The organism is Brenneria izbisi, from assembly GCF_025840185.1.
Classification (GTDB): domain Bacteria; phylum Pseudomonadota; class Gammaproteobacteria; order Enterobacterales; family Enterobacteriaceae; genus Brenneria; species Brenneria izbisi.
Map to the genome: position 1 here is coordinate 57,672 of NZ_JAMPJU010000011.1, position 82,554 is coordinate 140,225.

General features: G+C 50.3%; 73 protein-coding genes and 1 tRNA gene. 38 read left to right on the plus strand and 36 right to left on the minus strand.

The window, feature by feature from the left end:
* The first annotated feature begins 336 nt into the window (after nucleotides 1–336).
* Complete coding sequence (gene cspD / locus NC856_RS13800; RefSeq protein WP_264091001.1) at nucleotides 337–558, plus strand: cold shock-like protein CspD; 222 nt, start codon at nucleotides 337–339, stop codon at nucleotides 556–558.
* Between the two features lie 109 nt (nucleotides 559–667).
* On the opposite strand, the gene NC856_RS13805 is transcribed toward cspD, so the two are convergent.
* Complete coding sequence (locus NC856_RS13805; RefSeq protein WP_264091002.1) at nucleotides 668–2,329, minus strand: ATP-dependent endonuclease; 1,662 nt, start codon at nucleotides 2,327–2,329, stop codon at nucleotides 668–670.
* Between the two features lie 173 nt (nucleotides 2,330–2,502).
* On the opposite strand from NC856_RS13805, the gene NC856_RS13810 reads away from it, so the two are divergent.
* Nucleotides 2,503–3,402, plus strand: a complete 900-nt coding sequence (locus NC856_RS13810) for a lysine exporter LysO family protein (RefSeq protein ID WP_264091079.1) — start codon at nucleotides 2,503–2,505, stop codon at nucleotides 3,400–3,402.
* Between the two features lie 121 nt (nucleotides 3,403–3,523).
* Nucleotides 3,524–4,957, plus strand: coding sequence for an SDR family oxidoreductase (locus NC856_RS13815; RefSeq protein ID WP_264091003.1), 1,434 nt, complete (start codon nucleotides 3,524–3,526; stop codon nucleotides 4,955–4,957).
* Between the two features lie 2 nt (nucleotides 4,958–4,959).
* Here the strand turns inward: NC856_RS13815 and NC856_RS13820 are convergent, their stop codons facing one another.
* Both NC856_RS13820 and NC856_RS13825 read right to left on the minus strand, forming a co-directional pair.
* Nucleotides 4,960–5,793 (minus strand): N-acetylmuramoyl-L-alanine amidase, encoded by an 834-nt coding sequence (locus NC856_RS13820; protein ID WP_264091004.1) that lies wholly within the window; start codon nucleotides 5,791–5,793, stop codon nucleotides 4,960–4,962.
* Between the two features lie 48 nt (nucleotides 5,794–5,841).
* Complete coding sequence (locus NC856_RS13825; RefSeq protein WP_264091005.1) at nucleotides 5,842–6,165, minus strand: heavy metal-binding domain-containing protein; 324 nt, start codon at nucleotides 6,163–6,165, stop codon at nucleotides 5,842–5,844.
* A 233-nt stretch (nucleotides 6,166–6,398) separates the two neighbouring features.
* Here NC856_RS13825 and artP point away from each other — a divergent pair, with 233 nt between their 5' ends.
* The 5 genes from artP (at nucleotide 6,399) to artJ (NC856_RS13850) (ending at nucleotide 10,213) form a co-directional block, all read left to right on the plus strand.
* Entirely contained in the window at nucleotides 6,399–7,127 is a 729-nt protein-coding gene (gene artP / locus NC856_RS13830; protein WP_318841736.1) for an arginine ABC transporter ATP-binding protein ArtP, read from the plus strand.
* Between the two features lie 20 nt (nucleotides 7,128–7,147).
* The gene (artJ, locus tag NC856_RS13835; RefSeq protein ID WP_264091007.1) at nucleotides 7,148–7,879 is read left to right on the plus strand and encodes an arginine ABC transporter substrate-binding protein; all 732 of its coding nucleotides are present in this window, start codon (nucleotides 7,148–7,150) and stop codon (nucleotides 7,877–7,879) included.
* A gap of 11 nt (nucleotides 7,880–7,890) precedes the next feature.
* Complete coding sequence (gene artQ / locus NC856_RS13840; RefSeq protein ID WP_264091008.1) at nucleotides 7,891–8,607, plus strand: arginine ABC transporter permease ArtQ; 717 nt, start codon at nucleotides 7,891–7,893, stop codon at nucleotides 8,605–8,607.
* Nucleotides 8,607–9,275 (plus strand): arginine ABC transporter permease ArtM, encoded by a 669-nt coding sequence (gene artM / locus NC856_RS13845; RefSeq protein WP_264091009.1) that lies wholly within the window; start codon nucleotides 8,607–8,609, stop codon nucleotides 9,273–9,275. Before artQ ends, artM begins: the two co-directional genes overlap by 1 nt.
* 206 nt (nucleotides 9,276–9,481) lie before the next feature.
* Nucleotides 9,482–10,213, plus strand: coding sequence for an arginine ABC transporter substrate-binding protein (gene artJ, locus NC856_RS13850; RefSeq protein WP_264091010.1), 732 nt, complete (start codon nucleotides 9,482–9,484; stop codon nucleotides 10,211–10,213).
* 54 nt (nucleotides 10,214–10,267) lie between these two features.
* On the opposite strand, the gene rlmC is transcribed toward artJ (NC856_RS13850), so the two are convergent.
* The 9 genes from rlmC to nfsA form a co-directional block, all read right to left on the minus strand.
* Nucleotides 10,268–11,398: a 23S rRNA (uracil(747)-C(5))-methyltransferase RlmC gene (rlmC, locus tag NC856_RS13855; RefSeq protein WP_264091011.1), complete on the minus strand. Its 1,131-nt coding sequence runs from the start codon at nucleotides 11,396–11,398 to the stop codon at nucleotides 10,268–10,270.
* A 115-nt stretch (nucleotides 11,399–11,513) separates the two neighbouring features.
* On the minus strand, nucleotides 11,514–11,966 hold the full coding sequence (locus tag NC856_RS13860; RefSeq protein ID WP_264091012.1) for a YbjO family protein: 453 nt from the start codon (nucleotides 11,964–11,966) through the stop codon (nucleotides 11,514–11,516).
* A 118-nt stretch (nucleotides 11,967–12,084) separates the two neighbouring features.
* Nucleotides 12,085–12,930, minus strand: coding sequence for a putrescine ABC transporter permease PotI (potI, locus tag NC856_RS13865; protein WP_264091014.1), 846 nt, complete (start codon nucleotides 12,928–12,930; stop codon nucleotides 12,085–12,087).
* A complete protein-coding gene (potH, locus tag NC856_RS13870) occupies nucleotides 12,927–13,886 on the minus strand; it encodes a putrescine ABC transporter permease PotH (RefSeq protein ID WP_264091081.1) in 960 nt (319 codons plus the stop codon). Before potH ends, potI begins: the two co-directional genes overlap by 4 nt.
* Before the next feature lie 20 nt (nucleotides 13,887–13,906).
* Nucleotides 13,907–15,040 carry a putrescine ABC transporter ATP-binding subunit PotG gene (gene potG, locus NC856_RS13875; protein ID WP_264091082.1) on the minus strand — a complete coding sequence of 378 codons (1,134 nt, stop codon included), beginning with the start codon at nucleotides 15,038–15,040 and terminating at the stop codon, nucleotides 13,907–13,909.
* A 144-nt stretch (nucleotides 15,041–15,184) separates the two neighbouring features.
* On the minus strand, nucleotides 15,185–16,294 hold the full coding sequence (potF, locus tag NC856_RS13880; RefSeq protein ID WP_264091015.1) for a spermidine/putrescine ABC transporter substrate-binding protein PotF: 1,110 nt from the start codon (nucleotides 16,292–16,294) through the stop codon (nucleotides 15,185–15,187).
* A gap of 357 nt (nucleotides 16,295–16,651) precedes the next feature.
* A complete protein-coding gene (locus NC856_RS13885) occupies nucleotides 16,652–17,131 on the minus strand; it encodes a type III secretion system chaperone family protein (protein ID WP_113868293.1) in 480 nt (159 codons plus the stop codon).
* A gap of 136 nt (nucleotides 17,132–17,267) precedes the next feature.
* Complete coding sequence (rimK, locus tag NC856_RS13890) at nucleotides 17,268–18,167, minus strand: 30S ribosomal protein S6--L-glutamate ligase (protein ID WP_264091016.1); 900 nt, start codon at nucleotides 18,165–18,167, stop codon at nucleotides 17,268–17,270.
* A 28-nt stretch (nucleotides 18,168–18,195) separates the two neighbouring features.
* On the minus strand, nucleotides 18,196–18,915 hold the full coding sequence (nfsA, locus tag NC856_RS13895) for an oxygen-insensitive NADPH nitroreductase (RefSeq protein WP_264091017.1): 720 nt from the start codon (nucleotides 18,913–18,915) through the stop codon (nucleotides 18,196–18,198).
* 285 nt (nucleotides 18,916–19,200) lie between these two features.
* On the opposite strand from nfsA, the gene NC856_RS13900 reads away from it, so the two are divergent.
* On the plus strand, nucleotides 19,201–19,467 hold the full coding sequence (locus NC856_RS13900; protein ID WP_264091018.1) for a GrxA family glutaredoxin: 267 nt from the start codon (nucleotides 19,201–19,203) through the stop codon (nucleotides 19,465–19,467).
* Between the two features lie 69 nt (nucleotides 19,468–19,536).
* On the opposite strand, the gene NC856_RS13905 is transcribed toward NC856_RS13900, so the two are convergent.
* Nucleotides 19,537–19,926 (minus strand): inner membrane protein YbjM, encoded by a 390-nt coding sequence (locus NC856_RS13905; RefSeq protein ID WP_264091019.1) that lies wholly within the window; start codon nucleotides 19,924–19,926, stop codon nucleotides 19,537–19,539.
* Between the two features lie 404 nt (nucleotides 19,927–20,330).
* On the opposite strand from NC856_RS13905, the gene NC856_RS13910 reads away from it, so the two are divergent.
* Nucleotides 20,331–22,019, plus strand: a complete 1,689-nt coding sequence (locus tag NC856_RS13910; protein ID WP_264091020.1) for an aspartate:alanine antiporter — start codon at nucleotides 20,331–20,333, stop codon at nucleotides 22,017–22,019.
* Between the two features lie 214 nt (nucleotides 22,020–22,233).
* On the opposite strand, the gene NC856_RS13915 is transcribed toward NC856_RS13910, so the two are convergent.
* From NC856_RS13915 to NC856_RS13930, 4 genes are all read right to left on the minus strand, one after another.
* Nucleotides 22,234–23,439 carry a serine hydrolase gene (locus NC856_RS13915; protein WP_264091021.1) on the minus strand — a complete coding sequence of 402 codons (1,206 nt, stop codon included), beginning with the start codon at nucleotides 23,437–23,439 and terminating at the stop codon, nucleotides 22,234–22,236.
* A gap of 325 nt (nucleotides 23,440–23,764) precedes the next feature.
* Nucleotides 23,765–24,424 (minus strand): methionine ABC transporter permease, encoded by a 660-nt coding sequence (locus NC856_RS13920; protein WP_264091022.1) that lies wholly within the window; start codon nucleotides 24,422–24,424, stop codon nucleotides 23,765–23,767.
* Nucleotides 24,417–25,433 carry a methionine ABC transporter ATP-binding protein gene (locus NC856_RS13925; RefSeq protein ID WP_264091023.1) on the minus strand — a complete coding sequence of 339 codons (1,017 nt, stop codon included), beginning with the start codon at nucleotides 25,431–25,433 and terminating at the stop codon, nucleotides 24,417–24,419. The genes NC856_RS13920 and NC856_RS13925 overlap by 8 nt, the downstream gene beginning before the upstream one ends.
* A gap of 101 nt (nucleotides 25,434–25,534) precedes the next feature.
* Complete coding sequence (locus NC856_RS13930) at nucleotides 25,535–26,380, minus strand: MetQ/NlpA family ABC transporter substrate-binding protein (protein WP_264091024.1); 846 nt, start codon at nucleotides 26,378–26,380, stop codon at nucleotides 25,535–25,537.
* A gap of 168 nt (nucleotides 26,381–26,548) precedes the next feature.
* Between NC856_RS13930 and NC856_RS13935 the strand changes: the two genes are divergently transcribed.
* Nucleotides 26,549–27,166 (plus strand): glutathione S-transferase family protein, encoded by a 618-nt coding sequence (locus NC856_RS13935; RefSeq protein WP_264091025.1) that lies wholly within the window; start codon nucleotides 26,549–26,551, stop codon nucleotides 27,164–27,166.
* Nucleotides 27,167–27,239: 73 nt separating this feature from the next.
* On the opposite strand, the gene NC856_RS13940 is transcribed toward NC856_RS13935, so the two are convergent.
* Nucleotides 27,240–28,325, minus strand: a complete 1,086-nt coding sequence (locus NC856_RS13940) for a PQQ-dependent sugar dehydrogenase (protein WP_264091083.1) — start codon at nucleotides 28,323–28,325, stop codon at nucleotides 27,240–27,242.
* Nucleotides 28,326–29,371: 1,046 nt separating this feature from the next.
* Between NC856_RS13940 and rimO the strand changes: the two genes are divergently transcribed.
* The gene (rimO, locus tag NC856_RS13950) at nucleotides 29,372–30,679 is read left to right on the plus strand and encodes a 30S ribosomal protein S12 methylthiotransferase RimO (protein WP_264091026.1); all 1,308 of its coding nucleotides are present in this window, start codon (nucleotides 29,372–29,374) and stop codon (nucleotides 30,677–30,679) included.
* Between the two features lie 189 nt (nucleotides 30,680–30,868).
* On the plus strand, nucleotides 30,869–31,642 hold the full coding sequence (gene sanA, locus NC856_RS13955; RefSeq protein WP_264091027.1) for an outer membrane permeability protein SanA: 774 nt from the start codon (nucleotides 30,869–30,871) through the stop codon (nucleotides 31,640–31,642).
* Nucleotides 31,643–31,667: 25 nt separating this feature from the next.
* Here the strand turns inward: sanA and yeiB are convergent, their stop codons facing one another.
* The 3 genes from yeiB to NC856_RS13970 form a co-directional block, all read right to left on the minus strand.
* Complete coding sequence (yeiB, locus tag NC856_RS13960; protein ID WP_264091028.1) at nucleotides 31,668–32,828, minus strand: DUF418 domain-containing protein YeiB; 1,161 nt, start codon at nucleotides 32,826–32,828, stop codon at nucleotides 31,668–31,670.
* Between the two features lie 147 nt (nucleotides 32,829–32,975).
* Nucleotides 32,976–33,638 (minus strand): GTP cyclohydrolase I FolE, encoded by a 663-nt coding sequence (folE, locus tag NC856_RS13965; RefSeq protein WP_264091029.1) that lies wholly within the window; start codon nucleotides 33,636–33,638, stop codon nucleotides 32,976–32,978.
* A 287-nt stretch (nucleotides 33,639–33,925) separates the two neighbouring features.
* On the minus strand, nucleotides 33,926–35,611 hold the full coding sequence (locus NC856_RS13970; RefSeq protein WP_264091030.1) for a methyl-accepting chemotaxis protein: 1,686 nt from the start codon (nucleotides 35,609–35,611) through the stop codon (nucleotides 33,926–33,928).
* Between the two features lie 792 nt (nucleotides 35,612–36,403).
* Between NC856_RS13970 and ptrR the strand changes: the two genes are divergently transcribed.
* The 4 genes from ptrR to NC856_RS13990 all read left to right on the plus strand — a co-directional run bounded on the left by ptrR (nucleotide 36,404) and on the right by NC856_RS13990 (nucleotide 39,973).
* Nucleotides 36,404–37,270: a putrescine utilization regulator PtrR gene (ptrR, locus tag NC856_RS13975; protein ID WP_264091031.1), complete on the plus strand. Its 867-nt coding sequence runs from the start codon at nucleotides 36,404–36,406 to the stop codon at nucleotides 37,268–37,270.
* A 76-nt stretch (nucleotides 37,271–37,346) separates the two neighbouring features.
* Nucleotides 37,347–38,468, plus strand: a complete 1,122-nt coding sequence (locus NC856_RS13980; RefSeq protein ID WP_264091032.1) for an S-(hydroxymethyl)glutathione dehydrogenase/class III alcohol dehydrogenase — start codon at nucleotides 37,347–37,349, stop codon at nucleotides 38,466–38,468.
* Between the two features lie 133 nt (nucleotides 38,469–38,601).
* On the plus strand, nucleotides 38,602–39,444 hold the full coding sequence (gene fghA / locus NC856_RS13985) for an S-formylglutathione hydrolase (protein WP_264091033.1): 843 nt from the start codon (nucleotides 38,602–38,604) through the stop codon (nucleotides 39,442–39,444).
* A 316-nt stretch (nucleotides 39,445–39,760) separates the two neighbouring features.
* Complete coding sequence (locus NC856_RS13990) at nucleotides 39,761–39,973, plus strand: KTSC domain-containing protein (RefSeq protein WP_318841735.1); 213 nt, start codon at nucleotides 39,761–39,763, stop codon at nucleotides 39,971–39,973.
* Nucleotides 39,974–40,012: 39 nt separating this feature from the next.
* Here the strand turns inward: NC856_RS13990 and NC856_RS13995 are convergent, their stop codons facing one another.
* Nucleotides 40,013–41,101, minus strand: coding sequence for an oxidoreductase (locus NC856_RS13995; protein WP_264091034.1), 1,089 nt, complete (start codon nucleotides 41,099–41,101; stop codon nucleotides 40,013–40,015).
* Nucleotides 41,102–41,365: 264 nt separating this feature from the next.
* On the opposite strand from NC856_RS13995, the gene NC856_RS14000 reads away from it, so the two are divergent.
* The gene (locus NC856_RS14000) at nucleotides 41,366–42,880 is read left to right on the plus strand and encodes a sugar ABC transporter ATP-binding protein (RefSeq protein ID WP_264091035.1); all 1,515 of its coding nucleotides are present in this window, start codon (nucleotides 41,366–41,368) and stop codon (nucleotides 42,878–42,880) included.
* Nucleotides 42,881–42,951: 71 nt separating this feature from the next.
* On the plus strand, nucleotides 42,952–43,872 hold the full coding sequence (locus NC856_RS14005; RefSeq protein ID WP_404802334.1) for an ABC transporter permease: 921 nt from the start codon (nucleotides 42,952–42,954) through the stop codon (nucleotides 43,870–43,872).
* 340 nt (nucleotides 43,873–44,212) lie between these two features.
* Here NC856_RS14005 and NC856_RS14010 read toward each other — a convergent pair whose 3' ends face one another.
* The 4 genes from NC856_RS14010 to yieE form a co-directional block, all read right to left on the minus strand.
* Nucleotides 44,213–45,175 carry a 2-hydroxyacid dehydrogenase gene (locus NC856_RS14010; RefSeq protein WP_264091037.1) on the minus strand — a complete coding sequence of 321 codons (963 nt, stop codon included), beginning with the start codon at nucleotides 45,173–45,175 and terminating at the stop codon, nucleotides 44,213–44,215.
* A gap of 409 nt (nucleotides 45,176–45,584) precedes the next feature.
* Nucleotides 45,585–47,696 (minus strand): TonB-dependent receptor, encoded by a 2,112-nt coding sequence (locus NC856_RS14015; RefSeq protein WP_264091038.1) that lies wholly within the window; start codon nucleotides 47,694–47,696, stop codon nucleotides 45,585–45,587.
* Between the two features lie 334 nt (nucleotides 47,697–48,030).
* Complete coding sequence (locus tag NC856_RS14020) at nucleotides 48,031–49,497, minus strand: amino acid permease (RefSeq protein WP_264091039.1); 1,467 nt, start codon at nucleotides 49,495–49,497, stop codon at nucleotides 48,031–48,033.
* A gap of 135 nt (nucleotides 49,498–49,632) precedes the next feature.
* The gene (yieE, locus tag NC856_RS14025; protein ID WP_264091040.1) at nucleotides 49,633–50,505 is read right to left on the minus strand and encodes a DNA-binding transcriptional regulator YeiE; all 873 of its coding nucleotides are present in this window, start codon (nucleotides 50,503–50,505) and stop codon (nucleotides 49,633–49,635) included.
* Nucleotides 50,506–50,681: 176 nt separating this feature from the next.
* On the opposite strand from yieE, the gene NC856_RS14030 reads away from it, so the two are divergent.
* Nucleotides 50,682–51,710, plus strand: coding sequence for a YeiH family protein (locus tag NC856_RS14030; RefSeq protein ID WP_264091085.1), 1,029 nt, complete (start codon nucleotides 50,682–50,684; stop codon nucleotides 51,708–51,710).
* A gap of 80 nt (nucleotides 51,711–51,790) precedes the next feature.
* Nucleotides 51,791–52,630, plus strand: a complete 840-nt coding sequence (gene nfo, locus NC856_RS14035; RefSeq protein ID WP_264091041.1) for a deoxyribonuclease IV — start codon at nucleotides 51,791–51,793, stop codon at nucleotides 52,628–52,630.
* 106 nt (nucleotides 52,631–52,736) lie between these two features.
* On the opposite strand, the gene fruA is transcribed toward nfo, so the two are convergent.
* The 5 genes from fruA to NC856_RS14060 all read right to left on the minus strand — a co-directional run bounded on the left by fruA (nucleotide 52,737) and on the right by NC856_RS14060 (nucleotide 58,125).
* On the minus strand, nucleotides 52,737–54,428 hold the full coding sequence (gene fruA / locus NC856_RS14040) for a PTS fructose transporter subunit IIBC (protein ID WP_264091042.1): 1,692 nt from the start codon (nucleotides 54,426–54,428) through the stop codon (nucleotides 52,737–52,739).
* 16 nt (nucleotides 54,429–54,444) lie between these two features.
* Entirely contained in the window at nucleotides 54,445–55,383 is a 939-nt protein-coding gene (gene fruK, locus NC856_RS14045) for a 1-phosphofructokinase (RefSeq protein ID WP_264091043.1), read from the minus strand.
* Nucleotides 55,380–56,513, minus strand: coding sequence for a fused PTS fructose transporter subunit IIA/HPr protein (gene fruB / locus NC856_RS14050; protein ID WP_264091044.1), 1,134 nt, complete (start codon nucleotides 56,511–56,513; stop codon nucleotides 55,380–55,382). Before fruB ends, fruK begins: the two co-directional genes overlap by 4 nt.
* A gap of 359 nt (nucleotides 56,514–56,872) precedes the next feature.
* Nucleotides 56,873–57,727: a hypothetical protein gene (locus NC856_RS14055; RefSeq protein WP_264091045.1), complete on the minus strand. Its 855-nt coding sequence runs from the start codon at nucleotides 57,725–57,727 to the stop codon at nucleotides 56,873–56,875.
* 116 nt (nucleotides 57,728–57,843) lie between these two features.
* Entirely contained in the window at nucleotides 57,844–58,125 is a 282-nt protein-coding gene (locus NC856_RS14060) for a YkgJ family cysteine cluster protein (RefSeq protein WP_264091046.1), read from the minus strand.
* A 177-nt stretch (nucleotides 58,126–58,302) separates the two neighbouring features.
* Here NC856_RS14060 and yeiP point away from each other — a divergent pair, with 177 nt between their 5' ends.
* From yeiP to yejF, 7 genes are all read left to right on the plus strand, one after another.
* Nucleotides 58,303–58,875: an elongation factor P-like protein YeiP gene (gene yeiP / locus NC856_RS14065; RefSeq protein WP_264091047.1), complete on the plus strand. Its 573-nt coding sequence runs from the start codon at nucleotides 58,303–58,305 to the stop codon at nucleotides 58,873–58,875.
* A 111-nt stretch (nucleotides 58,876–58,986) separates the two neighbouring features.
* Nucleotides 58,987–59,973, plus strand: a complete 987-nt coding sequence (locus tag NC856_RS14070) for a CobW family GTP-binding protein (protein ID WP_318841737.1) — start codon at nucleotides 58,987–58,989, stop codon at nucleotides 59,971–59,973.
* A 377-nt stretch (nucleotides 59,974–60,350) separates the two neighbouring features.
* Nucleotides 60,351–60,938: a bifunctional murein DD-endopeptidase/murein LD-carboxypeptidase gene (mepS, locus tag NC856_RS14075; RefSeq protein ID WP_264091050.1), complete on the plus strand. Its 588-nt coding sequence runs from the start codon at nucleotides 60,351–60,353 to the stop codon at nucleotides 60,936–60,938.
* Nucleotides 60,939–61,206: 268 nt separating this feature from the next.
* On the plus strand, nucleotides 61,207–63,015 hold the full coding sequence (locus NC856_RS14080) for an extracellular solute-binding protein (protein ID WP_264091051.1): 1,809 nt from the start codon (nucleotides 61,207–61,209) through the stop codon (nucleotides 63,013–63,015).
* A 9-nt stretch (nucleotides 63,016–63,024) separates the two neighbouring features.
* The gene (locus NC856_RS14085) at nucleotides 63,025–64,125 is read left to right on the plus strand and encodes a microcin C ABC transporter permease YejB (RefSeq protein ID WP_264091052.1); all 1,101 of its coding nucleotides are present in this window, start codon (nucleotides 63,025–63,027) and stop codon (nucleotides 64,123–64,125) included.
* Nucleotides 64,122–65,147, plus strand: coding sequence for an ABC transporter permease (locus NC856_RS14090; RefSeq protein WP_264091053.1), 1,026 nt, complete (start codon nucleotides 64,122–64,124; stop codon nucleotides 65,145–65,147). Before NC856_RS14085 ends, NC856_RS14090 begins: the two co-directional genes overlap by 4 nt.
* Nucleotide 65,148: 1 nt before the next feature.
* Nucleotides 65,149–66,744: a microcin C ABC transporter ATP-binding protein YejF gene (gene yejF, locus NC856_RS14095; RefSeq protein WP_264091054.1), complete on the plus strand. Its 1,596-nt coding sequence runs from the start codon at nucleotides 65,149–65,151 to the stop codon at nucleotides 66,742–66,744.
* An 83-nt stretch (nucleotides 66,745–66,827) separates the two neighbouring features.
* On the opposite strand, the gene NC856_RS14100 is transcribed toward yejF, so the two are convergent.
* From NC856_RS14100 to rsuA, 3 genes are all read right to left on the minus strand, one after another.
* Nucleotides 66,828–67,172 carry a YejG family protein gene (locus NC856_RS14100; RefSeq protein ID WP_264091086.1) on the minus strand — a complete coding sequence of 115 codons (345 nt, stop codon included), beginning with the start codon at nucleotides 67,170–67,172 and terminating at the stop codon, nucleotides 66,828–66,830.
* 420 nt (nucleotides 67,173–67,592) lie between these two features.
* The gene (locus NC856_RS14105) at nucleotides 67,593–68,777 is read right to left on the minus strand and encodes a Bcr/CflA family multidrug efflux MFS transporter (RefSeq protein WP_264091056.1); all 1,185 of its coding nucleotides are present in this window, start codon (nucleotides 68,775–68,777) and stop codon (nucleotides 67,593–67,595) included.
* A gap of 28 nt (nucleotides 68,778–68,805) precedes the next feature.
* Nucleotides 68,806–69,504: a 16S rRNA pseudouridine(516) synthase RsuA gene (gene rsuA / locus NC856_RS14110; protein ID WP_264091057.1), complete on the minus strand. Its 699-nt coding sequence runs from the start codon at nucleotides 69,502–69,504 to the stop codon at nucleotides 68,806–68,808.
* Nucleotides 69,505–69,780: 276 nt separating this feature from the next.
* Here rsuA and NC856_RS14115 point away from each other — a divergent pair, with 276 nt between their 5' ends.
* Entirely contained in the window at nucleotides 69,781–71,541 is a 1,761-nt protein-coding gene (locus NC856_RS14115; RefSeq protein WP_264091058.1) for a DEAD/DEAH box helicase, read from the plus strand.
* A gap of 135 nt (nucleotides 71,542–71,676) precedes the next feature.
* The gene (rplY, locus tag NC856_RS14120; RefSeq protein ID WP_264091060.1) at nucleotides 71,677–71,961 is read left to right on the plus strand and encodes a 50S ribosomal protein L25; all 285 of its coding nucleotides are present in this window, start codon (nucleotides 71,677–71,679) and stop codon (nucleotides 71,959–71,961) included.
* Between the two features lie 79 nt (nucleotides 71,962–72,040).
* Here the strand turns inward: rplY and yejK are convergent, their stop codons facing one another.
* Nucleotides 72,041–73,051 carry a nucleoid-associated protein YejK gene (yejK, locus tag NC856_RS14125; protein WP_264091062.1) on the minus strand — a complete coding sequence of 337 codons (1,011 nt, stop codon included), beginning with the start codon at nucleotides 73,049–73,051 and terminating at the stop codon, nucleotides 72,041–72,043.
* Between the two features lie 185 nt (nucleotides 73,052–73,236).
* Here yejK and NC856_RS14130 point away from each other — a divergent pair, with 185 nt between their 5' ends.
* The 4 genes from NC856_RS14130 to NC856_RS14145 all read left to right on the plus strand — a co-directional run bounded on the left by NC856_RS14130 (nucleotide 73,237) and on the right by NC856_RS14145 (nucleotide 76,820).
* A complete protein-coding gene (locus NC856_RS14130) occupies nucleotides 73,237–73,467 on the plus strand; it encodes a YejL family protein (RefSeq protein WP_137713975.1) in 231 nt (76 codons plus the stop codon).
* 14 nt (nucleotides 73,468–73,481) lie between these two features.
* The gene (gene yejM, locus NC856_RS14135; protein ID WP_264091064.1) at nucleotides 73,482–75,221 is read left to right on the plus strand and encodes an LPS biosynthesis-modulating metalloenzyme YejM; all 1,740 of its coding nucleotides are present in this window, start codon (nucleotides 73,482–73,484) and stop codon (nucleotides 75,219–75,221) included.
* A gap of 78 nt (nucleotides 75,222–75,299) precedes the next feature.
* Nucleotides 75,300–75,376 (plus strand) — tRNA-Pro (locus NC856_RS14140).
* Between the two features lie 214 nt (nucleotides 75,377–75,590).
* Nucleotides 75,591–76,820 carry an integrase domain-containing protein gene (locus tag NC856_RS14145; RefSeq protein WP_264091065.1) on the plus strand — a complete coding sequence of 410 codons (1,230 nt, stop codon included), beginning with the start codon at nucleotides 75,591–75,593 and terminating at the stop codon, nucleotides 76,818–76,820.
* A gap of 115 nt (nucleotides 76,821–76,935) precedes the next feature.
* On the opposite strand, the gene NC856_RS14150 is transcribed toward NC856_RS14145, so the two are convergent.
* Nucleotides 76,936–78,047, minus strand: a protein-coding gene (locus NC856_RS14150; protein ID WP_264091066.1) for an IS3 family transposase whose coding sequence is annotated in 2 segments (ribosomal slippage) — nucleotides 76,936–77,786 and nucleotides 77,786–78,047 — 1,113 coding nt in all. Because the reading frame shifts where the segments join, the coding sequence is not laid out codon by codon here.
* A 52-nt stretch (nucleotides 78,048–78,099) separates the two neighbouring features.
* On the opposite strand from NC856_RS14150, the gene NC856_RS14155 reads away from it, so the two are divergent.
* From NC856_RS14155 to NC856_RS14170, 4 genes are all read left to right on the plus strand, one after another.
* Nucleotides 78,100–78,396 carry a hypothetical protein gene (locus tag NC856_RS14155; protein ID WP_264091067.1) on the plus strand — a complete coding sequence of 99 codons (297 nt, stop codon included), beginning with the start codon at nucleotides 78,100–78,102 and terminating at the stop codon, nucleotides 78,394–78,396.
* Between the two features lie 558 nt (nucleotides 78,397–78,954).
* Nucleotides 78,955–79,149 carry a hypothetical protein gene (locus NC856_RS14160; RefSeq protein WP_264091068.1) on the plus strand — a complete coding sequence of 65 codons (195 nt, stop codon included), beginning with the start codon at nucleotides 78,955–78,957 and terminating at the stop codon, nucleotides 79,147–79,149.
* A gap of 69 nt (nucleotides 79,150–79,218) precedes the next feature.
* Nucleotides 79,219–80,460, plus strand: coding sequence for an NIF family HAD-type phosphatase (locus tag NC856_RS14165; RefSeq protein ID WP_264091070.1), 1,242 nt, complete (start codon nucleotides 79,219–79,221; stop codon nucleotides 80,458–80,460).
* A complete protein-coding gene (locus NC856_RS14170; protein ID WP_264091071.1) occupies nucleotides 80,457–82,112 on the plus strand; it encodes a DNA-processing protein DprA in 1,656 nt (551 codons plus the stop codon). The genes NC856_RS14165 and NC856_RS14170 overlap by 4 nt, the downstream gene beginning before the upstream one ends.
* The last annotated feature ends 442 nt before the right edge of the window (nucleotides 82,113–82,554 follow it).

An 82,554-nucleotide genomic window follows, 5' to 3' on the forward strand; every position in this document is an offset into this window, starting at 1 on the left:
CTCAATGGCATCATTTGTCACGGTATTGAGTATTTACAGTAGCACGTCTGGTTTTTATTTTACCATCCAGGTAATAAAATGGTGGTCGGAAAACATAAAATCAATCTCTGTTATCTCGCTTATTTACTGCGTCCTCCACAACCCGCATCGTCAATAGCGTTATCTGCATCAAATTTTCAAAAACTCCCCCGCGCCCTCAAAGGCGGATCGCTTGACGCCGGGATCGATTTCACTAAAGTGTACTGTTGAATTGATGAGGTTTTAATCAATTTGTATTCAAATTAACCAAACGTTCTCCTCTTACTTAAAAAACGCGCTTGCGAAGGATGTCGATGCATGGAGACAGGTACTGTTAAATGGTTCAATAATGCCAAAGGCTTTGGCTTTATCTGTCCTGAAGGCGGCGGCGAAGATATTTTTGCCCACTACTCAACAATTCAAATGGACGGATATCGGACACTAAAGGCCGGGCAGATTGTCAAGTTTGATGTTCACCAAGGACCAAAAGGTAATCACGCCAGTCTGATTGTGCCACTGGTAAGCGAAGCGGTTTCCTAACCCTTACCGCCATGCCCTGCAACAATTTCTGCCATCTGTTAGGGTAAGACAAAAATGCTGGTCACCTGCTGACCGGCATTTTTTATGACGCTACCGCCTTCGCGATCAGCTAATCCGCCCGGCCACGAGCCAGCCATAATACGCGGGAAAACATGCTGCGAATCAATGGCGGGATCGCGTCGCTTCCCCTGGCGGCGACTTCCATTGCCACTTCGATCGCCAAATCCGGTTTTGACGAGCGATGAATCGCCTTGACGATAATCTTGTGCATCGAGAGTGGCACTTTTTCCGGCAACTGCGCCGTGCGATGATAAACATGGCTGAAGCCCTCACGATACATGTAATGCTCCATGTCCAGCGCCGGCAGTATCGTCAGATGATCCCGCTCGCGGTCGCCATCGGCGGACAGCATGCTTCGCGCGGTGGCGGCATACTTTTTCCCGGCGTCATCGCCGTCCACCAGCACATGCCACTCGATGCCCATTCGTCGGGCGAATTTTACCAACGGCCTGAGTCCTGATTGGGCAAACTCGATCACCTTCACACCTTCCGCTGCAAAATGATGACCGCACACCCGCGCCAGTTCATTAAGCATCCAGACTTCCGTTTCCCCTTCCACCAACAACCAGCATCGGGCGAACAACGATGCCGGGCGGTTAAAGCGGATATGGAAAGCGATGCGGCGGCTGTCTTCCGCGCTCATCCCTTGCGGGCCGATGCGGAAGGTCGCCACGCGGGAAGATTCTCGCACCAGACGACATACCTGCTCCATCGGCACCAGGGACAACAATTCGCCGGAATTCGTGGTCGTGACTTTCTGTAGCGGCAATTGCATCAGTAGCCCCCACGCTACCGACAACATAATGGGATGTAATCGCGTTTCGGGATCTTCTATCAGCAAAAGAGGACGGGAATGCGCATCCAGCGCCACCGAACCTTTGGCCTGTAGCAGCGTGGAAAACAGTTCCAGCAAAATAATCCGCCGACTACGGCTATTCGGATCGGCAATCAGCCGGTTGATATTATCCAGCGAGCGCCAGGATTTCCCGTTATACGCTCGTTCCTGTCGATGATGACGCTCACTGGCGGCGGAACCCTGTTCCGAAAAATAGTGTTCCAGCAATTGCCGCATGGCAACCAGCCCCTGACGCAACTCTTTATCCGTCAGTTTCTGCGGATTCTGCGCCAGTTCGCGCATCAATTGCTCGAACTGCTGCGCCAGCTTTTCATTGCTGTTATCGATGGTCGCGGCGATAGAACCCGAACGTAATCGTCGGATAAAGCGGGCATCACGCAGACGCAGTACCGGATTGAGACGAATAACTTCTCGCGCCAACGCGTCGATGTCATGCAGTTGAATCGGGTTTCCTTGCGCATCAAGAAAACTGCGCCAGGTAAAGACGGCCTGACTTTCGTCCACCTCGCCTTCCAGCCGATAGAACATCCGGTACAGCGACGCGCTGCCTTCAACCCACACGCGTTTGAACGGACGATAACGCGGCGCAAGGTGGTGGCCGGGCGCATTTTCGCAGAAGGTAAAAATAACCTGCAAATGGCGTTCACGGCTGTTCTCATCACCTGGCTTAAAATAGAAATCCTGCAAATCGAAATGATAAAGGGGCAATGACGGGGCCAACAACAGCGACAGCGCATCAAGCAGGCTGGACTTTCCCCAGGCGTTCTCGCCAATCAACACCGTATTCTCATCCAGCGTTAACGACAGGCGATTAATCCCCCGGAATCCCAGTATCTCTATATTCTCCAGATACATCCGCCTCTCCTGTTTTCTTTTCGATGATACGGGCAAGATAACAAAACCATCTGTTGATGGAACAGATTTCCAGACAAGCCTTTACTCAACGTGATTAATTGTTTAATTTTAATAGATTATGTCTTATTCCCCGCCTGTTGCCCGCTTTTCTTTTTAAGGACCTCAATTCTGTGATGTATTCGGGATTATTAATTATTTTATTGCCACTGCTGTTTGGCTATCTGGTGCCTTTGCGCGCGAAAAAAGTACTACAGACAATCAATCAGCTACTTAGTTGGATGGTGTACGTCATTCTATTTTTAATGGGAATTAGCCTGGCTTTTCTGGACAATCTCAGCAGCAATCTGTTTCTGATTTTTCGTTACGCCGCCGTTTTCTTTGTGTGCATCATTGCCGCAAATGCCTTGTCGTTATGGTTGTGGGGAAAGCGTGATGTCTGGCCGGGGAAATTTCCCCAGGAAGCGCCGCCTTCCCGCCTGCATATGATTCTGGATTCGTTAAAGCTGTGTCTGGTGGTATTCGGCGGTTTTCTGCTGGGGTTGACGCAATGGCCTGGTTTGATCTATGCCAGTGAAGGCAGTGAATACGCGCTGATTCTGTTGTTGTTTTTAGTCGGAATACAGTTACGCAACAGCGGAATGACGCTACGCCAAATCGTGTTGAATCGGCGGGGAATGTCGATTGCGTTAGTTGTCGGCGTCAGCGCGCTGGCAGGCGGCTTACTCGCTGCCTGGGTGCTCGGCCTGCCGCTCAAAACCGGGCTGGCGATAGCATCCGGCTATGGCTGGTATTCGTTATCCGGCATTCTGCTGACCGACGCTTTAGGCCCGGTGATCGGCAGCGCGGCCTTTTTCAACGATCTGGCGCGCGAACTGTTAGCCATCATGTTGATTCCCGCCCTGACACGACGCAACCGCGCCTGTGCGCTTGGGCTATGCGGCGCGACGTCGATGGATTTCACATTGCCGGTCTTGCAACGCAGCGCCGGGGTCGATATGGTGCCGGCGGCCATTGTGCACGGTTTTCTATTGAGTTTGGTCGCGCCGATATTAATGGCGCTATTTTCCTCATAACTGGTTTTTCTCTTTTTATATCCGTCTTCCTATCGCGCTGCTGTTTTCCTGGTTCCCCGCTATAGTAAGAAATCGTAAATAATAAACCGTAGCGTTAAGTTTTTCAGGGAGTATAGCCGTCATGACATCACCCTCCGCCCCGATACTGATTCTGGGCGCCAGCGGCTACATTGGCCGCAGTTTATGCGAACGTTTCAGTCGGCAGGGACAACCGGTGATCGCCGCGGCACGTCATATTGCCGCCATTGACGCGCAGCACTGGCCGGGAGTCGAGTGTCGGCAGGTGGATTTGTGCCAGCCCAATACGCTGCCGGAAGGACTATGGGGCGCAGAAACGCTCTATTATCTGGTGCATAGTATGGGCGATGGCGAAAACTTCACCGCCAGAGAGCGTCTGGCCGCCTTGAATCTGTTGCTGGCGTTGCCCGCCAGCCGGGTAAAACAGATCATTTATCTCGGTGCGATCCAGGTGAAAGACGCTGGCACGCCACATTTGCAGGCGCGAAAAATCACCGGCGATATTCTGCGGCGCAGCGGTATTCCGGTAACAGAACTGCGCGCCGGGATTATCATCGGCGCTGGCTCCGCCGCTTTTGAGATCATGCGGGATATGGTGTACAACCTGCCAATTCTGACACCGCCACGCTGGGTGCGTTCCCGCTCCTCGCCGATTGCGCTGGAAAATCTGTTGGCGTATCTGACCGAAATCCGTCATCACCCGGCACGGGAACATCGCATCATGGATGCGGTAGGCCCGGAATATATCAGCTACCAGACCATGTTTGAGCGTTTTATCGCCATCAGCGGAAAACGTCGCTTATTGATCCCCGTACCGATACCAACGCACCGGGTTTCGGTGTGGTTTTTGCACCTGATTACGGCGGTCCCGCCGACGATTGCCCACGCGCTTATTCAGGGATTGAAACATGATCTTCAGGCGGACGGCGCGATGTTGCAGTCGTTGATCCCGCAAACGCTGCTCACCTTCGATCAAGCGGTGCGTTCTACGCTGCAAAGCGAAATGGAAAGCATCCAACGCGCCGATTGGGGTAACGATACGGAAGTACGCGCCCGCTGGAAACCGGATTATGGATTTTACCCCAGACAGGCGGGCCATACGCTCAGTACCCCGGCCTCCAGTCAGGCGCTGTGGCAGGTTATCCAACGCATCGGCGGCAAGGAGGGTTATTTCTATGCCAATATGCTGTGGCATTTACGCGCCAGACTGGACGATCTGTGTGGTAATGGGGTGACCTACGGACGACCGGATCGGCCTACGCTGGAAATCGGCGATAAAATTGATGGCTGGAAAGTGATCTCCATTAAACCGCAGCGACAGCTGGTGATGTTATTCGGCATGAAAGCGCCGGGGCTGGGGAAATTGACCTTCACCATTACCGACCAAGGCTCTCACCGCACGCTGGATGTCCGGGCGCGCTGGCATCCCGCCGGTTTAAACGGACTGATTTACTGGTTTTTGATGATGCCAGCCCATGTGTTTATTTTTCGGGGCATGGCCGCACGCATGACCAAACTGGCGGAAGTATCCGCCTGATGTCACCTCATCGCGCTATACTTTTCCAGTAAGGCATCCACAATCGCCTCGCTGTGCGCATCCGCTTGTCCCTGATGGTTTTCCGGGCGGAAATGCATCTGAAACGCCGCGATCACTTGTTGTCTCTGTCGTGCCGTCATATCAGGGGATACCAGATAACCGTAGCGCGCCAGTTTATCCAGTAGACGCCCGGTATCCACCGGCTGGTTGACCGGTCTGCCATCAAGATAAAACGCCACCCGCGCTTCATCCGGCCAGGCGCCGATACCGGCCTGCGCCAGCGTTTTCCATGGGAAAAGCGGGCCAGGATCCTGTTTGCGTAATGGGGCGATGTCGCTGTGCGCCACCACGTTTTGCGGCGCAATCTGATAACGTGCGATAATTTCCCGCGCCAATGATGTCAGCAAAGCGATCTGCCCAGGAGGAAACGGCGTCCAACGATTGCCGGTCAGCGTGTGCCGATAACCCGCATTTTCCAGTTCTATGCCAATCGAGGAGGGGTTCAGACGGGTAAAACCGCGCCAATAACTGGCGCCGGCATGCCACGCCGCCTGTGATTCCGCCACTAATTGCCAGACAACCGGTTTTCCCTGCTCCAGCGGCGGATTAGCCGGGATCAGATAATGGGAACTAACCTGTTCACCCATCAATAAGTTAAGGGATGTCGGAAAATCCTCCGCCGTATAGTGAATCACCAGAAAGCGAATACGGGATTCCTGCGCGCGGGCCACCTGCGTTGTCACGACGTGATACTCATGCTGATCCTGCGGCGCGCTGACCGATTGGCATCCCGCCAGCGCTAAACTTAGCATCAGCAAAGTAATGTATTTAATCATGACGTTTCTGCGGCAACTTATTTTCCTGCATCAGCGATGAACTCATGGTTAACGCTGCAATTTTACCGCCGTGCCGCTCACGGTCACCATCAGCATGCTGCCGTCCTTACCCACCGTTTCGTAATCAATATCAATGCCCACCACCGCATTGGCTCCCAGATCCTCGGCCTGCATCTGCAATTCCTTAAATGCAATCAGCCGCGCTTTGCGTAATTCTTTTTCATAAGCGCCGGAACGCCCGCCGACTACGTCGCGGATACCGGCGAAGAAATCACGGAAAATATTCGCCCCGAGTATGGCTTCCCCGGTCACCACGCCGCAATATTCGGTGATGGTGAACCCTTCCAGACTCGGTGTTGTCGATAACTGCATCATAAACTCCCAGATAATCAATGGCGCGATAACGCCGGTTTACCCCGCAAACACCCTACCTTAGCGCCGTTCAGACGACAACGCTGCGTATCTGTCATCAGGCGGTAAATTACTATTTTGTGCTACTATTTAAGCAATAATTCGCTTGTTTACAAATTTTACCCGGTGGCGATTGCATAACTATACTGCCGACGTTAACATTCGCGGCATCAATGTCTATTCAATTCTTACGCATGAGTATTCAACTAAACGGCATTAACTGTTTCTATGGCACACATCAGGCGCTGTTCGACATCACACTTGATTGTCCGGCAGGGGAAACGCTGGTTCTGCTTGGGCCGAGCGGCGCAGGCAAAAGCTCGTTGCTGCGCGTTCTTAACCTGCTGGAGATGCCGCGTTCAGGCCGGTTGTCTATTGCCGGTAATCAATTTGATTTCAACCATGCCCCTGGCGATAACGCTATCCGCGAATTACGGCAAAATGTTGGCATGGTGTTCCAGCAGTATAACCTGTGGCCGCACCTCACCGTGGCGCATAATCTGATTGAAGCGCCTTGCCGCGTGTTGGGATTAAGCAAAGATGCGGCCAGAGCGCGCGCCGACAAGTTGCTTACCCGCCTGCGTCTGAATGATTTTGCCGAACGTTATCCGCTGCATCTCTCCGGTGGTCAGCAGCAGCGCGTCGCCATTGCCCGTGCGTTAATGATGGAACCGCAGGTGTTGTTATTTGACGAGCCAACCGCCGCGCTCGATCCTGAAATTACCGCTCAGGTAGTGAACATCATCCGTGAGTTGACGCAAACCGGGATCACGCAGGTTATCGTGACCCACGAAGTTGAGTTTGCGCGCAAAACCGCCAGCCGGGTGGTCTATATGGAAAATGGGCGTATTGTGGAACAAGGGGACGCAGGCCATTTTTCCCAGCCCCAGACACCCGAATTCGCCAGCTATTTATCTCATTGATTAATATCAGGAAAATTACGATGAAAAAATTAATCGTTGCAGCACTCTTGGCAGGACTGAGTGTGTCGGCCAGCGCCGCCGACACTATCCGCTTTGCGACCGAAGCCTCTTATCCGCCGTTTGAGTTCGTCGATGCCAGCAACAATATTCAGGGCTTTGATATTGATCTTGCCAACGCCCTGTGCAAAGAGATGCAGGCAACCTGCACCTTCAGCAATCAGGCGTTCGACAGCCTGATCCCCGGCCTGAAATTTCGACGTTTTGAAGCGGTTATCGCCGGTATGGATATTACGCCGGAACGTCAACGACAAGTGGCGTTTACCCAGCCTTATTATGACAACTCCGCGCTGTTTATCGCACAAAAAGGCAAAGTGGCTGACTTGGCCGCGCTGAAAGGCAAACGTGTCGGCGTACAGAACGGCACCACCCATCAGAAATACCTGATGGACAAGCACACGGAGATCACCACCGTGCCTTACGACAGCTATCAGAATGCGGTGCTGGACCTGAAAAATGGCCGTCTTGACGCCGTGTTCGGCGATACCGCCGTCGTCAATGAGTGGCTGAAACAAAATGACAACCTGTCTTCCGTCGGCCAGAACGTCACGGATAAAGACTACTTCGGTATTGGCCTCGGTATCGCGGTGCGCCAGAACAACGAGGCGCTGTTGAAGCAATTCAACGAGGCGCTCGACAAAATCAAGCAGGATGGCACTTATGAGACCATCTACAAAAAATGGTTTCAGCAGTAATCTGACGCTCAATGATTGAATTTCAACCTCTTGCAAGCGCTGCCGGGATGACCGTCGGCCTTGCCGTCTGCGCGCTGGCGCTCGGGCTTATGCTCGCCATGCTGTTTGCCGTTTGGGAAACTGCTCGTTGGAAACTGCTAAGCTGGAGCGGCACCGTACTGGTGACGCTGTTACGCGGCCTGCCGGAAATTCTGGTTGTGCTGTTTATCTATTTTGGTTCTTCCCAATTGCTGCTGATGTTGGCAGACGGTTTTACCCTGAATCTCTATCTGGTGCAGATCCCAGTAAAACTGAATATTGAGATGGTCGAAATCAGCCCGTTTTTGTGCGGCGTTATCGCGCTGGCGCTGTTATATGCGGCTTACGCCTCTCAGACGTTGCGCGGCGCGTTGAAAGCGGTGCCACAGGGACAATGGGAATCCGGTCAGGCGCTGGGATTGCGTAAATCAGCGATTTTCATTCGTCTGATTATGCCGCAGATGTGGCGTCATGCGCTGCCGGGGCTGGGAAACCAATGGCTGGTACTGCTGAAAGACACCGCGCTAGTCTCGCTAATCAGCGTTAATGACCTGATGCTGCAAACGAAAAGCATCGCCACACGCACACAGGAACCGTTTACCTGGTACGTGATTGCCGCGGCGATTTATTTAGCGATCACCCTGCTGAGCCAGTTCGTTCTGAAACGCATTGAGCTACACACAACGCGTTTTGAACGGAGGCCTTCCTGATGCTCGCTTATTTACCTGAACTGCTAAAAGGACTGCATACCAGTCTGACGTTGACGGCGGTGGCGATTGTTGTCGCTCTGCTGCTATCGCTGCTGCTTACGGTGGTTCTGACCTTAAAAACGCCGGTAATAGCGCCGCTGGCGAAAGGTTATATCACGCTGTTCACCGGCACGCCGTTGCTGGTTCAGATCTTCCTGATTTATTACGGCCCTGGTCAGTTTACGTCTATCCAGCAAATTCCCTGGTTATGGCACTTGCTGTCGCAACCGTGGCTCTGCGCGATGGTGGCGCTGGCGCTGAACAGCGCGGCCTACACCACACAGTTGTTTTACGGCGCGGTTAAGGCGATCCCTGCCGGGCAATGGCAATCCTGTGCGGCGCTGGGCATGTCGCAACCGCAGACACTGCGCATTTTGCTGCCTTTCGCGTTCAAGCGCGCCTTGTCATCATATTCAAATGAAGTGGTGCTGGTGTTTAAAAGTACCTCGCTGGCTTACACCATTACATTGATGGAAGTGATGGGTTACAGCCAGTTGATGTACGGACGGACTTATGACGTGATGGTCTTCGGCGCCGCCGGGATTATCTATCTGTGCGTCAATGGGTTGCTTACCTTGCTCATGCGTTTAATCGAACGTCGCGCTCTGGTATTTGAACGTCGTAACTGATCACCGATTATTGACGCACAATCAAGCAGGCTAGCGACGGTCTGCTTTTTCATCGCAGTAACCTGGCGTTTTACCCAATAATAAAATGATTTTTTAATCATTTTATTTGCATATAAATTCATTAAGTGGCAAGGTTAGCGCCTCGATGCCGGCGTCAGTCCGTGCAATGATTTCCATCCATAAAAGAAAAAACCTGGAGCAGATTGATGAAAAAATTCTTGATCGCCACATTGCTGGCCGGAGTGACATGCAGCGCCGCCGCCGCGGATAATATTCGCTTTGCGTCATCGGCAACCTATCCGCCTTTTGAATATCTGGATGCGAATAACGAGATCATCGGTTTCGATATGGATCTGGCAAAAGCGCTGTGCAAACAGATGCAAGCAAACTGTACTTTCACCAATCAGGCCTTTGACAGCTTGATCCCGGCCTTGAAATTCCGTCGTTATGACGCCGTTATTTCAGGCATGGATATTACGCCGGAACGCAGCAAGCAGGTGGCGTTCACTCAACCTTACTATGCCAACTCTGCGGTGGTTATCGCGCAGAAAGGAAAATTCAATAACTTTGCCGAGTTGAAAGGCAAACGTATCGGTATGGAAAACGGCACCACGCATCAAAAATATATGCATGACAGGCACCCGGAAGTAAAAACCGTCTCTTATGATAGTTATCAGAACGCGGTACTGGATCTGAAAAACGGTCGTATTGACGGCGTATTCGGCGATACAGCCGCCGTGAATGAATGGCTGAAAACCAATCCAAATCTGGCCACTGTTGGCGAGCATGTCACCGATGCGCAATATTTCGGCACTGGCCTGGGTATTGCTGTTCGCCCGGATAACACCGACTTGCTGGAAAAACTAAACAAGGCGCTGGACGCGATCAAAGCAGATGGCACTTATAAAGCCATTAATGATAAGTGGTTTGTGCAGTAATCGGTTTATTAAATAAACGGCGCGGTTTGAAAAAAAACCGCGTCGTTACCCTACTCAATCCGCTTTTTGCAGCAGCACCAGCACTTCGTAATGCGCCGTATGCGGGAACATATCGAACAGTTGCACACGTAAAGCACGGTAGTTTTTCAATTCATCCATATCTTTCGCCAGACTCTCGGCATTGCAGCTGGAGTAAAGTATGTAGTCCGGCGCCATACGATTCAGATAGGCGCATAAATCCTCGCCGATACCGCGACGCGGTGGGTTGACCAGCACCAGATCGGGGATTTCCGCTTCGGCGGTGGCAAAACGTGTGGAATCCAGCGCCTTAAAATCCACCCGCGTTAGCCCCAACTGTTGTGCGGACCGGCGCGCGCAGGCGATAGCTTCAGCGCTGATTTCAATTCCCGTCAGACATATTTGCGGCGATACGCAGTGCAAGCCAAAACCGCCCACACCGCAAAACAAATCCCACATGCTGGTAATATCAAGTTCGGCAACCCAGTCGCGGGCGGTGGCGTACAAAGCTGCCGCCACCTGTGGGTTGGTCTGGAAAAAGCTTTGCGGGCGAATGTATAACGGCACCTGATTAAACTGTTCGGCCAATGACGACGAATCGCTAAGCAGGATCTCGGTCTTTCCTTCCATTATGGCCTGGTGAACCGGCTGGATGTTGACGGAGATAACCTCCAGCTGCGGCAATTGCTGTTGCAGCCAGGGCAATGCGGCGCGCAATTGTTCGAGTTTGGTTGGCGAACGTAATACGAAACGCAGCATAAAAGCGCCATGCAACGTGCTCTGCGTCAACAACAGGTATTTCAACTCTCCCCGGCGACGCGCAACGTGATAAGGCGTCAGTCCGGCTTTGGCGATAAATATTTTCAATACTTCAAAAACAGCAAGAAAACCGGCGGGATAAAGCGGACAGTCACAGAGATCGACCGCAGTGCCGTCGCGATGCAACATTCCCAATAGCGGGCGTTCAACGCTGCCGCTGACCACCATTTTCGCTTTATTGCGAAACCCCGACGGTGCGGAAGAATAAACCGGCAACCATTGCTGAACGGTATGCGATTGCAATAAACCGGCAAGATGCTGGTGTTTATCGGATAATTGCTGCGGGTAGGCTTTTTCCAGCCATTGACAGGAACGGCAGGTTCCCATGCTGTATCGTGCACAATGCATAAAATCTAACTATCACAATAAAGACTAATGAGATGGATTGTATCACCGCAGATGAGTATCCCCTGCATCTTTCAGGCGTAAACCCGCGGCAGAAGGAATCCGTGGCTTGACAGGTTTATTTCTGTCGTTGAAAAAAACGTTTGCTTCGGTGAGGTAAAAACAGCAACACGATAACCAAAAAATCCGGTATTTTCTGAAGCATCAGTTGATGCAGAACCGCGGTATTGTCATCTCCCGAAATGTGAAATATCGAGGGCAGAAATTCACTCAACGAGGAAAACAGCAAATACAACGTCACCAGGCACTGACAAATGATATATCCCCAACGTCCCCAATTAGTCCCGGATAACACCGCAAATCCGCAGCGGATTTCCGTACAGATAATAATAAACGACAATAATACCACCAGCGTTGAATCCCAGGCTTCGGCGCTGCTGCCCAGCCAATCGCCCACACCACTTGGCCCCAATTCCCATATCAAGAGTAAAATCCCCAGAAAACGGGTCGCGATAATAGCGATGCCCGCCACCATGACCGGAACCGGGGCGTACACTTTGCGCTGAGTCATTGCCTTCTTGGTGTAAAGAATTTCAACGCTCCTCCGTTAAACAGAACCAGTCAGCAACGCCGCGGAAAGTGGCGGCGTTGCTGACTTAGGCATGACTGACTTTCGCTGATTTATCGAATCAACCGCGTCTCGCCTTCTGCATATCGCGTTGACGCTGCTTATCGGCTCTTGCCATAAACCACCAGGCGATAAAACCGATGATGCCCACCACTAACAATATCAACGACGCCAGGGCGTTAATCTGTGGATTAACGCCCATTCTGACGCTAGAGAACACCAGCATCGGCAATGTGGTTGAACCAGGCCCCGCGACAAAACTGGCGATGACCAAATCATCAAGCGACAGAGTAAACGCCAGCAGCCAGCTTGAAATCAGGGCGGGCGCAATCATCGGCACGGTGATGATAAAGAAGACTTTCAGCGGCGCCGCGCCGAGATCCATCGCCGCCTCTTCAATAGAGTGATCGAGCTCACGTAAACGAGCGCTGACCACCACCGTTACGTAGGCGGTACAGAAGGTCACATGCGCCAGCCATATGGTGAGCATGCCTCGTTCGGCAGGCCACCCGATGGCATGCCCCAGCGCGACAAACAGCAACAGCAGCGATAAACCGGTGATCACGTCCGGCATCACCAGCGGCGCGGTCAGCATAAAGGCAAAACCGTTCGAACCGCGGAAACTGCCAAAGCGCACCATCACCACCGCCGCCAGCGTCCCCAGGATAACCGCCATTGTCGCGGAGGCGGCGGCGATCGTCAGACTGAGAACGACGGCGCTGATCATCGCCGAGTTATGGAACAATTCGGTGTACCAGCGCGTTGACCACCCTGCCCAGACGGTCACCAGTTTCGAACTGTTGAAGGAATAAATCACCAACATCAGCATCGGCGCATAGAGAAATGTAAAACATAGCACCAAAATCACAATACGCCACGGTGAACGAACGACCGGTAGATTATTCATGCCTCATCCCCCGCGGCTTTGCTCTGATGTTTGTGGAACCAGATGATCGGCATGATCAACAGCAGCAACATGATAATCGCTACCGCTGACGCTACCGGCCAATCCCGGTTATTAAAGAATTCCTGCCACAGAATACGACCAATCATGATGCTGTCCGGCCCGCCAAGCAGTTCCGGGATCACGTACTCCCCCACCGCCGGAATAAAGACCAGCATGGAACCGGCGATAACGCCGCCTTTGGTGAGCGGCACAATCACGCTGAAAAATGTTTTGAGCGGACGCGCGCCCAAATCCAGCGACGCCTCCACCAGCGAGTAATCAAGCCGGGTAAGCGCGGTGTAAATCGGCAGCACCATAAACGGCAGATAGGAGTAAACCACGCCGATATAAACCGCCAGATTGGTGTGCAGGATCACTAACGGCTGATCAATAACGCCCAGCCACAGCAGGAAATTATTCAGAATACCGTTATTTTTCAGAATCCCCATCCAGGCATAAACGCGGATCAGGAACGATGTCCAGGAGGGCAGGATCACCAGCAACAGCAGAATATTGCGGGTAGACGGCTTGCTATGCGCCACCGCCCAGGCCAACGGATAGCCGATAAGCAGACAAAACAGCGTGGAAACTGCCGCCACCTGCAACGATTGCAGATAAGCATCGATATACAGCGGATCGTCCAGCAGATGCAGATAGTTCCCCAGATTCAGAGAGATATCCAGTCGGCCCTCTACCCAGGAAACCAGATCCGTATACGGCGGGATCGCCCGCGCCATCTCCGCCAGACTGATTTTGAAAACAATCAGGAACGGCAGCATAAACAGCATCAGCAGCCACAGATACGGCAGCGCAATCACCAACTTGCGTCCGTGCGCCTGACGCCAGCGCGCCATCAGCAATTGCAAACGCCCTCTGGTTTCTCCAGGCGGTTGCTCCGTGTGCTGTTCGGGAAACATTGTCATGACGTTATTCCTCGCTACACAGTCAACACCACACAGCTATCAGCATCCCAGCACAACCGCACTTCGTCGCCCCAGGTGGGCGCCCCTTTGCGATAGCGGTAGGCATTCTGTAACTGCGCGCTGATGATTTGTCCGCTGGCGAGCCGCACATGATAGATCGACAAGTCGCCCAGATAGGCAATATGCACCACCTCACCGACAGCGAAATTACAGCCTTCAGCGGGAATCTCTTCGCACAGCATAATTTTTTCAGGGCGCAACGCGATGTAAACCGGCACGCCGTCCACCACGGAAACATCCGAATCCACTTTCAGCGGATGCACCAGCCCTGGGCTTTGGATAATCAACGCGTCATCACGACGCTCAGTCAACATGCCTTCAAACATATTCACCGAACCAATAAATTCGGCGCTAAAGCGGGTGTTCGGATGCTCGTAGATTTCCTCCGGTTCGCCAATCTGCACGAACTTGCCGCGGTTCATAATGGCGATACGTCCCGCCATGGTCATCGCTTCTTCCTGATCGTGGGTAACCATGACACACGTCACCCCGACACGATCCAGAATATCGACCACTTCAAGCTGCATACGGTCACGCAGCTTTTTATCCAGCGCGCCCATCGGTTCGTCAAGCAGCAACAATTTCGGACGTTTGGCCAGGCTGCGCGCTAACGCCACGCGCTGACGCTGACCGCCGGAAAGCTGATGCGGTTTACGGCGGGCGAACTCCTGCATGTGCACCAGCGACAACATCTCTTCTACGCGATCCTTGATCTCTGAGCGGGATAACCTGTCCTGCTTCAGACCAAACGCAATATTTTTTTCCACCGTCATATGAGGGAATAACGCGTATGACTGGAACATCATGTTGATGGGGCGCTGGTAAGGCGGCACCAAGGACAAATCTTGACCATCAAGCACGATTTGCCCCTGAGTCGGATGTTCAAAACCTGCCAGCATGCGCAGCAACGTGGATTTCCCACAGCCTGAAGCGCCCAGCAAGGCAAATATTTCACCTTTATAAATTGTCAAACTTACGTCATCGACAGCGGCCTGACCATCAAACGATTTGGTCAGATTACGCACTTCCAGCAACGGGGTAGCCGCTTTTTGGGGCTTCGGCTGGGGACGGGGAATAACATCATTCACTAGCATTGCTCTCCGACAAAAGCAGAACAAATCACAACTCTTGATGCAAAAAAACCATACAAACAAAAGTTGTGACACGTATAAAGCGCAAACAGGCGGATTAACCGCCTGTTGTTTATCGCATCGCGTCAGGATGGAAAATGGTTATTTTCCGCTTTTCACCCTTGTCCAAGCGCGAGTACGGGTACGATCAATCTGCGGCGACTGAACTTTAAGCGTAAACAGTTTGGCGCGCACATCATCCGGTGGATAAATACCCGGATTATTACGGATATCCTCATTCACCAACGCCACCGATTCCTTATTTGCACTAGCGTAATACACGTGATTACTGATATTAGCCATGACATCCGGTTTCAGCAGATAGTTCATGAATTGATAGGCTTCATCGACATTTTTAGCATCTTTCGGCATGGTGAGGACATCAAAGAAAGCCAGCGCGCCTTCTTTCGGGATACTGTATTGCACATTAATCCCGTTTTTAGCTTCCTGCGCCCGGTTAGCCGCCTGCATGATGTCGCCCGCCCAGCCTACCGCTACACAGATATCGCCGTTCGCCAAGTCATTGATATATTGTGATGAGTGAAAGTAGCGAATGCTCGGACGGAGTTTCAACAGCAAATCGGTGGCTGACTTGGTGTAGTCATCCGCTTTGGTGCTGTTGGGATCTTTGCCCTGATAGTTCAGCACGGTGGCGAAAATCTCTTCCGGCGCATCAAGGAAGGAAACGCCGCAGCTTTTCAGTTTCTCCAGGTTTTCCGGCTTCAACACCAGATCCCAACTGTCGACCGGGGCATCCGCGCCCAACGCGGCTTTGACTTTCTCCACGTTGTAGCCAATCCCAGTGGTGGCCCACAGGTAAGGCAGCGAATACTTGTTACCGGGATCGTGCTTAGCAATCAGTTTCAGCAGTTCAGGATCCAGATTTTTATAATTCGGTAGTTTACTTTTGTCTAATGGCTGAAATACCCCGGCGGAGAGTTGACGCTCCAGAAAGCTAGCGGAAGGGACGACCAGATCAAACCCCGTGCTGCCTGCCATGAGTTTGCCTTCCAGGACTTCATTGGAATCAAACACGTCATAAACCACTTTTATGCCCGTTTCTTTTTGGAAATTCTGTAACGTATCTGGCGCGATATAGTCAGACCAGTTATAGACATGTAGTGTTTTTTCTTCGGCTGACGCGGTGACGGACGCGGCCATCAGCAAGCCGGCAACAACACCCGATAGCCATGATTTACGTTGGGCTAACATCCGTTCCTTCCTCCATACAAAGGGGTGATTCATGGGAGTAAACTGGTATCATCACGATACAGAACTTTTCCTGTGTGTGAACAGCCACCATAAATATCAGTGCATGGCTATGCACTCCATTTATCTATAAATTGCGCGACTGTTGCTGAAGTCAAGCATAACTGTAGCGCTTCAAGCTTGCCATAATCGAAAGTAAAAAATGACTTTTATCGATTATTTATTCACAATTTATTTATGCGATACAGTCGATTCGTCGTAAATAGCGGCAAATATCCGGTTACGACAAGGGAAATATAGAATAAATCATTGATTATTAAAAATAAGTAAAACTGATTGCTGCCGTTGGCAGCAATAGCATCAGTGCAGATGGGAGTAGTGTGGCCTTTCAGCAGAAGTGTCTTCATCGCCGCCGATAAACAACAGATTATTGGCGCCCGCCTCCAGAATGATCATCGAAATCTGCTCTTCCGATTGCATCATGAAATGCCGGAACTGTTCCAGCGTCATTCCCGCCGCCACACTAACTGACTGGCAAACAATGAGTTTGGGCAGATTATCATCCTGAACATCAATAAACGCCTTGACGGTCAGAGAACTGGCGTTGATCTGGCTCAAATCGCCGACCAGCGGAATCAAGGCGCTGGGCTTTACTTCCGCCAGCGCGGAAAACAGGATGACGTTATCCACCAGATCGACCTTGGCGTCAAATATGCCGTCAAAATTCTGCATATGGGGTAAATGGAGCGCCTGACAGGAATCACATTCAAAAAACAGAATGTTCAACTGATCCAGCCACCGCCGTAGCATATTCAGATCCGGGACGATGAGTGAATCCATGATTATTTGCCTCATACTGGACTATTCTTAAAAAGGGCCATAGCTTACGGAATATTCTATTCCGATGCCATGATAAAAGCGCTTTAAATCACACTGGCCAACATTCGATGACCTGTTCCGTCGGATGATAAACACGCTAGCGTTTACTGACAACCGCCAACGCGCGGATATGCTGCTCGATAAACTCAATCATCATGCCGGCGATATCCAGCCCGGTGGTGGTTTCAATGCCTTCCAGACCAGGCGACGCGTTGACTTCCATCACCAACGGCCCCCGCTCGGCACGCAGGATATCCACCCCAGCCACATTCAATCCCAGCGTTTTCGCCGCTTTGAGCGCAATCGCACGTTCCTGCGCCGTAATCCTGACCTTGCTGGCCGAACCGCCGCGATGCAGATTGGAACGAAACTCACCCGGCTTCGCCTGCCGTTCAATTGCCGCCACAACCCGATTGCCGATCACCAGACAACGAATATCCCGCCCCTTCACTTCCCTGATATATTCCTGCACTAGAATGTGCGCATTCAGCCCCCGGAACGCATCAATCACGCTTTCCGCCGCTTGACGAGTTTCCGCCAGCACCACGCCGATGCCCTGCGTTCCCTCCACCAGTTTCACTACCAGCGGCGCGCCTCCCACCATTTCGATCAGGTCGCCGGTATCATCCGGGGAGTGAGCGAATCCCGTCACCGGCAAATCAATGCCTTCACGCGCCAACAATTGCAACGAATGCAGTTTATCTCGCGCTCGGATCACCGCCACGGAATTATTCAACGGATAGCTGCCCAGCATTTCAAACTGGCGCAATACTGCGGTGCCATAAAACGTAACCAGCGAACCAATTCGCGGGATTACCGCATCATATTTAACCAACCGACGCCCACGGTAATGAATGGAGGGAGCAGCCGAATTGATATTCATATAGCAGGACAACGGATCAATGACATCAATACAGTGCCTGCGCTCTTCAGCCGCTTCACGCAGTCGCTTGCAGGAATATAATGCGCCGTCGCGGGACAAAATGGCTATCTTCATAAATGTCTAATGTCCTACAGACAAGATACTAACGTATCGCCCATCCTTGTTGATGTAAGTAGTCCAGCATAAACGGACGCAATTCTTTTTTCAGCGTGCGCTGCACATGCTCACTCCAGCTATCATGTCGATTGCTGGTGCGTTGAAGATAATACTCGACCATTTGGCGATCATATTCCGCTAATTTTTCATCGTCGAGCGGCTGATACACATTCTCATGCACCAGCATAGCCATCGGCATGCGCGGTTTTAGCTGCGGATCGGCATCCGGGTATCCCAGACACAGACCAAATAAAGGCAAGACCTGACGCGGCAATGTCAGTAACGTAGTGACATCGGCGATATTATTACGAATACCACCGATAAATACGCCGCCCAGCCCCAACGATTCCGCCGCGATCAACGCATTCTGCGCCATAATGCCGGTATCCACGCAGCCAATCAGCAACTGTTCGGCAAAACCGGTTTCGGCCTGAGGAAAAATCTCCAGATGACGATGAAAATCGGCGCAAAAGACCCAAAACTCCGCCGCCTGAGCAACGTAAGTCTGCTCTCCCGTATAGTGAACCAGCGCTTGCCGCATCGCGTGATCGGTGATGCGAATAATGGAAGTACACTGCAAAAAACTGGAACTGGACGCACTCTGGGCAGCGGAGATAATCGCGCTACGCTGTTCGTCCGTGATTGGCTGGGAAGTAAAAGCACGAATGGAACGATGGCGTTGTAATAAATCAATCGTTGGCGTCACTCTGCGTATCCTTAATATACCCGTTATACTTCAAGTTGCAGACGCGTTGGCTGCGCGCAGTCAATCGGCTCGGGAAACACCGAATATCGGCGCAATCCTGCTGGCGATTATATGCCAGAGGATTCGCCAGACCAATGTTCGCCTTGCATTCTGTTCCATCATAGGCAAAACAAATCAGAACAACTGGTAATTACTACTTTTTTTCATCATGCAATCGAGGCATATTAAGTTCCATTTACAATCGGCTACATGCCAAAAGCTTTTAAAATCTACTAAGGAGTTTACATGTTCGCGGTTATTTTCGGGCGTCCTGGTTGCCCTTATTGTGTACGCGCTAAAGAACTGGCAGAAAAACTGACGGAAGAACGTGATGACTTCAGATTCCGCTATGTGGATATCCATGCGGAAGGGATCTCGAAAGACGATTTGTCCAAGACGGTCGGCAAACCGGTCGAAACCGTACCGCAGATTTTCCTTGATGAAAAACATATTGGCGGTTGCACCGATTTCGAAGCTTACGCCAAAGAGCATCTCAGTTTGTTTCGGCGGTAATTTATACAAAAAAGGCGCGTATATCCGTATCGCGCTTTTTTTTACCCTTGTTTTATCAGTTATTATTGTTCATCTTTCGCGCATTTTGTCGTGAATATAGCGTCGATACATCCCATTGAGAAACAAAAAACCTAACGCCCCCAGCACGCTCCAGAAGACCGCACTCAGAATATAGGCCAATTCCTGCCCGAAAGTACCCAGCGGCATACGCCATAAATGCAAAATAATCAGACAGATCGGCATCGCCATGAGCGCGCCGAATAGTGGGTAAAGCAGACGCCCTCGTACAGACAAAACGCTCGCGATCGCGCCAGGCAATAAAAAGAGCAACATACCGGGGCCGCCTGGCAAACTCTCGCCGGTCACCGCGTCCACCACCGCCATCTTTTGACTCAAAAAGACCACGATAAACAACAAAAAACTACAGGCAACGCCAACCCAACCTTTTTCGTTTGCCATGTTTTGCCTCTCTTTAATATATACACACCTATCACGCCATACTTATCTGATGCCCATGGTGATAAAAGCAGCACATAAAATATGGATGGCTGAATATCCCCGGCATGACAAAAAGTGAGGTCTTTACGCTATTGATTAACCATCAGATTTATTGTCTTTCTGATCGTTATTCGCGGTCTTTTAGTTGTAAAATCAACAAACGACTGAAATAGCAGCACCACATCATTTAACAAACAATAATTCACTGAACAATATTGCTGAATAATTTATACTGGGCATGATCCGACTCCTTTCCTCTGTCAGTTATTTAACGACATGAAAGGGATCCTTGCATCTAATGAGTAAATTTAGCGCCCAAAGCCATTTACATCAAGAACTTACTGGTAAACAACAAGTTACATCCCATGAATATAAACGTCGCTGATTTGTTAAACGGGAATTACATTCTGCTTTTATTCGTGGTTCTTTCATTAGGACTTTGCCTGGGGAAATTACGTCTAGGTTCGGTACAACTTGGTAATTCTATTGGTGTTTTAGTCGTCTCGTTATTACTCGGACAACAGCATTTTTCGATTAATACCGAAGCGCTCAGTCTGGGATTCATGCTATTTATTTTTTGTGTCGGCGTTGAAGCGGGGCCTAACTTCTTTTCCATTTTTTTCCGCGACGGTAAAAATTATTTAATGCTGGCGTTGGTGATGGTGGGCAGCGCACTGATTTTAGCGCTATTGCTGGGTAAGTTCTTCGGTTGGGGCATCGGTTTGACGGCCGGCATGCTCGCCGGTTCGATGACCTCGACGCCGGTGCTGGTCGGGGCCGGTGATACGCTACGCAATACCATCAGCCTGGGTTCGCAACTTGGTATCGAACAGGATCGCCTCAGCCTCGGCTATGCCCTGACCTATCTGATTGGACTGGTGAGTCTGATTATCGGCGCGCGTTACCTGCCTAAACTGCAACATCAGGATCTGCCGACCAGCGCTCAGCAAATTGCCCGCGAGCGCGGGTTGGATACCGATAGCCAACGAAAGGTGTATCTACCGGTGATCCGCGCTTACCGTGTCGGACCTGAGCTGGTGGCCTGGGCCGATGGCAAAAATCTGCGTGAACTGGGCATTTACCGCCAGACAGGTTGCTACATTGAACGAATCCGCCGTAACGGGATTCTGGCAACCCCGGACGGCGATGCGGTGCTGCAACTCGGTGATGAGATTGCGCTGGTGGGCTATCCCGATGCGCACGCCCGCTTGAACCCGAACTTCCGCGACGGAAAAGAAGTCTTCGATCGCGATCTGCTCGATATGCGTATCGTCACCGAAGAGATCGTGGTGAAAAATCATAATGCGGTCGGCAAACGACTCAGCCAGCTTAAGCTGACCGACCACGGCTGCTTCCTCAATCGCATTATCCGCAGCCAGATCGAGATGCCGATTGATGATAGCGTCGTACTGAATAAAGGCGATGTGTTGCAAGTCAGCGGCGATGCCCGCCGGGTAAAAAGCGTCGCCGATCGCATCGGTTTTATTTCAATTCACAGTCAGGTGACCGATCTGCTGGCGTTTTGCGCCTTCTTTATTATCGGCATCATGATCGGCCTGATCACTATTCAGTTCAGCAATTTCACCTTCGGCATCGGTAATGCCGCTGGTTTGTTGTTTGCCGGGATCATGCTGGGCTTTTTGCGGGCCAACCACCCGACGTTCGGCTATATTCCGCAAGGCGCGCTGAATATGGTGAAAGAATTCGGTCTGATGGTGTTTATGGCGGGCGTAGGCTTAAGCGCAGGCAGTTCGATTGGCAGCAGCTTTGGCGATATCGGCGTGCAAATGCTGGTATCAGGGTTGATTGTCAGCCTGGCGCCGGTAGTGATCTGTTTCCTGTTCGGGGCATATGTGCTGCGCATGAATCGGGCCTTGTTGTTTGGCGCCATGATGGGTGCCAGAACCTGCGCCCCCGCAATGGAAATTATCAGCGATACCGCTCGCAGTAATATTCCGGCGTTGGGATACGCGGGAACCTATGCGATCGCCAACGTATTGTTGACGCTGGCCGGTTCTCTGATCGTGATTATCTGGCCGGAATTACCGGGATAATAAAAAATGTAAAAAAATGTCAATATTTCTTAGAAATGGCAGAACTTTTTCACAGGGCGACAGTCTGAATCTGTGCCACTGCTTTTCTTTGATATCCCCATATTGAGGAGCCCGTCGTTCACGCCATTCAGGTTCAAGAACGATGGGCCTTTTCTTTTTCTGAGGCAGGGTTAATTATCTCACTGCGCAACAATGTCGAACCTGAATCCGACAGTTAACCAAACCAACTGCCAAACCACTGCTGAACTTTCATCATCACGGTATCCCATAGTCGGCTGAAGAAACCGGATTGCGGAATATCGTCCAGTGCCACCAGCGGGCGTTGTTCGATGCTTTTGCCATCGAGTTGAAAATCAATCGTACCGACCACCTGATTTTTTGCCAGCGGCGCGGACAACTGGGGTTGCAGCAGCGTAAAACTGGCTTTCAGGTTTTTCATCTGCCCTTTGGGGATCGTCAGGGCTGCGTCCTCAGCCACACCAAACCGCGCTTCTTTTTGTGTGCCAAACCAGACGCGCTGTGTGGTGAAAGTCGCACCCGCCTTGATTGGCGTGATCGTTTCAAAGAAGCGGAAACCCCAGGTCAGCAGCTTTTCACTTTCACGGAAGCGAATTCCATCCGTTTCAGCCCCTAAAACCACGGAAATCAGACGCATGTCGCCTTGCGTCGCGGATGCTACCAGATTGTGTCCCGCCCCATTGGTATGACCGGTTTTGATGCCGTCGACATTAAGATTGGTGCTCCACAGCAAGCGGTTGCGGTTGGGTTGACGGATGTTATTGAAGGTAAACTCTTTCTCTTTGTGCAGCGCATATTCTTCCGGCACATCGCGGATCAGCGCCTGTCCCAGTAACGCCATATCGCGGGCAGTGCTATATTGGCCCGGCGCATCCAGACCGTGTACGGTACGAAACTGGGTATTGGTTAGTTGCAGCGCTTTAACATAGTTGTTCATCAGGCTGACGAACGCATCCTGACTGCCTGCAACATAGTCCGCCAGCGCGATGCTGGCATCATTGCCCGACTGAATAACAATGCCTTTATTTAATTCGGATACCGGGATGCGGTCGCCGGGTTTGAGAAACATCAACGATGAACCACGCAGTACCGGATTCCCCGTCGCCCAGGCATCCCTTCCGACGGTGACTTCATCCGTCGGACTGATCTTTCCGGTTTTAATCGCCTGTCCAATCACATAGCTGGCCATAATTTTTGTCAGACTGGCCGGATCAAGACGCTCATCGGCATTGCTTTCCGCCAGCACTTTGCCGCTATGATAATCCATTAAAATAAAGGCTTTAGCCTCAATCTGGGGTACGGCAGGCAATTGTTCCGCCTGCAATGTCGGGGTCAGCCCCACGAGTAATACTGTTCCCGCCGTAAAGGATTTTAGCCTGGTTAGGAAAATAGTTGTCTTCATGAGATCGCCGCGATATCCATAGGTTGTTAAAAACACTTAATTTTCAATATGTTTTGCAAAATTTAGCAATATTTAAAGGTAACGTGCCCTGTCTCCCAAGGAAACCATTTAATCTGTAAAGATAGTCAAAGAAATGAAAAGGAATAAAAAATCGCCAGGCGCGATTTTCAACGTCACGAAGTAACGGCCCGTAGGGTGGCGGGCAGGGATATCACTAAGGCATGCGCCATTGAAAAAGAGAAAAGTGCCGGTTGCAAGGCGGGTTGAATCTTAACCTTAATAAAAAACTCAACCCGCGCTTATTCAGAAACGCATGCCAGCAGACTTATCGCCGTTCACGTTTATCCGCTCGTTTTGCCAGCCAGTCGCCCAGCGTTTGCACAATCTGCACCAACACCACCAGTGCAATAACGGTGACAATCATTACCTCGGTTTCATAACGGTAATAGCCGAAACGGATCGCCAAATCGCCGACACCGCCGCCGCCCACAATGCCCGCCATCGCCGAATAACCGATCAGGCTCACCAGCGTAATCGTCAGACCGCGTAATAAACCGGCTCTGGCCTCCGGCAATAAAACGGTGCAGATAATACGCAGCGGGCTGGCGCCAAAGGCTTCCGCCGCTTCGACAATACCAGGATCCACCTCGCGCAGCGCGCTATCCACCAAACGCGCATAGAAGGCGATGGCCGCGACGGACATCGGCACAGATGCCGCAATCGGGCCAATGGTATTGCCCAATAAAATCTGCGTAAGCGGCAACAGCAGCACCAGCAAAATCACAAACGGGATGGAACGAATGATATTCACCAACACCGTGCTAAGCAGATAAACCGCGCGATTTTCCCAGAATAGATGACGATCGGTGACATAAATCAGAAAACCCAGCGGCAGACCACCAATAATGGCAAGCAACGTTGAGATCCCCACCATCTGGAACGTCTCACCGAACGCGGCGATCAAATCGACCCATAAATCAGCCATGCAGCACCTCCACGTTTGCCGTTCTTTCCTGAATGTATTTCACCGCTTCCGCAACCCTGACCGGTTCGGCATCATGGGTTAATAATGCCACCAGAATGCCCAATGCCCGGTTGCCGATGTATTCAATTTTGCCATGCAGGATATTAACGGAGACGCCGTAACGGATTGCGACATCAGATAGCACCGGCTGCTCGGCGGATTCGCCAACAAACAGAATCTTCAGCAGTGTGCCTTGCAGATCTAGCAACAGGCGGGATGGCAATTCGAGGTTCAACGTATGCGACACCAGTTGACGAGTAAACGGATGCTGTGGCGCGGCGAAAATATCAAATACATCGCCCTCTTCCACCACGCTGCCTTTCGTCATCACGGCGACCCGGTCACAGACCGATTTAATCACACTCATTTCATGAGAAATCAGTACGATCGTAATGCCCAGTTTCTGATTAATCTCTTTAAGCAGGACCAGAATGGCGGCGGAAGTTTCCAGATCCAACGCCGACGTCGGTTCATCACACAGCAATACCTCTGGATGATTGGCGATGGCTCTGGCAATACCGACGCGCTGTTTCTGCCCGCCGCTCAACTGTGAGGGAAATGCCGCCGCCTTATCGGACAGACCGACCAGCCGCAGGATCTCCGGAACGCGCTGGCCAATCTCATCCGTGGATTTTCCGGCGGCTTTCAGGCTGAACGCCACGTTATCCGCTACGGTACGCGTCTGCATCAAATTGAAATGCTGGAAGATCATGCCGATCTTCTGACGCTGTTCACGCAGACGGTCGCCATTCAGTTCGCTGACCGTGACGCCATTGACCCGCACCGTCCCCGTGGTAGGACGTTGCAGTAAATTGATAGTGCGCAACAATGTACTTTTTCCAGCCCCGCTGGTGCCGACAATACCGTAAACCTCGCCCTGCCGAATATGTAACGTCACATTATCAACCGCGCGATTTCCTGTTTGTTTTCCCTGTGGGAAATCAACACATATTCCATCTAACTGAATCATTATCCGCAAACTCCTGGCCTACGCGGAAAAAAAGACAAAGCCGGTCACAGACCGGCCAGATAGTTTTCATCATCAGCACATTGCCGTGATGTTTTACCCTATTACTTTGATGTTGATGCGGCCTGCGCCTTCATCCATTCCGGTTTCTGAAACTGACTGAACATTGAATCCGGCTGATTGATCACCGCGGCATACGCCGGCGATTCAACCACCGCTTTGGTGTCCTGCGCGAAAGGTTTATCCAGATCTTCGGTACGCACGGCGATCACATTTTTCAGATTTTCGTCCAATGATTCCAGCTTAATCGCGGAAGAGAGTTTCAATCCGGCGGCAAACGCAAAATTACCGTTAACCAGCGAGGCCGTCACGCTATCCAGCGTGCGCGGCAATTGCGCGGCTTCCAGTGGTTTGAATACCAGCCCACGCGGGTTTTCGACAATATCTTTTTCTGATGCTTTCGTCGCATCAATATCAGCCTTAATGGTAATCAACCCCAGCGACTGGAGAAAACGCAGGCCACGCGCCAGATTGGTGGCATCGTTGGACAAAGTGATGACGTCGCCTTTTTTCAACTCATCCAGTGATTTAATCTTATTGGAATACAAGCCCATACTGGCCGTCGGCACAACAATCAGACTGGAGATTTTCAGCCCTTTATCAGTTGCGAACTTCTCCATATACAGCGTATGCTGGAACAAGTTGGCGTCAATACTGCCGTTAGCCAACGCCAGGTTCGGTTGCACATAGTCGCTGAATTCGCGTACCACCACCTTGTAACCTTTCTTAGCCAGTTCCGGTTTAATCGCCTGATTGACCATATCGCCATAAGGCCCCGGCGCGACCCCAAAAACGATGGTTTTTGGATCGCTATTGGCTGATGCCAACTGCATCCCGGCCGCCATCAGCGCGATGCCCAAAGTCGCTCGAATTGCATATGTGAATTTCATTACGTCACGTTCCTGTCCAGATAAAGATAACTTGCATCATTATTAAGAATGACAAGTTAAATCATAAAGACTAAAAAGGCATATCATTATTTCGCATCCGCCAGCCACTTTTCGTCCGACAGGCACGGATCTGAATAGATTTTCTTCTCTCAGAGAATGAGGTTAGTCATGGTTACAATTTGGGGTCGTAAAAACTCGACCAATGTTAAAAAGGTTCTCTGGTGCGCGGCAGAATTGGCGTTGCCTTATCAGCATATTTTAGCGGGCGGCCAGTTTGGACGTAACCGCGATAACGACTATCTGGCAATGAACCCTAACGGCCTGATCCCCTGTCTACAGGATGGCGATCTGGTGTTGTGGGAATCCAATACCATCGTGCGCTATCTGGCGGCGCAATATGGACAGAATTCGCTGTATATCGCCGATGCAGGGGCAAGGGCAAGTGCGGAAAAATGGATGGACTGGGCCACGTCGTTGGCGATTTCATTCGGCCCGGTCTTTATCAATCTGGTGCGTACCGCGCCGGAAAACCGCGATAATACGCTGGTGGAGAAAAGTTATGCCGAGTGCGAACGTTTACTGGCGGTGGCGGATACGGCGCTGGCAACCCAGCCGTGGCTCTCCGGGGATAAGTTCGGTGTAGGCGATATCCCGCTGGGTTGCATCGCCTACGGCTGGTTTAATATGGATATCACGCGGCAACCGCATCCGAATCTGGAACGCTGGTATCAAGCGCTTACATGGCGTCCGGCCTATCAGCAGATGGTGATGATCGCGCTAACCTGAACCTGTTGCCGACAGGCATCCGCCAGGCGGGTGGCTGTCGCTGAACATTCCATTGGCGTGCTGAATACAGTGATTATTCCAGCCCCACTTTCAGCAACTTGCCGTTATCATGATCGGTCAGCAAATAGAGGTAGCCATCCGGCCCCACTCTGACTTCACGGATACGCTCGCCGCGCTCTTGTAATAACCGTTCTTCCGCCACCACCTTATCCCCTTCCAGCGTCAAACGAATCAGGTTCTTCTCCGCCAGTGCGCCAATAAACAACGCATTTTTCCACTGCGGGAAACGATCGCTGTTATAGAACGCCATTCCGCTGATACCCGGAGATTTTTCCCAGTAAAAATCAGGGTTTTCCATCCCTTCGACTTGCTCGCCTTTGGCTTCGGGAATTTTCAGCCCGGTATAATTAATGCCATGAGTCGCAACCGGCCAGCCATAGTTTTTACCGGCCTGAGGAATATTGATCTCATCTCCGCCTTTCGGACCGTGCTCATTTTCCCACAACACGCCAGTCCAGGGATTCAGCGCCATCCCTTGTGGATTCCGATGACCGAATGACCAGATCTCAGGGCGCGCATTCGGCGTATTAACAAAAGGGTTATCAGACGGAACCTGACCATCGGCGGTCAAACGCACGATTTTTCCCTGCAACTTATCCAGATCCTGGGCAGTGGGACGCTGGTTGTTTTCACCCAGCGCAATAAACAGATAGCCCTGCGGATCAAAGACCAGTTTGCCGCCGAAATGATTGCCGGTAGACAGTTTGGGTTCCTGGCGGAAGATGATCGTGAAATTCTCCAGCCGTCGATAATCCTCGGACAGACGACCATAGCCCACCGCCGTTCCCGCTTTCCCATCGCTGCCTTCTTCGGCAAAACTCAGATAAACACGTCGATTCTGTGCAAAGTCAGGAGAAAGCGCCACTTCCAGTAGTCCGCCCTGCGCATTGGCATACACCGCCGGCACACCGACGATAGGTTCGGAAAGCCCGCTTTCTACCTGCCAGCGACGCAGGTTGCCCGCACGCTCGGTAAGCAAGATCCCCTGATCGTCCGGCAGGAAAGTCAATGACCACGGATGATCGAGCTTATCCTGCAACTCCGTCACCTTAGGGGGGGCCGCCAGCAAATAGCCGGAGAACAACAGAGTAGCTCCCATCAGTAGCCAACGGCTCTGGCACAGCCAGGACAAAGGCGGAAAAATATTATGTCGCGTATTTTGCGGCGCCGCGTGATCAAGCATGATGTTGTCTCCATTCAACCGAATGTCCAGTAAATTTAGATGCTGGACAATTTTTGTGCAAAAAAAAGCGGTTTTACGTTTATGGATAGCAAGTCAGTAACCAGTCAGACTCCATCACCTGACCGATAGTGTCGTATCTTGCACAACACGGCATACTGCGCTGAATAGCAACACAATGGCAAAATAATTATTACGCTATTAATCTTTAATGTTTACTATTGCACATAAAAATATTCGTGATTTACTTCAATCTTATGATTGCGATTGCATGGTACAACTGGCTTATTGATAGATTTATATGATAAAAATACATATCATCGATCGATGATAACGATCGTTTTGTGGTAATGTATTTTATGCCAACACCGGGAAAAAAATAAAATCAACACACTAATTATTACGATAAAAATCATAACATTATTATAATAATGACCGTGCTAATCAATTTTACGACGACTACGCTGTTAACAAGATTTTAAACAGCGACGGCCGGTTCGTCGCCCGGCGCCGCTGGCCACACCGCAACAACCACACTAGAAATGTTCAGTAAATTTTATGCATAAGCGCTGGTATGTGGCAGACGCTTTCACACGTTTAATGCAGTGGATGATTTTAACAGAGTGGCAAACATTAATATTATCTGGTTAATTTCCATTTCTCTTTTTTGCAGATATTGATAACACCACTGAAAGAGTATTTTATGTGATAGTGAAAATAATAATATTCGTATTATCTGCTAAAGCTTCAGACGGATACTATGATAAATACAGGAAAGATATGCCCTACACGAATATCAGTTCATCAATTTCTCATTACGTATAACCCGGTGTTCCAACTTTATGGTGCTTCCATGTTATGTCTTTATATCTGGTCGAACATCCCTCCGATGTGTAGCTGTATAGTTTAGTCACAGGTATAATCCCCCACTATTTTTATCGTTAAAATTCTGGATTGTTCAAAAAATGCCAAAGATTGGATTTGTTTCCCTCGGTTGCCCGAAAAACCTGGTGGATTCCGAGAGGATCCTGACCGAATTGCGTACCGAAGGTTATCAGGTCGTTCCTCGTTACAATGACGCCGAACTAGTGATCGTCAATACGTGTGGTTTTATTGACAGTGCGGTGCAGGAATCACTGGAAGCCATTGGTGAAGCGTTGAATGAAAACGGCAAAGTGATTGTGACTGGCTGTCTGGGCGCCAAAGAAAATCAAATTCGTGAAGTACACCCGAAAGTGCTGGAGATTACCGGGCCTCACAGTTACGAACAGGTATTGTCGCACGTACATCAATATGTGCCGAAACCTGAACACAATCCGTTTACCAGCCTGATACCCGCTCAGGGCGTGAAGCTCACGCCACGTCATTATGCGTACCTGAAAATATCCGAAGGCTGCAACCATCGCTGTACGTTCTGTATCATTCCCTCAATGCGAGGCGACCTGGATAGCCGCCCGATCGGTTCCGTGCTGGATGAAGCAAAGCGTCTGGTCGAAGCCGGGGTGAAAGAACTGTTGGTTATTTCACAGGATACCTCCGCTTACGGCGCGGATGTGATGCAACGTACCGGTTTCTGGAACGGGCAACCGGTGAAAACCAGTATGGTGAGCCTGTGCGAGCAACTGGCGTCGTTAGGCGTGTGGGTGCGTTTACACTATGTTTATCCTTACCCGCATGTGGATGACGTCATTCCGCTGATGGCCGAAGGAAAAATTCTGCCGTATCTGGATATCCCGCTGCAACACGCCAGCCCGCGTATCCTGAAATTGATGAAACGTCCCGGCGCGGTTGAAAGAACGCTGGAGCGCATTAAACGCTGGCGGGAAATTTGCCCGGACCTGACGCTGCGTTCAACCTTCATCGTCGGTTTCCCCGGCGAAACGGATGAAGACTTCCAGATGCTGCTGGATTTCCTGAAAGAAGCCAAACTGGATCGCGTCGGTTGCTTCAAATACAGCCCGGTGGAAGGGGCGAGTGCCAATCAGTTGCCGGATCAGGTGCCTGAAGCCGTCAAAGAGGAACGTTATCATCGTTTTATGCAGTTGCAGCAAGCCATTTCCGCGCAACGTCTGCAAGACAAAATTGGACGCGAACTGCTGGTGCTGATCGACGACATTGATGAAGAAGGCGCGATCGGACGCAGTATGGCCGACGCCCCGGAAATCGATGGCGCGGTCTATCTGAATGGTGAAACCGGCGTGAAAGCGGGCGACATCGTGAAAGTCAAAATTGAACACGCCGACGAATATGATCTCTGGGGTAGCCGGATTTAACCCGCCGCTGCGTTATACACCGGTCGTTTGATGATGCAATCGACCGGCGTTTTCTCCCGCCATGTTCACATCATCGTTGAAAAATCCGTCAACAAACGTCACCGTCGCAGCCTGCGCCTTGCGTCCCCCTTACAGGTAAAGTAGCCTTGGCAACATGACTATCCCAATAGCCTTGCCTGAGGCATAAGCATGTGGAAACGCCTGATAATCGGCCTGTTACTCACCATTGGCGTGCTGATGCTATCTGCTGTTGCTCTCGATCGCTGGATCAGTTGGAAAACCGCACCTTTTATTTATGATGAACTACAAACGCTGCCGTCTAGACAAGTAGGCGTGGTATTGGGAACCGCCAAGTATTATCGCACCGGCGTCATCAACCAATATTATCTTTTCCGTATTCAGGGAGCATTGAATGCTTATAACAGCGGAAAAATCAGTTATCTGCTGCTGAGCGGCGATAATGCGTTGCAAAGTTACAACGAACCGATGACCATGCGCCGCGATTTAATCGCCGCCGGGGTTCCTCCTGCCGATATCGTGCTGGACTATGCCGGGTTCAGGACATTGGATTCCATCGTCAGAACGCGAAAAGTCTTCGACACCAATGATTTCACCATCATCACCCAGCGTTTCCACTGTGAGCGGGCATTGTTTATCGCGCAACATTTGGGGATTCAGGCACAGTGTTATGCCGTTCCTTCCCCCAAAAATATGATGACGGTGCGTCTGCGGGAATTTGGCGCCAGATTAGGCGCGCTGTTCGATCTGTATATTCTGAAACGGGAGCCGCGTTTCCTGGGGCCGCAGATCCCTATCCCGACAGAGTATAAAATCCCGGATAACACGCCTGACTACCCAGCCGTTCCGCCTGAACACGTGGTCAGTCAGACACTGTCGCCAGCCGAGGCCGATAAGGTGGCCGAACCGCCGCCGAAAATAGAGGAAACGGCCCCCTCCCCCTAACCGGCAGCCTATCCCGCCTTCTCTCTTATGCTGGCCGGGCAATGGCGGCAGTAAGCTGACGCCAGAGCCATTCGATCGGCCCTTGCCGAAAATAGCGTAGCCAATAGTGAGAGAAAATAAGGTTTACGGCCCAAATACACGGAACGATAGCCGCCAGTTGCAGCCGATCGAAAGACATAAAGAATCCCAGATGATTAAACAATGCGGTGCACAGTAAGGTTTGCAGTAAATAATTACTCAGCGCCATACGGCCAATATCACCGATCCAATAGGTGATACGCCACTGGCTGAGCGTCGGCCAAAAGCCATAGCACAACGCCAGATAACCCACCGCCTGTAATGGCGCGCTTAATTCACGCGGGATCTGCAACAGCAGGCCGCTCCAGCGATATTCCCACTGCACCAACCACTGCGCGGTCACGCCAATACTGTTAATCATCAGCGCCAGCGGGATTAACCATAAGGCCATTTTGCGGTAATGACCCGGACTGAATTCCCCTTTTAGCCAACCGCTGCGCATCAACCCGGCGCCCAGCAACATCGAGCCGGCCAGCAGCCAGCCGTATTGCACGCCTAACGACAAGAGGCTGTCCGTCAGTAAATCAACCCGGTGACGCCAGGCCAGCGGGCCGCCCGATGTTTGCCAGAATACCTCATTCGCGATATCAGTCGCGCTGGGCGACCAGAAACGTCCCGGTTGCAGGCTGAGTAATTGGCTGAGCACTAACAGGATACCGATGCCCGCCAGATACATGATAGCCCCGGTGCGGAGTAACGCGCGGCTGTCGTCGGCAAGGCGGATCATGCCGTAGCACACCAACCCCATCAGGCCGTAATCGAGCAAAATATCGCCATCCCAGAAGAAAATAGCGTGTCCCAGACCAATCAGCATCAGCCAGAAAAGCCGGGCATGCACCCAGCGTTTCCCGCGCGGCAATAACAACTGTAAACCGGCGCCAAACAGAATAGAGAACAAAGTCAGGAATTTTGCCTGCACCAGCAGATCCATCGCCGCCCATGTCCAGACATCGCTCAAAGATGGCGGCCCCTGATAGGCCGGATTCAGGTAAGCCGCTTTAGGCAAGCCGAATGCCGTGATGTTGAGTAACAGAATGCCGAGCACAGCGACACCTCTGGCGAAGTCCAACGTAGCGATGCGTGATGGCGGCATGGATTGAGAAGACATGGCACTCAGGTAATTTAATCATCGGAATCCCGATTGTATTAACAGAGCGCCAGAAATCATATGTATTTTCTGCCTGTTCAACCCCCAGAGGGAATTGACATGCAATATACGCCGGGCGCAGCCCGACGTATATGCGTAAAAGCGTGGTTAGTTAGTATGACGCACGGCGCGCAGGAACTCCTGACGCGTATTCTGGCTGGATTTGAACAATCCGCCCAGCGACGTGGTGGTGGTGGCGCTGGTCGCATCACGAATGCCACGGGCTTTGACGCAATAATGCACAGCATCAATTGAAACCGCCACATTGCTGGTGCCAAGCAACGTTTGCAGCGCGATCAGGATCTGCTGCGTCAGACGCTCTTGTACCTGGGGCCGTTGGGAGAAAAACTGTACGATGCGGTTAATCTTTGATAAACCAATCACCCCGTCTTTCGGAATGTAAGCGACGGTCGCTTTACCATCAATCATCACGAAATGGTGTTCACAGGTACTGGTCAAGGTAATGTCACGCACGGTGACCATCTCATCCACCTTCATTTTATTTTCAATGATGGTGATTTTCGGGAAATTGGCATAATCCAAACCGGAGAATATTTCATCGACATACATTTTCGCAATGCGATGCGGCGTCTCTGCCAGACTGTCATCGTCCAGATCCAGACTCAGTAGATTCATGATTTCCGTCATATGTTCGGTGATCCGCTGTTTACGCGTTTCCCGATCCAATAGCTGTCCACGCAGCGGCGTCTCAAGACCACGCGCCATCAGCGCCTCATGCACCATGACGGCCTCTTTACTTAATGATGACATTATTATTCTCCAGCAGGTGTGACTTATAATGACGTTGGCCGGGCCAAAACGCCGTCAACACTCTAGTTGAGAGAGAAACGATTATCCAGTGATTGTATGTATGAAGCGTAAAAAAATGGAAGTGGAATAATGCAGGCAGAAAGCGGATCAAACATACACTGGGAAACAGATATCCTGAGCTCGCGCCAGATTAAACGTGGTTAAGGCGCCGGATTAAATCGCCTTCCTAACGATAAAAGCCCCGGGCTGACGCCCAGGGCCTCTCTGTAGGCAACGCACTGGATGACTTAAAATGTTTCCCAGTTAGTATTGTCGCTACTCCCCTTCTTGCCGCCGCCAGCCGTCAGCAAAGCCGGTTGCGACGTTGGCGCAAGTTTACCCGACTTTGGTTTTTCAATCTGTTGCCGTTTTTCACCCACAGTAAGCTGGAAGACCGATACGGCTTCGGTCAATTGGCGAGCCTGATCTTCCAAAGAAGCGGCGGCGGCAGCGGACTCTTGAACCAGGGCGGCATTCTGCTGCGTCACCCCATCCATTTCCGTCACCGCCTGACCAATCTGGCTGATACCGCGACTCTGCTCATCCGATGCCGAAGCAATTTCACCCATGAGATCATTCACGCGCGTAATGGCCGCGATGATGGACTCCATTGCCGTGCCTGTTTGCGTGACCTGATGCGAGCCGATATTGACACGCTCCACCGACTCGGCAATCAACCCTTCGATCTCTTTGGCCGCTTGCGCGCTGCGTTGCGCCAGATTACGGACTTCTCCGGCGACGACCGCAAAACCTCGCCCTTGCTCACCCGCTCTTGCCGCTTCAACCGCCGCGTTCAGTGCCAGAATGTTGGTCTGGAAGGCGATCCCGTTAATAACGCTGGTAATATCTGCGATTTTCTTCGAACTGGTGGTGATGTTTGCCATGGTTTCCACCACCGAGGTGGTGACTTCGCCGCCTTTCTTCGCGGCGATCGATGCATCCTGCGCTAATTTACTTGCCTGATGCACGTTTTCCGCGTTCTGTTTCACCGTTGCGCCGAGTTCTTCCATACTGGCCGCCGTTTGTTCCAGCGCCGCCGCCTGTTGCTCAGTACGAGCGGAAAGATCGTTGTTGCCGCTTCTGATTTCCCCCGCGCCTTGATAAATGGAACCGGAGCTATCACGGATCGTCGTAACGGTATTGATCAGGCTGTTTTGCATCTCTTTCAAATAAGGAATCAGTTGACCTGCGCAGTTACGGCCAAACTCTTCCAGGTGATAGCCCAGTTGACCATCGGCCAGAACCCGGAAATGATTTTTGATCATGTCTAACGGTTTAACCAGATAATTAACCAGATAACGATCCGTCACGAACAGAATCAGTAGCCCAATGATTACCGCGATCAGCAGAATGCTTTTATTCCAACTGACTAATTTATACACCTGGGATAACGAATTGTCGGAAAAAGCGCCCGCGCTTGCCTGATATTTATCCCGGTTATTGCCGAACTCGATGCTCAGCGCCGGGTAAATCTCTCTGAACATGCGTTGATATTGCTCAGGACGATTATCGCGCACAGTGGCAAACAGCGGGTTCAAGCCGTCATCAATCAATTGTGACCAGGCTTTTACCATGTTTTCGGCGATGCTCTTGTCAACATTCGCGTGATCAGCCGCTTTGAATTCCGCCAGCTTATCGGCGGTGTTTTGTATCCCTTCCTGCGCAGAGCTAAGCCATTTTTCAGCCTCGGCAACGTCTCCAGCCTGACGATAATCCATCGCTCGTACTAAACGAGTGACAACCCGAAAATACTGATCATTACCATCGGCTATGGTATCAGCATTCTTTTTCTGCACCTCCCCGGATTCTAATAACGTCGTCATTTCACTGAGTGACGACGACATATAGAAGGATACTCCACCCCATAAAAGTAAGAATATTCCCAATATTGCTAAAAGCATTGCCCTGATGGTGATATTTCTTAAAAAGCTCACAGCAGACTCCTATAAATTATTTAGCGATTCCCGCCTGCACATTCCAAACAAAGGTGCACTTTTTTAATTGAAAACTGATTGAGATGACATAATTTCAAATGAGATATTAAACTTCCTTTACTTAATATCTCACCATTAAACAAATAAAATACATTCACGATACAATTTGTATACATTCTTGTTTTTCATCTATGTTATCGGCAAATCAGGGCAGGACTTTACCCATTTTGATCACTCAACACGATAAAAAGAGAGATAACAATAGCTGACGGCTATCACTTGAATACACCCATTCATGCGCGGCGTAACTCATTATTTTAATTATTTATTTTCAATCTTACGCATCAATATTATCATCCAACCATGCAATATGATTTTTTTGGGAAAATTCTTATTATTGAACAGTGTGGGGAAATTATCTCCGGGGAGGAGAGAAACAGGTTTTCTTCGGCTAGAAAATAACCTTTTTAATCGATAGCCTACTATTAATCATTAGGCCAGAATTATTAATTTACTGACGCGCAGTATCTTATCGCAATAAATTTTTCTTTATATTTACACAAGCATCGAATGCTCTTTAGTGTCAATAACCACACGTAACATCAATCACTAACTTTAATCTTGATGAAATACGATTCAAGGCAAAGCTAATCCCAAAGACCAGCGCCAGAAATCCGCTTAATACGCTACCGTTTCCTGGCCTGTTACATAAAAGTTGCGAACAGGATCGCTTACCGATATACTCACAAAAAATGAATAATCAAAAGCAAGTTAATTACAAAAAGAGAAAAAATGGATCTGACCCAGTTGCGTATGTTTTGCCTCGTTGCCGAAACTGGCTCGGTGGTTCGTGCCGCTGAACAGCTTCATCGCGTGCCTTCAAACCTGACGACGCGACTTCGACAGCTTGAACAGGAACTGGGGGCCGATCTTTTTATCCGCGAGAAGCAGCGCTTACGGTTGTCCCCTGTCGGACATAATTTTCTCTGTTACGCACAACGTATTCTGGCGCTCAGTGAAGAAGCCATCAGCATGACCCGCACCGGCGAACCGGCGGGTAACTTTGCGTTAGGCTCGATGGAAAGTACGGCGGCTACCCGATTGCCGGAATTGCTCGCAGCCTACCATCAGCGTTATCCCGGCGTATCGTTGTCACTGACCGCAGGAACATCGGGGGAGATTATCGATCGGGTTCGCGCCGGAACCCTGGCCGCTGCGTTTGTCGATGGTCCGGTTTCCTATGATGAACTGAACGGTTGCAAATCATTTCCAGAACATCTGGTGCTCATCTCGGAGACGCATCATGCGCCGATTCATCACGCGCTGGATGTCAGAGACGATACGTTTTTCGCCTTTCCGCCACGCTGCGCATACCGTTCCCGGCTGGAAAAATGGTTCCGGCAGGCGGGCATAACGCCCGGTAATATCACGGAAATCCAGTCATATCACACCATGCTGGCCTGTGTTTCCAGCGGCTCCGGTCTGGCGCTTATTCCCGCCTCCGTACTGGAGTTGTTGCCGGCGCATGAGCATGTGCAAGTACATGCCTTGCCCAGCGATATTGCCGAAACCGCCACCTGGTTGATCTGGCGACGCGATGCTTTCGGCCCCAATGTCGAAGCGCTCAAAAAGCTCATCATTGAACAATCTTCAACCTGACACCATGCTTATTAAGATCAAGTAATAACCACCCATAAAATTTGCGCAATCTGTTTGCCACTAGAGGAGTCTCACCATGCAAATGATCAAAACCCGCGCCGCTGTCGCCTGGGGACCTAACCAACCCTTATCGATTGAAGAAGTCGATTTGATGCCGCCGCAGAAAGGTGAAGTACTGGTGCGCATTGTCGCCACCGGCGTATGCCACACCGATGCTTATACCCTGTCAGGTAAAGATCCTGAGGGTGTGTTTCCGGTGATCCTCGGTCATGAAGGCGGCGGCATTGTAGAAGCGGTCGGCGAAGGCGTAACCAGCGTCGCCGTTGGCGATCACGTTATTCCGCTCTACACCCCGGAATGTGGCGAATGTAAATTCTGTCGTTCAGGAAAAACCAATCTGTGCCAGGCTATCCGCACCACGCAAGGTAAAGGTTTGATGCCGGACGGCACCACGCGTTTCTCTAAAAACGGCCAGCCGATCTTTCACTATATGGGTACCTCGACCTTCGCCGAGCACACCGTCGTACCCGAAATCTCGCTGGCTAAAATCAATAAAGAAGCGCCGCTGGAAGAAGTCTGTCTGCTGGGCTGCGGCGTAACAACGGGCATGGGCGCGGTAATCAATACCGCCAAAGTGAAAAAAGGGGACACGGTAGCGATTTTCGGACTCGGCGGTATCGGGCTGTCAGCCATTATCGGCGCACAAATGGCGGGAGCCGGTCGGATCATCGGGATTGATCTCAATACCAGTAAATTCGAACTGGCGCGCAAGCTGGGCGCTACCGATCTAATCAACCCGAAAGACTATGACAAGCCGATTCAGGATGTGATCGTCGAAATGACCGACGGGGGCGTTGATTTCTCATTTGAATGCATCGGTAACGTGAACGTCATGCGTTCCGCGCTGGAATGTTGTCACAAAGGTTGGGGCGAATCCGTCATTATCGGCGTTGCCGGCGCGGGCGAAGAAATTTCCACGCGTCCATTCCAACTGGTCACCGGTCGGGTATGGCGTGGTTCAGCGTTCGGCGGTGTTAAAGGCCGTAGTCAATTACCGGATTTGGTGCAACGCTATATGGACGGTGAATTCCAGTTGCATGACTTCATCACTCACACCATGAGTCTGGATGAAATCAATACCGCATTCGATTTAATGCATGAAGGTAAATCGATCCGTTCGGTTATCCATTACCAATAAAACCATATTGTCCCGGCCCTGCCGATTGCAAGGTTTCGCCCTTTGCTTTCCCGGTCACGCTCATCATGGTCACTGGGAAAGCGGCGACCGGCAGAGGCAGAGAATATCCCCAATAAAAGGAGGCAGCACAGCGATGATCCCGTCACTGGAACTTCTGGAAGAGCACCGAATGTTTGGCGGATGGCAACAGCGCTACCGTCATTTGTCTGAGACGCTGAACTGCAACATGACATTCAGCATCTACCTGCCGCCAACGCCGGATGATACTCCGCCGCCCGTGCTTTACTGGCTATCCGGTCTTACCTGCAACGACGAGAACTTCACCACCAAAGCCGGCGCTCAGCGCACCGCGGCAAAACTGGGGCTGGTACTTGTCATGCCGGACACCAGTCCGCGTGGCGAAGACGTCGCTAACGACGAAAGCTACGATCTTGGGCAAGGCGCGGGATTTTACGTCAACGCCACCCAGCAGCCCTGGGCCGCTCATTATCAGATGTATGATTATATCCGTCAGGAATTGCCCGCCATCATTAAGCAACACTTCAATGTGAATGCTCGTCAGTCAATCAGCGGACATTCCATGGGCGGACACGGCGCGCTGATGCTGGCCTTGCGCAACCCTGGCCAATATCTCTCCGTCTCCGCCTTTGCGCCGATCGTCAACCCCAGCGAGGTTCCCTGGGGACGCAAAGCGTTCGAAAACTATCTGGGTAAAGACGAAACACAGTGGCTGCAATACGATAGCTGTCACTTGCTGGCGAACAGCCAACACCGGTTGCCTATTTTGGTGGATCAAGGCGACTGTGACCAGTTTTTACCTGATCAGCTACAGCCGGCTAAACTGACTGAAACGGCGCGGCAACACGGCTGGCCGCTTACGTTACGCACGCAATCCGCTTACGACCATAGTTATTTCTTTATCGCCAGCTTTATTGAGGACCATCTGCGCTTTCACGCACAATATCTGTCCAAGTAATAATCTCACACATGCAGGAACCGGGATTAATCGGTTCCTGTCTCTTACCCTGCCGATTGACGCAATCCATTACGGCGACCAATGCCCATTTATCTGCGGCAAGAATTTAGTTACCGTTTAAAAAAACTGCCCCATTGCCGATATATAAATTGTTGGCAATGTGCTCATTCATCCCAATAACCAACGTACTTTTCCTGATGAACGAGTAACGTATGATAAAAGGGCCGAAGACAGTAACTTCATGTCGCAAGGGTATAATAAAAACGGACTATTTTACCGTCTGAAATGTGGTATTGATCATTAGGAGTGGTTGATTTTGCAAAGAAAACGGGTTTCATCAGCAGAGTTGTTCGCAATCGGATACGATGCGGAAAAGAGTATATTAGAAATAGAACTGCTTAATGGCAGCATATATCAATATTCAGGCGTGGCACGGATGATCTATGAAGAGCTTATGGCAAGCTCGACCAAATATCGGTATTACTCGCGCTACATCAGAAGCTCGTTTCCCTACGAAAAAATACAGTAGCAACCAGTGGGCGGATATGACTCCGCCCACTACTGCGGCTCAGCCAGCCAGCGCTTCAACCTTATGCAACGCAGTCAGCATGACGTGTTCATCCAGCGCCAGCGGTAAATAGTGAATGGACTCGCCCCGTTTCAGAATTCGCGCAATCACCGCCTGAAGCGCTGTCCGATCATGGATATCCACGTCCAGCGCGGCCAGCGAAGTTGGTAATCCCAGCACCTTGAACGCGTCGTGAAGCTGATGCAATGTGGCGTCATCGCCCAGCAAGGCGCTTTGCACCAGAATGCCGTAAGCGACCTTTGTTCCGTGCAGGAATTTTTCCGTCTGCGGCAGCACCGTCAGTCCGTTATGCACCGCATGCGCCGCCGCTACCCTGGTGTAGCGTTCACCCAGCCCGCCGACCATTCCGCCGCCGGCAATAACGGCATCAACCACATCCAGAAAATCCTGCGTCAGTTCGCCGCGGGCAACCGCCGCCATTGCCGCGGCACTCTGCCTGAGCAGCACATCGCGGATATCCAGCGCCGTTTGCAGACCAAGACGCACCGTCAATGATAATGTGTCAGGTTGCGGACTGAGCACCATCGCTTCATACCACTTCGCCAGCGTATCGCCAATGCCGGCCAGCAAATATTCTGGCGGCGCCGCCAGAATAATGCGCGGCTCAACCAATACCAGATGATTAGCATCGGTAAAAATTTCAAAACTCAGCGCCTGACCGTTATCGTCATACCAGACAGACAGCGGCGTCCAGGCGGCGCACGTCGCGGCAATCGTCGGGATCGCCACCAACGGCGCCCCCACTTTGCGGGCCACCACTTTAGCGGTATCCAGCACCGCGCCCCCGCCGATACCGACCACCACCGGGCAATGCTCCCCGGCCCGCGCCACCAGCCGGGCCACTTCATTTTCGCTACAGTGCGGACCGCACAGTACGCGGCGGGCTGAATCGGCGCCGAATTCCACGGGTAAAAATGGCTGCGCAGCGGCTAATGCGCGCTCCCCATATATCCACAACGCGTTGTTTAAGATGGCAGGCGGATAAAATGCCAGCAATTTATCAATAGCGCCCGGAAAGGAAAAATAGTTGGCCGGACCGACCTGTACGCGGATTGCCGTTGTGTTCATTCGCTGAAATTCCTGTATTTTTTATCATTAGGCATGTATTGATGGAAACCGACGGAGACTAGTCTGCAACACGCTTCCCGCCTGAGTCAGGCCATCTTATTCACTTACCTGATGCGGTTTAAGAATTTTTTTACTTATCTTATGCTTTTAAATTCATACGCCAAGGCTTGCCCGGCCCTGAATATATATTAAATTCTGCCAGTTATGTGATACCTTTCACATCCGTTTTCTGACGATATTTACCGCCAAGAGCGTTACCGAACCATGACCGCTACCACCCACCAAACCCGACTGGAAATGCGCGACATTTCTATCTCATTCTCTGGCTTTAACGCTTTGAAGCAGGTTGATTTCACGCTGGAAGGTGGCTCTATTCATGCGTTAACCGGCGCAAACGGCGCTGGCAAATCGACACTGATGACGATTTTATCCGGCGCCTACCGTCACTATCGCGGTGATATCATAATTGACGGCGTGCGGGTGGATATTCACTCGCCGCGCGCCGCCAAACATTACGGTATTCATCTGGTGCAACAGGAGGTGGATGTCGCGTTGATTCCCACCTTGTCCGTTGCTGAGAATATCATGCTGGATACGCTGGCGCAGACCGGCCATGTGCTCAACTGGCCCCGGGTGTATCAACAGGCCCAGGCGCTGCTCGACCAGATCGGCGTGCATTTGAACGTGCGCCAACGGTTGGACCGGTGCTCTCTTGCCGAAAAACAGCAGGTTCTGCTCGCCAGAGCGCTATCCCATGAGTGCCGCTTTTTGATTCTGGATGAACCGACCGCCCCGCTCGATCAGGCGGAAAGCGCGCGTTTGTTTCAGGTTGTGCGTCGCTTGCAGGCCAACGGCATCGGCATTGTTTTCATTTCTCACCGCATCCATGAACTGAGCGAAATCTGCGATACGCTAACCGTGCTGCGCGACGGCGAATTTGTCAGCAGCGGCCCGATGCAGAGCTTAAGCGGCGAACAAATCGTTGAACGTATGCTCGGCCATCGGCTGGATGATATTTTCCCGCCGCGCCGCTCAATATCGCAGCAAGACATATTGTTACAGGTTGCCGGGCTGCACGATGAAACCTTGTTGCGCGATATCTCGCTAACGCTGCGCAAAGGTGAAATTCTGGGCATCGCGGGTCTGGCCGGCGCGGGTAAAACTGAACTGTGCAAAGCCTTGTTCGGCGCCAACCCCAGTCAGATCGCCAGCGGTGAGTATCGGGGAGCGGCATGGAAACCGCGCTCTCCTTATCAGTCGGTTGAACAAGGTATTGCGCTGGTGCCGGAAGAGCGACGCAAAGAAGGGATCTTCATTGACGAATCCGTGGCGATGAATCTGAGCGTCAGCGCCAGCGACAGTTTTTCCCGCTGGGGCGTATTCAGCCATCAGCAAGCGCTTGGCTGGGCCAGACATCTGATCCGGCAACTGACGATTCGCACCACCGGCCCGATGCAGAAACTCGCCCGCCTGTCAGGGGGTAACCAGCAAAAAGTCGCCATCGGCAAATGGTTACGCAGCGAAGCTCAGGTGCTGATTTTTGATGAGCCCACCAAGGGCGTGGATATCAAGGCGAAGCAGGATCTGTTCTCACTGATTGACGGTCTGGCGCAACAGGGCAAAGGGATTATTTACGCCTCAGGTGAATTTTCCGAACTGATCGGTCTGTGTGACCGCATCTGCGTGCTATGGGATGGCCGCATTGTCGCCGAACTGAACGCATCAGAAATTGATGAAGAAACATTATTATTGTATTCAACTGGAGGAACTCCCGCGTGAGTCACCAACTTTCACCTAACGGGGCGCTCCCCTTTCGCCACCACTGTTTCGAATTCCTGTACAAATGGGGCATGCTGATTACCGTTGTCGCCTTGATCGCCCTGTTCGGGCTGGCTTCGGATAATTTCCTGGACCCTTACAATATCATCAATATTTTACGCTCGATCGCCATCGTCACGGTGATTGCGATTGGCGTGTCCATTTCACTGTCGGTGGGCGGCTTTGATTTGTCTGTCGGCTCAACCGCGTCTCTGGCCAATGCGCTGGTGATCTCCCTGTTCGTCTGGCATGGATTTGGCACCACCGGCGCCATCGTGCTGACACTGTTGATCTGTACGCTGGTTGGGCTGTTCAACGCGTTCCTGATTGTCGTGCTGAAAATCCCGGACATGCTGGCGACACTTGCCAGTCTATTCGTGATCCAGGGCGTGGCGATGACTTACAGCTACGGCGGATCTATCACCCAAAACATGGTGTTGCCGAGCGGCGAAATGGCGGAAGGCATCATTCCTGAATTCTTTGCCACACTGGGACAAGTGCCGGTTATTGTCGTGATCATGCTGGTCGTCACGCTGGTTGTGCAGTTGTATTTGTCACTGACCAAACACGGACGCAGGATGTATGCCATCGGCGGCAACCCGGAGGCAGCGCGGCTGGCTGGCATCCGCACCGCGCGCTATCGTGTTCAGGCTTATATCTTTTCTGCGCTGCTGGCGGCGCTGGGCGGCATTCTGCTGGCTTCGCGTATCGGTTCTTCGCAAGTCAATGCCGGCGGCGGCTATCTGATGGATGCTGTCGCGGCGGCCTATATCGGTTTTTCACTGGCCGGATCGGGCAAGCCTAATGCGTTAGGCACGTTGCTAGGGGCCGTCATTCTCGGGGTATTGCAAAACGGGCTGGTGATGCTCTCCGTCCCCTACTATGCCATGGACATCATCAAAGGGTTGGTATTAGCGCTGGCGCTGGCGATGACTTATATTCAGAACCGGTGATGGCGATAAGCGTTGATAACGATAACAATAGACTCACCGCGGCAATCGCGGTGAGATAACGGTTGGTAGGATTAATATCTTACTATTATCAAGGCTAGGCCATGACAATAATTTCATTCTCGCCGCTCTGCCTTGTTAAAAAATATCAGCCGCCAGGCTATTCTTTCCTCAATAATGAAAAGCGTGTTTCAACTGCTGATGATTTCAATGTCATATCAGGCGTAAACCGTTAATACCCGCACCCGCAAAAACAATAATACAACCGTTACGAAATCATCAGAGAGATAAATAATATCGGCGGCTTATTTATTCCGTTTATATGCTCCGGTGATGAGTTAATTTAATATCCGTGTTGCTGAACAAACTCGTCAATATTCTCAATTGTTTTTTCCATCAACGTTTGCAGAGCGGATGCGGATGTCCAGCCAATGTGCGGAGTAATCAAAAGATTAGGCAATGTCTTCGCCGCCAGCATCAGCGGATGATTCTTATCCGGCGGTTCCTGCGTTAAGCCGTCAAGCGCCGCGCCAGCGATACGACGCTGATGTAAAGCCGAAAGTAACGCGGCTTCATCAATCAGCCCGCCTCTGGCGGCATTAACGATAAATGCCGTCGGCTTACACAGCGCCAAGGTTTGCGCATTCAGCAGTTCGCGGGTTTTATCCACCAATGGGCAATTAAGCGAAATAATATCCGCGGACTGCAAGACTTGTTCAAACGGCAAATACCCCGGACGACAGCGCGTGCTTCCCCGGTGTTCGGCAAAAATGACCTGCATACCCAACGCCGTCGCCAGACGTCCGACTTCACGCCCGATGGCGCCTGCGCCGATAATGCCCAGCGTTGAACCAGCAATATCCTTTACCGGGTAGTCAAAGTAGGAAAACTGTACCTGACTCGCCCATCGATCGCTAAGTTGATCGCGATACCACCCCATCAGGCTATGTTTAAGCGCAAGGATCATGGCTATCACATGCTCGGAAACCGCCTGAGTGGAGTAATTCTGCACATTCTTCACCAGGATGCCCAACTCGGCCGCAGCAGCGGTATCAATGGTATTCGTCCCCGTGGCTGTTACCGCAATCAACTTCAGAGCAGGCAAAGCCGACAGTGTTTCTCGCGTCAACACGGTCTTATTGATAATAATAATGTCGCTGTTTTTCGCCCTGGCAATAACCTGTTCGGGCGCGGTGTAACTATATTCAATCCATTCATGGCGGCACTGCGGTCGTCTGAAACTATTCTTTTTCAGGAAAATAGTTTCAGGCAATGCGCCTTTATCTAAAAAGGTAATTTTTAGCATAGTGTCTAACCTGATTGTTATTTATACATACTACCCTGATTATCGGCGATAAACAGCGCCGTACACGAAACCTGACTCGTGAATGATCTTTCCCAAACAAGGAATTAAACGTTATGTTGCTTTTAAAAAAGATAGCAGCTTAATTATTTAACTTAACAAATCTTTCTCATCCGATTGACGTCTGGATTATTGATGATGAAATGTACAGTTCTGCCAAAGGTTCAGCGTAGACAGCATTACCGCAATTAACAACTTTTAATAGCGTGAATTTCATTCATTATGGCTACGCTATTGCGTGGGAGATGAGAAAGTCGTCAGGGGAGAAATATGCAGCGAGATGATTAGCCGTGGTAAATAAAAATCAGCAACGAATACAGATGCGGGCTATTTAGCCCGCACCCAATGGTTATCAGAAGGTTACATTTACCGATACCCAGTAGTTTCGGCCAGGTAATACGGAACCGGTAGTGCTTTGGGCTGAAGTGAAGTAATCACCCGCCGTCGTGGTGCTATTTCCTACCGCAAAGACATGCGTCTTGGTAAAGTCCTTATCCAGCAGGTTGTTAACTGCGCCATTAAGAGTGATATCTTTTGACACCTTATAGGCGCCGCCCAGATTGAATACGGTGAATGACTTAAAATCAGAGCCTAAATTGTCATATACCACTTTGTTCGCGTTCGACAGATTTTCATAGTTCTGGGTAAATCGCCCCATCTTGCTGCGATATTCCGCTTTCAGCCAGGTTGACAGCTTGTCGTTAACATTCCAGTTCAGGCGGGCGTTGGCCATATGCTTCGGCGTATTGGCCAGACGCGCGCCTTTGTCATTGCCGTCCTTCTGTTCGCTGTCGGTAAAGGTGTAATTCAGATTCAGTTTCCAGTTCTCCGACCATAACGGAATAGTGGTCGCCAATTCCAGCCCCTGGGTTATCGCCTTACCGGTATTGATATAGGTGCTGGTGGCGCTATCGATCGACAACGAGGAGATCTTATTACGGTAACGGTTGTGGAACAGAGTGGCGTTGGCGCCAAAGCCGTTGTCGTTCTCGTAGTACACGCCCAGTTCGGTATTGACGCTTTTTTCCGGCTCTAAATCAGGATTGCCGATAGTGTTAATGGTTCCCTGACCGGTAACGCCGCTCACCCCGTTATGCAACTGGGCCAGTGAAGGCGTCTTGTAACCGGTACTGACGCCGCCTTTCACCGTCCAATCGTCCGACGCATTCCATACCAAATAGGAACGCGGGCTAACATGACCACCAAAGGTTTCCTGATATTCATAGCGGGCGCCGTAGGTCAAGGCCAGCGAGTCCAGCAGCCGCCACTCGTCCTCGGCAAACAATGCCCAGGAATCCTGTTCGAATTTCTCCCCGTTATTCGCCAGCACGATGCCGTCCTTCATCACCGCGTTCCAATACTGGCCGCCAATAGTGAACAGATGACTGTCGCCCAACGGCGCCACCAGCTTGGTATCCAGAATGATATTGGTATTTTTCAGTTGTCGCTTCTCACCGGCGGCGCTGGACGTGCTCGGGACCGAAGCGGTAGTGATGAGGCGGCCTTTATTTTCGGTCTGATTATAAGACAGGCTGGAGTTCCAGATACCAAAGTCCAGTTGGTTGTCGCTGCCCAGCGTCACTTTGCGGCGCTGATAGCGCAACGTATCTTCATAACCGCCAGCGGTGCTGACCGTTCCCAGTTGACCTTCCGCGTTATCATATTTCTGGTTGGCGATTTCGCCGTCCAGCCACAAGGTATTTCTATCATCCAATTGCCAGGTCAGTTTGCCGCCCAGCAGGTAGTTGTCCGATTTCACCGGATTCGGTCCGCGAGTGCTGAGTTCGGTTCCAGTGGTCGAGGACGCCACGCTTGAAGCGTCGCGGCGGAAAATGCTGCCGCGCAGCGCCAGCCCCAGCTTATCTTCAATTAGCGCGCCGCTGGAATAGAAAGTAAATTTGGAGGTATCGCCATATTTGGTATCTTCCTGGAAAGCATGGTCGAGGGACAGCGAGCCAGCCCACTCTTTCGCCACCTTTTTGGTAATGATATTCACCACGCCGCCCATGGCGTCGGAGCCGTACAGTGTGGACATCGGCCCGCGAATAACCTCGATACGTTCGATGGCGGACAGCGGCGGCATAAAGCTGGTGTTCATGGCGCCGAAGCCGTTCGGCGTGACATCTGAGGTGCCATTCTGACGGATACCGTCAATCAGAATCAGCGTATAGCTGCTGGACATTCCGCGAATACTGATATCCAACCCGCCGGTTTTCCCGGTAGAACTGCGCACGTCAACGCCTTCCACATCGCTCAGCGCCTCGGCCAAATCGTTGTATTTGCGTTGACTTAATTCATCCTGACTAACCACTGAAATACTGGCTGCGGCATTGGTGATCTTTTGTTCGTAGCCAGAGGCTGTGACGACCAAAACATCATCCTGCGTTGCCGCGATAGCCGGAACCGAAGTTGATGCCGTTGCTGCGAGTGCCAGTGCCACTGATTTTCTTATATTAATCAACATGTATTTATATCCTCAGGCGTAAAGTTGCATATTGAGTTTTTTTGCCAAATACATTGTAATTAATTTTTAATTATTGTAAATGCAAATTAATATCATTATCATAGTCAATCGCATGATTATTGTAAAACAAAAATAAAACAATCACTTAGCAGAATAAAAATGTAAGCGACATTGCGGCCAATCTGGATTTGCTGATTAAAGTCAGTGAATAAATTTGTTGTTTAAAAAATATTGGGGAAGAAAAAGCGTTGGAAACATGAAAAAAAGGCGCTCTCTCGAAAGAACGCCCTGGTCGGAAGCGGTGACCTCGCCATGATGACGGCGAGTCTGCTGGCTAATTATGTTCGGGGAAGGTCATATCCTGATATTTGATAAAACGCGTGCCGCGGGAAAATTTATAGCCGAACCAAATCAGCAGAAAGAGCGGAATGCCGATATAGGTTGCCGTGACGCCGTACCAATCAATGTTATCTTGCAGGAACGCCTGATAATTCTGTCCCAGCGTAATGACCAGACAAAGCGCGAAGGCGAAGATCGGCCCCAGCGGGAAGAAACGGGAAAGATAGGGAAGACGATTCAGATCGTGTCCGGCTTTAACATAGCCGCGGCGGAAGCGATAGTGACTGATGGCGATGCCCAACCAGGCGATAAAACCCGTCATCCCGGAGGTGTTCAGCAACCATAAATAGACCGTTTGGTTGCCGTACATTGACGACAGGAAGCACAATGCGGCAATCACGGCGGTCGCATAGAGCGCATTACGCGGCACGCCGCCTTTTGACAGTCGCGCAAAAATACGCGGCGCTTTACCCTCGGAGGCCAGCGTAAACAGCATACGGGTACAGGCATACATCCCTGAATTACCCGCTGACAGTACCGAGGTGAGGATAACGGCGTTCATCACCGCTGCCGCAGACAGCAAACCCGCATGCTGAAATACCAGTGTAAACGGGCTGACGGCAATGTCTTTTACATCATTACGCAACAGGTTGGGATCGGTATAGGGAATGATCAGGCTGATGATCAAAATGGCGAAGATATAAAACAGCAGAATACGCCAGAACACCTGACGGATCGCGCGAGGAATATTTTTCTGCGGATTTTCCGATTCGCCGGCAGCCACGCCAATCAGTTCCGTTCCCTGAAACGAAAACCCTACGATCATCGCCACGCCGATCATGGCGGAAAAACCACCCGCAAACGGCGCATCCTCAATCTGCCAGTTATGTATCCCCGCGTTCCCGGCCCCGCGCAAGATCCCCACAATCATCAGGATACCGACGGCGATAAAAATCACCACCGTCACCACTTTAATCAATGAGAACCAATATTCGGCTTCGCCAAATCCTTTTACTGAGATGACGTTCAATAACACCATCAGCGCTAAAAATAGCGCGCTCCATATCCAGCCGGGAACCTCAGGGAACCAATACCCCATCACCAACTGCGCGGCCACCAAATCCACCGCGATCGTTACGGCCCAGTTGTACCAATAATTCCAGCCCAACGCGAAACCAAAGCCTTCTTCAACATAGCGGGAACCATAGGTGGCGAAAGATCCTGATGTGGGCATAAAGGCCGCCAGTTCTCCCAGACTGGTCATCAGGAAATACACCATCACGCCGATCAGAACATACGATAATAACGCGCCGCCCGGCCCTGCTTGTGAAACCGTGGCGCCGGAAGCGACAAATAATCCGGTGCCAATCGAACCGCCGATGGCGATCATGGTTAAATGCCGTGCTTTAAGTTCACGGCGCAGGGTCGTGGGTCCCTGAGATTGAATATTTTGCTGAGCCATTATTAGCCTGCGTGTTATTGCCAAAAAAACGAGGCGGGATTGTAGCAAATCGTTTTCAGCAGGATAGCGCGATCGTCGGATTATAAGAGAGGTTCATAACTCCGCCCCGATCATTAGCAACACAAAATATGTTATTTATACCGCTTCGCGGCAGTAACTCAGGAAACGCTGCAAGACGTTTGAGATATGCTTCTGACGATGATGAATCAGATACAACGTGCGGGTAAGGCGGGGTAATGGCACCGCCAGTTCCACCAGCGATCCTGTCGCCAACTGTTCGGCAATGACATGCCGGGACAGGCAACTAATGCCAATACCGTGGCGCACTGCGTGTTTAATCGCCTCAGAATTGCCTAACTCCATCACCAGACGAAAGTGCGGCAACTGAGTCAACAGCAAATGATCCAACACCTCACGGGTGCCGGAACCCCGTTCGCGCAAGATCCAGGGCGCATCAGCCAAATGCGACAGAGAAACAGCCTGTTGGCTGAGTGGGTTGGTCGGCGAGCAAAAAACCACCAGTTCATCTTCCAGCCAGGGCTGAGTGACCAGATCGGTATGATGGCACGGCCCTTCGATTAACCCCAGGTCAACGCTGAATTCCGCAATACTGGCAATGACATCGTGCGTGTTGCCGACATGCAGTTCCAGCGGGATCTCAGGGAAATCCTGCCGGTAGCGGGCTATCATGGCCGGTAAAAGATAGTTGCCGATGGTACTGCTGGCGTAAATACGTAATGCGCCATTGTCATGGCAAAACAGTTGTTCAATTTCCAGTGACTGCTCAAGTAATGACAAGGCTTTAGGATAGAGCAGTCTCCCATGCTCATTCACCACCAGCCGCTTGCCAACCCGGTCAAACAACTGAACACCCAATTGCCCTTCCAAATCGGCCAACGCTGCACTCACGGCGGATTGAGAGAGCGAAAGCACAACCGAAGCCTGCGTGGTTGAACCACTTTTCAGCACTTCTGCAAAAACTTCCAACTGACGTAAGGTAATATGCATAACGGGCTCTTTATCGAAAAAATCTATAGGTTATAAATATATAATCAATTTCTCTTTTAACCTTTCTGATTATAGGCTGAGCCCTCAGTTCGGTATTCTCAGAACAGGTCTATAAAATGATTCATCTTTCTGCACTACTTTCTGCACGACAGCAACACATCGCTCCCCATTACCGCATGGCAATACTCCTCCCTGGGTTATCAGCAGTAAGTCTAATGACTTTTTTGACTCTCTGGCTGACTAATATTCCGAAAGTTTCACAATGGGGGCCAGGCTCATTAACATTGGCGATATTGACAGGGATTTTACTCGGTAATACGGCCTATCTTCGGCTACATTCTTACTGTGATCCAGGTGTGCAGTGGGCAAAACAGCATCTCTTGCGCTGGGGTATCGTGCTTTACGGGTTTCGTCTCAGTTTTCAGCAAATGACTGCCGTTGGCATAGCGGGTATTGTCATCGATCTGGCGATCGTTGTGTCGACGTTTCTCCTCGCCTGCTGGCTGGGCAGACGCTTATTTAAACTTGATCGTGAAACCACCGTGCTAATCGGCGCAGGCAGCAGCATCTGTGGCGCTGCCGCCATTCTTGCCACCGCGCCGGTGGTCAAAGCCTCAAGCGATAAAATTGCCGTCGCCGTCTCTACCGTGGTCATTTTTGGCACCACGGCGATGTTTCTTTATCCATGGTTGTATCGGCTTAACCTTTATTATGACTGGCTCACATTAACGCCACGAGCGTTCGGTCTGTATCTGGGTTCAACCCTTCATGAGGTGGCCCAGGTCGTGGCGGCTGGTCACGCCATTGATGTTGAGACAGAAAATATGGCCGTGATGGGGAAAATGTTGCGTGTCATGTTGCTGGCGCCTTTTCTCATTATCCTCGGTCTGGTTATGAAAAACAGACAGCCACAAAATAGCCCGACAGCGCCACTATCTTTGATGTTTCCCTGGTTTGCGTTAGGGTTTGCGGCAGTCGCGGCTTTCAATTCCAGTCAACTTATTCCCAGCGATATCGTGAACACACTAATCCAGTTGGATAACGTGCTACTGATGATGGCCATGATCGCGTTGGGGCTGACCACTCGCCTGAGTGCGATACGGCAGGCTGGTGCAAAACCGCTGCTGCTGGCGCTGTTTTTGTTCCTCTGGTTACTGATTGGCGGTGCGGGCATCAATCTGGCGGCTGAACACCTATTGCGCTGACCGTGAATAATTTATCCGTTAACGTCTCATTCACTCGTCAGACAATGCCATAATGCCTCCGTCATCAAGAGGAGAAGAACATGAAATACGTAGGTGCGCACGTCAGCGCGGCGGGCGGCGTCGATCAGGCGGTTATTCGCGCTCATGAACTGAACGCAACGGCATTTGCGCTGTTTACCAAAAATCAGCGCCAATGGGAGGCCGCCCCGCTCAGTCAGGAAACGATCGTCAGTTTCAAAGCGGCTTGTGAACGCTACGCCTATACCCCGGCGCAAATCCTGCCCCATGACAGCTATCTGATCAATCTTGGTCATCCCGAAGCGGCGGCGCTGGAGAAATCGCGCGCTGCCTTTATTGACGAAATGACTCGCTGCCAACAACTCGGCCTGAGTTTGCTGAACTTTCATCCAGGCAGCCATTTAAAACAGATAGATGAAGCGCGCTGTCTGGCGCGTATCGCCGAGTCGATTAACATCGCGCTGGCACAAACGGATGGCGTCACCGCCGTTATTGAAAACACCGCCGGACAAGGAAGCAATCTGGGCTTTCGCTTTGAACATCTGGCCGCCATCATTGATGGCGTGGAAGATAAAAGCCGCGTGGGGGTGTGTATCGATACCTGTCACGCCTTTGCCGGCGGCTACGATTTACGTACCGAAGCAACCTGCGAATCGACCTTTGCCGAATTTGAACGGATCGTGGGATTCCGCTATTTACGGGGAATGCATTTAAATGATGCGAAAAGCGAATTCAATAGCCGTGTCGACCGTCATCATAGTCTGGGAGCAGGCAATATTGGCAAGACGGTATTCAGCTATATCATGAAAGATCCGCGTTTTGATGGTATCCCGCTGATTCTGGAAACCGTCAATCCCGATATCTGGGCGGAAGAGATCGCCTGGCTGAAATCTCAGGTTTGAATTCCCGTGTCCTTTATCGCCTGAAATAAACTATGCCCTGAAATAGAAAAGCGCCAGTTGACATCATGTCCGCTGGCGCTTTTTACCACCGCTGAACGATTCTCGCTTATGCGGCTTTCACCAATTGTTCGTCAGGACGTTTCAGCAGCGCATATAGCACGCCCGCCACGACCGTCCCGGCAATAATAGCCAGCAGATAACCGATAACCGGCGTAATCGCACCAGGGATCATCAGAACAAACAGCCCGCCGTGCGGCGCCATCAGTTTCGCGCCGACCGCCATAGACAGCGCCCCAGTCAGCGCTCCGCCAACGATACAACATGGCAGTACCCGCATTGGATCGCGAGCGGCGTAAGGGATCGCGCCTTCGGAAATAAAGCACAGCCCCAGAACCAAAGCAGCCTTGCCCCCTTCACGCTCGGTGGCGTTGAACTTGTTACGCGCCAGAAACGTCGCCAACCCCATCGCCAGCGGCGGAACCATACCGGCCGCCATCACCGCCGCCATCGGCGCATAAATCTGGCTGCTGAGCAACGTAGTGCCGAATACGTAGGCCACCTTATTGACCGGGCCGCCCATATCCGTACACATCATGCCGCCCAGGATTGCGCCCAGGATCACCGCGTTCGCCGTTCCCATGGATTGCAGCCAGTCAGTCAAACCCGTCAGAATTTTTGCAACCGGCGTACCGACGATATAAATCATCACCAGACCGGTAATCAGCGTAGCAAACAACGGAATAATCAAAATCGGTTTCAGCGCCGCCATACTTTGCGGCAGAATCAGCTTATTGCTGATGGCTCTGGCCACATAGCCCGCCAGAAAACCAGCGATAATCCCGCCCAGAAAGCCCGCTCCGGTACTGACCGCCAGCATGCCGCCAACCAGCCCCGGCGTTAAACCCGGACGATCGGCAATCGAAAACGCGATATAACCCGCCAGTACCGGCACCATCAGCGCGAACGCCGAACCACCGCCGATCTTCATCAGCGCGTCAGCCAGTGAGCCTTCCTGCTTAAACGCCTCAATGCCGAATACAAACGACAGTGCGATGCACAGACCGCCCGCCACCACCATCGGCAGCATGTAAGACACCCCGGTCAGCAGGTGACGATAAGGGCCAGCCCCGCCTTTTTGACCTGACTCGTTGCTTACTGACGAGGCGCTTTGACCGCTCGGCTGATAAACCTTGGCTTCAAGCTGCGCCTTGTCCAGTTCCTGAACGGTTTTTTTCAATGCCAGACCGGTTGAAGTGCGGTACATTTTTTTACCGGCAAATTTGCTCAGGTCGACTTCGATATCCGCCGCGACGATAACCAGATCGGCTTGTTCAATCTCTTCCGGCGTGATCGCATTTCCGGCGCCAACCGAACCACGAGTTTCAACTTTTACCCACCAGCCGCGTTTTTTAGCTTCCGTTTCAATCGCTTCCGCGGCCATAAACGTATGGGCGACGCCGGTCGGACAGGCGGTAACCGCGACAATACGTTTGGCGGCGGCGTTTTGCTGAACAGGTGCTGACGCCGTTGCCTGATAGGGGGTGGCTTCAGCTTGAGCTTTGGCCAGGAACGCTTCCGGCTGGCTGGCCGCCAATTCCACATCGCCGACAAACACCTGTTTGCCATTCAATGCGTTATCCGCCGCGGCCTTCGCGCCCAGAATGATCACTAATTCGGACTCGTCAGCGCGTTCCGTCAACGTCAGCCCTGCTTTCGCAGCGGCGGCGCTGAGTAGGTTTTTCACCAGATGGCTTCTCGCCAGGCCCAGTGACTTATCTAAAATCAGCAGCGTTTTCATTGTTTGTCTCCTGCTGTCAATTAAAGGGTTTCAGATCGACACGCGCCATCATAGCGGCCAACTGAGGACGATCGGTAATGCCAACATTGCTTTGACTCACGGCCAACGCAGACACCGCCGTTGCCAAACGCAAAGTATGCTCACTGGACTCACGCATTAATAAGCCATAAATCAGTCCCCCAACCATGGAGTCACCTGCGCCTACGGTGCTGACCACGTCACAGGCAGGCGGCAATGCCCGCCATGCGCCGGATGCATTAACCCACAAGGCGCCTTCCGCCCCCAGTGAGATCACCACATGCGCGATCCCTTGCTCACGCAGTGCGTGCGCGGCATCAACCACATCCGCCAGCGTGGGTAATTTACGCCCCGCCCAGATTTCCAACTCGCGCCGGTTGGGTTTCACCAGCCAGGGTGCCGCTTTCAACCCCGCCACCAGCGCCTCGCGGCTACTATCAAAAATGATGCAGGGACAATGACTGCGCAAACGCGACATCCAGTCAGTGAACGCATCAGGATCGACCCCAGCCGGCAGACTGCCGCTGACTGCAACCATGTCAAACTGCCCCAGCCAACTCAGTGAGTCGTTAACGAAACGCTGCCAATCTTGCGATGTGACTTCAAAACCAGAAAAATTGAAATCGGTGACATCACCATCTTTTTCGGTCAATTTCACGTTGATACGTGTACGTCCCGGCACAACCTGGAAACGGTTGGCAATGCCCAGTTCACTGAACAATTGCTGGAAACCATCCTGATTATCTTTGCCCAGGAATCCCCCTACCGTGACGTCAATACCAAGATCCTTCAACACCTTGGCAACGTTGATGCCTTTGCCGGCGGCGTGCAGACCCGCGGTCTGAACCAGATTCACTTCGCCCCGCTCAATTTCCGGGCAATAGCCAACCAGATCATAAGCCGGATTCAGGGTAATGGTGGCTACTCGCCTGCTCATGCCGCCCCCTCGCCCAAACCAGAATTGATCGCGTCACCAATGGCGGCCAATGCTTGTTCCGCATCGTCGCCGCTCGCGGTAAAACGGAGTTTATGACCTTTCTTGACCCCCAACGCGACCACTTTCATCAGGCTGCGACCATTGGCCGGTTTGCCAGTACCATCCAGATTGGTGACGGTAATGTCGCTACTAAACTGCTTGATCACGCTCACCAGTATCGTCCCCGGACGCGCATGCAACCCATGCTCGTTGCGGATGGTAAACTCGGCCGTCAGCACTTCGCTCTCTTCCGGCACTTCGCTGGTCATCAGCGCCAGCAACGTGGCGGCATCGGCTTTCAGCAAGCGTTCAGCTTTTTGCGTGGTTAATAGTTTGGTCAGGTAGTCAATAGGCGCATAGGCCTGATCGTCCGCGGCAGTTACCGTTACGAGCATGGCGACGGCATTGCCATCGACACTGAAAGGCGCGGCCGGACGGGCAATCGCGGCGGCGCTGCTGAGGTTACCTTCAGCGCTGTCGCTAAACCAGATCCCTTGCCCCAGATACAGCGGTTTATTACTGACCGCCGCGCTGACGAAACTGGCATCAGCCGCGCCAATCTGTTGCAGACGCCCGGCGTTCAGCGCCTGGAGCGTCAACAGGTTATCCGTTGCCACATCCAATGAAATCAGCGAAGTATCGAAACGGAACTCGGCCAGTTGCTGCTCGCCCATCAGCAGGCTGCGCAATTCTTCCGCCGAATCGGTGTTTGCTAAACGGGCGGCGACGCGATCATCGCTGAGCACATGCGTAAGCTGACGCAATAGCGCCAGGTGCTCATCAGAGCGTGCGGCAATCCCCAGCACCACGTAAGCGGTCTGGTTTTCACCCCAGGCAATGCCCTGCGGGAACTGAAAAACCTGTACGCCGGTTTTCAATACCAGATCGCGCGTGTCGGTGGTGCCGTGGGGGATCGCGATACCGCTTCCCAGATAAGTGGAGGTCTGCTGTTCGCGCTGCAACATGCCATCGACATACGCTGCGCTGACACATCCGGCCTCGGTCAGCGCTGAAGCAACAAGCTGTATGGCTTCCTGCTTATTGCTGGCCGTCGCGCCCAAATGAATATCTTGCTGTGACAACTGGAACATGGTTCTCCTCTCCCGCCAAAACTTGAATCGTTTCAGCTTTTATGAGAAAAAAAGTAACGACTTAAATGAACATTTCAACAACAACAACATCGCTGAAACGTTTCACTGATTCTGTTTCCATTACGTCATTAATGCAAGCGCGCCGCACCATTTACGTAATGAATTTATGATATCACGCACATTTTACACGCTACGTGACATCGTCTGACGATAAAAAAGCAAATTAAGCTGAAGCACTGCTGAAGAAAAAATATCGAAACCGGTTCGCCCCTGTTTCAGATATGTTGTTTAACCCAGCAAGCTGGGTAATAAATGATAAAAATGGCTTCCGGCGCGGAACAAGCCGTGAATTGATATAACTAAGCGAAAGCACCGAGCTTGCGGATAAACGCCGCCATATTATTGGTCAGAAAGCGGGTATCCGTAAACGCATCACCGGCGATCAACTGCGCGATTCCTGCCGAAAAATCGGCTAGACTGGCGGTAGATGCGCTTTGAAACCGGCTACTGCCGACACTTTCCTGCATCTCCTCAACCTGTTCGGCCACGGCTGCGCGGTAATCTTTCACCCAGGTCGGGTGATTAATCGCCTTGAGCGTAAAAGAGGTCAGAATATTGGCCCAATCCTTATTTTCCGCCAGTGCATTTTCAAGCGCTTCCAGCGTCTCCGGCTCGTAAAGCCGCATCAGATCAGTAGATTTGATATAATCCTCCGGTGCCCCGACGGGACGCTGCGGCAGCGTAGCGTAGCTAACCTGCCCGGTTTCCGGGTCAGTCGTTTTCGTATTGGCTATCGCGACGATACGGCGGATCGTATCCATAAATTCCCGCGCCTCGGCGCCTTGCATGTAGTTAGCCGCTATATAGCCAGCTTGAGTCATACCCAGTTCCCGCAACGCGGCGCTTTCTTCATCGCTATTTCCGCTCGTCATGAAATTCGACTGGATGATTCCGTATACCGTTTCCTGCACCTCGGAAGACTGATTTTGCAACACCCGGCTCAGCGATTCATTAATTTGAGGCGTAAAGAAATATCTGGCCGTATGTTCCACAACAGCGGATGCCGCCAATTGCCGACCTTCTGTACTGATCTGCACAGAGTCCGTATCATGCGTCAACTCAGGAATCGTGCCGTAAACCAGACCACGCGGCTCGTCTTGTTTTTTCAGATTATATAAATTGGTTTCCAACTGAACTGAATTTGAGATTTCCATACTTTCCTCTTCAAACTTATTCCACCAAATCATCTCTGCATTAATTTAGATACTATCGGCAATCACGCCCGACATTTTAGTTCGACAGGGAAAACCTGAGCAGCGTTCCCGACGGCTCAGGTTACTCGCATAGATTCATGGCTATCAGGCGCGGTATCGGTTTCCAGCGTGATCAGATAAATCAGCGCCTCATCACGATGACTGAAGCACATATCCGCTCGCGCCTGTAGCCCTGAGCAGACCGCCGGGCGCAAGGGCGAATAAAACAGCCCGCAGCGCATATCGGCCTCCAGATGGAGACACCGCGTATTCGCGGGTTTACCGTTTGGCATGCCGGGTAACGGACTGGATATGGAAGGCGCGATACAACAGGCACCACAATCGGGGCGACAGTCCATCAGCAATCACTCCGGTGGGCTGACTGAAATAAGGAAGTGATATCACCATAACAGCCCGTCTGATAAACACCAATGCTTAATTCTCCACGCATCCGATAATTCCCGCTTGCCTGAATCCGGTGGCGCGAGTAACGTGTCGCCACAAAAATCTCACTCCTTTTTAATCAGGTAATTTTTATGGCAAGAGCGAATGAAATTAAACGCGGTATGGTCGTGAACTATAACGGCAAGCTGCTATTGGTGAAGGATGTCGATATCCAGAGCCCAAGCGCCCGTGGTGCCAGTACGCTGTACAAAATGCGTTTTTCGGACGTCCGTACCGGGCTAAAAGTTGAAGAGCGTTTTAAAGGCGACGATATTCTCGACACCATCTCCTTAACGCGCCGAACAGTCACCTTTTCTTATATTGATGGCGACGAATACGTCTTTATGGATGATGAAGACTACACGCCATATAACTTCAAAAAAGATCAGATCGAAGAAGAGTTGCTGTTCATTCCTGAAGGCGGCATGCCCGGTATTCAAGTTCTGTCCTGGGATGGCGAAATCATTGCGCTGGAATTGCCGCAAACCGTGGATATGGAAATTATCGACACCGCCCCCGGCATCAAAGGCGCCTCCGCCAGCGCCCGTAACAAACCGGCCACAATGAGCACCGGGCTGACTATTCAGGTGCCGGAATATTTGAGCGCAGGTGAAAAAATCCGCATTCATATTCCTGAACGTCGTTATATGGGACGCGCGGAATAAACCGCAGCGCCGCAACACCGTTGTCGTCTGGCGGTGTTGCACTAATTAACGTCTGCGCCTATCTTCGGTATCAGTTTATTACCCGTTTAGGCTTTTGTTTGGGAGTTCATGTTGCTCACTCACGTTAATCTCATCACCGGCTTTCTGGGAAGCGGCAAAACCACGACCATCCGTCACTTGTTATCACAAAAGCCGGAAGATGAAGTCTGGGCGGTGCTGGTCAACGAATTTGGCGAAATCGGCATTGATGGCGCGTTGCTGAGTGACAGCGGCGCATTCGTAAAGGAAATCCCCGGCGGCTGTCTGTGCTGCGTGAATGGCCTGCCCATGCAAGTTGGCCTGAACATGCTGTTGCAGCAGAAAAAACCGCATCGCCTGTTGATTGAACCCACCGGCCTCGGCCACCCCAAACAAATTATCGCCTTGCTCACCGCAGAAAGCTATCAGCCCTGGCTGACATTACAGACGACGCTGTGTCTGCTGGATGCCCGTCAACTGAGTGACGTCCGATATACCGGGAATGAAAACTTCCGCGATCAGTTGGCCGCCGCCGATATCATCGTCGCCAACAAGCTGGAAACCTATCAGGAAGCGGATATCGCCGCCCTGCAACAATGGCGGCAGACGAACGGCGACGGACGGCAGTTCGTTACGGTCAGTCAAGGGCAAATAGCGTCAACATTGCTTGATTGGCCGCGCCAACGTCGCGGCGAACGACCTGACGGCGCAAACCATCATGTACACAAGCCAGTTCAGGGGCTGGCGGCGTTGCGACTCCCCGCCGGAGATGCCTGGCGTCGCGCCCTGAACCAGGGACAAGGGCATTACGCCTGCGGCTGGATTTTCTCGCCAGCTACCACCTTCGATACCGCCGCTCTGCTTGACTGGGTACGGCTGGCGCCTGTCAGTCGCGTGAAAGGCGTGATGCGCATCAAAGAAGGGACGTTGATTGTCAATCGTCAGGAACATGACCTGAATATTGAAACCAGGCCCGTCCCGCCACTCGACAGCCGCATTGAAGTGATTCACGATACCCCCGCTGAATGGAACACGTTGCAAGCTGCTTTGTTAAAGGCTCGTTTAACTATCATCGAGTAAGCACGGGTATCATCCGACTTTATGTGACGTGCAGTGTTTAGTGTCTGCGCCCCCGCCGACACATTTCCTCGATAAAAATTTCGCCATTTAAGCGTTTTCCATATCGACATTTTTTTGCAAATTACATCATTAGATCTTATAAATAAAATGCCTAAAACTTCTCGCAATCTGTTTATTGTTACGGTAGTCTCAACTAAGTTTGCTTTTCCCCGCTTAATGAGCTAGCGATTGGATAAGAAATGGTGCGCATTCTTGCACACTTTCACCGCAGAACCTTTGGTGAGAAAGCTACCCTGTTTTAATCTGACTCTCGTTTTGTTTGGCATTTATTGCATAACGATTAGTATCGTTAAGGACTTCAAGGGAACATAACAATAATGGTCAAGTCTCAACCGATTCTGAGATATATCTGGCGGGCGCTGCCTGCTGTTGCGATAGCGATAACGCTTTCCGCATGTAGTAGTAATGGTAATAATGCACTCAATCGAAACGATCAAACTGAGATGCGTGTAGTTAATGACAAAGAAAGTCTTTCACTACAAGCCTCTCAGGATGAATTTGAGGCGATGGTGCGTAATGTGGATATCAAATCCAAATTACTTGACCAGTATGCCAGTTGGAAAGGCGTTCGTTACCGTTTAGGTGGCGACAGCCGCCGTGGTATTGATTGTTCCGCTTTCGTTCAACGCACTTTCCGCGAACAGTTTGATATGGATTTACCGCGTTCAACGTATGAACAACAGGGAGTGGGTCAAAAGATCCAACGAACCAAACTGCGTCCCGGTGATCTGGTTCTGTTCCGGGCGGGTTCAACCGGTCGCCATATCGGTATTTATATCGGTAATAATCAATTTGTTCATGCCTCAACCAGCAGCGGCGTGATGATTTCCAATATGGGTGATACTTATTGGAACAAGCGTTATCACGAAGCGCGTCGTGTGCTAAGTAAGGGAACCAACAGCTAACCGATTTTCTTCCCTGAATATGCTTTAAAATCAATACCAAACGAGATGATAAGAGCGCTGCTTAGCAATAAGCGGCGTTTTTTTATGGCGGTTTCGTCCTCCCACAATTATGGTAGGTTTCCTGGCCTGTTTCATGGTAAAAAGAAAAAATAAGGTTTATTAAGAGTAATGCTAATTATTTCAAGAACTTTATGTCGAAAGAAATCATGATGGGACGCAGCGCCTGTATGCAGGCAACTGACGTCAAACGCAGGAGATTACCGTTAAGATGTTGAAACGCGTCATTACTGCTGTATTGCTTTACGCCGTACATCTGGGAGGTTATGCCGACACCGTCGAGCATAGCACGGCCTTTGCAATGTTGGGCGAACCTAAATACCGCGCGGACTTCCGCCATTTTGACTACGTCAACCCTGATGCGCCGAAAGGCGGCAGTATCACGCTGAGCGCGCTCGGCACATTCGATAATTTCAACCGTTATGCGCTGCGCGGGGTCGCTGCCGCCCGAACAGAGCGCCTTTACGATTCGCTGTTTACGACATCCGCCGACGAACCCGGCAGCTATTATCCATTGGTGGCGCTGACTTCCCGCCACTCCCCTGATTTTCGTTGGATTGAAATCGACATGAATCCGCGAGCGCGTTTCCATGATGGCTCGCCGATAACCGCGGCTGATGTCGCGTTCACCTACAACATGTTTATGACGCAAGGCGTACCGCAGTTTCGTCTCTATTTTAAAGGCGTTACCGCCATCGCCGTCGCTCCGCTTACCGTGCGTTTTGAGTTCCCGCAACCGGATAAAAACCGCATATTCAGTCTGCTTACGCTGCCAATTATGCCGGAGAAATTTTGGAAGAATCACAATCTGGCCGAACCGTTAGCCTATCCTCCCCCCGCCAGCGGCCCTTACCGAGTCACCGCCTATCGCACCGGACAGTATGTGACCTACTCACGGGTGCAGGATTACTGGGGGGCTGACCTGCCGGTCAATAAAGGCCAGTACAATTTTGATAAGATACGCTATGACTACTACCTGGATGACAGCGTCGCGTTGGAAGCCTTTCGCGCCGGGGCATTTGATCTGCGCATAGAAAGCTCGCCCAAACATTGGGCGACACAATATAAAGGCGATAATTTCACCCGCGGCTATATCATCAAGCGGGATCAGGAAAATCAGTCTGCTCAGAATACCCGCTGGCTGGCATTCAATATTCAGCGTCCGCTATTCAGCGATCGCCGGGTGCGCCAGGCGCTGACGTTGGCGTTTGATTTTAACTGGATGAATAAGGCGCTGTTTTACAACGCCTACCAGCGCGCCGATAGTTACTTTCAAAATACAGAATATGCCGCTCAGGGCGAACCAAGCGCGGAGGAGTTGGTCTGGCTGACGCCGCTAAAAGATAAGGTGCCGCCGGAAGTGTTCGGTCCGCGCTATCAGCCGCCTGCATCCGATGGCAGCGGCTATGATCGTGAACACTGGCTAACCGCATTGAAATTGCTGGAAGAGGCAGGTTGGGTGCTGAAAGATCAGAAGCTGGTTAACCGCCAGACCGGAAAGCCGTTTACCTTTGAACTGCTGCTGCCGAGCGCCGGGAATTCCCTGTATGTGTTGCCTTTTCAGCACAACCTGAAAAAGCTGGGCATCACGATGAACATCAGGAATATCGATAGCGCCCAGTTTACCAGCCGATTACGCAACCGTGATTTTGATATGACGGCGACGCTGTACCTGGCGTTTCTCTACCCCACGGACGACCTGCAAATGCTTTGGCACTCGCAATATATTGATTCCAGCTACAATACGTCCGGCGTGCGCGATCCCGCTATCGATTCGCTGATTGACGAGATTACCCGGCATCAGGGGCAAAAAGCGCCGTTATTGTCATTGGGCCGCGCGCTGGACCGGGTACTGACCTGGAATCAGTTTATGATCCCGATGTGGTATTCCAATCATGATCGTTTCGCCTATTGGAACAAGTTTGCCATGCCAGCGATTTCCCCGACCTATTCACTTGGGCTCGATAGCTGGTGGTACGATGTTAAACAGGCGGCTACGCTGCCAGCAGAGCGACGTTAAGGAGTCGATGTGGGAACTTACCTGTTACGCCGTCTGTTGCTGGTGATCCCAACGTTATGGGCGATTATCACCATTAACTTCTTTATTGTACAAATCGCGCCTGGCGGCCCGGTCGATCAGGCCATCGCCGCCATTGAGATGGGCCAGGGTAGCGGCTACACCGCCAGCGGCGGCATGGATGCCGGGCTCGCTCGCTCTGGCGGCAGCGGCGGTGCGCCAAACATTGAGAACACCTACCGCGGTTCGCGCGGTCTTGACCCGGAGGTCATTGAGGAAATTACCAAGCGTTATGGCTTTGATAAGCCGATCCATGAACGTTATTTCAAACTGTTGTGGGATTATGTGCGGTTTGATTTCGGCGACAGTTTGTTTCGTGGATCATCGGTCATGCAACTTATCAAGGAAAGCATGCCGGTTTCGATTACGCTGGGGTTGTGGAGCACCTTAATTGTCTATCTGGTTTCCATTCCGCTGGGCATCAAAAAAGCCGTCAAAAACGGCACGCCGTTTGATACTTGGAGCAGTACGCTGATTATTATCGGCTATGCGATCCCGGCGTTTTTGTTCGCCATCCTGCTGATTGTGCTATTCGCCGGCGGCAGTTATCTGGATTGGTTCCCGCTACGCGGCCTGGTATCCAGCAATTTTGATACGCTGCCCTGGTACGGCAAAATCACCGATTATCTTTGGCATATTACGCTGCCGGTATTGGCATCGGTGATTGGCGGCTTCGCCACGCTGACCATGCTGACCAAAAACTCATTTATGGACGAAATCCGTAAGCAATATGTGGTGACTGCCCGCGCCAAGGGCCTGGATGAAAAGAGTATTCTTTACCGTCATGTTTTCCGTAATGCGATGTTGCTGGTGATCGCCGGGTTCCCGGCCATCTTTATTAGTATGTTTTTCACCGGTTCGTTGTTGATTGAAGTGATGTTTTCGCTGAACGGTCTTGGCTTATTGGGTTATGACGCCACGCTACAACGCGATTACCCGGTGATGTTCGGTACGCTGTATATTTTTACGCTGATCGGTCTGTTATTGAACATTATCAGCGATATGACTTATACGCTGGTTGATCCGCGTATTGATTTTGAGGGACGCCAATGAGCCGATTAAGCCCCATTAATCAGGCGCGCTGGGCGCGTTTTAAAAGTAACCGCCGCGGATACTGGGCGCTGTGGATGTTTCTGACGCTCTTCGTTATAACCTTATTCTCAGAACTGATCGCCAATGATAAACCGTTGCTGGTGAAATACGACGGGCGGTTCTATACGCCGGTTATGGTCGATTACAGCGAAACCACCTTTGGCGGCCAGTTTGCCACCACCGCCGACTTCCGCGATCCTTACATCACGCAACGAATTGAAGAGCACGGTTGGGCAATATGGCCGCCTATCCGCTACAGCTACGACACCATCAACTACGCCACCACCGTGTCGTTCCCTTCGCCACCCTCATGGCACAACCTGCTGGGTACGGACAGTCAGGGAAAAGATGTGGTGGCGCAGGTGTTATACGGCTTCCGTATCTCTCTGTTGTTCGGGCTGGCGCTGACTTCCCTTTCCAGTTTGATTGGGATTACTGTCGGCGCGACACAAGGATATTACGGCGGACAACTGGATTTGTGGGGACAGCGCTTTATTGAAGTCTGGTCCGGCATGCCGACCCTGTTTCTGATCATCCTGCTTTCCAGCGTGATTCAACCGGATTTCTGGTGGTTGCTGGGGATAACCGTCCTGTTCGGCTGGATGAGTCTGGTCGGCGTGGTGCGCGCGGAATTTCTGCGCACCCGCAACTTTGACTATATCCGCGCGGCCCAGGCAATGGGCGTCAGCGACCGGGTCATTATGTACCGCTGTATGCTGCCGAACGCCATGGTCGCCACATTGACCTATCTGCCTTTTATTCTGTGCGGATCAATCACCACGCTGACTTCACTGGATTTTCTCGGATTCGGCCTGCCGATGGGTTCGCCTTCGTTAGGTACACTGCTGCTGGAAGGCAAAAACAACCTTCAGGCGCCCTGGCTGGGCATTACCGTATTTATGGTGCTATCCATTGTGCTGTCTTTACTCATTTTTATCGGCGAAGCGGTGCGCGACGCCTTTGATCCCAGCAAGGCGCATTAATATGTCCAGTTCACCTTTATTACAGATTGATAATCTCAGCATTGCGTTTCGCAGCGGGCAGCAAACGCAGCGCGTCGTCGACCAACTCTCGCTGGCGGTCAATGCTGGTGAGACACTGGCGTTGGTGGGCGAGTCCGGTTCGGGAAAAAGCGTGACCGCGCTCTCCATTCTCAGGCTGCTGCCCTCCCCGCCGGTCATCTATCAACAGGGCGATATCCACTTTGCCGGACAATCTCTGCTGCACGCGGATGAAAAAACCCTGCGTCAGATCCGGGGAAATCGCATCGCCATGATTTTTCAGGAACCGATGGTATCCCTTAATCCGTTACAAAGCATTGAAAAACAGCTAACCGAAGTGCTGTCGCTACACCGTGGCATGCGCAATGAGGCGGCGCGTAGTGAAGTCGTCGCTTGTCTGGATCGCGTGGGCATTCGGCAGGCTAAAAGCCGTTTGAGCGACTTTCCTCACCAGCTTTCTGGCGGCGAACGTCAGCGCGTGATGATCGCCATGGCCTTGCTGACACAGCCTGACCTGCTGATTGCCGATGAACCGACGACCGCGCTGGATGTCACCGTACAAGCGCAGATTCTGAAATTGCTCAACGAACTCAAGCAGGAACTGGGAATGAGCCTGCTATTCATCACCCATAATTTGAATATTGTTCAGCAATTGGCGGATAACGTCGCGGTGATGAAATCGGGCCAATGCGTGGAGCGCAATACCTGCCGGGATCTGTTCAGCGCGCCGCAACATGCCTATACCCGACAGTTGCTGGAAGCCGAGCCAGCGGGTGAACCACAGCCCCTTGAAGAGGGTCTTGAACCTATTCTGCGCGTCGAGCAATTACGCGTCTCTTTCCCAATCAAGAAAGGGTTGTTACGCCGCACAGTGGCAGAAAAACAGGTGGTCAATGATATCAACTTCACCCTGCGACGCGGTGAAAGTATCGGATTGGTCGGCGAATCGGGTTCCGGGAAAAGCACCACCGGATTGGCGTTGCTGCGCTTGCTCCGCGCCAAAGGCGCGATCTGGTTCGATGGTCAACCGCTGCATGAATTTTCCCGTAAGCAGATGTTGCCTTTCCGTCGACGCATTCAGGTTGTTTTCCAGGACCCCAATTCGGCATTGAATCCGCGCCTGAACGCCGAACAGATTATTGCCGAAGGGTTGACCGTTCATCAGAAACTAAATAAGGAAGAACGGGAACACCGCGTTATTGCGGCCATGAAGGAAGTCGGATTAGATCCTGATACACGTCATCGCTATCCCGCCGAGTTTTCTGGCGGTCAGCGTCAGCGTATCGCTATTGCCCGCGCGTTGATCCTGCAACCGGAACTCCTGATCCTGGATGAACCCACCTCATCACTGGATAGAACCGTGCAAGCGCAGATTCTGGCGTTATTGCAGTCATTGCAACAAAAGCACCGACTCGCTTATCTGTTTATCAGCCACGATCTTCAGGTGGTGCGGGCGCTTTGCCATCAGGTCATTGTGTTAAGACAAGGTGAAGTAGTAGAACAAGGCGAATGCAGACAGGTGTTCAACCACCCGGAAAAAGACTATACGCGGGAACTGTTACAGCTTTCGACCCGATAACGGGTAACATCAGCGCAAGCGGCGCCGCATTTGAAGAGCAGGAAAAACAACCGACAATAACAATCAGATGACGAACGTGGCCGTTAAAACGGATATTGCGCGCTGACGGATTCCGCAATCGCCACGCCGACATTTTTCAAACGGCACATTGCCGTGCTTTCATCATTGCGGTGTAAAAACAGGCAAGGCTCGCCATCACATTCCAGTACAGCGGATTCGATCTGAATTTCATCCAGCGATTGATGCAACTGGCGCATAATTTTCCATGCCACCTCTGCGTCATGGCTTAGTAATTTAAAACCAATCAGATTATTTTCTTCTTCTCTGCCGCTTAACGGGATCGGTTCAACTTTGACGCCGGCAAAACCCGATAACCATCGATAACTTTGCGGCAAGCGATGAACGACCGAAAGTTGGAAACTATCCAGTTGGAAACTATCCACGACTGTTTTTCCTCAGGTTTGGTTTCACTTAAAATTCACAAACTAATAACATTTTTATCATAGTAACGTGACCGCGAGGCCTTTTGCCACTTTTTTTATGTACAAAAAAACAACATAAGTGATTTTAATCGACATTGATAAGAATTGATTTTGCGATTGCAAGCGCTATGAATGTCAGAGCGATCACGAATTAATACGCTTTTCTGGTTATATGTAACCTTTTCTCGTCAGCATCTCAACTCTTTTTGGTTAATTTATTTACTGCTGATTCATATATTTTACATATTAAAAACAAACAAGCGTTAGCAATCATCAGATTCGGTGAATGAATGGGTTACGGCGAAGTTTAAGAAGCAGGCTGACCCTACAAGCAGCAGGCTAATGCCTGCCGTCTGTTAACCCGAATCAGTTGGTATGGCTGGCATATCGATAGAGCAGAAAGGCGATGAAGGAGCACAAGGCCATGGATAACACCATAGGCCATGCGCTGTCAAAGGACGCCACAGACAGCAGCATGGCGGTAATGGCGCCCAGACCGAAACGTATCGTCCCCGCCAACGAAGCGGCTGTTCCCGCCATATGGGGAAAACCATCCAGAATAACCGCCATGGCATTGGAACTAATCATCGCGATACAGCCGACAAAGATGGAAACGCCAAGGACTAACGGCCAGAAACCCAAATCAAACAGACAGACCGCCACGAGAAAGACGCCCATCGTAAACTGGATCAGCAAGCCGATGCGGAACATTGTCAGCGCGCCGAGGCGACGAACGTTGCGGCTGTTGAATAACGTCATGATAAACAAAAATAAAATGTTCAAGGCGAAATAATAGCCAAAGTCCTGCGGTGATACGCCATACAGTTCGATATAAACAAACGGCCCGGCCGTCAAAAAGGAGAACATGCCGCAGAATGACAGAGCACTGGCGATCATATAGCTGAACACGCGCTTATGACGAAAAAGCGCCACGAAATTGCTAATGGTGGTCCGTAGATGAAATTTCTGCCGTTTCTCCAACGGCAACGTTTCTTTAATAAACAAGAAAACCAATATCACGGTCAAAAAAGCCGCCCCGGATATGGTCCAGAAAATAGAATGCCAGTTAAACCACAATAGCAACCAGCCACCCGCAATAGGCGCGATCAACGGCGCGACCGTCATCACCAGCACCACAAACGACATCATGCGGGAAAATTCATCCTTGGAAAACATATCGCGCATCAAGGCATTGATCACCACAGCCGACGCCGCCGCCGACAGGCCGTGCAGGAAACGCATCTGAATCAGTTGCTCCACGGTCTGAGACAGCGCACAGGCTACCCCCGTTATCGCAAAGATCAGCGTGCCGCCGAGAATAACCGGTTTACGCCCCAGGCTATCGGCCATCGGCCCATAAAACATCTGACCGATGGCGAATCCCAGCACATAGGTGCTGAGCGTCATCTGGACATGTCCGGCGGGGACGCCGAACTCTGCCGCTATCGTCGGCAAAGCGGGCAAGTACATGTCGATGGCGAGCGGCGTGAGCATGGAGATCAAGCCGAGGATAAGAATCAACCCAAGATAAGAAGGTCGGTTTTGTTGCACTGAAAGTCGCTCCCGGTCAGAAAAATAATTATCGCCCGATACTCTCTACTTCCTGACGGCTCAGGGCACGGAATTCTCCGGGTTCTAATGCGCTGTCAAGACGGATGCCGCCAATACGCTCGCGGTGTAACTGCACGACACGATTACCCACCGCGGCAAACATTCTTTTGACCTGATGATAACGTCCTTCGCTGATGGTCAAACGCACCTGATACTCGGTGATCTTCTCAAGCTGGGCGGGTTTGGTCAGGGTTTTCTCGCCGTGCAACTGCACGCCCGCCATAAACTGGCTGGCCGTATCCGGGCTTAATGGATGCTCCAACGTCACCAGATAGGTTTTCTCACAATGATGTCTGGGAGAAGTAATTCGGTGCGACCACTGCCCGTCATCCGTCAGCAGCACCAGACCGGTGGTATCGATATCCAGACGCCCCGCGGCATGCAGTTTGTGCGCGACAGGCACATCCATGAAATACAAAATGGTGGGATGATCGGGATCGTCCGTCGAACACACATAACCTTGCGGCTTATTCAACATAAAGTAACGCGGGCCATGCTGCTGCTCCAGCGGATTGCCATCAAACGCCACCTCATGTTTCGGCAACACTTTGAATGCGCCGTTTTTGACGATTTCGCCATCCACCGTGACACGCTGGGCGCGTAATTCGCGCGCGACCAGTGAACGACTGATAGCCAGTTGCTGAGATAAAAATTTGTCCAATCGCATTAAAAATCAACTGCCTGTTTTGAGTCATAACGCTGATGCGGGTAACGTCCACGCCACTCGCGCCATGAAAATGAAGAAAGGCGACAGCATCGGCTGCCAGAATAGAACAGTATAACGAGGCTTTGCCCGACATCCTAGAATCCAACGGGCGCTATTGTTCGGTTTATTGGCGGCGAGCGTAAAAAATATCGCCCTTCCTTGCTCGCCGCAGACGTTATCAACGGGCATAATAGCGGCATAATAAAGTCAATGGCTGATTTTTGAGGAAACCAGGTGATGCCGTTTACTCTGCGGCCATACCAGCGTGAGGCCGTCGCCGCTACGCTGGCGTATTTTCGTCTTCATCGCCAGCCAGCCCTGATTGTGCTGCCCACCGGCGCCGGGAAAAGTCTCGTCATTGCTGAACTGGCGAGACTCGCGCGAGGCCGCGTACTGGTATTGGCGCACGTAAAAGAACTGGTTGCGCAAAACCATGCCAAATACCGCGCCTGGGGATTAGAAGCGGATATTTTCGCCGCAGGCCTGCAACAGCGGCAAAGCCAGGGGAAAGTGGTATTCGGCAGCGTGCAGTCTGTGGCCCGTAATCTGCATCAGTTCGAGCAATCCTTCTCACTACTGATTATCGATGAATGCCATCGCATCAGTGACGATGACGACAGCCAATATCAACAGATCATCCATCACCTGCAACAAACCAATCCCCAACTGCGGCTGTTGGGGCTGACCGCCACGCCCTATCGACTAGGGAAAGGCTGGATTTATCAATATCATTATCACGGTATGATCCGTGGCGATGAGCACTGCCTGTTCCGTGATTGTATTTATGAGCTACCGTTGCGCTACATGATCAAGCATGGGTTCCTCGTTCCACCGCAACGATTGGATATGCCGGTGGTGCAATACGATTTCAGCAAGCTGGTCCCCCGCAGCAACGGTTTATTCAGTGAAAACGACCTGAATCATGAATTGAAGCGTCAGCAACGCGTTACGCCACACATCATCCGTCAGATTATCGACTATGCGCAGACACGTTCAGGCGTGATGATTTTCGCCGCCACGGTCGAGCATGCCTGCGAAATCCATTCGCTCTTGCCGGACGGTCAGGCCGCGTTGGTCAGCGCCGCCACCCCCGCCGCGGAACGCGATGCGCTGATCGCGGCATTTAAGCGGCAACAGTTACGTTATCTGGTGAATGTCGCGGTGCTGACCACTGGTTTCGACGCCCCGCATGTTGATCTGATCGCCATCCTGCGCCCAACGGAGTCGGTAAGCTTATACCAGCAGATTGTCGGACGCGGTTTACGCCTCTTTCCCGGTAAAACCGACTGCCTGATACTGGATTATGCCGGCAACCCACATGACCTTTACACGCCCGAAGTGGGCGACAGTAAACCCCATGCCGATAGCCAGCCGGTTCAGGTTTTTTGCCCTCAATGCGGTTTTGCCAATGCATTCTGGGGGAAAACCGCAGCGGATGGCAGCGTAATTGAACACTATGGCCGCCGTTGTCAGGGATGGGAGACAGGAGAAAATGCGCAACGCATACAGTGCGATTACCGCTTTCGCTTTAAAGCGTGTCCTCATTGCGGCGCAGAGAACGATATCGCCGCGCGCCGTTGCCATCAGTGTGAAGAGGTGCTGGTCGACCCGGACGATATGCTGAAAGCCGCGCTGAAACTGAAAGATGCGCTGGTGCTGCGCTGTAGCGGAATGCAACTTATCCCCGGACAGGATGCCAACGGCGAATGGCTGAAAATTATCTATCATGATGAAGATGGCGCCGAGGTCAGCGAACGGTTTCGTTTGCATACGCCAGCGCAACGTCACGTTTTTCAGCATCACTTTTTGCGTATTCATCAGCGCGCGCCCGGTATGCCTTTGCGCTGGCAGTCGGTGAATGACATTGTGACGCAACAGAGCCAGTTACGCCCCCCCGATTTTGTCGTTGCCCGCAAGCAGGGAAAATTCTGGCACCTGAGAGAAAAAATGTTCGACTATCAGGGACGCTTTCGCCGCGCCAATGAACTGCGAGGGTAACAAATTCGCGGTTTTGTTTGCCCGAACAGCCATATTCCGCTAGAATTCAGCCCGCTTTTGCACCGCAAAAGCAGAACAATCCAACTTGCTGCTGGGTCGCCTGTAGCAGGGTTACTTTCTTAAGTAGAGAAAAAAATGATTACTATCAAAGCAGAAGTACGTAAAGAGCAGGGTAAGGGTGCGAGCCGCCGCCTGCGTATCGCTGGCAAATTCCCAGCCATCGTTTATGGTGGTTCAGAAGCGCCGGTTGCTATCGAATTGGATCATGACACCGTTAAAAACCAGGAACTTAAACCCGGTTTCTACGGTGAGACAGTTATTCTGTCTATCGATGGCAAAGAAGTTCAGGTTAAAATTCAGGCGGTACAGCGTCACGTATTTAAGCCAAAACTGACTCACATCGACTTCGTTCGCGTTTAATCGCACAGAAGTTAATCCGGGACGCCGGGAAGAACGCCGCTTTTGCGGCGTTTTTTTATCTTCCGCAAACCGGTTTCGCTTACTGATCACCGCCCGTCAGACGACGCTGTAACTGATCGCGCAGATTCGGCGGCGTGCCTTTTATAGTCAGCGTATCGGTGGTCGGGTCCCAGAAAATTCGCTCCCCCAGCAACAACGCATCAAAATTCAGGCTAATCCCCCCGCCGCTGCCGGCAAACTTGGTCAATTGACGCAAAGTGCTGCGATCAGCTGGAAAACGCTGTTCCAGTTCATAGCCTTGCTCCGTCGAAAACTGCTGGAAGGTTTTGTCGCCTAATGGCGGTAACTCCTGAGACAATGCAGACAATTCGATTTCTTCGCCCGACTGCAACTGCTCGTTGCAATAACTGTAAACATGTTGACGATAATTCTGACGTTCATTTTTATCCAATTGCGCATCATCACAATACTCATCCACCGCTTTCAACAAACCACGGTTTTGCGCTTTGGTATCCAGCCCTTCGGATGCCGCCAGAAAATCCATAAAGAAGTCAGAAACTTTCCGCCCTACCCGCCCTTTCAGGAAGGTCAGATATCGTGTCGATTCCGGGTTGGTTTCCCATTCGGTCAAATCAATGCGCGCCACAATATCCGCGTGGTTGATGTCCAGATAGTGGGTGCTGCTGATATCCAACTGTTCATTGACTCGCATACTGTTGCAACTATTAAGCACCGCGACCAGCAGATACTCCACCGCCAGATAACGGTACTGACAGAACAGCACGGTCCCGCCTTCGGCAAACGGATATTTGGCGAGTTCATCACGCAACCGCCCGGTAGCCGCCCGCGTGAACCCTAGAAAGTCCTCGTCCCCTTTACGGCAGGCCCTGAGCGCGTCCGCGAGTTCGCTGTGTTCATTAAACAGGCCGTAAGCTTTACTTTTGGCGCTATAAACGCGATGCAGCTCAGCCATCATTTCCTCTACCGTCGCATTGGTCGACAACAGGGAATCACGCAACACCATTTCCAGCGTTTGTTCGTCACGTTTAATTAGCTGATGCAGAGCGATCTGGTCGATATCCAGACTCATGATAAACTCTCCTTTTGACAAGGTGCGTATTCAAACACCGAAAGCGGCATGGCTGCAACTGAAAAGCCAGGCTTTAGTCTGTTGTAAGCGCCCGTGCGACTAAAATGATAATTGATAAAAGTGCGGAAAAGGATGAGTCGATACGGTAAGATATGCGACTTTAACAGCTTGAGATACGCCATTTTATGCCACAATCATCCCGCTATAGTGACGAACACGTTGAACAACTGCTTTCCGAGATGGTCAATGTGCTGGAAAAGCACCATGCTCCAACTGATCTTGCTTTGATGGTGCTGGGTAATATGGTGACCAACCTGATCAATACCAGCGTCGCCCCTGCTCAACGTCAGGTTCTGGCTCGTTCTTTCGCCGAAGCATTACAGGCTTCGATTAAAAAAGCAGATAAAGCTCACTGATTTTTGACCAACTTATGGTAACCAACCGTCAGCGCTACCGCGAAAAAGTCTCCCAGATGATTAGTTGGGGACACTGGTTCGCCTTATTCAATATTTTGCTCAGTCTGGGGCTGGGTAGCCGCTATCTGTTTGTTATCGATTGGCCTTCCTCGCTGTTTGGCCGCATTTATGCTCTGGTAAGCTGGCTGGGGCACTTCAGCTTTATCGGCTTTGCCGCTTACCTGCTGGTTATTTTTCCACTGACTTTTGTTGTCATGTCGCAGCGTCTGCTGCGATTTCTTTCTGCTGCGCTGGCCACCGCCGGACTGACGCTGCTTTTGGTCGATATTGAGGTTTTCACCCGTTTCCATCTGCACCTTAATTCCACGGTCTGGGAACTAGTGGTCAACCCAGATCAAAGCGAACTGGCGCGTGACTGGCAATTGATGTTTATCGGCATTCCGCTGATTTTTATGGTGGAAATGCTGTTTGGCACCTGGTGCTGGCAAAAGCTGCGCAGCCTGAACCGCCGCCGCTTTGGAAGACCGCTGGCAGCCGTGTTTATGTCGGCGTTCCTCGCCTCACACCTGATGTACATCTGGGCTGATGCTAATTTCTATCGTCCGATTACCATGCAGCGCGCCAATCTGCCGCTCTCTTATCCGATGACCGCCCGCCGTTTTCTGGAAAAACATGGCTTGCTGGATGCGCAGGAATACCAACGCCGCCTGTCCCAACAAGGCAATCCTGAAGCGATGACCGTGGAATACCCGCTCAATGAAATTACGTTTCGTGACAGCGGCAGCGGTTATAACTTGCTTATGGTTGTTATTGATAACGCGCGGATTAACGGTATACCGAGCGACATGCCCAATCTGTCGCGCTTCGCGGAACAAAATATTCGCTTCAGCAATCATTATGATGCAGGAATACAGTCCAATGCCGGGTTGTTTAACCTTTTTTACGGTATCTCCACAACCTATCTGGACGGGGTGTTAAATGCTCGTAAGCCTTCAGCGCTGATGACCGCGCTGAGTCGGCAGGGTTATCAGTTTGGTCTGTTCTCCGCCAACGGTTTCAACAACGTGCTTTATCGTCAGGCGCTGCTGTCCGATTTCTCACTGCCTGCGCCGCAAGAACAGAACGATGACGCAATTACCACGCAGTGGCAAGACTGGTTAAGCCGTAATAACAACGCGGCGCCCTGGTTCTCTTATATCGAACTGAATAGCAGCACGTCATCCGCGACGCAATCGCGGCGTGGCCAGGCAAATAATCAGGATATTGACCAGCAGATTGGCAAAATTATCGGTGCATTGCAGACACACAACCAACTGGAAAAAACGGTTATTGTGGTTACCACCACGCAAAACGACCATCCTGACGATGTCAAGAAAAATATCTTCCGTCGCGCACAATGGCAAATACCACTGATCGTTCACTGGCCGAACACGCCTGCTCAAACGATTACCAAAATGACAGACCATAAAGACGTCATGGCTACGCTGATGCAACGTCTATTACACGTTAAAAACATCACTGATGATTACTCTCAAGGAGAAGACCTGTTTGCCGCCCAACGACACAACAACTGGCTGGCAAATGGCAACGGCGGCACACTCATGATCACCACGCCAGAAAAAATCATCATGCTGGAAAATAATGGTAATTATCGTGCTTATAATCAGGATGGCGAAAAACTGGACGATGAAAAACCACAACTTACCCTGCTCCTTCAGGTACTGACGAGCGAAAGACGCTTTATTGCGAACTAACTGCCTAAATCTAAAGCAGTCGTTCGGTATAGCGCTTGCAATCAGGGAAAGAAAAGGTAGTATAAGCGCCCATAGCATCGGCACGTAGCGCAGCCTGGTAGCGCACTGTCATGGGGTGTCAGGGGTCGGAGGTTCAAATCCTCTCGTGCCGACCAATTTTCCCCAACGTTTTGTCTACTGAAGTCCAGGCAAGACTATAAAGAACAGATTAAACAGTAGGTTGCATAAGCCTGCTGTTTTCTGTTGTCTACTGAATTCCATATTGATACATTGAAATCCACACTTTTTAGGCATAGATATAGGCATACGACGCAACATGTAGCCTAAACCCTATGCCCAACAGCTTTGCGGATTTGATTGGAGAGCGATATGGCACGTCAGACAAAGCCCCTGAACAATACTGAGGTCAAAAGCGCCAAGGCCACTGACCGTGCCGTCACCCTCTACGATGGAGATGGTTTAGAATTACAGGTCACTCCGAGCGGTTCAAAACTCTGGCGTTTTCGCTACTACAAACCCTTCACTCGCAAACGTGCAATGATTAGCCTTGGCTCTTACCCTTCGGTATCTCTTGCCGAAGCGCGTAAGCTCCGCGAAGATGCACGACTTCTTCTTAGCAAAGACGTTGACCCCCAGGAGCATAAGCAAGCAGAGCAATCACGGCAAAAAAATGCTACAGAAAACACATTTGAAAAAGTGGCTGCCGAATGGTTTAAAACTAAAGAATCAGCAGGTTTGGCAACACATACGTTGAACGATATCTGGCGCTCCATGAGCAAGTATGTGTTCCCACACATTGGTTCTATGCCTATTGCTAACATCACGGCTCAACGATTTATTGGAGCGTTAGAACCCACTCATGCCGCTGGCAGGCTTGAGACTGTAAAAAGGCTGAGTCAGCGTATCAATGAAGTCATGGACTATGCTCTTAATTCAGGTCTGGTATCTGTAAATCCAGCCGCCCGAATTGGACGAACATTCCATAAGCCGAAGGTGAAGCATCGCCCTGCCCTCTTGCCAGAGCAATTACCACTTCTGATGAAAACACTGTCATTTGCCAGCATTGGGCGACAAACCCGTTGCCTTATCGAATGGCAATTACTCACCATGACTCGGCCAGCCGAAGCTGCCGAATCACGCTGGGATGAAATCGATTTTGACGCAAAAGAATGGCGTATTCCTGCTGGCCGTATGAAGATGAAACGTGAGCACGTTATCCCACTCTCAGAGCAGGCGCTGGGGATTCTGGAAGTCATGAAGCCCATCAGTAAGCACAGGGATTATGTCTTCCCCGGATATCGTAATCCACTTGAGCCAATGAACAGCCAGACAGCGAACATGGCACTCAAACGTATGGGCTTCAAAGATATGCTTGTAGCTCATGGTATGAGAGCCATTGCTTCGACCATCCTCAATGAAAAAGGATTTCCCCCTGATGTAATCGAAGCAGCATTAGCGCATATCGATACAAATGAAGTCAGGAGAGCCTATAACAGGGCGCAGTATCTTGAACAGCGCAGAGAAATGATGGCTTGGTGGGGAGAGCATATTGAGTCAGCTTCATATGGTAAAACAAGCATCATTTCTGTCGCTGGCTAAGTTCACTATCAACAAATGATCAGCTTATAGCGTCAGGGTCAAACGAAGAGATACGATTTGAGTCATCAGGAACGCAGCTCTGTGCGAGTCGCTTATATCTGTAAATAGACCCGTTTTAGTTCCACGCACTTTTTGAGATCCCGGCCAGATGGTGTTGTAATCGGTATTCCTCCGGTGTCAGGTTGCTCAGAGATTCATGTGGACGCTCACAGTTATATTCTGAAAGCCACCGCTCTGTGATTTCTCGTACTTCGTTCAGCGTCCTGAACAGATAGAAATCCAGTATTTCAGTGCGGTATGTCCGGTTAAAGCGTTCAATAAATGCATTCTGATTCGGTTTACCCGGTTTGATAAATTCCAGCCTCACTGCGTGCATTTCTGCCCACTCAGCCAGAGTCAGTGAAATAAATTCCGGGCCGTTATCCATGCGAAGCATCGCGGGATATCCCCGGTTTGCTGCGATCCTGTCGAGCACTCGAACCACTCGTTGGGCCGGCAGGTTCAGGTCTATTTCGATCGACAAAGCCTCGCGATTAAAATCATCGACGACATTGAATGTGCGAAAGTGACGGCCGCAAATCAGCGCGTCATGCATGAAATCAACAGACCAGCTCTGGTTCAGAGCTTCAGGTGTGGTCAGCGGCGATGGGTTACGTACCGGCAGACGCTGTTTGCCTTTGCGACGAAAATTCAGTTTCAGCAGACAGTAAATACGGTGGATCCGTTTATGGTTCCACTGGTATCCCTGCCGCCGCAGAACCTGAAACAGCTTCGGGAAGCCGTATCGTGGATATCTTTCCGCAGCCGTCTGCAATGCGAAAATAACGGGTTCGTCACGCGTGTTGTCCGGACGGTAATGGTAAACCGTTCTGCTCAGGTTCATGCTCCTGCAGGCCTGACGGATACTCAGTCCGAACGTTGTTATCAGGTGCGTCACCAGCTCACGCTTAAAGGCTGGCTTCAGAGCTTTTTTTCGATAACATCTTTCAATGCCCGATTCTCAAGACTGAGGTCGGCAAACATCTGCTTGAGCCGACGCTTCTCGTCCTCAAGATCCTTTATTTTTTTAATATCAGATGCTTCCATGCCACCGTATTTAGACTTCCAGTTGTAATAAGTGGCTTCAGAGATTCCGGCCTCGCGGCAGACATCTTTCACTGTTCGTCCAGCTTCAACTGACTTAATCACCGTGATGATCTGATGCTCAGTAAAACGGGCTTTACGCATAGCGATCTCCTTCGTTGGCAAAATGAGTATGCCGGAAGATCTCTAAATGTGAATGGCACGATTATGCGGGATACTTACACCAATATCAGCGAAGTCTCTCCCTGCAAAAGCTGATGTAGGTGGGATTTCTCATCAATCTGCATTCTTTATAAGCAAGGAAGATTTGAGTCGCTTAGAGAAGGATACTGAATCTGTCTTTGAAGTATGCCGTAAGTCTCTGCTGGTGCAAAAGGAAAGCAGCGCACAAAAAGAGATGAAGCGTCTTTATAAGGAATTTGGTGAGGAGGGAGTATTAAATCTCCTTCGTTCTGTAGCTAATGATTCCTCGCCTGACAATCAAGCTGGATAATACATTATATGTGGGGCTGCGGCCCCATTTTCGTTAGGTCACATATATGTAGTGGCAAGTCAATTGATTACTACATTTAATCAAAATAGATTGCAATAGTTTCACGTTATTGTGTTGATAAGCATTCCTTCCAAATCATAGCCTCGACACAGCTAGTTCAACCTTTCCCAAAGTAGGTCAACATCTTTTTTACTGTGGTTGTCTAGCTTCGATGACGCTGTAGAACAACACCTTGCACTGACCCATCACCTATCCATCTGTACGTAACATGTCATCAACTGGATACGAGTTAAATCAAAATAAGCTAAGCTGATATTATTATCTTGCTATCATTCTTTTTTCTAAAACTATTGGATTAATTATTTTTTAGCTCTTAGGTGGATCTTTTTCAATAGTAGAGCTATATCCTATAAGCAGTATTTTAAAAAACATTAGCATGAAAATATTTTACGTCTGTAATTTTTTAATTGTTATTAATTAGGCAGGACAGCAATGTTTATAAAAACTATAGAAAAAACAAACCATTCTGAATGGGTGGTGAGAAATAGGTTGTATTGGATGTCTGCTTACACGAGATGGCAACTGGGAGCAGATGACAACGACGGGATCGTCTCTTTTGAATCCTTTGACGACACAATCAAGTTTGAATTTGAACGCCTCCTGAATAATTACAAGCTTCGGAAGCCCATCAAAATCATATCGGATATATTAGAGTTTTATAAGCAAAATAGTGACCTCCAAAGCCGTATCTAATGTTTCGAAAAAAATAATTTAAGTGTAATAAAAATAAAATATTTATTCTATGATCATATGGAGTTAAAAATGTTTGAATTATGTATTTTTGATTTAGATGAAACACTAATTCATACAAATGATTTAAAGGAAATAAGAAAGAGACTTGCTAATAACGATGATAAGGAGATTCTAGATGAGTTGTTAGAATCTCTTGAGAACGATGACGAAAGATTAATATACTCTCAAGATCTTATTCAGGAAATTATTGAAAGTTATCCTGATATTTTACTGGCTATTTTTACTCGATCTCCACGTAGCTATGCTAAAACGGTTTTAGAGTGGGCATATCCTGAGATTCAATGGGATATGTTAATTTGTTATGAGGATGTAAGGCCAACAAAACCAAGTGGTAAAGGCATTCATGATATAATGGAATATTTTGAAATTGAAGATCTTACAAAGGTCGTTATGATTGGTGATGCAGATATTGACATCAAAGCTGCTTACAATGCTGGTTGTGTTGCATTGCTTGACCAAAGTGGTTGGCCACGCAGTTACAGTTCGGAACATTGGAACGCTATTAATTTGATCCCTGATGCTATCATTAATGAGCCAGGTAATTTACTCGATTTTTTAGCTGAACCACATGAATATTTACCAATATTGGAATGTCTACTGGATTCAGATAATATCGATTCTAAAAGATTCGATAAAATTGGACATTTCATCCCAAGATCTATTGGGGGCGATACGACCAGTTTTCCTATATATGTTGCTGGTAGGAATTTTTCAAATTATGCATCCCTCGATAACAAACGCACAGAACACTCTTTAACAGAATCAATTTCATCTAACAAAGATTCTACAGAGTTTCCTTGTGAATGGGTTAATACTCTAAGAGAATTTATTAGTGAAAAATGTACAGCTTTTTTTGGGGATAAGACAATAATAATAACGTCTATTCCTCATCGACCTGGTAGGACACCCCGCTTAGAAAATCTACTTCGACAATTAATTACTTCACTAACTGATGACCCAATTCAGCATTGTAATGTTATACTAGCTACAGATCTATTGGCTTACCGTGATGGCGTTCGTTCACAACATGGTGAGCATTTGAATCAAGGGGAAAGATTTATGAACGTCAGAGAACATTTGATTACTAGTAATGTATCTCGACTGTCTTCAGTTGATGAAGTGGTTGTAATTGATGATGTAGTCACAACAGGAGCATCGTTAATATATGCATATAAATGTTTAAGAGATGCTGGCGCTCGAAGTGTTACTCTATTTTCTTTAGCTAAAAATATAAGTGATGTCTCACGATGAAAGATAATCTAAGAGAAACCATTACTCCTTCAACAAAGCTATTACTTACGCTCTCTATGCTCAAGGGAGTTGGTCCCGTATTGCTAAAAAAAACTGCATCTTACGTTTTATCTTCAAATGTTTTTTCTATTAATGAATTATCGAAATTTGATGTAAAGATTGCTTCATTAGTTAATGATGATGATAATTTTTTGTTGGCACAGGAAAAAGCTGAAAAACAAATAGAGTATGCAGAACAGTATTCTTTTCGTATAATTTCTATATTAGATAATGATTATCCAAAATTATTGTCTGAAACAAAAGATAATCCTTGTTTGTTATATGTGAAAGGCAGTTTATTTGAGTCTCCTGATAAATCTGTTGCTATAATAGGGACTAGAGAGCCTACTTCTCATGGGAAAGTGATTACAGAAAGGATTACAAAATTTTTTGTAGAAAAAAACTGGAGCATTGTGAGCGGATTAGCAATAGGTTGTGATGGTATTGCTCACGAAACCGCATTAAATTGTCATGGTCATACTGTTGCAGTTTTGGCTCATGGTCTTCAAACTATCGCACCTAGCCGTCATAAAAATTTGGCACAACGCATAATTGAAGAAGGTGGAGCATTGATAACGGAATATCCTTTTGGACAAGAAATACAAAAACAACAATATGTAAAAAGGGATCGTATTCAAGCCGGATTAGCTCGCGGAGTTGTTATGATTCAGTCTGATGTTAAAGGCGGGAGCTTACATGCATCGAGAGCATCTTTGGATTATAACCGATGGCTTGCAGTTCCATACCCGACAAAAGATGATATTGCAAGAAACGAGCCTAAAGCTCAGGCTAATTTATTAATAGCCAATGGTTCAGATTCTGATAAAGCAGGAACTCTTCGTTTTGATAAAATGAAGCTAAAAAATATTATTATTTTGAATGGAAAAGAAGATTATAATAAATTAATAGAAGATGTTTGTTTCGAAAAAGTATCGACTGATATTCCTTTTGTTGCTGATATGTTTGACTCTCATAGTAACTCAGGCTCAGATGAATCTTATATGGGAGCATATGAAGATCATGTATTACAAGAATTTAACCCTATTAGTAATGGCGAAGCAATCCTTGGTAATCTATCAGAAGCTGTTATTAAAACAGATGAGTCATTTCTAGATCATGTTGTAGACACCGATGAAGTGAAGGGGATTTCTCTAGAAAAGCTTATTGTGTCTAGTGATTTTATTTCTGACTTTGATTTGGTTATAAAAAATATAACAAATAAAAACAAAAACTTAACTAGTAAATTGGGTGAACAGGATGAAAAACTACAGCTTGTTAAATTACGATTTAAAATTATCAGTAAAAATTTAAAACTGATGCACAAAGATAAGTTCTTCGAAGAAAATAATCCAATTACTGTTTTGAAAAATAAAATTATAGTTGAGGATGTTCTTTTTCATATGCTAAAGGTAATTTCCTTATGTGATTTTGAACATACATATATGGATACAGTGATTGTATTAAAAGATAAGATTGATAATGTTTTATTAAATTTCCCTGATTCAGTCATTCTGTGTGATGCCCATTCTGTAGCAGGAAATAATTGTAATTCTTATAATGATGAACGATTTGTTAACATACTCGAAGAGTTTAATCGTATAGTATTATCATGAATAGAAAAATTGGAGGGAATACCCTCCAATAAAACTCTAATCAACTATTTTCTCTCTGATTTTTAGAGTCTTTATTACAGATATTTCATTAAATTACTTTAACTGATAAAGGTTATTTTGTGGCTGTATTAGTTCACTGATTGTAGATAATTCTGTAAAAAAGCATTCCAATGTAGTTATTATAACCGAATATCATTTTAATATAAATGATTTTTATATACGCCATAGAGATTGTGATTATAAATATCATGTGTGCTTTTATAGTATTTAAACGTTATTTAAAATAAATTATTTCTAATGTGTTTGTTTTATAAATTAAATAAGGGGTTATGATGAAAGCAATAATATTTGATCTTGACTATACTATGGTAATCCTCCCATTTTTAACGGAGGTGACAAGTAGAATCAGGTCATGCGTTGAATATGCTGCATCGGCGTGTAG

What these genes read in the sequence shown, in the direction of transcription:
- cspD (WP_264091001.1), top strand. Translation starts at nt 337, where the DNA reads ATGGAGACAGGTACTGTTAAATGGTTCAATAATGCCAAAGGCTTTGGC.
- NC856_RS13805 (WP_264091002.1), bottom strand. Translation starts at nt 2,329, where the DNA reads ATGTATCTGGAGAATATAGAGATACTGGGATTCCGGGGGATTAATCGC.
- NC856_RS13810 (WP_264091079.1), top strand. Translation starts at nt 2,503, where the DNA reads ATGTATTCGGGATTATTAATTATTTTATTGCCACTGCTGTTTGGCTAT.
- NC856_RS13815 (WP_264091003.1), top strand. Translation starts at nt 3,524, where the DNA reads ATGACATCACCCTCCGCCCCGATACTGATTCTGGGCGCCAGCGGCTAC.
- NC856_RS13820 (WP_264091004.1), bottom strand. Translation starts at nt 5,793, where the DNA reads ATGATTAAATACATTACTTTGCTGATGCTAAGTTTAGCGCTGGCGGGA.
- NC856_RS13825 (WP_264091005.1), bottom strand. Translation starts at nt 6,165, where the DNA reads ATGCAGTTATCGACAACACCGAGTCTGGAAGGGTTCACCATCACCGAA.
- artP (WP_318841736.1), top strand. Translation starts at nt 6,399, where the DNA reads ATGAGTATTCAACTAAACGGCATTAACTGTTTCTATGGCACACATCAG.
- artJ (WP_264091007.1), top strand. Translation starts at nt 7,148, where the DNA reads ATGAAAAAATTAATCGTTGCAGCACTCTTGGCAGGACTGAGTGTGTCG.
- artQ (WP_264091008.1), top strand. Translation starts at nt 7,891, where the DNA reads ATGATTGAATTTCAACCTCTTGCAAGCGCTGCCGGGATGACCGTCGGC.
- artM (WP_264091009.1), top strand. Translation starts at nt 8,607, where the DNA reads ATGCTCGCTTATTTACCTGAACTGCTAAAAGGACTGCATACCAGTCTG.
- artJ (WP_264091010.1), top strand. Translation starts at nt 9,482, where the DNA reads ATGAAAAAATTCTTGATCGCCACATTGCTGGCCGGAGTGACATGCAGC.
- rlmC (WP_264091011.1), bottom strand. Translation starts at nt 11,398, where the DNA reads ATGCATTGTGCACGATACAGCATGGGAACCTGCCGTTCCTGTCAATGG.
- NC856_RS13860 (WP_264091012.1), bottom strand. Translation starts at nt 11,966, where the DNA reads ATGACTCAGCGCAAAGTGTACGCCCCGGTTCCGGTCATGGTGGCGGGC.
- potI (WP_264091014.1), bottom strand. Translation starts at nt 12,930, where the DNA reads ATGAATAATCTACCGGTCGTTCGTTCACCGTGGCGTATTGTGATTTTG.
- potH (WP_264091081.1), bottom strand. Translation starts at nt 13,886, where the DNA reads ATGTTTCCCGAACAGCACACGGAGCAACCGCCTGGAGAAACCAGAGGG.
- potF (WP_264091015.1), bottom strand. Translation starts at nt 16,294, where the DNA reads ATGTTAGCCCAACGTAAATCATGGCTATCGGGTGTTGTTGCCGGCTTG.
- NC856_RS13885 (WP_113868293.1), bottom strand. Translation starts at nt 17,131, where the DNA reads ATGGATTCACTCATCGTCCCGGATCTGAATATGCTACGGCGGTGGCTG.
- rimK (WP_264091016.1), bottom strand. Translation starts at nt 18,167, where the DNA reads ATGAAGATAGCCATTTTGTCCCGCGACGGCGCATTATATTCCTGCAAG.
- NC856_RS13900 (WP_264091018.1), top strand. Translation starts at nt 19,201, where the DNA reads ATGTTCGCGGTTATTTTCGGGCGTCCTGGTTGCCCTTATTGTGTACGC.
- NC856_RS13905 (WP_264091019.1), bottom strand. Translation starts at nt 19,926, where the DNA reads ATGGCAAACGAAAAAGGTTGGGTTGGCGTTGCCTGTAGTTTTTTGTTG.
- NC856_RS13910 (WP_264091020.1), top strand. Translation starts at nt 20,331, where the DNA reads ATGAATATAAACGTCGCTGATTTGTTAAACGGGAATTACATTCTGCTT.
- NC856_RS13915 (WP_264091021.1), bottom strand. Translation starts at nt 23,439, where the DNA reads ATGAAGACAACTATTTTCCTAACCAGGCTAAAATCCTTTACGGCGGGA.
- NC856_RS13920 (WP_264091022.1), bottom strand. Translation starts at nt 24,424, where the DNA reads ATGGCTGATTTATGGGTCGATTTGATCGCCGCGTTCGGTGAGACGTTC.
- NC856_RS13925 (WP_264091023.1), bottom strand. Translation starts at nt 25,433, where the DNA reads ATGATTCAGTTAGATGGAATATGTGTTGATTTCCCACAGGGAAAACAA.
- NC856_RS13930 (WP_264091024.1), bottom strand. Translation starts at nt 26,380, where the DNA reads ATGAAATTCACATATGCAATTCGAGCGACTTTGGGCATCGCGCTGATG.
- NC856_RS13935 (WP_264091025.1), top strand. Translation starts at nt 26,549, where the DNA reads ATGGTTACAATTTGGGGTCGTAAAAACTCGACCAATGTTAAAAAGGTT.
- NC856_RS13940 (WP_264091083.1), bottom strand. Translation starts at nt 28,325, where the DNA reads ATGGGAGCTACTCTGTTGTTCTCCGGCTATTTGCTGGCGGCCCCCCCT.
- rimO (WP_264091026.1), top strand. Translation starts at nt 29,372, where the DNA reads ATGCCAAAGATTGGATTTGTTTCCCTCGGTTGCCCGAAAAACCTGGTG.
- sanA (WP_264091027.1), top strand. Translation starts at nt 30,869, where the DNA reads ATGTGGAAACGCCTGATAATCGGCCTGTTACTCACCATTGGCGTGCTG.
- yeiB (WP_264091028.1), bottom strand. Translation starts at nt 32,828, where the DNA reads ATGTCTTCTCAATCCATGCCGCCATCACGCATCGCTACGTTGGACTTC.
- folE (WP_264091029.1), bottom strand. Translation starts at nt 33,638, where the DNA reads ATGTCATCATTAAGTAAAGAGGCCGTCATGGTGCATGAGGCGCTGATG.
- ptrR (WP_264091031.1), top strand. Translation starts at nt 36,404, where the DNA reads ATGGATCTGACCCAGTTGCGTATGTTTTGCCTCGTTGCCGAAACTGGC.
- NC856_RS13980 (WP_264091032.1), top strand. Translation starts at nt 37,347, where the DNA reads ATGCAAATGATCAAAACCCGCGCCGCTGTCGCCTGGGGACCTAACCAA.
- fghA (WP_264091033.1), top strand. Translation starts at nt 38,602, where the DNA reads ATGATCCCGTCACTGGAACTTCTGGAAGAGCACCGAATGTTTGGCGGA.
- NC856_RS13995 (WP_264091034.1), bottom strand. Translation starts at nt 41,101, where the DNA reads ATGAACACAACGGCAATCCGCGTACAGGTCGGTCCGGCCAACTATTTT.
- NC856_RS14000 (WP_264091035.1), top strand. Translation starts at nt 41,366, where the DNA reads ATGACCGCTACCACCCACCAAACCCGACTGGAAATGCGCGACATTTCT.
- NC856_RS14005 (WP_404802334.1), top strand. Translation starts at nt 42,952, where the DNA reads ATGCTGATTACCGTTGTCGCCTTGATCGCCCTGTTCGGGCTGGCTTCG.
- NC856_RS14010 (WP_264091037.1), bottom strand. Translation starts at nt 45,175, where the DNA reads ATGCTAAAAATTACCTTTTTAGATAAAGGCGCATTGCCTGAAACTATT.
- NC856_RS14015 (WP_264091038.1), bottom strand. Translation starts at nt 47,696, where the DNA reads ATGTTGATTAATATAAGAAAATCAGTGGCACTGGCACTCGCAGCAACG.
- NC856_RS14020 (WP_264091039.1), bottom strand. Translation starts at nt 49,497, where the DNA reads ATGGCTCAGCAAAATATTCAATCTCAGGGACCCACGACCCTGCGCCGT.
- yieE (WP_264091040.1), bottom strand. Translation starts at nt 50,505, where the DNA reads ATGCATATTACCTTACGTCAGTTGGAAGTTTTTGCAGAAGTGCTGAAA.
- NC856_RS14030 (WP_264091085.1), top strand. Translation starts at nt 50,682, where the DNA reads ATGGCAATACTCCTCCCTGGGTTATCAGCAGTAAGTCTAATGACTTTT.
- nfo (WP_264091041.1), top strand. Translation starts at nt 51,791, where the DNA reads ATGAAATACGTAGGTGCGCACGTCAGCGCGGCGGGCGGCGTCGATCAG.
- fruA (WP_264091042.1), bottom strand. Translation starts at nt 54,428, where the DNA reads ATGAAAACGCTGCTGATTTTAGATAAGTCACTGGGCCTGGCGAGAAGC.
- fruK (WP_264091043.1), bottom strand. Translation starts at nt 55,383, where the DNA reads ATGAGCAGGCGAGTAGCCACCATTACCCTGAATCCGGCTTATGATCTG.
- fruB (WP_264091044.1), bottom strand. Translation starts at nt 56,513, where the DNA reads ATGTTCCAGTTGTCACAGCAAGATATTCATTTGGGCGCGACGGCCAGC.
- NC856_RS14055 (WP_264091045.1), bottom strand. Translation starts at nt 57,727, where the DNA reads ATGGAAATCTCAAATTCAGTTCAGTTGGAAACCAATTTATATAATCTG.
- NC856_RS14060 (WP_264091046.1), bottom strand. Translation starts at nt 58,125, where the DNA reads ATGGACTGTCGCCCCGATTGTGGTGCCTGTTGTATCGCGCCTTCCATA.
- yeiP (WP_264091047.1), top strand. Translation starts at nt 58,303, where the DNA reads ATGGCAAGAGCGAATGAAATTAAACGCGGTATGGTCGTGAACTATAAC.
- mepS (WP_264091050.1), top strand. Translation starts at nt 60,351, where the DNA reads ATGGTCAAGTCTCAACCGATTCTGAGATATATCTGGCGGGCGCTGCCT.
- NC856_RS14080 (WP_264091051.1), top strand. Translation starts at nt 61,207, where the DNA reads ATGTTGAAACGCGTCATTACTGCTGTATTGCTTTACGCCGTACATCTG.
- NC856_RS14090 (WP_264091053.1), top strand. Translation starts at nt 64,122, where the DNA reads ATGAGCCGATTAAGCCCCATTAATCAGGCGCGCTGGGCGCGTTTTAAA.
- yejF (WP_264091054.1), top strand. Translation starts at nt 65,149, where the DNA reads ATGTCCAGTTCACCTTTATTACAGATTGATAATCTCAGCATTGCGTTT.
- rsuA (WP_264091057.1), bottom strand. Translation starts at nt 69,504, where the DNA reads ATGCGATTGGACAAATTTTTATCTCAGCAACTGGCTATCAGTCGTTCA.
- NC856_RS14115 (WP_264091058.1), top strand. Translation starts at nt 69,781, where the DNA reads ATGCCGTTTACTCTGCGGCCATACCAGCGTGAGGCCGTCGCCGCTACG.
- rplY (WP_264091060.1), top strand. Translation starts at nt 71,677, where the DNA reads ATGATTACTATCAAAGCAGAAGTACGTAAAGAGCAGGGTAAGGGTGCG.
- yejK (WP_264091062.1), bottom strand. Translation starts at nt 73,051, where the DNA reads ATGAGTCTGGATATCGACCAGATCGCTCTGCATCAGCTAATTAAACGT.
- NC856_RS14130 (WP_137713975.1), top strand. Translation starts at nt 73,237, where the DNA reads ATGCCACAATCATCCCGCTATAGTGACGAACACGTTGAACAACTGCTT.
- yejM (WP_264091064.1), top strand. Translation starts at nt 73,482, where the DNA reads ATGGTAACCAACCGTCAGCGCTACCGCGAAAAAGTCTCCCAGATGATT.
- NC856_RS14145 (WP_264091065.1), top strand. Translation starts at nt 75,591, where the DNA reads ATGGCACGTCAGACAAAGCCCCTGAACAATACTGAGGTCAAAAGCGCC.
- NC856_RS14155 (WP_264091067.1), top strand. Translation starts at nt 78,100, where the DNA reads ATGGCACGATTATGCGGGATACTTACACCAATATCAGCGAAGTCTCTC.
- NC856_RS14160 (WP_264091068.1), top strand. Translation starts at nt 78,955, where the DNA reads ATGTCTGCTTACACGAGATGGCAACTGGGAGCAGATGACAACGACGGG.
- NC856_RS14165 (WP_264091070.1), top strand. Translation starts at nt 79,219, where the DNA reads ATGTTTGAATTATGTATTTTTGATTTAGATGAAACACTAATTCATACA.
- NC856_RS14170 (WP_264091071.1), top strand. Translation starts at nt 80,457, where the DNA reads ATGAAAGATAATCTAAGAGAAACCATTACTCCTTCAACAAAGCTATTA.